General features: G+C 66.8%; 104 protein-coding genes, 1 tRNA gene, 4 pseudogenes and 1 riboswitch (1 of these 110 running past the window's edge). Of the genes and pseudogenes, 54 read left to right on the forward strand and 55 right to left on the reverse strand.

From position 1 onward, the window contains the following. From A5753_RS09745 to A5753_RS09760, 4 genes are all read right to left on the reverse strand, one after another. On the reverse strand, positions 1 to 524 hold a 524-nt coding region (locus A5753_RS09745), incomplete at its 3' end, for a transglycosylase family protein (protein WP_067126664.1). 13 nt (positions 525 to 537) lie between these two features. Beyond that, positions 538 to 750, reverse strand: a riboswitch (cyclic di-AMP (ydaO/yuaA leader). Positions 751 to 957: 207 nt separating this feature from the next. Continuing rightward, positions 958 to 1,248, reverse strand: coding sequence for a MoaD/ThiS family protein (locus tag A5753_RS09750; RefSeq protein ID WP_067126384.1), 291 nt, complete (start codon positions 1,246 to 1,248; stop codon positions 958 to 960). Next, positions 1,241 to 2,323 (reverse strand): GTP 3',8-cyclase MoaA, encoded by a 1,083-nt coding sequence (gene moaA, locus A5753_RS09755; RefSeq protein ID WP_067126387.1) that lies wholly within the window; start codon positions 2,321 to 2,323, stop codon positions 1,241 to 1,243. The genes A5753_RS09750 and moaA overlap by 8 nt, the downstream gene beginning before the upstream one ends. Continuing rightward, positions 2,320 to 2,727 carry a YccF domain-containing protein gene (locus A5753_RS09760; RefSeq protein WP_067126390.1) on the reverse strand — a complete coding sequence of 136 codons (408 nt, stop codon included), beginning with the start codon at positions 2,725 to 2,727 and terminating at the stop codon, positions 2,320 to 2,322. The genes moaA and A5753_RS09760 overlap by 4 nt, the downstream gene beginning before the upstream one ends. A gap of 165 nt (positions 2,728 to 2,892) precedes the next feature. Here A5753_RS09760 and A5753_RS09765 point away from each other — a divergent pair, with 165 nt between their 5' ends. The 3 genes from A5753_RS09765 (at position 2,893) to A5753_RS09775 (ending at position 6,479) form a co-directional block, all read left to right on the forward strand. Beyond that, positions 2,893 to 3,300 carry a cold-shock protein gene (locus A5753_RS09765; protein WP_067126392.1) on the forward strand — a complete coding sequence of 136 codons (408 nt, stop codon included), beginning with the start codon at positions 2,893 to 2,895 and terminating at the stop codon, positions 3,298 to 3,300. A 158-nt stretch (positions 3,301 to 3,458) separates the two neighbouring features. Beyond that, positions 3,459 to 5,387 carry an acyl-CoA dehydrogenase family protein gene (locus A5753_RS09770; RefSeq protein WP_067126395.1) on the forward strand — a complete coding sequence of 643 codons (1,929 nt, stop codon included), beginning with the start codon at positions 3,459 to 3,461 and terminating at the stop codon, positions 5,385 to 5,387. Between the two features lie 87 nt (positions 5,388 to 5,474). Continuing rightward, positions 5,475 to 6,479 carry a glutathione S-transferase family protein gene (locus A5753_RS09775; protein WP_067126398.1) on the forward strand — a complete coding sequence of 335 codons (1,005 nt, stop codon included), beginning with the start codon at positions 5,475 to 5,477 and terminating at the stop codon, positions 6,477 to 6,479. Positions 6,480 to 6,508: 29 nt separating this feature from the next. Here A5753_RS09775 and A5753_RS09780 read toward each other — a convergent pair whose 3' ends face one another. Continuing rightward, a complete protein-coding gene (locus tag A5753_RS09780; protein WP_067126401.1) occupies positions 6,509 to 7,009 on the reverse strand; it encodes a DUF2771 domain-containing protein in 501 nt (166 codons plus the stop codon). Further along, positions 7,006 to 8,652 (reverse strand): MFS transporter, encoded by a 1,647-nt coding sequence (locus tag A5753_RS09785; RefSeq protein ID WP_067126403.1) that lies wholly within the window; start codon positions 8,650 to 8,652, stop codon positions 7,006 to 7,008. Before A5753_RS09785 ends, A5753_RS09780 begins: the two co-directional genes overlap by 4 nt. A gap of 112 nt (positions 8,653 to 8,764) precedes the next feature. Here A5753_RS09785 and A5753_RS09790 point away from each other — a divergent pair. Further along, positions 8,765 to 9,577 (forward strand): annotated as a pseudogene (locus A5753_RS09790) (DUF3027 domain-containing protein); the annotation flags it as partial. Between the two features lie 216 nt (positions 9,578 to 9,793). Here the strand turns inward: A5753_RS09790 and A5753_RS09795 are convergent. Further along, positions 9,794 to 10,249: an SRPBCC family protein gene (locus tag A5753_RS09795; RefSeq protein ID WP_067126409.1), complete on the reverse strand. Its 456-nt coding sequence runs from the start codon at positions 10,247 to 10,249 to the stop codon at positions 9,794 to 9,796. Between the two features lie 19 nt (positions 10,250 to 10,268). After that, on the reverse strand, positions 10,269 to 10,544 hold the full coding sequence (locus A5753_RS09800; protein ID WP_067126667.1) for a DUF2530 domain-containing protein: 276 nt from the start codon (positions 10,542 to 10,544) through the stop codon (positions 10,269 to 10,271). A gap of 204 nt (positions 10,545 to 10,748) precedes the next feature. On the opposite strand from A5753_RS09800, the gene A5753_RS09805 reads away from it, so the two are divergent. From A5753_RS09805 to A5753_RS09815, 3 genes are read left to right on the forward strand one after another with little or no spacing between them, the layout of a single operon-like run. Further along, on the forward strand, positions 10,749 to 11,180 hold the full coding sequence (locus A5753_RS09805) for a MarR family winged helix-turn-helix transcriptional regulator (RefSeq protein ID WP_067126412.1): 432 nt from the start codon (positions 10,749 to 10,751) through the stop codon (positions 11,178 to 11,180). A 20-nt stretch (positions 11,181 to 11,200) separates the two neighbouring features. Continuing rightward, on the forward strand, positions 11,201 to 12,031 hold the full coding sequence (locus A5753_RS09810; RefSeq protein WP_067126670.1) for an RNA methyltransferase: 831 nt from the start codon (positions 11,201 to 11,203) through the stop codon (positions 12,029 to 12,031). A gap of 10 nt (positions 12,032 to 12,041) precedes the next feature. Further along, a complete protein-coding gene (locus tag A5753_RS09815; protein ID WP_067126416.1) occupies positions 12,042 to 12,320 on the forward strand; it encodes a DUF2537 domain-containing protein in 279 nt (92 codons plus the stop codon). A 22-nt stretch (positions 12,321 to 12,342) separates the two neighbouring features. On the opposite strand, the gene sepH is transcribed toward A5753_RS09815, so the two are convergent. Further along, entirely contained in the window at positions 12,343 to 13,116 is a 774-nt protein-coding gene (gene sepH / locus A5753_RS09820; RefSeq protein ID WP_067126419.1) for a septation protein SepH, read from the reverse strand. Positions 13,117 to 13,238: 122 nt separating this feature from the next. Further along, a complete protein-coding gene (gene serC / locus A5753_RS09825; RefSeq protein WP_156656043.1) occupies positions 13,239 to 14,357 on the reverse strand; it encodes a phosphoserine transaminase in 1,119 nt (372 codons plus the stop codon). A gap of 244 nt (positions 14,358 to 14,601) precedes the next feature. On the opposite strand from serC, the gene A5753_RS09830 reads away from it, so the two are divergent. After that, on the forward strand, positions 14,602 to 15,627 hold the full coding sequence (locus A5753_RS09830; RefSeq protein WP_067126424.1) for a diiron oxygenase: 1,026 nt from the start codon (positions 14,602 to 14,604) through the stop codon (positions 15,625 to 15,627). A 17-nt stretch (positions 15,628 to 15,644) separates the two neighbouring features. Beyond that, entirely contained in the window at positions 15,645 to 17,333 is a 1,689-nt protein-coding gene (locus A5753_RS09835; protein WP_067126427.1) for an FAD-dependent oxidoreductase, read from the forward strand. On the opposite strand, the gene A5753_RS09840 is transcribed toward A5753_RS09835, so the two are convergent. After that, on the reverse strand, positions 17,330 to 17,788 hold the full coding sequence (locus tag A5753_RS09840; RefSeq protein WP_067126430.1) for a VOC family protein: 459 nt from the start codon (positions 17,786 to 17,788) through the stop codon (positions 17,330 to 17,332). The genes A5753_RS09835 and A5753_RS09840 overlap by 4 nt on opposite strands. A gap of 128 nt (positions 17,789 to 17,916) precedes the next feature. Further along, positions 17,917 to 19,038 (reverse strand): citrate synthase 2, encoded by a 1,122-nt coding sequence (locus A5753_RS09845; RefSeq protein WP_067126433.1) that lies wholly within the window; start codon positions 19,036 to 19,038, stop codon positions 17,917 to 17,919. Positions 19,039 to 19,110: 72 nt separating this feature from the next. Between A5753_RS09845 and pdxH the strand changes: the two genes are divergently transcribed. Both pdxH and A5753_RS09855 read left to right on the forward strand, forming a co-directional pair. Then, on the forward strand, positions 19,111 to 19,773 hold the full coding sequence (gene pdxH, locus A5753_RS09850) for a pyridoxamine 5'-phosphate oxidase (RefSeq protein WP_067126672.1): 663 nt from the start codon (positions 19,111 to 19,113) through the stop codon (positions 19,771 to 19,773). Positions 19,774 to 19,917: 144 nt separating this feature from the next. Then, positions 19,918 to 21,216: a citrate synthase gene (locus A5753_RS09855; RefSeq protein WP_067126436.1), complete on the forward strand. Its 1,299-nt coding sequence runs from the start codon at positions 19,918 to 19,920 to the stop codon at positions 21,214 to 21,216. A gap of 37 nt (positions 21,217 to 21,253) precedes the next feature. Here A5753_RS09855 and A5753_RS09860 read toward each other — a convergent pair whose 3' ends face one another. Both A5753_RS09860 and A5753_RS09865 read right to left on the reverse strand, forming a co-directional pair. Further along, complete coding sequence (locus A5753_RS09860; RefSeq protein WP_067126439.1) at positions 21,254 to 22,828, reverse strand: NAD(P)/FAD-dependent oxidoreductase; 1,575 nt, start codon at positions 22,826 to 22,828, stop codon at positions 21,254 to 21,256. Continuing rightward, positions 22,825 to 23,088 (reverse strand): DUF2630 family protein, encoded by a 264-nt coding sequence (locus tag A5753_RS09865; RefSeq protein WP_067126442.1) that lies wholly within the window; start codon positions 23,086 to 23,088, stop codon positions 22,825 to 22,827. The genes A5753_RS09860 and A5753_RS09865 overlap by 4 nt, the downstream gene beginning before the upstream one ends. Before the next feature lie 129 nt (positions 23,089 to 23,217). On the opposite strand from A5753_RS09865, the gene A5753_RS09870 reads away from it, so the two are divergent. The 3 genes and pseudogenes from A5753_RS09870 to A5753_RS09875 all read left to right on the forward strand — a co-directional run bounded on the left by A5753_RS09870 (position 23,218) and on the right by A5753_RS09875 (position 24,676). Next, the gene (locus A5753_RS09870; RefSeq protein ID WP_067126445.1) at positions 23,218 to 24,078 is read left to right on the forward strand and encodes an OmpA family protein; all 861 of its coding nucleotides are present in this window, start codon (positions 23,218 to 23,220) and stop codon (positions 24,076 to 24,078) included. A gap of 11 nt (positions 24,079 to 24,089) precedes the next feature. Continuing rightward, positions 24,090 to 24,197 (forward strand): annotated as a pseudogene (locus tag A5753_RS24820) (hypothetical protein); the annotation flags it as partial. Between the two features lie 2 nt (positions 24,198 to 24,199). Beyond that, positions 24,200 to 24,676, forward strand: a complete 477-nt coding sequence (locus tag A5753_RS09875; protein ID WP_067126448.1) for a hypothetical protein — start codon at positions 24,200 to 24,202, stop codon at positions 24,674 to 24,676. 7 nt (positions 24,677 to 24,683) lie between these two features. Here A5753_RS09875 and A5753_RS09880 read toward each other — a convergent pair whose 3' ends face one another. From A5753_RS09880 to A5753_RS09890, 3 genes are all read right to left on the reverse strand, one after another. Then, positions 24,684 to 26,021, reverse strand: coding sequence for a sensor histidine kinase KdpD (locus A5753_RS09880; protein WP_067126451.1), 1,338 nt, complete (start codon positions 26,019 to 26,021; stop codon positions 24,684 to 24,686). Positions 26,022 to 26,036: 15 nt separating this feature from the next. Continuing rightward, positions 26,037 to 26,747, reverse strand: coding sequence for a two-component system response regulator PrrA (gene prrA / locus A5753_RS09885; protein ID WP_007777113.1), 711 nt, complete (start codon positions 26,745 to 26,747; stop codon positions 26,037 to 26,039). Between the two features lie 83 nt (positions 26,748 to 26,830). Continuing rightward, on the reverse strand, positions 26,831 to 28,321 hold the full coding sequence (locus A5753_RS09890) for a carboxyl transferase domain-containing protein (RefSeq protein ID WP_067126454.1): 1,491 nt from the start codon (positions 28,319 to 28,321) through the stop codon (positions 26,831 to 26,833). A 27-nt stretch (positions 28,322 to 28,348) separates the two neighbouring features. Here A5753_RS09890 and A5753_RS09895 point away from each other — a divergent pair, with 27 nt between their 5' ends. The 8 genes from A5753_RS09895 to A5753_RS09930 all read left to right on the forward strand — a co-directional run bounded on the left by A5753_RS09895 (position 28,349) and on the right by A5753_RS09930 (position 36,327). Next, positions 28,349 to 29,080: an enoyl-CoA hydratase gene (locus tag A5753_RS09895; protein ID WP_067126457.1), complete on the forward strand. Its 732-nt coding sequence runs from the start codon at positions 28,349 to 28,351 to the stop codon at positions 29,078 to 29,080. A 5-nt stretch (positions 29,081 to 29,085) separates the two neighbouring features. Continuing rightward, a complete protein-coding gene (locus A5753_RS09900; RefSeq protein WP_067126460.1) occupies positions 29,086 to 30,195 on the forward strand; it encodes an MBL fold metallo-hydrolase in 1,110 nt (369 codons plus the stop codon). Positions 30,196 to 30,235: 40 nt separating this feature from the next. Then, entirely contained in the window at positions 30,236 to 31,819 is a 1,584-nt protein-coding gene (locus tag A5753_RS09905; RefSeq protein WP_067126463.1) for a serine hydrolase, read from the forward strand. Then, positions 31,816 to 34,197, forward strand: coding sequence for an HAD-IC family P-type ATPase (locus A5753_RS09910; protein ID WP_067126467.1), 2,382 nt, complete (start codon positions 31,816 to 31,818; stop codon positions 34,195 to 34,197). Before A5753_RS09905 ends, A5753_RS09910 begins: the two co-directional genes overlap by 4 nt. Before the next feature lie 66 nt (positions 34,198 to 34,263). Beyond that, positions 34,264 to 34,449, forward strand: coding sequence for an antitoxin (locus A5753_RS09915; protein WP_067126470.1), 186 nt, complete (start codon positions 34,264 to 34,266; stop codon positions 34,447 to 34,449). 2 nt (positions 34,450 to 34,451) lie between these two features. Further along, the gene (locus tag A5753_RS09920; protein ID WP_067126473.1) at positions 34,452 to 34,925 is read left to right on the forward strand and encodes an SRPBCC family protein; all 474 of its coding nucleotides are present in this window, start codon (positions 34,452 to 34,454) and stop codon (positions 34,923 to 34,925) included. A gap of 88 nt (positions 34,926 to 35,013) precedes the next feature. Continuing rightward, positions 35,014 to 35,784, forward strand: coding sequence for a VOC family protein (locus A5753_RS09925; protein ID WP_067126476.1), 771 nt, complete (start codon positions 35,014 to 35,016; stop codon positions 35,782 to 35,784). A gap of 108 nt (positions 35,785 to 35,892) precedes the next feature. Further along, the gene (locus tag A5753_RS09930) at positions 35,893 to 36,327 is read left to right on the forward strand and encodes a hypothetical protein (RefSeq protein WP_067126478.1); all 435 of its coding nucleotides are present in this window, start codon (positions 35,893 to 35,895) and stop codon (positions 36,325 to 36,327) included. A gap of 4 nt (positions 36,328 to 36,331) precedes the next feature. Here the strand turns inward: A5753_RS09930 and A5753_RS09935 are convergent, their stop codons facing one another. Genes A5753_RS09935 through A5753_RS09945 form a run of 3 tightly spaced genes read right to left on the reverse strand, consistent with a single transcriptional unit; the run spans position 36,332 to position 39,554 of the window. Then, positions 36,332 to 36,811 (reverse strand): VOC family protein, encoded by a 480-nt coding sequence (locus A5753_RS09935; RefSeq protein WP_067126481.1) that lies wholly within the window; start codon positions 36,809 to 36,811, stop codon positions 36,332 to 36,334. After that, positions 36,811 to 38,325, reverse strand: coding sequence for a carotenoid oxygenase family protein (locus A5753_RS09940; protein WP_067126484.1), 1,515 nt, complete (start codon positions 38,323 to 38,325; stop codon positions 36,811 to 36,813). Before A5753_RS09940 ends, A5753_RS09935 begins: the two co-directional genes overlap by 1 nt. Before the next feature lie 2 nt (positions 38,326 to 38,327). After that, complete coding sequence (locus tag A5753_RS09945; protein ID WP_067126488.1) at positions 38,328 to 39,554, reverse strand: acetyl-CoA acetyltransferase; 1,227 nt, start codon at positions 39,552 to 39,554, stop codon at positions 38,328 to 38,330. An 838-nt stretch (positions 39,555 to 40,392) separates the two neighbouring features. Between A5753_RS09945 and A5753_RS09950 the strand changes: the two genes are divergently transcribed. Next, positions 40,393 to 41,889: a DUF4185 domain-containing protein gene (locus A5753_RS09950; RefSeq protein WP_067126491.1), complete on the forward strand. Its 1,497-nt coding sequence runs from the start codon at positions 40,393 to 40,395 to the stop codon at positions 41,887 to 41,889. Between the two features lie 168 nt (positions 41,890 to 42,057). Here the strand turns inward: A5753_RS09950 and A5753_RS25180 are convergent, their stop codons facing one another. Next, entirely contained in the window at positions 42,058 to 42,279 is a 222-nt protein-coding gene (locus tag A5753_RS25180) for a hypothetical protein (RefSeq protein WP_369829307.1), read from the reverse strand. A gap of 950 nt (positions 42,280 to 43,229) precedes the next feature. Here A5753_RS25180 and A5753_RS09955 point away from each other — a divergent pair. Then, entirely contained in the window at positions 43,230 to 44,462 is a 1,233-nt protein-coding gene (locus A5753_RS09955) for a PPE family protein (RefSeq protein ID WP_082971251.1), read from the forward strand. Between the two features lie 28 nt (positions 44,463 to 44,490). After that, positions 44,491 to 45,864: a PPE family protein gene (locus A5753_RS09960; protein WP_067126494.1), complete on the forward strand. Its 1,374-nt coding sequence runs from the start codon at positions 44,491 to 44,493 to the stop codon at positions 45,862 to 45,864. 100 nt (positions 45,865 to 45,964) lie between these two features. On the opposite strand, the gene A5753_RS09965 is transcribed toward A5753_RS09960, so the two are convergent. The 8 genes from A5753_RS09965 to A5753_RS10000 all read right to left on the reverse strand — a co-directional run bounded on the left by A5753_RS09965 (position 45,965) and on the right by A5753_RS10000 (position 53,895). Then, complete coding sequence (locus A5753_RS09965; RefSeq protein ID WP_231990055.1) at positions 45,965 to 46,738, reverse strand: DUF4268 domain-containing protein; 774 nt, start codon at positions 46,736 to 46,738, stop codon at positions 45,965 to 45,967. Between the two features lie 831 nt (positions 46,739 to 47,569). Beyond that, entirely contained in the window at positions 47,570 to 48,361 is a 792-nt protein-coding gene (locus tag A5753_RS09970) for a class I SAM-dependent methyltransferase (RefSeq protein WP_067126501.1), read from the reverse strand. Positions 48,362 to 48,647: 286 nt separating this feature from the next. Continuing rightward, positions 48,648 to 48,720 (reverse strand) — tRNA-Arg (locus tag A5753_RS09975). A 48-nt stretch (positions 48,721 to 48,768) separates the two neighbouring features. After that, positions 48,769 to 49,593 carry an LLM class F420-dependent oxidoreductase gene (locus A5753_RS09980; protein ID WP_082971253.1) on the reverse strand — a complete coding sequence of 275 codons (825 nt, stop codon included), beginning with the start codon at positions 49,591 to 49,593 and terminating at the stop codon, positions 48,769 to 48,771. A gap of 7 nt (positions 49,594 to 49,600) precedes the next feature. Next, on the reverse strand, positions 49,601 to 50,677 hold the full coding sequence (locus A5753_RS09985; protein ID WP_067126504.1) for a poly-gamma-glutamate hydrolase family protein: 1,077 nt from the start codon (positions 50,675 to 50,677) through the stop codon (positions 49,601 to 49,603). Further along, the gene (locus A5753_RS09990; protein WP_197694650.1) at positions 50,678 to 51,928 is read right to left on the reverse strand and encodes an Nramp family divalent metal transporter; all 1,251 of its coding nucleotides are present in this window, start codon (positions 51,926 to 51,928) and stop codon (positions 50,678 to 50,680) included. A gap of 74 nt (positions 51,929 to 52,002) precedes the next feature. Beyond that, positions 52,003 to 53,079: a diacylglycerol kinase gene (locus A5753_RS09995; protein ID WP_067126507.1), complete on the reverse strand. Its 1,077-nt coding sequence runs from the start codon at positions 53,077 to 53,079 to the stop codon at positions 52,003 to 52,005. Positions 53,080 to 53,103: 24 nt separating this feature from the next. Next, positions 53,104 to 53,895 (reverse strand): SDR family oxidoreductase, encoded by a 792-nt coding sequence (locus tag A5753_RS10000; protein ID WP_067126510.1) that lies wholly within the window; start codon positions 53,893 to 53,895, stop codon positions 53,104 to 53,106. A 349-nt stretch (positions 53,896 to 54,244) separates the two neighbouring features. Here A5753_RS10000 and A5753_RS10005 point away from each other — a divergent pair. From A5753_RS10005 to pstA, 4 genes and pseudogenes are all read left to right on the forward strand, one after another. After that, positions 54,245 to 54,421 (forward strand): annotated as a pseudogene (locus tag A5753_RS10005) (phosphate ABC transporter substrate-binding protein PstS); the annotation flags it as partial. A gap of 242 nt (positions 54,422 to 54,663) precedes the next feature. Next, on the forward strand, positions 54,664 to 55,776 hold the full coding sequence (gene pstS / locus A5753_RS10010; RefSeq protein ID WP_067126515.1) for a phosphate ABC transporter substrate-binding protein PstS: 1,113 nt from the start codon (positions 54,664 to 54,666) through the stop codon (positions 55,774 to 55,776). 30 nt (positions 55,777 to 55,806) lie between these two features. Further along, a complete protein-coding gene (gene pstC, locus A5753_RS10015; protein ID WP_067126683.1) occupies positions 55,807 to 56,781 on the forward strand; it encodes a phosphate ABC transporter permease subunit PstC in 975 nt (324 codons plus the stop codon). 70 nt (positions 56,782 to 56,851) lie between these two features. Then, positions 56,852 to 57,754: a phosphate ABC transporter permease PstA gene (gene pstA / locus A5753_RS10020; RefSeq protein WP_067126518.1), complete on the forward strand. Its 903-nt coding sequence runs from the start codon at positions 56,852 to 56,854 to the stop codon at positions 57,752 to 57,754. Between the two features lie 6 nt (positions 57,755 to 57,760). On the opposite strand, the gene A5753_RS10025 is transcribed toward pstA, so the two are convergent. The 5 genes from A5753_RS10025 to A5753_RS10045 form a co-directional block, all read right to left on the reverse strand. Further along, positions 57,761 to 58,666 (reverse strand): Ku protein, encoded by a 906-nt coding sequence (locus A5753_RS10025; protein ID WP_067126521.1) that lies wholly within the window; start codon positions 58,664 to 58,666, stop codon positions 57,761 to 57,763. Positions 58,667 to 58,762: 96 nt separating this feature from the next. Further along, complete coding sequence (locus tag A5753_RS10030) at positions 58,763 to 59,671, reverse strand: carbohydrate kinase (protein WP_067126524.1); 909 nt, start codon at positions 59,669 to 59,671, stop codon at positions 58,763 to 58,765. Next, positions 59,668 to 61,080 carry a mannitol dehydrogenase family protein gene (locus tag A5753_RS10035; protein ID WP_067126526.1) on the reverse strand — a complete coding sequence of 471 codons (1,413 nt, stop codon included), beginning with the start codon at positions 61,078 to 61,080 and terminating at the stop codon, positions 59,668 to 59,670. Before A5753_RS10035 ends, A5753_RS10030 begins: the two co-directional genes overlap by 4 nt. A 33-nt stretch (positions 61,081 to 61,113) precedes the next feature. After that, complete coding sequence (locus tag A5753_RS10040; RefSeq protein ID WP_067126529.1) at positions 61,114 to 61,962, reverse strand: HAD family phosphatase; 849 nt, start codon at positions 61,960 to 61,962, stop codon at positions 61,114 to 61,116. After that, entirely contained in the window at positions 61,959 to 63,485 is a 1,527-nt protein-coding gene (locus tag A5753_RS10045; protein ID WP_067126532.1) for a mannitol dehydrogenase family protein, read from the reverse strand. Before A5753_RS10045 ends, A5753_RS10040 begins: the two co-directional genes overlap by 4 nt. Before the next feature lie 128 nt (positions 63,486 to 63,613). Here A5753_RS10045 and A5753_RS10050 point away from each other — a divergent pair, with 128 nt between their 5' ends. Together A5753_RS10050 and A5753_RS10055 are read left to right on the forward strand one after the other, a co-directional pair. Further along, positions 63,614 to 65,869 (forward strand): ATP-dependent DNA ligase, encoded by a 2,256-nt coding sequence (locus A5753_RS10050; protein WP_067126535.1) that lies wholly within the window; start codon positions 63,614 to 63,616, stop codon positions 65,867 to 65,869. After that, entirely contained in the window at positions 65,866 to 67,809 is a 1,944-nt protein-coding gene (locus A5753_RS10055; RefSeq protein WP_067126537.1) for a fumarylacetoacetate hydrolase family protein, read from the forward strand. Before A5753_RS10050 ends, A5753_RS10055 begins: the two co-directional genes overlap by 4 nt. Positions 67,810 to 67,822: 13 nt before the next feature. On the opposite strand, the gene A5753_RS10060 is transcribed toward A5753_RS10055, so the two are convergent. After that, on the reverse strand, positions 67,823 to 68,740 hold the full coding sequence (locus A5753_RS10060; protein WP_067126540.1) for a class I SAM-dependent methyltransferase: 918 nt from the start codon (positions 68,738 to 68,740) through the stop codon (positions 67,823 to 67,825). 74 nt (positions 68,741 to 68,814) lie between these two features. Between A5753_RS10060 and A5753_RS10065 the strand changes: the two genes are divergently transcribed. Next, positions 68,815 to 69,621 (forward strand): enoyl-CoA hydratase/isomerase family protein, encoded by an 807-nt coding sequence (locus tag A5753_RS10065; protein WP_067126542.1) that lies wholly within the window; start codon positions 68,815 to 68,817, stop codon positions 69,619 to 69,621. Positions 69,622 to 69,624: 3 nt separating this feature from the next. On the opposite strand, the gene A5753_RS10070 is transcribed toward A5753_RS10065, so the two are convergent. From A5753_RS10070 to A5753_RS10085, 4 genes are all read right to left on the reverse strand, one after another. Next, entirely contained in the window at positions 69,625 to 70,491 is an 867-nt protein-coding gene (locus A5753_RS10070) for an LLM class flavin-dependent oxidoreductase (protein ID WP_067126545.1), read from the reverse strand. A 115-nt stretch (positions 70,492 to 70,606) separates the two neighbouring features. Further along, positions 70,607 to 71,350, reverse strand: coding sequence for an STAS domain-containing protein (locus tag A5753_RS10075; RefSeq protein ID WP_067126548.1), 744 nt, complete (start codon positions 71,348 to 71,350; stop codon positions 70,607 to 70,609). Between the two features lie 389 nt (positions 71,351 to 71,739). Further along, positions 71,740 to 72,729: a DUF4873 domain-containing protein gene (locus tag A5753_RS10080; RefSeq protein WP_231990057.1), complete on the reverse strand. Its 990-nt coding sequence runs from the start codon at positions 72,727 to 72,729 to the stop codon at positions 71,740 to 71,742. Positions 72,730 to 72,974: 245 nt separating this feature from the next. After that, the gene (locus A5753_RS10085; protein ID WP_067126551.1) at positions 72,975 to 73,880 is read right to left on the reverse strand and encodes a diiron oxygenase; all 906 of its coding nucleotides are present in this window, start codon (positions 73,878 to 73,880) and stop codon (positions 72,975 to 72,977) included. Positions 73,881 to 74,004: 124 nt separating this feature from the next. Here A5753_RS10085 and cobF point away from each other — a divergent pair, with 124 nt between their 5' ends. The 4 genes and pseudogenes from cobF to A5753_RS10100 all read left to right on the forward strand — a co-directional run bounded on the left by cobF (position 74,005) and on the right by A5753_RS10100 (position 76,410). Further along, entirely contained in the window at positions 74,005 to 74,751 is a 747-nt protein-coding gene (gene cobF, locus A5753_RS10090) for a precorrin-6A synthase (deacetylating) (RefSeq protein ID WP_067126554.1), read from the forward strand. A 4-nt stretch (positions 74,752 to 74,755) separates the two neighbouring features. Then, positions 74,756 to 74,998, forward strand: a pseudogene (locus A5753_RS24825) (DNA-formamidopyrimidine glycosylase family protein); the annotation flags it as partial. A gap of 153 nt (positions 74,999 to 75,151) precedes the next feature. Next, the gene (locus tag A5753_RS24830; protein ID WP_231990058.1) at positions 75,152 to 75,619 is read left to right on the forward strand and encodes a zinc finger domain-containing protein; all 468 of its coding nucleotides are present in this window, start codon (positions 75,152 to 75,154) and stop codon (positions 75,617 to 75,619) included. Between the two features lie 41 nt (positions 75,620 to 75,660). Next, positions 75,661 to 76,410 (forward strand): SDR family oxidoreductase, encoded by a 750-nt coding sequence (locus A5753_RS10100; protein WP_067126560.1) that lies wholly within the window; start codon positions 75,661 to 75,663, stop codon positions 76,408 to 76,410. Here the strand turns inward: A5753_RS10100 and pgi are convergent, their stop codons facing one another. Together pgi and A5753_RS10110 are read right to left on the reverse strand one after the other, a co-directional pair. Beyond that, positions 76,411 to 78,075, reverse strand: a complete 1,665-nt coding sequence (pgi, locus tag A5753_RS10105; RefSeq protein ID WP_067126564.1) for a glucose-6-phosphate isomerase — start codon at positions 78,073 to 78,075, stop codon at positions 76,411 to 76,413. A gap of 66 nt (positions 78,076 to 78,141) precedes the next feature. Beyond that, positions 78,142 to 78,462, reverse strand: coding sequence for a chorismate mutase (locus tag A5753_RS10110; RefSeq protein WP_082971255.1), 321 nt, complete (start codon positions 78,460 to 78,462; stop codon positions 78,142 to 78,144). A 388-nt stretch (positions 78,463 to 78,850) separates the two neighbouring features. Here A5753_RS10110 and pcrA point away from each other — a divergent pair, with 388 nt between their 5' ends. Further along, the gene (pcrA, locus tag A5753_RS10115; RefSeq protein ID WP_067126571.1) at positions 78,851 to 81,211 is read left to right on the forward strand and encodes a DNA helicase PcrA; all 2,361 of its coding nucleotides are present in this window, start codon (positions 78,851 to 78,853) and stop codon (positions 81,209 to 81,211) included. Between the two features lie 85 nt (positions 81,212 to 81,296). Here pcrA and A5753_RS24555 read toward each other — a convergent pair whose 3' ends face one another. Together A5753_RS24555 and A5753_RS10125 are read right to left on the reverse strand one after the other, a co-directional pair. Next, on the reverse strand, positions 81,297 to 81,887 hold the full coding sequence (locus A5753_RS24555; RefSeq protein ID WP_197694651.1) for a hypothetical protein: 591 nt from the start codon (positions 81,885 to 81,887) through the stop codon (positions 81,297 to 81,299). Between the two features lies 1 nt (position 81,888). Then, positions 81,889 to 82,932, reverse strand: coding sequence for a M23 family metallopeptidase (locus A5753_RS10125; protein WP_082971256.1), 1,044 nt, complete (start codon positions 82,930 to 82,932; stop codon positions 81,889 to 81,891). 329 nt (positions 82,933 to 83,261) lie between these two features. Here A5753_RS10125 and sucC point away from each other — a divergent pair, with 329 nt between their 5' ends. The 3 genes from sucC to A5753_RS10140 all read left to right on the forward strand — a co-directional run bounded on the left by sucC (position 83,262) and on the right by A5753_RS10140 (position 86,995). Next, on the forward strand, positions 83,262 to 84,425 hold the full coding sequence (sucC, locus tag A5753_RS10130; protein WP_067126574.1) for an ADP-forming succinate--CoA ligase subunit beta: 1,164 nt from the start codon (positions 83,262 to 83,264) through the stop codon (positions 84,423 to 84,425). A 12-nt stretch (positions 84,426 to 84,437) separates the two neighbouring features. Next, positions 84,438 to 85,340, forward strand: a complete 903-nt coding sequence (gene sucD / locus A5753_RS10135) for a succinate--CoA ligase subunit alpha (RefSeq protein ID WP_067126576.1) — start codon at positions 84,438 to 84,440, stop codon at positions 85,338 to 85,340. Between the two features lie 131 nt (positions 85,341 to 85,471). Continuing rightward, positions 85,472 to 86,995, forward strand: coding sequence for an acetyl-CoA acetyltransferase (locus A5753_RS10140; RefSeq protein WP_067126579.1), 1,524 nt, complete (start codon positions 85,472 to 85,474; stop codon positions 86,993 to 86,995). 127 nt (positions 86,996 to 87,122) lie between these two features. Here the strand turns inward: A5753_RS10140 and A5753_RS10145 are convergent, their stop codons facing one another. Beyond that, on the reverse strand, positions 87,123 to 87,971 hold the full coding sequence (locus A5753_RS10145; protein WP_067126582.1) for an LLM class F420-dependent oxidoreductase: 849 nt from the start codon (positions 87,969 to 87,971) through the stop codon (positions 87,123 to 87,125). A gap of 254 nt (positions 87,972 to 88,225) precedes the next feature. Between A5753_RS10145 and A5753_RS10150 the strand changes: the two genes are divergently transcribed. From A5753_RS10150 to A5753_RS10180, 7 genes are all read left to right on the forward strand, one after another. After that, entirely contained in the window at positions 88,226 to 89,137 is a 912-nt protein-coding gene (locus A5753_RS10150) for a DUF5336 domain-containing protein (RefSeq protein ID WP_067126585.1), read from the forward strand. Between the two features lie 47 nt (positions 89,138 to 89,184). Then, positions 89,185 to 90,645, forward strand: a complete 1,461-nt coding sequence (locus A5753_RS10155) for a DUF6350 family protein (RefSeq protein WP_067126588.1) — start codon at positions 89,185 to 89,187, stop codon at positions 90,643 to 90,645. A gap of 132 nt (positions 90,646 to 90,777) precedes the next feature. Then, a complete protein-coding gene (purN, locus tag A5753_RS10160; protein ID WP_067126591.1) occupies positions 90,778 to 91,425 on the forward strand; it encodes a phosphoribosylglycinamide formyltransferase in 648 nt (215 codons plus the stop codon). Then, positions 91,422 to 93,005, forward strand: coding sequence for a bifunctional phosphoribosylaminoimidazolecarboxamide formyltransferase/IMP cyclohydrolase (gene purH / locus A5753_RS10165; RefSeq protein WP_067126594.1), 1,584 nt, complete (start codon positions 91,422 to 91,424; stop codon positions 93,003 to 93,005). The genes purN and purH overlap by 4 nt, the downstream gene beginning before the upstream one ends. 89 nt (positions 93,006 to 93,094) lie before the next feature. Continuing rightward, the gene (locus A5753_RS10170; RefSeq protein WP_156656044.1) at positions 93,095 to 94,483 is read left to right on the forward strand and encodes an ATP-binding protein; all 1,389 of its coding nucleotides are present in this window, start codon (positions 93,095 to 93,097) and stop codon (positions 94,481 to 94,483) included. Continuing rightward, entirely contained in the window at positions 94,476 to 96,509 is a 2,034-nt protein-coding gene (locus tag A5753_RS10175; RefSeq protein WP_082971257.1) for a VWA domain-containing protein, read from the forward strand. The genes A5753_RS10170 and A5753_RS10175 overlap by 8 nt, the downstream gene beginning before the upstream one ends. 76 nt (positions 96,510 to 96,585) lie before the next feature. Next, entirely contained in the window at positions 96,586 to 97,434 is an 849-nt protein-coding gene (locus A5753_RS10180; RefSeq protein ID WP_067126603.1) for an aldo/keto reductase, read from the forward strand. Positions 97,435 to 97,443: 9 nt separating this feature from the next. Here the strand turns inward: A5753_RS10180 and A5753_RS10185 are convergent, their stop codons facing one another. From A5753_RS10185 to A5753_RS10215, 7 genes are all read right to left on the reverse strand, one after another. Next, positions 97,444 to 98,046 carry a DUF1707 domain-containing protein gene (locus tag A5753_RS10185; protein ID WP_067126606.1) on the reverse strand — a complete coding sequence of 201 codons (603 nt, stop codon included), beginning with the start codon at positions 98,044 to 98,046 and terminating at the stop codon, positions 97,444 to 97,446. Positions 98,047 to 98,178: 132 nt separating this feature from the next. Beyond that, positions 98,179 to 99,024 (reverse strand): enoyl-CoA hydratase family protein, encoded by an 846-nt coding sequence (locus tag A5753_RS10190; RefSeq protein ID WP_067126609.1) that lies wholly within the window; start codon positions 99,022 to 99,024, stop codon positions 98,179 to 98,181. Then, positions 99,024 to 100,190: an acyl-CoA dehydrogenase family protein gene (locus tag A5753_RS10195; RefSeq protein ID WP_067126611.1), complete on the reverse strand. Its 1,167-nt coding sequence runs from the start codon at positions 100,188 to 100,190 to the stop codon at positions 99,024 to 99,026. Before A5753_RS10195 ends, A5753_RS10190 begins: the two co-directional genes overlap by 1 nt. Then, entirely contained in the window at positions 100,187 to 102,172 is a 1,986-nt protein-coding gene (locus A5753_RS10200; protein WP_067126614.1) for a biotin carboxylase N-terminal domain-containing protein, read from the reverse strand. The genes A5753_RS10195 and A5753_RS10200 overlap by 4 nt, the downstream gene beginning before the upstream one ends. Before the next feature lie 5 nt (positions 102,173 to 102,177). Beyond that, positions 102,178 to 103,767: an acyl-CoA carboxylase subunit beta gene (locus A5753_RS10205; protein WP_156656049.1), complete on the reverse strand. Its 1,590-nt coding sequence runs from the start codon at positions 103,765 to 103,767 to the stop codon at positions 102,178 to 102,180. Positions 103,768 to 103,769: 2 nt separating this feature from the next. After that, positions 103,770 to 104,918: an acyl-CoA dehydrogenase family protein gene (locus tag A5753_RS10210; protein ID WP_067126619.1), complete on the reverse strand. Its 1,149-nt coding sequence runs from the start codon at positions 104,916 to 104,918 to the stop codon at positions 103,770 to 103,772. Next, positions 104,915 to 106,645, reverse strand: coding sequence for an acyclic terpene utilization AtuA family protein (locus tag A5753_RS10215; RefSeq protein ID WP_067126622.1), 1,731 nt, complete (start codon positions 106,643 to 106,645; stop codon positions 104,915 to 104,917). Before A5753_RS10215 ends, A5753_RS10210 begins: the two co-directional genes overlap by 4 nt. A gap of 268 nt (positions 106,646 to 106,913) precedes the next feature. Here A5753_RS10215 and rpmF point away from each other — a divergent pair, with 268 nt between their 5' ends. From rpmF to A5753_RS10240, 5 genes are all read left to right on the forward strand, one after another. After that, a complete protein-coding gene (gene rpmF / locus A5753_RS10220) occupies positions 106,914 to 107,087 on the forward strand; it encodes a 50S ribosomal protein L32 (RefSeq protein ID WP_003872812.1) in 174 nt (57 codons plus the stop codon). Positions 107,088 to 107,179: 92 nt separating this feature from the next. Next, positions 107,180 to 107,866: a two-component system response regulator MprA gene (gene mprA / locus A5753_RS10225; RefSeq protein WP_067126625.1), complete on the forward strand. Its 687-nt coding sequence runs from the start codon at positions 107,180 to 107,182 to the stop codon at positions 107,864 to 107,866. Between the two features lie 16 nt (positions 107,867 to 107,882). Further along, complete coding sequence (locus tag A5753_RS10230; protein WP_067126629.1) at positions 107,883 to 109,454, forward strand: HAMP domain-containing sensor histidine kinase; 1,572 nt, start codon at positions 107,883 to 107,885, stop codon at positions 109,452 to 109,454. 72 nt (positions 109,455 to 109,526) lie between these two features. After that, complete coding sequence (locus tag A5753_RS10235) at positions 109,527 to 111,044, forward strand: S1C family serine protease (protein WP_067126632.1); 1,518 nt, start codon at positions 109,527 to 109,529, stop codon at positions 111,042 to 111,044. A 59-nt stretch (positions 111,045 to 111,103) separates the two neighbouring features. Beyond that, entirely contained in the window at positions 111,104 to 111,601 is a 498-nt protein-coding gene (locus A5753_RS10240) for a molybdenum cofactor biosynthesis protein B (RefSeq protein ID WP_067126636.1), read from the forward strand. Between the two features lie 40 nt (positions 111,602 to 111,641). On the opposite strand, the gene mscL is transcribed toward A5753_RS10240, so the two are convergent. The 4 genes from mscL to A5753_RS10260 form a co-directional block, all read right to left on the reverse strand. Next, the gene (gene mscL, locus A5753_RS10245; RefSeq protein WP_067126639.1) at positions 111,642 to 112,100 is read right to left on the reverse strand and encodes a large-conductance mechanosensitive channel protein MscL; all 459 of its coding nucleotides are present in this window, start codon (positions 112,098 to 112,100) and stop codon (positions 111,642 to 111,644) included. 65 nt (positions 112,101 to 112,165) lie between these two features. Continuing rightward, a complete protein-coding gene (locus A5753_RS10250; RefSeq protein ID WP_067126641.1) occupies positions 112,166 to 112,846 on the reverse strand; it encodes an SAF domain-containing protein in 681 nt (226 codons plus the stop codon). A gap of 64 nt (positions 112,847 to 112,910) precedes the next feature. Then, positions 112,911 to 113,261 carry an FmdB family zinc ribbon protein gene (locus tag A5753_RS23785; protein WP_082971258.1) on the reverse strand — a complete coding sequence of 117 codons (351 nt, stop codon included), beginning with the start codon at positions 113,259 to 113,261 and terminating at the stop codon, positions 112,911 to 112,913. An 88-nt stretch (positions 113,262 to 113,349) separates the two neighbouring features. Further along, positions 113,350 to 113,949: a 5-formyltetrahydrofolate cyclo-ligase gene (locus tag A5753_RS10260; protein ID WP_067126647.1), complete on the reverse strand. Its 600-nt coding sequence runs from the start codon at positions 113,947 to 113,949 to the stop codon at positions 113,350 to 113,352. A 76-nt stretch (positions 113,950 to 114,025) separates the two neighbouring features. On the opposite strand from A5753_RS10260, the gene A5753_RS10265 reads away from it, so the two are divergent. Further along, entirely contained in the window at positions 114,026 to 114,937 is a 912-nt protein-coding gene (locus A5753_RS10265) for a UTP--glucose-1-phosphate uridylyltransferase (RefSeq protein ID WP_067126650.1), read from the forward strand. 125 nt (positions 114,938 to 115,062) lie between these two features. Continuing rightward, positions 115,063 to 115,343: the start of a gephyrin-like molybdotransferase Glp gene (glp, locus tag A5753_RS10270; RefSeq protein WP_067126653.1), read on the forward strand. It continues 1,009 nt past the right edge of the window; the window shows 281 of its 1,290 coding nt (coding positions 1-281); its start codon is at positions 115,063 to 115,065; its stop codon lies off the right edge, out of view.

Raw genomic sequence — 115,343 nt, forward strand, 5'->3', positions numbered from 1 at the left:
GGCCCAGGAGCGTCCGGCGGTGCCGGCCGGTCAAACCCGGCCAATTGCACCGGAGCGGGCGGGGGCGGCTGGGGCGCGTCCGCGGGCGGAGCCAGCGGTGCCGGGGCACCGTTGACGCCGGGTGCGTCCAGGCCGGCCGGAGCGGGCACGTCGCGCTGGCTGGGACCCGACAACGGGCCACCGCACACGGGCCAAGCGCCACGGCCCTGGGTAGCAAGCACCCGCTCGGCGACGGCGATCTGCTGTTCCTTGCTGGCGAGTTCGGCCGACGGGGCGTACTGGCCCCCGCCGTGCGAGGCCCAGGTGCTTGCGCTGAACTGCACGCCACCGTGGTAGCCGTTGCCGGTGTTGATGCCCCAGTTACCACCGGATTCGCAACGGGCGACCTGATCCCATTCACCATCGGTGGCCGCGGCCGCTTGGCCGGCAAGGGCGATGCTGCCGCCACCAAGAACCGCGCCGGTGAAGGCGATCTTGGCGACGCTGATGTTCGAACTGCTGGGCTTACGGTGACGTCCACTCATACGCGCCGATGTATTCCTCTCTCGTCACGCGCCTGCGAGGTCAGCTGTCGGGTTCGGGTTGGAGAGGCCACCCGGCCGGCGTGTCTCAAACGAGACGACGCCGACTTCACCCCAAGGAGCCGCAAGCGGCCCCAGTCCGATCACGGTGAACCGGTGGGTCCCCCGCCTCCATCCATGTATTTCGGAGGCCCCCCGCCTATTGGATGGAGCTCGGCGCGATAGGGAGGGGAGGTCCGCCAATCGGGATGGCTGGCGAACCTCCGGAGACGTTAACCGTTTCAGTTGGTCTCGTCACGTCTGGGGAAACCCGGCGTTTCCCTCTCAGCCATCCGCGAAAACCCCAGGAACACATAGTGTTTGCGCAGGTCGCGATGCGCGATATCGGAGCGTGATCGCGCCGTTATCGTTCCGTTACGTGAGATATGTCACAGTTTCAACCGCCAGAAAAGGGCGGCAGGACATCGATCGTGTCACCGGTTTGCAACGCCGAGGTCTCGTCGCGCACGGCGATCCCGTCGCGCAGGTACGAGCATCGGGTCAACACCGTGGCCAGGCGCGACCCCCGAACGGCGAGCCGCTCAACCAGCTCGCCGACCGTCGTGCCGGGGCGCAGGACCACCGCCTCCGAGTCGATGCCCGCGGCCGCCCGCGCGGCGGCGAAGTAGCGCACCGTCACCTGGATTCCATCGGCTTGGACAGGGGCCTGTCCGGCGGGACTAGCCACCGATCGCGCTCATCGGGCGGTTGGGCTGGATGAAGTTCGGATCGTTGATGCCGTGGCCGGCGGGCTTGCCCCACATCGCGGTGCGCCACGCCGACTCGATCGCGTCGTCGGGCGCTCCGCTGCGGAGCAGCCCGCGCAGGTCGGTCTCCTGTTCGGCGAACAGGCAGCTGCGAACCTGGCCGTCGGCCGTCAAGCGGGTGCGGTCACACGCCCCGCAAAACGCGTGCGAAACCGATGCGATCACCCCGAACTTGCCGCTTGGCGTGCCCGGGCCGGTATCGACCAGCCAGAGCTCGGCGGGGGCCGACCCCCGCGGCGCCGGGTCGGGCCGCAGCCGGAAGTGCGGACGCAGCGCGGCCAGCACGTCGTCGGCGCTCAGCGCCGCGTCCCGTCGCCATTGGTGTCCGGCATCCAGCGGCATCTGCTCGATCACGCGCAACTGGTAGCCGTGCTCGAGGCAGAACCGCAACAGCCCCACCACGTCCTCGCGTCCGGTGCCGGGGTCCAGCACGGCGTTCACCTTCACTGGCGTCAGGCCGGCCTCGTGGGCGGCGGCCAGGCCGTTCAGCACGTCGGCGAGCCGGTCGCGACGGGTGATGGCCGCGAAATTCCGGCGATCCACGCTGTCCAGCGAGACGTTGACTCGATTCAGGCCGGCCGCGGCGAGCCCGGCCGCGCGCCGCGCCAGCCCGACACCGTTGGTGGTCAGCGAGATCTCGGGGCGAGGCTGTAGAGCGGCGGCCTCGGCGACCACCTCTTCGAGGTGGCGCGCCAGCAAAGGTTCGCCGCCCGTGAACCGCACGCTGGTCACCCCCAGCCGGGTGACCGCGATGCGCAACAGTCTGGCCAGCTCGTGGGCGCCCAGCAGTTGTTCGCCCGGCAGCCAGTTGAGGCCTTCCGCCGGCATGCAATAACTGCACCGCAGGTTGCAGCGGTCGGTCAGCGAGACCCGCAGATCGGTGGCGACCCGGCCGTAAGTGTCCACCAGCGGACCGCTGACCGGCGCATCGGCGGCAACGGCCGGGCCGTCATCGCGGCGCGGCACCGAAGGGACCCCCAGCGTCGTCAGGGTCATGCGGCCGCCAGCGGCGCGTAGTGAGTCGGCGAGCTGACCGGCACGATCTGCTTGCCCAGCGGCATCAACGAAACCGGAATCAGTTTCAGGTTGGCCAGCGCCAGCGGGAGGCCGACGATAGTGAGCGCCATCGCCGCCGCGCTGACCAGATGACCGATCGCCAGCCACACGCCGAACAACACGACCCAGATGACGTTTCCGACCAGGGCGCCGGACCCCGCCGTCGGCTTGTCCACAATCGTGCGGCCGAACGGCCACAGCGCGTAGGAGGCGATGCGCAGCGACGCGAACCCGAACGGAATGGTGATGATGAGCACGAAGCTTACGATCGCCGCAGCCAGGTAGCCGACGGCCATCCAAAGGCCGCCGAAGACTAGCCAGATGACGTTAAGGATCAGGCGCATATCTCCTCCGCGGTTACCACCAAGCGTACCGAGTACCCAATAACGGGGGTGCTCGTCATCTGGGCTTCCGAGTAGGATCAGACTCCTAACACGGCGTCCTGCGCAGGCGGGACGCTTATTTCGCTGCCTATTTCTATTGATTCGCTAGACAAGCAGGTGAGACCAGTGCCGACGGGCAAGGTGAAGTGGTACGACGCTGACAAGGGCTTCGGCTTCCTGTCGCAAGAGGACGGCGAAGACGTGTACGTTCGCTCGTCGGCGTTGCCCGCTGGGGTCGAGGGCCTCAAGGCGGGCCAGCGTGTCGAGTTCGGCATCGCCTCCGGACGGCGCGGACCGCAAGCGTTGAGCCTCAAACTGATTGAGCCACCGCCTAGCCTGACCAAGACGCGTCGCGAGGTGCCCGCCGAGCACAAGCACAGCCCCGACGAGCTGCACGGGATGGTCGAGGACATGATCACGCTGCTCGAAGGCGCGGTGCAGCCCGAGTTGCGCAAGGGTCGCTACCCGGACCGCAAGACGGCCCGCCGGGTTTCCGAGGTGGTCAGGGCCGTGGCCCGCGAGCTCGACGCCTGACGCTGACGTCGGCTGGCGGTACCCGCGCTCGCGCCACGCCAGCCGGCCCGCCGGACACTTGGCCCACTGAAAAAATCGCCGTCTACAGCCGACGGAGGGTGGCGACGCCTGCGCCGGGGTACTCACAGCGCACAACGGTCAGCGAGAAGGAGGCTGTGATGGCGCAGCAAACGCAGGTCACCGAAGCGGAAGCCAGAGCTCTCGCCGAGGAGTCGCGCGAAACAGGCTGGGAAAAACCATCTTTCGCCAAAGAGTTGTTTCTTGGTCGTTTTCCGCTGGAGTTGATTCACCCGTTTCCCACACCAACGGAGGCTGACGAGGCCCGCACCCGTGCGTTTCTCGACCGGCTACGAGAATTCCTGGGCACCCTGGATGGCAGCGTCATCGAACGCGATGCGCAAATTCCCGACGAGTACGTGAAGGGTTTGGCCGATCTGGGCTGTTTCGGGATGAAAATACCGTCCGAGTACGGCGGCCTGAACATGTCACAAGTCGCCTACAACCGGGCCCTGATGATGGTGACGAGCGTCCATCCCAGTCTCGGCGCATTGCTGTCGGCTCATCAGTCCATCGGCGTACCCGAGCCGCTCAAGCTCGCCGGGACACCAGAGCAGAAACGGAAGTTCTTGCCGCGGTGCGCCGCTGGGGCCATCTCGGCATTTCTGCTTACTGAGCCCGATGTCGGCTCAGACCCGGCACGCCTGGCGTCGACGGCGACACCGGTCGAAGATGGGAAGGCCTACGAACTCGACGGCGTGAAGTTGTGGACCACCAACGGCGTGGTCGCAGAGCTGCTGGTGGTGATGGCCCGGGTGCCCAAGGGCGACGGACATCGAGGCGGCATCAGCGCCTTTGTCGTCGAGGCCGATTCGCCGGGCATCACCGTGGAGCGACGCAACAAATTCATGGGATTGCGGGGCATCGAGAACGGTGTGACCAGGCTGCACAAGGTTCGGGTCCCGAGCGATAACCTGATCGGCCGGGAAGGCGACGGCCTGAAGATCGCGCTGACCACCCTCAACGCCGGACGGTTGTCGATTCCCGCCAGCGCGACGGGCTCGTCGAAGTGGGCGCTGAAGATAGCGCGCGAATGGTCCGGTGAGCGCGTGCAGTGGGGCAAACCACTGGCCGAGCACGAGGCGGTGGCACGCAAGCTCTCGTTCATCGCCGCGACCAATTACGCCCTTGACGCGGTGCTCGAGCTGTCCGCCCAAATGGCCGACGAGGGCCGCAACGACATCCGCATCGAGGCGGCGCTGGCCAAGCTATGGTCCAGCGAGATGGCCTGCCTGATTGCCGATGAGGTGATGCAGATTCGGGGCGGGCGCGGATATGAGACGGCGGAGTCGCTGGCCGCGCGCGGCGAACGCGCGGTGCCGGTCGAGCAGGCGGTGCGGGACCTGCGGATCAATCGCATCTTCGAAGGATCCAGCGAGATCATGAGGTTGCTCATCGCGCGCGAAGCGGTCGATGCCCACCTCAATGCGGCCGGTGACCTCGCCAAGCCCGACACCGGCTTGCGGCAGAAGGCCGCCGCGGCCGTCGGGGCGAGCGGATTCTACGCAAAGTGGTTGCCGCAGCTGGTTTTCGGTGAAGGGCAGCGACCGCGGGCCTACCATGAGTTCGGTCCGCTGGCCTCACACCTCCGCTTCATCGAACGCTCCAGCCGCAAGCTGGCGCGCAACACCTTCTACGGGATGGCACGTTGGCAAGCCAAACTGGAGCAGCGGCAGGGCTTCCTCGGACGTGTTGTCGATATCGGTGCCGAACTGTTCGCGATGTCCGCGGCCTGCGTGCGGGCGGAGTCGCAACGCGCCGCCGATGCGGCGGTTGGGCAGCAGGCGTACGAGCTCGCCGAAACGTTCTGCCAGCAAGCGGCCTTGCGGGTGGAGGCGCTGTTTCACGCCCTGTGGGACAACTCCGACGCCAGCGACGTTCACCTCACCCGCAACCTGCTTCAGGGGCGCTACAGCTGGCTCGAGGACGGGGTCATCGATCAGTCCGAGGGCACCGGACCCTGGATCGCTGAGTGGGACGCGGGTGCGTCGACCGAGACCAACTTGGCACGCAGATTCCTCACGATCTGAGGCGTGCCGCGAAAAACCGGAGTTCTTGATGACTGAAATCCCAGCTATCGCTCGGCAATGAATCGCGGTTGAGCGACTATGGGAGATATGGCTTCCTATATTGCTTCCGCCGGCGAGTTCACCCGCGATACCAACTACATCACCACCCGCATCACTGCCGATGGGCGCGACGGCTATCCGGTTGAGCCCGGGCGGTACCGGTTGGTCGTCGCCCGGGCATGCCCGTGGGCGAACCGCGCGATCATCGTGCGCCGCCTGCTGGGCTTGGAAAGTGTTCTCTCCATTGGCTTTTGCGGCCCCACCCACGACGAGCGGAGTTGGACGTTCGATCTCGATCCGGGCGGCGTCGACCCGGTGCTGAAGATCCCGCGGCTGCAGGACGCCTACTTCAGGCGTTTCCCGGACTACCCCAAAGGCATCACGGTCCCGGCGATCGTCGAAGTCGAAACCGGTGCGGTGGTCACCAACGACTTCGCGCAGATGACCCTGGACCTGTCGACGGAATGGTCGGCATACCACCGCGACGGGGCGCCCGAGCTCTATCCCGAACAGCTGCGCGACGAGATCGACGAGGTGAGCAAAAAGGTCTACACAGAGATCAACAACGGCGTGTACCGGTGCGGGTTCGCCGGTTCGCAGGACGCCTATGACGCGGCCTACGACCGGTTGTTCAGCGCGCTGGATTGGGTGAGCGAGCGGCTGAGCGATCAGCGATTCCTGGTGGGAGACACCATCACCGAGGCCGACGTCCGGTTGTTCACCACCTTGGCCCGCTTCGACCCGGTGTATCACGGCCATTTCAAATGTAACCGCAGCAAATTGAGCGAAATGCCGGTGCTGTGGGCCTATGCGCGCGACCTGTTCCAGACACCCGGATTCGGTGACACCGTCGACTTCGTCCAGATCAAGCAGCACTACTACATCGTGCACGCCGACATCAATCCCACCCGGATCGTGCCCAAGGGTCCGGACCTGGCCGGCTGGCTATCCCCGCACGGGCGAGAAAGCCTGGGCGGCAAGCCGTTCGGGACGGGAACACCGCCCGGGCCGCCGGTCGAAGGCGAACGCGTGCCGGCCGGGCACGGCGCCTGAGCTCCCCAGGCGAACGTGGCGGTGGACGTTTAGAAGGTCAGCCGCACGGACCATTCCGCGTGCGGCACATCGCGCAGCTCGCCCGCGGGATCCACCGCCAATGTCAGCAACTGCACGACGATGCCGGCCAGACGCCCGCGATGCGGGTCGACCGACGGGATCGTCACGGCGAACCGGGTGCCCGGCCGGAAGATCGTGCTGGTCGTGTTGGTCGGGTCGTCGTATACCTGGAGCAGCCGCCAGGGCGCCCGATAAATGGCATCGGGCACCGAGAGCTGAATCGGGTAACGCTCGCTGACCTTCAGCTCGCCCTGGTTCTGCGGTGTCTCGCAGTCCTCGAGGTTGAGCACGTTGCAGTACAGGTAGGGCCCCACCCGGGTCAGGTGACCGTGGGAAAAAGCGCTGATCTCGGGGTGCCGCGGTCCGGAGCGGCCGACCAGCAACCAGGCGCCGACGCCGGCTCCGACGCAAAGCACAGCCACCACGCAGGCGAGCAGCACGGCCACACCCCGCTTGCTTCCGGGTTTCACTCGGCGACCACCGCCGGAGCGCCGACACCGCGGCGCGTGCCCTCCTGCTCGACCATGATTGGCCTATTTCCTCCCAGGCCGGGAATCAGTGAGTTGCCGCGGAAACTGACCAGGGTCTGCGCCAGACCCAGAATGAGCAGCGCCGTGACCGCGGTGAAACCGACCCACAGTTCGGTGTACACCAACACCCCCAGCGCACCGCCGAGGACCCAGGCCAACTGCAATGTGGACTCCGAGCGCCCGAAGCCCGATGCGCGGGATTCCTCCGGCAGGTCGTTTTGCAGCGACGCGTCCAGGGACGCCTTCCCGATGGCGCTGGCCCCCGACGTGACCAGCGTGGCGATCACGGCCAGCACCAGGTTGCCGGCCACCGAGGCGGCCAGCGCGACTGCGCTCACCGCGACCGTGCAGCGCACCACCAGCACGGCGGGCCGGCCCAGCTTCAGGCGCGCACTGGTGAAATTGCCGGCGAAATTGCCGATCCCCGCCGCGGCGCCGATCACCCCGAGCATCGCGACCTGGGCCCAGCCATTGGCCTGATGGGCCTTGGCGACGAATGCGGGATAAAGGAAGAGAAAGCCCACCATGACCTTGATGGTGCAGTTGCCCCAGAGCGACGTGATGATGTTGCGGCCCAACGGCTGTCGCAGTGCGCCGCTGACTTCCTTGTGCCAGCTGCGCCGCAGCGGTTCACTGTCCTGGCGGTAGCTCAGGGTGGCGGGAACCTCGCCGGTGGTCACCTCGACCCAGCGCGGTATCCGCATGGACAGCAGGGCGCCGGCGATCGTCACCGCGATCACCACGAGCAAGGCGCCGGGCAGCTTGAACAGGTGGGCGCAGGCGAACTCGACGCCACCCGCAATCGCACCGCCGGCGATCGTGCCGCCCAGCAGACCGAACATGGTCAGCCTGGCGTTCACCCGCACCAGGTCGATGGTCGGCGGCATCACCCGCGGTGTCACCGCGCTGCGCAGCACGCTGAACGACTTCGAGAACACCATCATCGCGAGCGCGCACGGATAGAGCACCCACGACGGAAAACTGCCGCTCGCGCCGTCGTAATTCATGACCAGCAGCACGGCCAACGCGGTGCGAAGGGCGAACGACGCGGCCAGGGCGACGCGGCGGCCGTGCTGCAGCCGGTCCAGCGCCGGACCGATCAGCGGCGCGATCACCGCGAACGGTGCGATGGTGATCAACAGGTAGAGCGCGACCCGGCCCTTGCTCTCGCCGCTTGCAGCGGCGAAGAACAAGGTGTTGGCCAGGGCGACGGCCATCGCGGCGTCCACAGCAAAGTTGGCCACCACGGGCCACGTCAGTGCCGTCAGACCTGACTTGTCGGCGCCGTCTGCGGTCGCGGCCCGCTGCACCATCCAGTACATCCGCGAGCCCATCTCGCGGCTGCGCATCGCTGCGGCGCGGGTGACGGTGATCCGCTCGGCGGGGCCACGAGACGCCCCGCCGCCGTTGCGTTCCGGCTCCGGCTGATGGTCCAGGGGCGGTAGATAGCGGTTGGCGCTCGGCATCGGCGACGCACGGCGGGCACGCCGATCGGCGGCGCCGCCGCCGGCGGGGTAGTTCGCCGCGCCCGGATGCTGGGAGGCAGGGCCGTTGCGGGGCCGGCGGCCCGGCTGAGAGGCCACCCGGCCCGGATCGTTTTGCCGCCTTCCAGACACGTCCCGATTCTCCCCTATGCCGACTGCATGCGTCTGCAGGCAACGGGGTGTGGCTCGTCAACCTAGTATTGGAAACGCGATGCAGAAAGAGGACAGCGTGACCCGACCCATCGAGGAGCCCACCGTGGACTACGCCGTGGCGACCGTGGGCGACTGGCCCGAGGGGTTGGCGGCGGTGCTCACGGGCGCGGCAGACCAGGCCAGGGCCGCCGTCATCGAGTTCAGCGGCCCGGAGATGGTCGGCGACTATCTGGGCGCCGGCTACGAAGACCCGAACACCGCCACCCACCGGTTCCTGGCGCATCTACCCGGCTACCAGGGGTGGCAATGGGCGGTCGTGGTGGCGGCCTATCCCGGCGCCGAGCACGCCACCATCAGCGAGGTGGTGCTGGTGCCGGGGCCGACGGCATTGCTGGCGCCCGAATGGGTGCCGTGGGAGCAGCGGGTACGGCCCGGGGACTTGAGCCCCGGGGACCTGCTGGCGCCCGCCGCCGACGATCCTCGGCTGGTGCCCGGCTACACCGCCAGTGGGGATCCCCAGGTCGACGAGACCGCCGCGGAAATCGGGCTGGGCCGTCGTTGGGTGATGAGCGCGGAGGGCCGCTCCGAGGCGGCCGAACGCTGGCGCACCGGTGACTACGGCCCCGAATCGCCGATGGCGCGCTCCACCAAGCGGGTGTGTCGCGACTGCGGCTTCTTCCTGCCGCTGTCGGGTTCCCTGGGTGCGCTGTTCGGGGTGTGCGGCAACGAATTGTCGGCCGACGGGCACATCGTCGACAAGCTGTACGGCTGCGGTGCCCACTCGGACACTCCGGCCATGGCGGGCACCGGGTCGCCGGCCTACGAGCCGTACGACGACGGCCTGTTGGACGTCACTCAGGCGCCGGTCGAGCCGACCGCGCCGCTTTCGGAGTCGCCGGAGGCCGCACAAGCACAGCCGGAGCCCGAGACCGGGCAATCCCAGCCCGAGACGCCGGGCGCAAATGCGGAAGCCGAGACGCAGACCGCAAATGCGGAAGCCGAGACGCAGACCGAAACTGCGGAAGCCGCACCCGTGGCCGAGGCGCCGGAGTCCGGGCAGCGGCCGCAGGACGAGACGCCCGACTGACTAGCCGGCTTCGGCGGCTGCCTTGATGCGCGCCAGCGAGGCGTTCATGCCGTCGAGCAACTCACGTTCAAACTTCGTGGTCCCGCCGAAGAGCGCGTTCACCGACAGATTCGAAAATGCGGTGACGCCGTTTTCGGCATGCCGGCTCTCGATCAGCCGGGTGCCGTCGCCGCTGGGCTCGAGCTCATAGGTCCAGATGGTGTTGTTGGTGTCGACGCGGAACGCGAGCCTGCGGTCGGGGACGATCTCGACGATCGTGCAGGTGGTCGGCCAGAACAGGCGCTTGCGGCGGTTGAGGTTGAACGTCCGGGTGCCCTGGCGCACCGGGCCGAAGGGCTTCATCCACCGGCACTGCGGACTCCACTGCGGCATTCGCCGCAGATCGGAAACCAACTCCCACACCGTGGCCACCGGCGCGTCGATATCGACATGCGCTTGCAACAGCGGGGCTACCATCGCTCCTCCTGGTGGCGAATTAGTTGTGGTCGAGAAAGTTTTCGAGTCCGGCCTGAGCGCCGCGCGCGCCACGACGGGCCGCGGCGAGTTGCAGCAAGAAGATGCTCGTGCCGAGCGCCCCGACGCCCAGCCCGGCCAGGGCCACCGGACGCCAGCTCTGCAGGGACGGCACCAAGAAAGCGGCGCCCACCGCGACCAGCCAACCCAGCGCGCCGAGCGTGATGAACGGCCACGCACGCAGCAGCGCAGCCGGCAGCGGCGGTGCCGTGCGGTTGCGACCGGGTTCGGCAGACATCGCGATCAACATAACCCGCCGCCGGCGTCCGCCGCAGTGCACTCGTCTGTCGACGCGGATGATCGAAAACCACGAAGCAATGCGGGATGCGCGGGCGGATAAGCGTTTCGATGAAAAAACTCCGCCGCTTGGCCATACCGATCAACACCCCGTCGTTCACGGGTTCGTGTCTCGGTTTGGAAGCCTGCCGTGTAACCTCGCGCCATGCCTGACAGCGATGCGCGGCTCGCCAGCGACCTGTCACTGGCAGTGATGCGGCTGGCCCGCCAACTGCGGTTTCGCAATCCGTCGTCGCCGGTGTCGTTGTCCCAGCTGTCGGCGCTGGCGATGTTGACCAACGAAGGCCCGATGACCCCCGGGGCCCTGGCGATCCGCGAGCGGGTCAGGCCGCCCTCGATGACCCGGGTGATCGCGTCGCTGGCCGAGATGGGCCTGGTGGATCGCGCGCCGCACCCCGTCGACGGCCGGCAGGTGCTCGTGTCGGTCTCCGAGTCTGGGGCCGAGCTGGTCAAGGCAAACCGTCGCGCCCGCCAGGAGTGGCTGGCCAAGCGGCTGGCGACGCTGGACGGCGAACAACGCGATACCCTGCGCAACGCGGCCGATCTAATGCTGGCGCTGGTCGACGAAGGCCCGTGAGCCACACCACCGAAGCCCGAATGATCACCGACGTTGACGACCCCGACGATCCGAGGCTCGACGATTTTCGCGACCTGAACAGCGTCGACCGTCGTCCAGATCTGCCGTCCGGGAAGGGTCTGGTGATCGCCGAGGGTGTGCTGGTGGTGCAGCGCATGCTCGCGTCACGCTTCCGCCCGCACGCCCTGTTGGGCACCGACCGCCGGCTCACCGAGCTCGAAGATGACCTGGCCGGTAGCGCCGTGCCCTTTTACCGGACCTCCGCCGACGTCATGGCCCAAGTGGTCGGCTTCCACCTCAACCGCGGTGTGCTGGCCGCGGCCCGCCGGGTGGCCGAACCCAGCGTTGCCGAGGTGATCGCGGGGGCCCGCACCGTCGCTGTGCTCGAAGGGGTCAACGATCACGAGAACCTGGGCTCGATCTTCCGCAACGCCGCGGGGCTCGGCGTCGACGCGGTGGTGTTCGGCAGCGGCTGCGCCGACCCGCTGTACCGCCGCGCGGTCCGGGTGTCGATGGGCCACGCGCTGCTGGTGCCGTTCGCGCGCGCAACCTGTTGGCCCGCCGACCTCAAAAGATTGCGAGACAACGGTTTTCGACTTATGGCGATGACCCCGCAGGACACCGCTTGCGCCTTGCCGGACGCGATGGCGACCGTGTGCGACGAACGCGTCGCGGTGTTGGTGGGCGCCGAGGGGCCCGGACTGACGCCCGCCGCGCTGCGGTCAAGCGACGTGCGGGTGCGCATCCCGATGTCGCGGGGCACCGACTCGCTCAACGTCGCGACGGCGGCGGCGTTGGCGTTCTACGAGCGTGCCCGCTCGACGAAAGGCGGCGATGGACAGTCAAACTAGGCTCCGGCTGATGAGAGACGAGTCCGTCCCCTGGGCAACGGGTTTGACGGTGACCGCATTCGTTGCCGCGGTCACCGCCGCCGCGATCGTGGTGCTCAGTCTGGGGCTGCTTCGGGTGCACGTGCTGCTGGCCGTCGGGCTCAACATCGTGGCCGCCGGGGGACTGGCACCGACCCTGTGGGGGTGGCGGCGCACCCCGGTGCTGCGCTGGTTCGTGCTGGGTGCGGCTGTGGGCGTCGCGGGAGCCTGGGTGGTGCTGCTCGCTTTGACGGCCGCGGGTCGCGTTTAGTGGAGCACGCGAAGCGGGCGCTTTAGCGCTGTCCGCCCGAGCGCACGCCGAGCAACACGTCTTCCCACGCCGGAATGACCGGCTTGCCGCGGCGGGTGTGCACGGGTTTTTCCTCAGGCTCCGCGGCCACCGGGGCTTCCGCGGCGGGCGGCTTCGCGAGCTCTTCGAAGTCGACATGGGCAACCCGGGCCAGGGGGCGCAGCGGAAGTTCGAAGCTGGGGTCGATCAGCGCGCTGGCCGCGTCGTCGATGGCGGTGACCGTTCCGCCGTGGGCGCCCGGGCAAAAGCAGAAATGCGCGAGGTTGTCGGACCGGCCGACCTTCCACGCGAGTTGCACCGTCCAGCGGTTGTCTTCGTTGCGCCAGGCATCCCAGCTCAGTTTGTCGTGGCTGAGACCCCGGCTCACCAGCGCGGCGCTGACCGTCTCCAGCAGGGTCAGCACAGCGGGACCGTCGGCCAGCATCGGGTGGGCGGCGGTTGCCAGCTCCGCGGCGCGGAACCGTTCCAACAGCACCGGGTGGGCGAAGCGGCGGATCCGCGACACCTCCGAGCCGGACGCCGCGGCGACCTGCTCGACGGAGGCGCCCGAGCGGATCTTGGCCTGAATTTCCTTGGGGCTCAGCATGTTGGTGACTTCAATCTCGAGCTGCGGTTGCTCGCAGGACAGGGCTGCGTCACGCAGCAGCGTTCGCAGGCGGTCATCGGCCGCCAGCTTGAACTGCTCCGCGGGATCGTCACCCTCGCAGATGACATATTTGCTGTCGGCATCCAGCCCTACCACTTTGAGTTCCCGCATGGTTATCTCCTCGCAGGCTCCGTGCAGGTCAGCGACGGACCCGTCACGTGCGCACTGTAGTCCAGCAACCGCCCATCACCTGTGCTGACACGCGGTGCGGTTGCGCCCTGATTGCCGGTCGGTTACAAGCGCTCGACGACCCAATCGATGCATTGGGTCAGCGCGCTCACGTCGTCGGGCTCGACCGCCGGGAACATCCCCACCCGCAGCTGGTTGCGGCCGAGTTTGCGGTAGGGCTCGGTGTCGACGACGCCGTTGGCCCGCAGAATCTTCGCGACGGCCGCGGCGTCGACCTCGTCGGCGAAGTCGATGGTGCCCACCACCTGCGAGCGCAGCTTCGGGTCGGTGACGAATGGCGTGGTGTAGAAGCGCTCCTCGGCCCAGGAATACAGCCGGCCCGAGGAGTCCGCGGTGCGTTTGACGGCCCAGTCCAGCCCGCCATTGCCCAGCATCCAGTCGACCTGCTCGGCCATCAGTGCCAGGGTGCCGACCGCCGGGGTGTTGTACGTCTGGTCCTTCAGGCTGTTCTCCACGGCGATGGGCAGCGACAGGAAGTCGGGAACCCAGCGGCCGGAGGCGGCGACGGACTCGACGCGGGCCAGTGCCGCCGGACTCATGATGGCCAGCCACAGGCCGCCGTCGCTGGCGAAGTTCTTCTGTGGAGAGAAGTAGTAGGCATCGGTTTCGGCGATGTCGACGGGCAGCCCGCCGGCGCCCGAGGTCGCGTCGATGACGATCAGGGCGTCGCCGGAACCTGCCGGCCGGCCGATGGGCACCGCGACGCCGGTGGACGTCTCGTTGTGCGCCCAGGCGATGACGTCCACCGAGGGGTCGCTTTGGGGCTCGGGGGCGCTGCCGGCGTCCGATTTGATGACGACGGGATCACCGATGAAGGGGTTCTTGGCGACAGCGACGGCGAACTTGGAGCTGAACTCGCCGAAGGACAGGTGCAGCGAACGCTTGTCGATCAGGCCGAAGGCCGCGGCGTCCCAGAACGCGGTGGCGCCGCCGTTGCCCAGAATGACCTCGTAACCCTCGGGCAGCGAAAACAGATCGGCGAGCCCGGACCGCAGCCGGCCGACCAGGTTCTTGACCGGCGCCTGCCGGTGCGAGGTGCCGAACAGCGGCGCCGCTGACGTGCTCAGCGCCTGCAGCTGTTCGGGCCGGACCTTCGACGGGCCACAGCCGAAGCGGCCGTCGCGGGGTTTGATGTCAGCGGGGATCTCGAGCTGGTCAGCCATGTTCATCAGGGTAGTGAGCCGACCCGACTGACATGTGCGGTGGCCCGTCCGCGGGCCTCAGCCTCCGGGTCAAAAGGCCTGCTCGGATGCGACTGGACGTTTGGCCGTGTGTGATCTGGGGCATAAAAAATTCATGACCACCGGTCAGGTCACACTGCTTGAGAGGGTCTGGAGAATATCCGGTACCTGCGGTACTGTCTGGACATAGCACGTCCAAATGTAAACCTCTTGGGGAGGCCTGGATATGGCTAGGACGCGATTGGTCCGGCGTTGGCGCAGCAACATGGAAGTGCGCGACGACGCCGAATACGTCAACATGCTTGCCACACTGTCCGAGGGGTCGGTGCGGCGCAACTTCAACCCGTACACCGACATCGACTGGGATTCGCCGGAATTCGCTGTCACGGAAAACGATCCGCGGTGGATTCTGCCGGAGACCGACCCACTGGGCCGGCACCCCTGGTATCTCGCGCAGTCGGACGAGCGCAAGATCAAGATCGGGATGTGGCGCCAGGCCAACGTGGCCAAGGTGGGACTGCACTTCGAGTCCATCCTGATCCGCGGCCTGATGAACTACACGTTCTGGGTGCCCAACGGGTCTCCTGAGTACCGGTACTGCCTGCACGAGTCGGTTGAAGAATGCAACCACACCATGATGTTCCAGGAGATGGTCAACCGCATCGGCGCCGACGTACCGGGCATGCCGCGGATTCTCAAGTGGCTTTCGCCGTTGGTTCCGCTGGTGGCCGGCCCGCTGCCGGTGGCATTCTTCATCGGCGTGCTGGCCGGCGAGGAGCCCATTGACCACACGCAGAAAAACGTTCTGCGCGAGGGCAAGTCGTTGCACCCGATCATGGAGCGGGTGATGGCCATTCACGTGGCCGAGGAGGCCCGCCACATCTCGTTCGCTCACGAGTTCCTGCGCAAGCGCGTGCCGGAGCTTACCAAGAGGCAGCGATTCTGGACCGCGTTGTACCTGCCACTGACCATGAAGGCGCTCTGCCGCGCAATCGTGGTGCCGCCCAAGGCTTTCTGGCGCGAGTTCGATATCCCGCGCGAGGTGAAGAAGGAACTGTTCTTCCGCTCGCCGGAGTCGCGGAAGTGGCTCAGCGACATGTTCGGTGACGTGCGGATGCTGGCTTATGACACCGGTCTGATGGAGACTCGCTCGGCACGGTTGATGTGGCGGTTGTGCAAGATCAACGGCAAGCCGTCGCGTTACCGCAGCGAGCCGCAGCGCCAGCACCTCGCCGCGGTTCCGGCCGCTTAACAACTGCGAGATCCTTTATGCCGCACGTTATTACCCAGTCGTGCTGTAACGACGGGTCCTGTGTTTTCGCGTGCCCGGTGAATTGTATTCACCCGTCACCGGACGAGCCGGGCTTCGCCACCTCGGAGATGCTCTACATCGATCCGGTGGCGTGCGTGGACTGCGGTGCCTGTGTGAGCGCATGCCCCGTGGGCGCGATCGCACCCGACACCCGGCTGGACTCCAAGCAGTTGCCGTTTATCGAGATCAACGCATCCTTCTACCCGGACCGGCCGAAGGACGAGAAGCTGCCGCCGACGTCGAAGCTGGCCCCGGTGATCCCGGCGGCGGAGGTGCACGCCCGCCGAAGGCCGCTGACCGTGGCCATCGTCGGATCGGGGCCCGCGGCGATGTATGCCGCCGACGAATTGCTGACCCAGCAGCGCGTCCGCGTCAACGTCTTCGAAAAGCTGCCCACTCCTTATGGTTTGGTGCGGGCCGGGGTGGCGCCGGATCACCAGAACACCAAGAGGGTCACCCGGCTGTTCGACAGGGTCGCCGGTGACCGCCGGTTCCGGTTCTATCTCAACGTGGAGGTCGGCGAGCAGCTGAGTCATGCGGACCTGCTGGCTCACCACCACGCCGTGCTGTACGCCGTCGGCGCACCCGATGACCGGCGGCTGGACATCGAGGGCATGGGTCTGCCGGGGACCGGTACCGCAACCGAATTGGTCGCGTGGATCAATGGGCATCCCGAGTTCGCCGATCTGCCAGTTGATCTCAGCCACGAGCGGGTGGTGATCGTGGGCAACGGCAACGTCGCCCTCGATGTTGCCCGGGTGCTGACCACGAATCCCGACGAGCTGGCCCGCACCGACATCGCCGACCACGCGCTGGCGGCCTTGCGGGGCTCGGCGGTGCGCGAGGTGGTGATCGCCGCCCGGCGCGGCCCCGCGGATTCGGCGTTCACGCTGCCCGAGCTGATCGGGCTCACCGGCAGCTCCGAGGTGGTGCTCAGCGCGGCCGACCATCAGCTGGTGGCGGCCGATCTCGCGACCGCTTCGGATGCGTTGACCAAGCGCAAGCTGGAAACCTTGAGCACGCTCGGCGACGACGCAACGCCGTCGGACCGCCCCAGGATCAGGCTGGCGTATCGGCTCACCCCGAACCGGGTGCTGGGGGACCAGCGCGCCACCGGCATCGAGTTCTCGGTCACCGGTAGCGATGAGACGCGCCAGCTGGATACGGGTCTGGTGCTGACGTCGATCGGCTACCGCGGCAAGCCGATTCGCGATTTGCCCTATGACGAATCATCGGCCGTCGTGCCGAATGACGGAGGCCGCGTCGTCGAGCCCGCCTCCGGTGAACCGGTGCCGGGTGCATACGTCGCGGGCTGGATCAAGCGGGGCCCCAGTGGCTTCATCGGCACCAACAAGTCGTGCTCGTTTGAGACCGTGCAGTCCCTGGTCGCCGATTTCAACGCCGGCAAGCTGACCGATCCGGTGGGCAGGCCCGAGGCACTGGCCAGCCTGGTGCACGCCCGTCATCCCGACGCGATCGACGCGGCGGGATGGCGCGCCATCGACGCCGCCGAGATCGCGCGCGGCAGCGACGCCGGCCGGCCGCGCAACAAGTTCACCGACGTGTCCGCCATGCTCGCAGCAGCAGCCGCCGCAGAGCCGGCGCCGCCACCGCGACGCCGGCTGCTGGATCGGCTGCTCGGCTAACCGGCTCCCTGCCCGGACATCGCCGCCGAAATCTCGTCCATGCTGACCTCGCGGACCGGCTGCCCCAGTGACCAGTGGTGGCCGAACGGGTCGGCCACCATGCCGTAGCGGTCGCCCCAGAACTGGTCGTCCAGCGGGGTCACCACGGTGGCACCCGCATCCAGCGCCCGCTGGAAGCTGGCATCGACGTCGGTGACCGTCAGGTGGATCGTGACGGGGGTGCCGCCCAGCGACGTCGGCGTCATCGATTTGCCCCCACACACTTCGGGGAAGTCGTCGTTGAGCATCACCGTGAAGCCGTTGATGCGCACCGCGGCGTGCACCAGTTTGCCATCGGGACGCGGCACGCGTCCTATTTCTTCTGCCCCAAAAGCCTTGACGTAGAAGTCGATTGCCGCGCCGGCATCGTCGACTACCAGGTGCGGGGACAGTGCCGGTTCGATGTTTATCGCCATGCTGCTTCTCCTTGTCGGTTCCCTTTCCTGCCCGGGGGAGGGCAGGTCCACGATTTATGACTGCGCCGGCGACGAAAACTCATCGCGACGACAACCATTAGATCGCCGGGTACCGACAATCGAGCGGCTCAGGCGTTGGTCAGACTGCGGTTCCAGCCCTCGACGGATTCCGGGCTGCGCGGGCCCGGGCCCACGTAGATGGCCGACGGCCGGACCAGCTTGCCCAGCCGTTTCTGCTCGAGAATGTGGGCGCACCACCCCGCGGTACGGCCGCACGTGAACATTGCCGGCATCATGCTGGCCGGCACCCGGGCGAAGTCCAGCATCACGGCGGCCCAGAACTCGACGTTGGTCTCGATGGCCCGGTCCGGACGGCGCTCGCGCAGCTCCGCCAGCGCCGCCTGCTCCAGCGCGACGGCCACCTCGTGGCGCGGGGCGCCCAGCCGTTCGGCGGTAGCGCGCAGCACACGGGCCCGCGGGTCCTCCGCGCGGTAGACCCGGTGCCCGAAGCCCATCAGCTTGTCGCCGCTGTCCAGGACCTTCTTGACCAGTCCACGCGCGTCGCCGGTGCGTTCGACCTCTTCGATCATCGGCAGCACCCGCGCCGGCGCCCCGCCGTGCAGCGGGCCGCTCATCGCGCCGATCGCCCCGGACAGCGCCGCTGCCACGTCGGCGCCGGTCGAAGCGATCACCCGTGCGGTGAACGTCGAGGCGTTCATGCCATGCTCGGCGGCCGAGACCCAGTAGGCGTCAATCGCTTCGACGTGCCGCGGGTCCGGCTCGCCCTGCCACCGCGTCATGAAACGGGCGGTGACCGTATCGCATTCGTCGATGATCCGCTGCGGGACGGCCGGCTGGTAGATGCCGCGCGCGGACTGCGCGACATAGGACAGCGCCATAACCGATGCCCGGGCGAGCTGATCGCGGGCGACGGTCTCCTCGGTGTCCAGCAGCGGCTTGTATCCCCAGATCGGGGCGAGCATCGCCAAGCCCGCCTGCACGTCGACGCGGACGTCGCCGGTGTGAATGGGCAGCGGGAACGGCTCGGCGGGCGGCAGCCCGCGGCCGAACTTGCCGTCGACCAGCAGCGCCCACACGTCGCCGAAGGTGACCTGCTGGGTCACCAGGTCTTCGATGTCGACACCGCGGTAGCGCAGCGCACCGCCGTCTTTATCCGGTTCGGCGATCTCGGTGGTGAAGGCGACCACGCCCTCGAGGCCGGGGACGAAGTCTTCAGGGACCACAGTCATACCGAAAATTCTCGCACCCCCTGATCGGCCCGACGCTACCGGCCGGTAGCAAGCGCCGGTAGCGTGGACGCGATGGCAGGACCAGACGACGAGCACCTGCAAAGAATGCGTGTGGAGTACGGGTCAGTGGAAAAAGACGGCAGTCCAGATCTGGACGCTGATTGGCTCGGCGATGGCTGGGTTTCGTTGTTGCGCAAATGGATCGATGACGCCGAGCGGTCCGGTGTCGCCGAACCCAACGCGTTGGTGCTGGCTACCGTCACCGCCGACGGCAGGCCAGCGAGCCGATCGGTGTTGTGCAAGAGCGTGGACGAGAGCGGAATCACTTTCTTCACCAACTATGACTCGGCCAAGGCCGACGATCTCGCGGCGACGGCGTACGCCTCGGCGACGTTTCCCTGGTACCAGCTCGGCCGTCAGGTCCACATCCGCGGGCCGGTCAGCAAGGTCAGCGCGCAGGTCACCGAGGACTACTGGTCCAAGCGGCCGCGCGGGTCGCAGCTGGGCGCCTGGGCGTCGCACCAATCGCAACCGATCGCGTCACGAGCGGCCCTGCTAAGCCAGCTGAGCGAGGTGACCGCCCGCTTCGCCGACCGCGAGCAGATCCCGGTCCCGCCGGGCTGGGGCGGCTATCTCATTGCTCCGGAGCTGGTTGAGTTCTGGCAGGGGCGGGAAAACCGGTTGCACAACCGCATCCGCATCACCGGCGACCGGGTGGAGCGCCTGCAGCCCTAACGCGTTGCGAGGCGTCGTACGGGACTCGATTGCCGGCGTGACCAGCAGACTCGACCCCGGGCAGGCGCCTTATCCTCATAACGACTACCTTTTGCAGTAAGCACCAAGTCAGCAGCCATTCAGCCAGAGCGCAAAGGGGTTCTCGTGGCAGACACCGACGACACCGCCACTTTGAAGTACCCGGGCGGCGAGACCGACCTGCAGATCGTCAAGGCCACCGAGGGTGCTGACGGTGTTGCGCTGGGCTCGTTGTTGTCCAAGACCGGCTACACCACGTTCGACAACGGCTTCGTCAACACCGCCGCGTGCAAGAGTTCCATCACTTACATCGACGGCGACGCGGGGATCCTGCGCTACCGCGGCATCCCTATCGAGCAGCTCGCCGAGAAGTCGACCTTCATCGAGGTGAGCTACCTCTTGATCTACGGCGAACTGCCCAGCAAGGAGCAGCTGGCCGACTTCACCAAGCAGATCCAGCTGCACACCATGCTGCACGAGGATCTCAAGCGGTTCTTCGACGGCTTCCCGCGCAACGCCCACCCGATGCCGGTGTTGTCCAGTGCCGTCAATGCGCTCTCGGCCTACTACCCCGATTCGCTCGACCCGATGGACAGCGAGGACGTCGAGCTGTCGACGATCCGGTTGCTGGCCAAGCTGCCGACCATCGCGGCCTACGCCTACAAGAAATCGGTAGGCCAGCCCTTCCTTTACCCGGACAACTCGCTGTCGCTGGTGGAGAACTTCCTGCGCATGACATTCGGGCTGCCCGCGGAGCCCTATCAGGCGGATCCCGAAATCGTTCGGGCGCTGGACATGCTGCTCATCCTGCACGCCGACCACGAGCAGAACTGTTCGACTTCGACGGTCCGGCTGGTTGGGTCGTCGCAGGCCAACCTGTTCACCTCCATTTCCGGTGGCATCAACGCGCTGTGGGGACCGCTGCACGGCGGCGCCAACCAGGCGGTGCTCGAGATGCTCGAGAAGATCCGCCAAAGCGATGACGACGTCAGCGAATTCGTGCGCAAGGTCAAGAACCGCGAAGAAGGCGTGAAGCTGATGGGCTTCGGTCACCGGGTGTACAAGAACTACGACCCCCGCGCGCGCATCGTCAAGGAACAGGCCGACAAGATCCTGGCCAAGCTGGGCGGCGACGACGACCTGCTGAGCATCGCCAAGGAGCTCGAAGAGGCGGCGCTGACCGACGACTACTTCGTCGAGCGCAAGCTCTACCCGAACGTCGACTTCTACACCGGCCTGATCTACCGGGCGCTGGGCTTCCCGACCCGGATGTTCACCGTCCTGTTCGCGCTGGGGCGGCTGCCCGGGTGGATCGCGCACTGGCGCGAGATGCACGACGAGGGCGACAGCAAGATCGGGCGTCCGCGCCAGATCTACACCGGTTACACCGAGCGCGACTACGTCACCATCGACGCACGGAAGTAGCGAGTAAGCGGATCCGCAAGCGCGGCAACCGCATCCGCTATGTGAGCGAGGCCAGCACCGCCATCGCGGCGTTGTGCCCGCCGATGCCCGACACCGCCCCGCCCCGGCGTGCGCCGGAGCCGCACAGCATGATCCGTTCGTGCGCGGTGGCCACGCCCCATTGCCGGGCCGGGGTGTCCAGCGGGTCGTCGTCTTCGGCGAAGGGCCACGACAAGCCACCGTGGAAGATGTTGCCCGCCGTCATACCCAGGCTGCGGTGCAGGTCCAGCGTGGTCGTCGTCTCGATGCATGGCCGGCCGTGCGCGTCGCTCATCAGAACCTCTTGAATCGGTTCGGCTAGAACGGAATTCAGTGACGCAAGCACGGCGTCGGTCAGTCGGTCGCGCAGGGCGCCGGAATAGGTGCCGTCGAACAGCGAGTGCGGGGTATGCAAGCCGAACACCGTCATCGTGTGGGCGTCCGAGTCGCGTAGGCCGGCCGACAGGATGCTCGGGTCGGCCAGCGAGTGGCAATAGGCCTCGCAGGGCAGCGGATTCGGGATCTGCCCGGCGGCTGCGCGCGAATACGCCGCGTCCAGCTGGTTCCAGGTTTCGTTGACGTGGAAGGTTCCGGCGAATGCGTGCTCGGGTCTCACATTCTCATCGCGCAGCCGGGGCAGCCTCCGCAACACCATGTTGACCTTGACCTGCGCGCCCTGGACCGCGCGAGTCGGCCGTTCGCCGAGAAGGCCGGCCAGGACCGTCGGGGTGACGCCGGCGAGAACGAACCGGGCCCGGAGCCGCTGCTCCTCGTCGGCGGCGCGATAGCGCACCTCCCCGCTGGGATCGACGGCGTAAACCTCTGCGCCGGTGACGATTTCGGCCCCATAGCCGACCGCCGCCGCGGCCAGGGCCGTGGTCACCGCGCCCATGCCGCCGATCGGGACGTCCCAGTCTCCGGTGCCACCGCCGAGCACGTGGTAGAGGAAGCAGACATTCTGCGCCAGCGAAGGGCCATCGAGGCGGGCGAACGTGCCGATCAGCGCGTCGGTCGCGATCACCCCGCGCACCACGTCGTTGCGCACCGCGCCGGTGATCGCGTGCCCGATCGGGTCCTCGATCAACGCCTGCCACGCGGCCGCCGCGCGGCGCTCGCCGCCTCCCACCACCTGCCGGCGGGCGCCCTCGCGGGCGCGCAGCGGTTCGAGCAATGTCGGCCACAGTCGTTCGGTGACCAGCCGGCAGCGACGGTAAAACTCGGCGAACCCCCGCGCATCGCCGGCGGCCCCGATGCCGCCGAAGGTGTCAGCGTGCGACCCGATCAGCAGCCCGGCACGCCCGCCGGTCGCGGGGTCGGGCGTGTACGACGAAAACGGCCGCCGGGCCAACCGCACACTGGCGCCCAGATCCTGCACGATTTGTGCGGGCAGCAGGCTGACCAGGTACGAGTAGCGCGATACCCGAACGCCGACACCGTCGAACGCCTGCGTCGAGACGGCCGCGCCGCCAATGTGGTCGAGCCGTTCGAGCAAGCGCACGCGCACACCCGCGCGGGCCAGATACGCGGCCGCCACGAGGCCGTTGTGGCCGCCTCCGATGACTACGGCGTCGACTTGGCTCGCGTGGTCGCTCAGCTCAGGTAGCCCTCGACCTCGTCGGGGGGACGCACCTCGGCCTCCCGCGGGTCACCGCCGGTCTCGCGCAGCGCCCGGCGCTGCCGCAGCAGGTCCCAGCACTGGTCGAGTTCCACCTCCACCCGACGGAGGCGGTCATGCTCTTCCGACGTGTCGATGTCCCCGCGCTGCAGCTGGGCCCGCAGCGCTTTCTCCTCGGCGACCAGGTCACGAATCACTGCCAGCGTGTCGTTGTCGGTCGGTTTACTGCCGTTGGCCATCGCTCCAGTGTGCCCGACCCGGGAGCCAGTGGATCGGTAAGCTGCATATCGCCTGGCACAGGACGGGCGTCAGGAGGGAGGGCCGTCATCAGCATCAAACGGCTCGTCCTGCCCTGGCTGCTCGCCCTGGTGGTGATTCCGCTGCTGATGGCCGTGATCGGCTACGAAGTGTCGGCGCGACCCCCGTCCGGTCGTGTGTCGTCGGCACCTTCGACCAGCGCTGGTGCGCCGAAGTTTTCGTTGGCGGCGTTCTCCATGACCCGCAACGGCAACAGCGTCACCCTGACCGGCGACTTGCCCGACGACTCCGCCAAAGCGACATTGCTGAAGGTGCTCAACGAGGCATTGGGCCCCGGCGTCAACATCGTCGACGAGATCCGCATCGATCCCGCCGTCGACGCGCTCGATTTCGCCAAGGCCAGGCCCGTTTTCTCCGACAGCGCCTCGATCGCCGATTTCGCCGTCACGGTGAGTACAGACACCGTCACGTTGGCGGGGACCGCGGCATCGCCCAACCAGAAGAACACCGTCGCCGCAGATGCCAAGCGGATCTGGTCGAACCTGAATATCGTTGACAGCCTCGCCGTTAGCGCGCCGACGGCGTCGCCGTCGCCCACCGCGGCCGCGTCGTGCGCCAACCTGCAATCGACGATCAACACCCTGACCGACGGCGCGCTCACCTTCGAATCGAACCTCGGCAGTCTGACCGCGTCCGACGAGCAGGTCCTGACCCGCATCGCCGACAAACTCAAAGCCTGCCCGAACGCGCACGCGACCATCAACGGCTACGCCGACAGCACCGGCAACGCGAGCCTGAACGTTCCGTTGAGCGAGGAGCGCGCGCAAACCGTCGCGGGGTTTCTAGAAGCTCACGGCGTGCCCGGCGATCGGTTGAGCACCACCGGTTTCGGATCGGCCAACCCGGTCGCCCCCAATGGCACCGACGGCGGTCGCGCCCAGAATCGCCGGGTCGAAATCGTGATCGGCTAGGGAGATTCGACGTGGACTTCGTCATCCAATGGTTGTGGTATCTGCTCGCTTTCGTAGCGGGCTCGCTCGTTGCCTGGGTGATTGCCACACTGCTCCGGCGCCCGGGGAAGGGGGCGGGGCGATGAGCCACGTGCACTGGTGGGTCTTCGGCCTGTCCTTCGGGCTGGGGCTCGTTCTGACACTCACGCTGATGCTGCCCGCCGCCAAAAGCCCACCGCCGGTGTCGAAGCCGCCGAACGAGCGGGCATCGCCGGAACCGCCGACAACCGCGATCCCGGTCACCGAGCGGCGCACCACGAACATTCCGGTCACCGAGCGGCGCACCAGCAAGATCCGGGTCCCACAAGGGTTGCCCACCACCAAGATTCGGGTGTCGCGGCGGGCGCCGTATGGGCCGGGCTCGGCCGATGCCGGCCCCGATGGCGGGGGACCGGCGGGATACTTGGTCAAAGCCCGTGCCGACGGCAAGGTATATCTGACGCCCGACGATCCGGTCTACGACTCCACCACCGCCCAGGTCTGGTTCACCGACGAGAAGTCCGCGGTGCAAGCCGGTTTCACGCCTTGGCGCGACAGCCCCGACAACCCGCGGCGGTGATGGGGCGCTAGCTGGGGCCCGGGAGGCGCAGGACCAGCCGCGCCCCACCCAACGGGCTGTTCTCCAGCGCCGCCGTCCCACGGTGCAGCTGGGCCTGCTGGGCGACCAACGCCAACCCCAGGCCCGACCCGGAATGGGAGGCCGTCGATCCACGGGAGAACCGATCGAACACCACCTGGCGCTCGTCCTCGGGTACGCCGCCGCCGTTGTCGTCGATGGCGATCTCCACGCCGGCGCGCGAGCTGACCGCTGAGAGCTGGACCTTGGTGGCGCCGCCGTGCTTGACGGCGTTGGCGATCGCGTTGTCGACGGTGAGCCGCAACCCGGCCGGTAACCCGACGATGATGCACGTGGGTGATGGCACCAGCGAAACGTCGACCCCCGGATAGATCCGGGTGGCGTCATGGGCCGCGCGGTCGAGCAGTTCGGTGATGTCGACGGGCACGTGATCGTCAGCCGTCGACAATTCGCCCTGGGCCAGCCGTTCGAGGGCGGTCAGCGTGGCCTCGATCCGCGACTGGGTGCGGATGACGTCGCCCAGCACCTCTTTGCGCTGTTCGTCGGGCATGTCCAGGGTGGACAGCACTTCGAGGTTGGTGCGCATCGCGGTCAACGGGGTGCGCAGTTCGTGCGAGGACACGGCGGCGAAGTCGCGCGCCGATGCGAGCGCATCCTTGGTCCGGTCTTGTTCGGTCCAGATGCGCTGCAGCATGCCCCGCATGGCTTCGGCGATCTCGACGGCCTCGCTGGCGCCGCGCACCGCCACCTGTGGGCGCTCGTCTGCGTCGATCGAGCGGGCTTGCTGGGCAAGACGTTTGAACGGTCGCACCGCGAAAGCCGCCAGGAGCCAAGCGAATACCGCTGCCGCTCCGATCGAGAGCGCACAGATCAGGATCACCCGCCGATGCAGGTTGTTGGTCTGGGCGATCGTGTCGTCGTAGGTCGCACCCACCGCCACCGTCGCAGGCTGCGGTGTTCGGACCTCCAGGGTCCGGATCCGGTAGCGCACCCCGTTGATGTAGGTGTCGGCATACCCGACATCCAGCGGCGGCAACGTGACGTCCGAGTTGGACATGACCTGTCCCTCGCGCCGGACCGTGATGACGGTGTCTTGGTCGTTGGGCGTGCGCGGGATGTCGCCGAGTCCACGCGGCAGGAAGGGGATGGCGAAGCCAGCCGCCTCGTCCAGGCGGCGATCAAGTCGTTCTTTCCAGGCGCTGGTGATGCCGAACCACACGACGGCGCCCGCGATGACCACCACGATGGCGGTGCCGATGGCCGTCGCGACCGCGACCCGCGCCCGTAGCGATGGCGTACGGGTCGCGATCCGGGACAGAAAGTTCATTGCCGGTCGACCTGCTTACTGCATGCGCAGTACGAATCCCACTCCGCGGACGGTGTGCAGCAGCCGGGGGCCACCGTTCGCCTCCAGCTTGCGGCGCAGATATCCGATGAAGACGTCGACGACGTTGGTGTCGGCGGCGAAGTCGTAACCCCACACCAGTTCGAGCAGCTGCGCGCGCGACAACACCGCGGTCTTGTGTTCGGCCAGCACCGCCAGCAGGTCGAATTCGCGCTTGGTCAGGTCGACGTCGACACCATTGACTCGCGCACGCCGGCCCGGGATATCGACTTCCAGCGGCCCGACCGTGATGGTTTCCGAGGAGGACGTGGCGGTGGCGCCGCGGCGGCGCAGCAATGCCTTGACCCGCGCGACCAGCTCGGCCAGCACGAACGGTTTGACCAGGTAGTCGTCGGCTCCGGCCTCCAGGCCGGCCACCCGATCGTCGACCGAGCTGCGGGCGGACAGCACGCAGACCGGGACGTCGTTGTCCATGGCGCGCAGCGCCGTGACGACGCTGACGCCGTCGAGCACCGGCATGTTGATGTCGAGCACGATCGCGTCGGGGCGCGTCTCGGTGGCGCTGCGCAACGCCTCGGCGCCGTCGACCGCCGTCGACACCTCGAAGCCGGACAGCCGCAGACCGCGTTCGAGCGACGCGAGCACATCTGAATCGTCGTCGACGACCAAGACCCGCGGTGAGCTAGCTCCTGTGTCCATGCCGCCCATTTTGCCTGATTGTCGGCTGTGGCTGTGGGAGGCCGCACCGGCCGAACGCGCGCGGCCGATCGTCGTCGCGTCTTGCCCGCGATTTATGCGTCGCGACGGAGCCCGGGTAAACCAATGTTGCGGTAGCGCCGCAACCGGGCGGCCAGCCGCTCGGCGGCGGGGAGCTCGCGCAGCGCGTGCACCTCGGTGGCGATGGCCCGCGCCAATCGCCGCGCGAACTCGACCGGCTCGTCGGCGGCGTCGGGGTACTCCGGCACGACGGCGTCGACGATTCCCGACTTCAGCAGATCAACCGACCGGATGCCTTGTGCGGCAGCGAGTTCGGCGGCGTGCTCGGTGTCCCGGAATACGATCGCGCTGGCGCCCTCCGGCGGAAGCGGGGCCAGCCAGCCGTGCAACGCCGCCAACACCCGGTCGGCGGGCACCATCGCCAGGGCAGGCCCGCCGCTGCCCTGGCCCAGCAGCACCGACACCGTCGGTGTATCCAGGGTCACCAGCTCGGCCAGGCATTGCGCGATCTGACCGGCCAGCCCGCCCTGTTCGGCTTCGGCCGACAGCGCCGGCCCCGCAGTGTCGATCGCCAGCACCAGCGGCAGGCGCAACTCGGCGGCCAGCGCCATGCCGCGCCGGGCTTCGCGCAGTGAGGCGGGTCCCACCAAGCCGCCCGTCAGCCGCTGCTGCCCCAGCACCACCGCGGGCTGGCCGGCGAATCGGGCCAGCGCCAACAGCGTGGTCGCCGCCTCTCCCTGGCCAGTCCCCGACAGCAGCACCCGATCGGTGGCGCCGTGCCGAAGGAGCAGCCCCACCCCGGGCCGGTCGGGCCGTCGCGACGCCACCACCGAGTCCCACACCGCGACGTCGGGCGTCGGTTCGGGTGGCGTCGGCGCGGGCAGCGGCTCGGGAGCGTCGACGATGACGGTCATCGCACGGTCCAGGGTGCGGCGCAGCTCATCGAGCCGGACGACGCCATCGATCACGCCGTGCCGCTGAAGGTTCTCCGCGGTCTGTACGCCCTCGGGGAAGGGTTCGTCGTAAAGGAGCTCATAGACGCGCGGTCCGAGGAAACCGATCAACGCGCCCGGCTCGGCGACCGTCACATGGCCCAGCGACCCCCAGGACGCGAACACCCCGCCGGTGGTCGGATTGCGCAGATAGACCAGGTAGGGCAGGTGCGCTTGGCTGTGCAGTCGGACCGCCGCGGCGATCTTCACCATCTGCAGAAACGCGACCGTGCCCTCTTGCATTCGGGTGCCGCCGGAGCTCGGCGAGGCCAGCAGCGGCAGCCCCTCGGCCGTCGCCCGCTGCACCGCGGCGGTGATCCGCTCGGCCGCGGCGACGCCGATCGACCCGCCCAGGAAGCCGAACTCGGAGACCACCACCGCGACCCGGCGGCCGAAGACGCGTCCCTCGCCGGTGAGCACCGCTTCGTCCAGGCCCGTCGCGGCCCGAGCGTCCGCGAGCTCTTGGGCGTAGGACGCGCTGACCGGCACGCCGAGCGGCTCGCTGTCCCAGCGGAGAAAAGAATTCTTGTCCAGCACCGCATCGCGCAGTTGAGCAGGCGTAATACGACTCACGAAAAGAGGCTATATAGGGTGGCTGCCATGATCGGTGTTACCCAGGCCGAAGCCGTTATGACCATCGAGCTGCAGCGTCCCGAGCGCCGCAATGCGTTGAACTCCCAGCTGGTCGAGGAGCTGCGCGAGGCCGTGCTCAAGGCCGGCGACGGCTCCACCCGCGCGATCGTGCTGACGGGCCAGGGCACGGTGTTCTGCGCCGGTGCGGACCTGTCCGGTGACGCCTTCGCGGCCGACTACCCCGACCGGCTCGTCGAGCTGCACAGGGTGCTCGATGCCACGTTGATCCCCGTGATCGGGGCCATCAACGGCCCGGCCATCGGCGCAGGCCTGCAACTGGCCATGCAATGCGATCTGCGGGTCGTCGCACCCGACGCGTTCTTCCAGTTCCCGACGTCGAAATATGGCCTGGCCCTGGATAACTGGAGCATCCGGCGGCTATCCTCGCTCGTGGGTCACGGCCGGGCCCGGGCGATGCTGCTCACGGCGGAGAAGCTGACCGCCGACGTGGCGCTGCAGACGGGGATGGCCAATCGCATCGGGACGCTCGCCGACGCCCAGGCCTGGGCCGCCGAGATCGCCGGGCTGGCACCGCTGGCGATCCAGCACGCCAAGCGGGTGCTCAACGACGACGGTGCCATCGAAGAGCCCGGGCCGATGCACAAGGAACTCTTCGACAAGGCCTGGGGCAGCCAGGACGTCGTCGAGGCCCAGGTCGCCCGGATCGAGAAGCGCGCGCCGAAGTTCCAGGGGGCCTGACGAGTATGCGGGGGACGCTGCGGCTGGTCGCCGGTACGGCGTCGCTGGCGGCCGGTGGTTGGCTGGTGCGAGCGCTGCACGGCGCGCCGGACGCGCTCGGCGCCCACCCGGCGTCGATCGCCGAGGTGGCCGCCGGGTCGCCGCACTACCGCGACGGTGTCTTCGTCAACCTCGAGCCCGCCTCCACAATCAAGATGGACCGCGAGCAAATACGGCTCATCGCGTGGGAGCTGATCGGCAATCGGGGCGGCAGCCGGCCGAAGGGCCCGATCCCGCTCGCCTCGCCGGGGATGCCCGACGCCGACCCGGGCCGGCTGGCCGTCAGCTGGTTCGGCCATTCCACGGCGTTGCTGGAGATCGACGGTTACCGGGTGCTCACCGACCCGGTGTGGAGCGACCGGTGTTCGCCGTCGGACGTCGTGGGCCCGCAGCGGCTGCATCCGCCGCCGCTCCAGCTCGAGGCGCTGCCCGCCGTCGACGCGGTGGTGATCAGCCATGACCATTACGACCACCTCGACATCGACACGGTCCGGGCGCTGGCCCGCACTCAGCGGGCACCGTTTTTTGTGCCGCTCGGCATCGGGGCCCACCTGCGCCGGTGGGGGATACCCGAGCAGCGCATCGTCGAGCTCGACTGGCAGCAGAGCGCCAAAGTCGACGAGCTCGAAGTGGTGTGCGTGCCGGCGCGGCACTTCTCGGGACGCTTTCTCGACCGCAACACGACGCTGTGGGCGTCGTGGGCGTTCGTCGGCCCGAAGCATCGGGCGTACTTCGGCGGCGACACCGGCTATACCAAGAGTTTCGAGCAGATCGGCGCCGATCACGGGCCGTTCGACCTGACTCTCCTGCCCATCGGCGCCTACAACACGGCGTGGCCCGACGTGCACATGAACCCCGAGGAGGCGGTGCGGGCGCATCTGGACGTCACAGACGGCGGACTGCTGGTGCCGATCCATTGGGGCACTTTCCGATTGGCCCCGCATCCGTGGGCCGAACCGGTTGAGCGCCTGCTCGCCGCCGCCGCGCCGGAGCGGGTGAAGGTGGCCGTGCCGCTGCCAGGCCAGCGCATCGATCCTGCGGCACCGGAGGAATCCGATCCCTGGTGGCGGCTGTAGATTGCGCCGGCGCGCACCGTCAGCGCGTTAGGGTTCGCGGATGACCAAACGCGCGGCCGGGGCCGCCCTCACTGCGGCGTTGCTCGGATTGACGGGGTGTGGCTTCGCGCAGCCGACGGCCGGGCCGCCGTCCACAGTGTCTGACGTCCCGCCCAACCAGGTCTCCGGCGTGACGATCCCCGCCGGCCGTATCGACGACGCCGTCGCCAAGCTGGACGGGCTGGCCGGCGACCTGATGAAAAGCACCGGCATCCCGGGGATGGCCGTAGCCGTCGTGCACGGCGGAAAGGTGTTGTACGCCAAAGGGTTCGGCATCAAAGATGCGAGCAATGGGCAAGGACAGAACAACAAGGTGGACGCCGACACCGTCTTCCAGCTGGCCTCGGTGTCCAAATCGGTGGGCGCGACGGTGATCGCGCACGAGGTCAGCGACAACGTCGTCGCATGGGACACGCCCGTCGTGTCCAAGCTGCCGTGGTTCACGCTGAATGATCCCTACGTCACCGGCCATGTGACCGTTGCCGACCTGTATTCGCATCGCTCCGGGTTACCGGACCATGCCGGTGACAAGCTCGAAGACCTGGGCTACGACCGCCGGCAAACGCTGGAGCGGCTCAAGCAGCTGCCGCTGGATCCTTTCCGAATCAGCTACGCCTACACCAACTATGGGATCACCGCCGGTGCCGAGGCGGTGGCGGCCGCGGCGGGCAAGCCATGGGAGGACCTGTCCGAGGAGGTGCTCTACCGCCCGCTGGGGATGGCGTCGACCAGTTCGCGGTTCGCCGACTTCATCGCGCGGCCCAACCATGCGGTCAACCACGTCAAGATCGACGACACGTGGCGGCCCCGCTTCCAGCGCGACCCGGATTCGCAATCGCCGGCGGGCGGGGTGAGCTCATCGGTGAACGACATGACGCGCTGGTTATTGATGTTGCTGGGCAACGGAACCTACGACGGTCACCGGATCGCTTCGCCGGAAGCCCTGCTGCCCGCCATCAGCCCGCAGATGGTGTCATCGCCCGCCAAAACGCCGCAGGCGCGCACCGGGTTTTACGGATACGGCTTCAACTCCTCGGTCAATTCGTCGGGACGCACCGAGTACAGCCATTCCGGCGCTTTCGATTTGGGCGCGGCCACCAACTTCGTGGTGCTGCCGTCCGAGGATCTGGGCATCATCGCGCTGACAAACGCCGCGCCCTACGGCATCCCGGAAACGCTCACCGCGGAATTCATGGATCTGGTTCAGTACGGTCAGATCCGCGAGGACTGGGCGTCCTTGTACAAGAAGGCGATCGGCTGGCTGAACAACCCGGTCGGCTCGCTGGTCGGCAAGCAGCCCCCGGCCAACCCCGCCCCGGCCAGGCCGCTCGGTGACTACGCCGGCAGCTATGCCAGCGATTACTGGGGACCGGCCGTCGTGACGCAACACGACGGCGCGCTGCAACTGCGGATGGGTCCGAAAAACCGGACGGCCACCCTCACCCACTGGGACGGCGGCACCTTCACCTTCCCGTTGACCGACGAAAACGCCCCACCCGGAACGGTTTCCAAAGCCGTCTTCGGCGACCATACGCTGAACTTGGAGTACTACGACTCGGACAAGCTGGGGACCTTCACGCGATGACTCTTGCTCACTCCTCCGGCCTCACCGACGCCGAAGTGGCCCAGCGGGTGGCCGACGGCAAGAGCAACGCGGTACGGGAACGCGCCACGCGCAGCATCACCGATATCGTCCGGGCCAACGTCTTCACCCGGATCAACGCGATCCTGGGGGTGTTGCTGCTGATCGTGCTCGCGACGGGCTCACTGATCAACGGGATGTTCGGGCTGCTGATCATCGCCAACAGCGTCGTCGGCATGGTGCAAGAGATCCGGGCCAAGCGGACGCTGGACAAGCTCGCCATCGTCGGTCAGGCAAAACCTCTGGTGCGCAGGCAATCCGGGACCAAGGCCGTCCCGCCCGGTGAGGTGGTGCTCGACGACATCGTCGAGCTGGGCCCCGGAGATCAGGTCGTCGTCGACGGGGAGGTCGTCGAGGAGGCGAACCTGGAAGTGGACGAGTCGCTGCTGACCGGGGAGGCCGATCCGATCGCCAAGCGCGTCGGCGATGCGGTGATGTCGGGCAGCTTTGTCGTCGCGGGCAGCGGCGCCTACCGCGCCACCAAGGTCGGCGCGGACGCCTACGCGACCAAGCTCGCCGAGGAGGCCAGCAAGTTCACCTTGGTGAGATCCGAACTGCGCAACGGCATTAACCGCATCCTGCAGTTCATCACCTACCTGTTGGTGCCCGCCGGACTGCTCACCATCTACACCCAGCTGTTCACCACGCGCGCGGACTGGCGGCAGGCCGTGCTGCGCGCGGTCGGCGCACTGGTGCCCATGGTCCCCGAAGGACTGGTGTTGCTGACGTCGGTCGCCTTCGCGGTCGGGGTGGTCCGGCTCGGTCAGCGCCGGTGCCTGGTGCAGGAGCTGCCCGCGATCGAGGGACTCGCGCGCGTCGACGTCGTCTGCGCGGACAAGACGGGCACCCTGACCGAGAGCGGCATGCGCGTGGCGACCGTGGACGAACTCGACCCGCCGGAGGATGGGATTGCCGATGTGCTGGCCTCGTTGGCCGCCGCCGATCCGCGACCCAACGCGAGCATGCGGGCCATCGCCGAGACCTATAGCGAGCCGCCCGGCTGGACCGCCACGGCGACAGCACCTTTCAAGTCGGCCACCAAATGGAGCGGCGTCTCTTTCGACGGCCACGGCAACTGGGTGATGGGGGCTCCGGACGTGTTGCTCGAGCCGGCGTCGGCGGCTGCCGAACAGGCCGAGCGGATCGGGGCGCGGGGGCTGCGGGTCCTACTGGTCGGCGCCGGTGACGTCGCCGTCGATCATTCCGACGCGCCGGGCCGCGTCACCCCGGCGGCGTTGGTGGTCCTCGAACAGAAGGTGCGCCCGGACGCGCGCGAGACACTGGATTATTTCGCCGAACAAGGCGTTTCGGTCAAGGTGTTGTCCGGCGACAACGCGGTCTCGGTCGGCGCCGTCGCCGGGGAGCTCGGGCTGCGCGGCCAGACTTTGGACGCACGTCAATTGCCCTCCGAACCCAGGCAATTGGCCGACGCGCTGGACACGCACACCACCTTCGGCAGGGTGCGGCCGGACCAGAAGCGCGCCATGGTGCACGCCCTGCAATCACACGGGCACAGCGTCGCGATGACAGGCGACGGCGTCAACGACGTGCTGGCCCTCAAGGATGCCGACATCGGTGTCGCGATGGGTGCCGGCAGCCCGGCGGCGCGCGCCGTGGCGCAAATCGTACTGCTGGACAACCGATTCGCGACGCTGCCCTACGTCGTCGGCGAGGGCAGGCGGGTGATCGGCAACATCGAACGCGTCGCCAACCTGTTCTTGACCAAAACGGTGTACTCGGTCCTGCTGGCGTTACTGGTGGGCATCGAATGTCTGCTGGCCAAACCGCTCGGGGCCGACCCGTTGCTGTATCCGTTTCAGCCCATCCACGTCACCATCGCGGCCTGGTTCACCATCGGCATACCGTCGTTCATCCTGTCGCTGGCCCCCAACAACGAACGCGCCCATTCGGGCTTCGTGCGCCGGGTCCTCTCCTCCGCGCTGCCCTGCGGATTGATCGTCGGCACCGCGACATTCGCCTCCTACCTGCTGGCCTATCACGGGCGTCATGCCAGCTTCGTCGAACAGGATCAGGCGTCCACCGCCGCCCTGATCACGTTGCTGATGACGGCGCTGTGGGTGCTGGCGGTGGTGGCCCGCCCCTACCAATGGTGGCGCGTGGCGCTGGTAATCGGTTCGGGCCTGGCGTATGTCGTGATTTTCAGTCTGCCGCTGGCGCGCAAGGCGTTCCTGCTCGACCCGTCCAATGTCGCGGTGACGTCGACGGCGCTGGGCATCGGCGTGCTGGGCGCCGCCGCCATCGAGGCCACCTGGTGGATCCGCGCCAAGGTGCTGGGCGTGCAGCCGCGGTTGTGGCGCTGAGCGCGCCGAACTCACCCGCAGGGGGTCGTCACCGGCCAAGTACGATGCCGGAAAAAGGGAGGGTGCATGGGATTCCTGGACAAGGCAAAGGACCTGTTGTCGCAGAACGCCGACAAGGTCGAAATGGCGATCGACAAGGCCGGCGAGTTCGTCGACGACAAGACGCAGGGCAAGTACACCGACACCATCCACCAGGTGCAGGAGCAGGCCAAGAAGGCCACCGGCGCCGCGGACACCGGCGACCAGCAGTAGCAATGGCGAAGCTTTCCGGATCTATCGATGTGCCGCTGCCACCCGAGGTGGCCTGGCAGCACGCCTCCGACCTGTCCCGGTACAAGGACTGGCTGACGATTCACCGGGTGTGGCGCAGCACCCTGCCCGACGAGATCGAAAAGGGCACGATCGTCGAGTCGATCGTCGAGGTCAAGGGCATGTACAGCCGGATCAAATGGACGGTCGTGCGCTACAAGCCGCCGGAGGGCATGACGCTCAACGGCGACGGCGTGGGCGGGGTCAAGGTCAAGCTGATGGCCAAGATCGCTCCCAAGGACGACGGCTCCATCGTCAGCTTCGACGTGCACCTTGGCGGGCCGGCGCTGTTCGGTCCCATCGGCATGATCGTCGCCGCCGCCCTGCGAAGCGACATCAACCAATCGCTGGAGAACTTCGTCACGGTGTTCACCAGAGCCGACCCGAGCAGGAACGGAGAGGGTGGGCCTCATCGCTGATGGCCGCCGCCGATGAGTTTGCGGCTGGGCGGCAGTCGATAGTGTGAAGCCCTTTCCCGCGGGGCCATGACACCACTAGGAGGCCACCATGCCTATCCGCGACTGCGCCCCGCTCGGCGCGCCATGCTGGATCGATCTGACCACATCCGACGTCGCCCAGGCCCAGGAGTTCTACGGCACGGTCTTCGGCTGGACCTTCGAGTCCGCAGGGGCCGAGTACCACGGCTACATCAATGCCGCCAAGGACGGTCACCCGGTGGCCGGCATCATGGCCAACCGGCCCGACGCCGGGTCGCCCGACCACTGGGCCACCTACTTCCACACCGCCGACATCGACGCCACCGTTGCCGCGGTCACCAGGGCCGGTGGTGCGGTGTGCATGGCGATAGAGGTGCCCGCCAAGGGCCACATGGCTGTGGCGACCGACCCCGCCGGGGCGGTCTTCGGGCTGTGGCAGCCGCTGGGCCACCGCGGCTTCGAACTCATCGGGGCAGCGGGCGCCCCAGTGTGGCACCAGCTGACCACACGGGGCTACGGCGCGGCCCTCGACTTCTACCGCGACGTCCTTGGATGGCAGACCGAGCCAGTCTCCGATACCAACGAATTCCGTTACAGCACAGCGCGGTTCGGTGACGAGCAATTGCTCGGCGTGATGGACGGCGCCGCCGTCCTGCCACAGGACATCCCATCAAACTGGGTGATCTTCTTCGGCGCCGAGGACGTCGACAAAACCTTGCGGGTGATCGCCGACAACGGCGGCACGGTGGTACGCGACGCCGAGGACACCCCGTATGGACGGCTGGCCGCGGCGGCCGATCCGACCGGTGCGGTCTTCAACCTGTCCTCGCTGCAGGCCTAACTTTCTGGACGGCGAGCGTCGCGCTGGCGTGGCCGTCGGAGACCGGCGCCACGCTAGCGGGACGCTCGCTCGCGTGGGCCGGCGTCGGAGTCCGTTAGTCTCGCTAGCATGACTCGCCGACTGCGCCCCGGTTGGCTGGTGGCGCTTTTCGCCGTCATGGTGTCGGCCAGCGCATGGCTGCCGTGGCTGCGGACGCGGGTGAACGGCGGGGGATGGGCCAACGCCATCGGCGGCGCCCACGGCAACTTGGAGCTGCCGCGGGGGTTCGGCGCGGGCCAGCTCATCGTGCTGTTGGCCTCGACGCTGTTGGTGGTCGGCGCCATGATGGGTCGTGGTTTGTCGGTGAGGCTCGCTTCGGTTGCCGCACTGCTGATTTCGTTGCTGATCGTGGCGCTGACGGTCTGGTACTACAAGCTCAATGTCAGCCCGCCGGTGTCGGCCGAATACGGGCTGTACATCGGCGCGGGTGCGGCCAGCTGTGCAGTCGCCTGCTCGCTGGTGGCCGTCATCGCCGGCTTGGCTTCCGGCCGGTCCGGTCGCTGACCTGTCAGACGGACGGGAATTCGTGCTTTCCCGAGGTACCGCTGTTTTCAGGCTCATTGACACCGAATACGAAGGGCGCGAACACGATTTCTCGTCCGTCGGGGTCGCGGAAGGTGGCCGCCCCCGTCGCCTCCCAGTACGGGTGCTGCTCGACGGGCTCGACGCCCGCGCAGCGCAGGCGCGCTAGGGCGGCTTGCTGCGCCTGCCGATCGGGAAAGTACAGGCACAGCTGTTCATGAGGGCCCACCGCGACGTCGTCGACGGCCTCCACGAGTTCCATGGTGAGGTTCCAGCTGGGCAATCCGAAGATCGCGCCGTTGCTTCCGAAGCTGTCTGCGAAGGTCTCGTAGAGCGGCAGGCCGACCAGATCGCGGTAAAACTCCACGGTTTCGGCGAAATGTGCGCAGCGGCGCGCGAAACGGATGGCGCCGATCGGCGCCAGTTGCAGCGGCCAGTGCGTGTGGCGGTGCTTGCCGGCGCTCATCACAGCCCGATCGCGTTGGCGGCCGAGTCGGCGGTGTCCCAGCGCCGCAATTGGGAACCGGGTGCCCACGTAGAGTGCGTGCCGCTGGAAATGCGTTCGGGCAGTTGAAGTTTGCACACCGCCCCGTCACCGACCCGGGCGGCGTCGAACACCAGGCAGTAAGAGGAGTCGGTGTTCATGTCGGTGGTAAGGGTGACCAGGTAGCCGTCGTCCTCACCGGTGGCGCCCACGCGTGGTGCCATCGCGGCCTCGCTGCCGTAGACGCCCTCACCGAACTTGAACCCATCCTCGGTCCCGGTGCGCAGGTCGTGTTTGACCAGGCCATCGAACAAGAACCAGCCGGGTTTGCCGGTGGCGGCATAAGTGTAGCGGTAGTCCCCACCGGCGCACTCGGGATTGATGGTGCCGAACTCGGTGATGGACTCCGAAAGCCGCTCTTCTCGTACCGTTCCGGTGGACAGATTGAACCGCCACCGGTGCAGCCGAGCCTGCAGTCGATCCAGTGCGAGGAAGCGAAACAGCTTCTCCCACTTGGTCCCACCGGTATCGAGCGGGGACGGATCAGCCTCGAAGAACCCGTCGAGCACAATCTCGTCGCCGTCCTCGTAGGCGTTGGTGAAGTGCAGCACGAAGGTGGGGTCGGCTTCGAACCAGCGAATGTCTCCGGTGTTGCCGCGGCGCGGGATCACCGCGAAGCGTGACGGGAGGTTGGGATAAAAGCGCGGCAGGTGCACGTCGTGCTCGAGCAGCTGGGGATCCCAGAACAGCGGGAAATCGTTGAGGATGGCGTAGTTTTCGGTGAACGCCATGTCGTGGGGCAGACGCGGGCCGGGCAGCGGGATGTCGACGTAGTGCGCCAGCTCGTTGCGGTCGTCGACCACGCCGTAATGCATATACGGCTCTTGCTTGCTGTAGTTGAAGAACAACAGTTCACCGGTTTTGTTGTCTACCTTGGGATGTGCGGACACGCCCCACTCGACCGGAAAGCCGCCGTTCCAGGACTCCTTGCCCAGCGTGTCGGCCGAATACGGATCGAGCCGGTACAGGTCGCCGCACTGGTAGAAACTGGTCAGCGCGATTCCGCGGTGGACGATGACATCCGTGCTCGACGCGTCCTTCATCTTGGTGCGTGCGCCCCACCCTTGCTCGCGCCGCGCCAGTTGCACGGGCTCGGCCAGACCCGGCCACAGCGGCTCACCGGCCTCGTTCTCGGCCAGGAGCCCATCGGTGCGAATGAATCGGTTGCGGTAGAACGCTTTTCCGTCACGAAAGCCGACCACGTGCACCATGCCGTCGCCGTCGAACGGGTGGTAGGTCTTCAGCGCCGGATGCAACGGGTTCTCGGTGTTGCGCAGGTAAACGCCGTCCAGGTCGCGGGGAATTTCACCCTCGACAGCGGTCAGGTCGTCGGCGTCCCACTCGGTGGTCTGGGGACGCCACGGTCCGGTGCGGTACGGATGGTCGTCGTCTTCGGGCAGCGTGGACAGGAACTTACCGACGATCTCAACATCCATGGTCACACGCCTCCGGTGCCGCCGACGACGAAACTCACTGTGGTGGCGGTGCTGCCGCCGAAGTTCAGGGTGCCGAACGTCTGGGCGCCATCGACCTGGTACTCGCCGGCGACGTCGCTGACCTGCTTAGCCGCGTCAAGCAGCATCCGCACGCCGGAAGCTCCGACCGGATGTCCGCCGCCGATCAGCCCGCCGCTGGGGTTGATCGGTAAACGGCCTCCGATCTCGATCTCGCCGTTCTCGATTGCCTTCCACGATTCACCCGGGCCGGTAAGCCCGATGTGGTCGATCGCCAGGTACTCGCTGGGGGTGAAGCAGTCGTGCACTTCGAATCCGTCGACGTCGTCGAGGGTGCGCTGTGCGCGGCGCAGCGCGTCGAGTACCGCGGCCCGCACATGGGGCAGGACGTACGGGTCGCGGTCAGCGCGGTCCAGTTTTTGTCGCAGCCCCAACCCGACGGTGCGATGGCCCCACCCGTCGATTCGAGCGATTGCGCGCGCTTCGGGATGGTTGCGCAGATACGTGTCGTTGACGAGTACCAATCCAGCGGCGCCGTCGGTCATTTGGCTGCAGTCGAATCGGCGTAGCCGGCCTTCGGTGACCGGGTTGCTCGCTTCGTCGTCGGTGATCGGGTCGGGGACGGTCCACTCCCGGGTTTGAGCGTTGGGGTTACGCCGCGCGTTGGCGAAGTTCAGCTGTGCGATGGCCCGCAGGTGTGCGTCGTCCAGCCCGTACCGCCGGTCGTACTCGTCGGCAACTTGGGCGAACATGGATGGCCACAGGTAGCGGGCGTCGGCCCCCTCGTGCCCGGTCCACGCGGCCGCACCCAGGTGTTGCGCGGCGGTGTCGCCGGGGACGGTCTTCTCCAATTCGATGCCCACCACCAGCGCGGCGTCGTAGGCGCCCGAGCGTAGATCGGCCATCGCGGAGAGCGCCGCCACGCTACCGGAGGCGCAGGCCGCCTCGTGCCGGGATGCCGGTGTATCCCAGAGGCCGTCGCACACGGTGGCAGGCATCGCCCCGAGGTGGCCCTGGCGGGCGAACATCTCGCCGAAGGCGTTGCCGACGTGCACCACCTCAATGTCGGCCGCATTAACTCGCGCCGCGGTCAGCGTGGCGTCGACGACCTCCGCGGTCAACGCGGCGAAGTCGCGGCCTTCTGTGGTGAGGTTGCGAGCGAAATCGCTTTGATAACCACCGAGAATCCACACACCGGCCGAGTCATCCATACGCCGACGGTACTCCCGGACCGCGGTGTTGTTCAGGCCTCTCGGTCACCCGTTGCGGACCGGCGTAAGCCGGCAAAAGCTTCTCTGAGAGAGGGCGGCCCCGTCGGCTCTCGGGCTGAACCGACGGGACCTAGACGTGTGCGAAGGCCGGCCGACGCACTCGCCTCTGTTGGATCATTGCCACCGATGGGGGTCGACAAACGTGCTGACCCCAAATCGTTTGAACGGGTCGCGTCGTCGGGCCGCGCCGGGTAACCGACGATTCCTGTTTTGCGCGTGTGCAATAGAGTGTTCGACGATCGCACCGTCGCGAGCTGAGCTGCGGCAATGTGGTGCGCTTGTACCGATTCGAATCGACGGCTCGCCCTCCGGTTCGGACGAAGCCCGCCGCGCCACCCGTCTGCGCGCAGCGCGCGGTCGGCGGGTTGGCGTCGCCAGCAAAGTCGAAGACGTCGCCTACCTCGCACCCGCTATCGCCGCGCCTATTCCGCAGGGCCGGCCATGAGGTCGCGGCCTCATAGCAACGAGCCGCCGTGGGCGAATGGTCCACGGCGCCCATCTGCGGTCCATCCTGGCACCACTCGCGTCCCGGATACCCCAAGCGGGTGACGGCGTCGGCAAAGCCGCTGGCGTCTTTCATCTGCGCATACGGATCATGAGCTAATCGCCGGACGACTCCTTCCAAGCCGAGATCGCCGCGTTGCGACACGGTCACGGATGGATACCTATCAGCTCATCACTGGTCACATTTGCCCCGCAAATCACTATCGTCACATTGGCCAGCTAAGGGCCAGCTAAGGGATGTCAACGCGGTGTCCTACCCCTCGAAAGGTGCTACATGTCGGCGTTTCTGCGAAGTGTGTCGCTATCGATGGCGTCGGCGGCCGCTATCGGATTCGTCCTCGTGGTGGGGCCCGCGCCAGCTGCAAACGCCACACCGTGCGGGGCACCCGAGGCCAACGTGGATCCGCCCGCCGCGCCGCCGGCCATGCCCGCGCCCCAGCCGGTCGTGCAGCCGCCCACCGGGCGCCGGCCCACACACACGAATGACCAGGCGCCGCTACCGAGGCTGGGGCCACTGATCTCGTCGCTGCTCAAACCGGCTGCTCCGGGCCGCCAGTACGCCGCGCCGCTGCACCCGCAGGCCGAGGTGCTGCCACCCGGGCCCAATCCGCCGGTGCCCGGCGTTCCGCTGCCGCCCAACGCAAACCAATTGCGCCCCAATGCCGCTCCGATCCCACAACCACAGCCGCAACCGCAGCCCGAACCGGGACCGCCGCCTCCTTCGATCGCGGGGGCTCCGACGTCGCTCGTCGACTGGGTGACCGGACCGAACGGCCCCAACAAAACCCTGCAGCGATTCAGCATCTCCGGTACCGACCTCGGGATTGCCTGGGACAACGGTGATCCCGCCAACCGGCAGGTGCTGATGGCCTTCGGTGACACCTTCGGCTACTGCAAGGCGCACGGCCAGCAGTGGCGTTACAACACCCTGTTCCGCAGCAACGACCACGACCTGTCCAAGGGCATTCACATCGCCGACGGCGTGCCGAACGACAGGTATTCCGGCTCACCGGTGTGGGCGCCGGGACTTTCCAAACAGGTCGTCAACACCATCCACAAGGCCGCGCACGAAACGGGGATCATCCCCACCGCGGCGATGTCGATGGGCAGAACCCAATACATGAGCTACATGTCCATCCGGCAGTGGGGCCGTGACGGCGAATGGTCGACGAACTACTCGGCGATCGCCAGGTCCAACGACAATGGACAGAATTGGGGCATCTTCCCGACGACCATTCGTACGGCGTCGCCGGATGCCATTCCGGGAGCAGGGTTTACGCCCGGAAATGAAAATTTCCAAATGGGCGCGTTCATGAAGGGCAACGACGGTTACCTCTACCAGTTCGGCACCCCGTCGGGACGCGGTGGCGCGGCTTTTCTCTCCCGCGTGCCCCCGAATCAACTACCCGACCTGACCAAGTACCAGTACTGGAACGGCGACAACGGAGGCCATTGGGTGGCGAACAACCCGGGCGCGGCGACGCCGATCTTCCCGGGGCCGGTTGGCGAAATGTCGGCCCAGTACAACAGTTATCTCAAGCAATACCTGGTGCTGTACACCGACGGCGGCAGCAACGACGTGGTGGCACGGACCGCGCCGACGCCGCAGGGGCCGTGGAGCCCCGAGCAACCGCTCGTGTCGTCCTTCCAGATGCCCGGGGGCATCTATGCGCCGATGATCCATCCGTGGTCGTCGGGACGAGACCTGTACTTCAACCTTTCGTTGTGGTCGGCCTACGACGTGATGCTGATGCACACCGTGTTGCCATAGAGCCGGCGGCGACAACGATGGTCGAGTGACCAGACGCTTTCGTCCGCAGACGCCCGGGGGGATGCGGGCGTCCGCGGCGTTAGCTGCCACAGGTATATATCGCAAAACCACTTAGCGAGCGGCTGAGGGCTTTTCAGGAGGTTGCCCCCACGGATCAAGAAGTACCGGCTAGGACGGCGGCGGCAGCGGAATCCACCGCCTACCGTCCGTCGTCCAGCCGCACGGCAGGTAATTCCAGTGCGCCGGCGGATTGGGGTCGAAACTCAGGCATTTCGGCGCGTAGAACGAAGGGCCAGGAGGCGGTGGTGCCGGCTGGTTCTCAGCGCGTGCGGTAGCCCCGCTGAGCAGTACGGCTCCAACGGCCATCAGTGTCGCGAACAGCTTCCGCACCGCAAACTCGGCGAGTCTTATGCCCGGTCGAAGCGGCGGGCGCTACGGTTCTTCCCTCACACGCACGGTGTCGATGTTAGTCCTCTTTTCGGCGCTGTGCGGGATTTGAGATTCTCCGGTCGAGCTAGGTCACTGCGCACAAGCGATGTGTCGGTATGGCCGTCAGTGCTGGATACCGGTAGCGGCATCGGCGAGCGCGGGACAATAGGCGAAACCGAGGAACGCAACCTGGACAGGGCATCACAACGAAAAGTACGCTCGTGTGAGCCATCTACTGTCAGAGCCGGAAATTTGTTGCGGCACAGACCGTGCAGCCAGGAGCATTGCAATGAGGTATCTCGATTCGAGCTCACCTTCAGTGTTTGCGGTGAGGGCCTCTGAAGTTGTGCTGCGCCGCCTGAGCCACGGCCCGCTGACCGCCCGTTACCTCGCACCCGCACGTCCCTGCCTCGACACAGTTATCTCTGAGCAAACACGCCAAGATAGTTGGCGCGCAATTGAAATCATTGCGGATAGCCATAATCGCCGCGTCGAGTCCTACCTGCAACGGCGACGGCATCGTCCGTGGCGCAACCGGGGATCTTAGCCTCGCAAGCCGAGCTATCTATGTCGTGATCGGCGTTGCACAGCAACTCCGACGAGGTCGGCACGTCGCCCACGGCCGAAGAATGCCGTAGCGATATCCCGCGTCGTGCAGGTTGCCCGAGCCGCAATCTGCTTCCGCGGATCCGGGTCACCGACTGCAGTTCGCGTGTGTTACAGCAAGTCATGTCGTAGCGCTCGGCCTAGTCCCAGGCGGAAATGAGTCTGCCGCGTTGCGGCTCTGGATCGGGGCCGGTGGTTCCGCACGCAGCAGCAGAAGTGCGGTCAATGAATCAGTCGATGGGTATGGCGGATCGCTGCCCGTTGCGTAGGCGAGATCGCTACGCCGTTAATTACGAGGTGCATTGATGGATTTCGGAGGTTTGCCGCCGGAGGTCAACTCCGGCCGGATGTACATGGGTCCCGGGTCGGGGCCGATGCTGGCCGCCGCCGCGGCGTGGGATGCGTTGGCCGCGCAGCTGCACTCGGCGGCGGCATCGTATGAGTCGGTGATTTCGAATCTGATCGGCGGCTGGCGGGGTCCGTCGTCGACAGCAATGGCGGGCGCAGCAGCGCCGTTTGCGGCGTGGATGACCGCGACCGCTGCCCAGGCCGAGCAAACCGCTACTCAGGCGCGAGTGGCCGTAGCTGCCTATGAGGCCGCATTCGCCGCAACGGTGCCTCCGCCTATCGTGGCGGCCAACCGTGCACGGTTAATGGCTCTGGTGGCGACCAATCTTCTCGGTCAAAACACTCCGGCGATCATGGCCACCGAGGCCGAGTACGCCGAGATGTGGGCCCAGGATGCGGCGGCGATGTACGGCTATGCCGGCTCCTCGGCGACCGCTAGCCAGATGACGCCATTCAGCCAGCCGCCGCAGACCATCAATCCGGTCGGTACAGCGGTGCAGGCCGCTGCGGTCGCGCACACGACCGGGGACTTTGCCGCAACAAGCACGCAAACCACGCTGCCACAACTGATGTCGTCCGTACCGCAGTCGCTGCAAACCCTGGCAGCGCCCGCCGCCGCCGCCGATCCGCCGTCGCTGCTGTCGGCGTTGGACTCGGCCCTCACGGGTCCGTTGGGACCCGTCTCCTTGTTTGGCATCGGGGGCAGCCCCTATTTGCTCGGCGTCGAGAGCTACCTGGTCCCCCAGAACGTGGCGAACGTGAACAGCGCCAGACAACGACTCGACCGGGACAGATCGAAGCTGCGGTCGCTTGGCATGGACCGCGGTCCGGAGACGCGGGTAGTGCGGACAACGACCGCCAACAGCGCCGGAATGTCAACGGGCATAGGTCGTTCCGCAGCGGTAGGACCTTTGTCGGTACCGCGCGGATGGGCTGCGGCGGCCCCCGAAATCCGGTCGGTTGCCGCGGTGTTGCCGCAGGCCAATTTCGCCGCTGCTCCGGTCGCCCTTGCGGCAGAGGGGCAGGGGACTCTGCTCGGCAACATGGCCGCTTCAGGCCTGGCGGGGCGCGCCGTGGTCACGACCGGTGAGGGTTCTGGCCGCGGGATAGCTCTCGGAGGCAATGCATTCGGGCGAGCAGCGACCACGGCCACGATCATCGTCATCAATGGGGACGACGCGCAGGAATAGTCTCGCTCGCCCATATCAAGGAGCAGCAATGGATTTTGGAGCATTACCCCCAGAAATCAACTCTGTCCGGATGTACGCCGGCCCCGGCTCCGGGTCGATGTTGGCCGCGGCGGCGGCCTGGGACGGATTGGCCGCCCAGCTATACGCTGCGTCGGCATCGTATGAGTCGGTGATCGCGAACCTGTCCAGCGGTTGGCAGGGTCCGTCGGCGGTGGCCATGGGGGCTGCTGCGGCGCTTTATGTGGAATGGATGAGCGCGAGCGGCGCACAGGCTGAGCAGGCGGCCTCCCAAGCCAGAGCGGCGGCAGCGGCCTACGAGGAGGCTTTCCTGGCGACGGTGCCCCCGGCGGCGATCGCGGAAAACCGAAGTCAGCTGGCGTCACTGGTGGCGACAAACGTTCTTGGGCAGAACACCGCCGCGATCGCGGCCAACGAGGCGGAGTACGCACAGATGTGGGCGCAAGATGCGGCCGCCATGTATGGCTATGCCGGTTCCTCGGCGACCGCCGCACAGATGTCACCCTTCGCTGAGCCACCGCGAACCACCAATCCCGTTGGTGCGGCTGATCAATCAGCCGCTGTCGCTCGGGCCGCAGGCACCGCGCCGGCCGGCGCGCAGTCGGCCTTGTCGCGGCTGGTGTCGACGACCCCGCGAACGCTGCAAGGCCTCGCGTCACCCGCGGCATTGCCCGCGGCGGATCCGTCGTCGCTGACAACGTTCCTGAACAACTTGAACTCCACGCCGTTGGCGAGGATTGCCGCGAACATCGAATTCGTCACCAAAGCCATTCGGCCGGTGAACGACACATTGCTCAGCCTCAGTTTGGGCCTGGTGACAACGGCACGGACCTGGAGCGACACAGCGGTCGATCTCGAGGGCCCACTGTTCGCGGCGCTCGGTTCGAGCAGCCAGGCCGTGGGAGCAGCGGGTGGGGCTGCGGTGTCGGCAAGCGTCGGCAGCGCGGGCCTGGCAGGAGCCTTGTCGGTGCCGCCGAGCTGGGCCGTGGCGAGCCCCGCGGTCAAGCTCGCTGCGACAGTTTTGGAATGCACCAGCACGGGTGCCGCACCGACGGCGGCCGCGAGTGGCTTCTCGGGCGAGATGGCTTTGGCAGGCTTGGCCGGAGGCGCTCTCGGCGGTGCCGTGCCCCGCGGGTTCACCAAAGGCGGCGTCCGAAGCTTCGGCGGTCGCTCATCGGACAGCGACGATAAGACTCCAGATAAGCTCAAGGCCGTGCTCGCGGAACTGCAGCAAGCGCCCGAGGTGGTTCAGCACTGGCACACCGACAAGGCACATCTGGAAAGCCTCCTGGACCAGCTCTCCAAGAAGCCGGGCGTCCACGCCGTGCACTTGTCGTCGGCTGACAAATCCAAAGCCACACCGCCCCGGCCAACGTGGGGCTGAACGTTCCGGTGGCGTGCTATAGCCCAATACGGTTGACTCGCGGTATCTTTCGGCGGCGCATCCGCTCGGCCGGCGAGGGTTAGGGGCCGACGCCGTTCAGTCAGCCTGCTTGCGCCAGCCGCAAGGAGGGCATCGTCTGTTTCAGCCTTCCGAGCCCACCGACCGCTTCAACCGCTTGCCTGAATCGCTCATGCTGATCGAGCGCCCAGTCGAGCATTGCGGGCCACAGATCAACGTCCGCTACATCGTCGAACTGCGACGTGACGCAGATTGCGGCGGCCTTCCTACCGGGCTTCTCGTCCCACTCGGCAACCTGGCCCAGGGCCCGCTCGAACTCATCTTTTATCGCGCGGAGTCCCTCGAACCGGGCCGAATTGATGCGCGGATCGGGGCTGCTGAAGTAGAGCTGCACCCCGAGACCCCGGTGGGTGAAGGCGGTTGAGTAGGAGACCGCGCTCGTGCCGGTAGGGAGGTCATAGCGCGAGGCGCGCGTCGGTGTTTTCCGTTTTGTCCAGCCGGGGTGCTCCGCGCTCACACGGTTGAGGAACTGCTCCCAGAAGTCCCAAAACAGCTTGGAGCGCTCAGTCGACGTCGCTGCCTTGCGTTGCTGTCCCAACCCGCTTGGCTGAATGACCCCGTCAGAGTCCGGCACTGCCGTAAAGCCGTCGGCCCGTACCCCCTCGATCCCGACTCCGGCAGGGCGAACATCGGCGTTTGGTGCGGCCGCTTTCCTAGCGGTTGCCGCTCGGGTCCTCGCTTTAGCGGCCCTCGACTTGGCGGGCCGGGTCTGAAAAACCAACGCCCCGAGCACGATTCCACCGATAGCGACAAAGAAAACAACAAACAGGATGTAGAAGAAGTTCGCCGCATCCATGATGTCACCGCCAGAATGCCGGCTGGCGGAACTCGGCGGCACATCCGCACACATGCCGGCTCATCGACTGGACAGTCATGAGACGACGACTACAAGTGACTGTTGGACGCCGTCGTGGTCGTGAGATGCGCCGCGGGACAACATGCTCGCCCGAACCTCCGGGATTGGTGATGGTGTTTGGTGACGTTGCCCGACGCGCCGATTCGAGCGTAAATGCCTCAGCTGCTAGTTACACCGAAATTTGTGAAACTCGTGCAACCGATCCGCACCGCCGGGCTGCCCCGCCTATCGAGGCAGGGCACCTGGCGCGGCCTACTAGAGGCCACCGCACCGCGACGGCGCCAAGATGGGTGACCACGGAGGGCAATCCGGTGGCAAAGGCTGCGGCGGAGGCGAGGGGATTGGAGTCGGGAATAGGTTAGGCCCTTCCCAATAGTGCGCCGGAGCCTTTGTCCGCACGTCGTAGGCGAAGTAATAGGTGTGGCAGACGCTCATGTCCCAAACTAGGTCGGCATCTGACCGCGGTGGATCATTCGGCATATCTTGTCCTGGGCACCATTGGAATGGGCCATAGGTATAGGCATGGGCGCTACCAGCGCCAGGCCCCAAACCTGCCACAGCCAAACCGCCGGACATTAGCATGATCGTTGCTAACCCAACGATTTGTCGTTTCATAAACCGCACCATATTCCCCCGCGACCCGGGAAGAATAGAAAAATCGCAAGGTTGGCTTCATCGGCCTCGTTCGTTGCTGTAACGACCGCGATGTGATGACTCAAGCGCACAGAAATAGGCCAAGGGCGCGATTGTCGGTCGGCTCACCCTCGCCAGTTACTTCAGCTGATGCTCGACCTGCGTCAGATGAGGTTGTCGAGCGTGGCCGAATGACTTTTTACGGCTAGGCAACCGGCTCGCCACCACGATTTGCGGCCTGAATGTTTTGCCACCCCGCAGCTCGACCTTGATCGCCGGGTCGGCGTAGCGTGCCAATGCCCGTAGCGCCGACGGACTGTATGCGCGCAGCGCGCTGATGAATCCGTCATGCGGTACCGGCAGAAACGGTGCGAACGGCAACGTCAGCGACAATCGCGCGATGTGCACTAGCGACGGGGGGCGCGATACGTCGATGATCAGCAGTTTGTTCGCGACGCGGGTGCCTTCGGCGAATACTCGGGCGGCCAGCGGCGGCTGCAGATGGTGCAAGGACAACGCGAACACGGCGAGGTCGTAGTGCCCGTCGGGCGCGTCGATGGCGGTGGCATCCATCGCGCGAACTGTCGCCCGCGGGTGTTCGCCCAAGTCGCTTGTGGCGATGGTGGACACAAATGTGGGATCTACGTCGGTGACCGTCACGCGACAGTTGGAATGCATGGTCAGCAACGCTCGCGATAGCCCACCGTGGCCGGCGCCGAGTTCGAGGATGTTGGGATTTGTTACGTCCGCGACCTCATCGAGCGCGACGCGCGCAAACTTTTTCTGCGCGCCGGAAAATTTTTCCATGCGGTCCAAAGAGTGGACCACCTTGCGTTTCAGGTCGTCGACGTCATCGCGATCGAGATACTCCAGACGATCCGTCTGCAGCCGCCGGTCCAGCCAGGAAGCTTCCGGCCCGCCGCGCGGCATGCGGTCGATTTGGAAACTTTCCGTGGACACTCTGGCACCACGTTTTGAGCCGGTGAGAAAGTTCAACGCCACGATAAGCACCCCCGCTCGTGATCTTATGACCTGCCCGATTCGCGCGGAGGTGAACGCTACACGTACACGAAATGTTTTTCGGTGCGCACACACCGAGTTCGTCATGTGGCCACGGGAGGAGTGTTATCGGGCGCTCAGCGCCTCTCATTTCTGGAGTGTCGCCAATCAACCGAAACAACTGTCAGGCATCACCCGACGTCATACAGAACGCTCGTGCCCCCGGCAGGATTCGAACCTGCGACACCGGCTTTAGGAGAGCCGTGCTCTATCCCCTGAGCTACGGGGGCGGACCGGCCTGAGCTTACCGGCAGGCCGGCAGGCAATCGCCCGGGTGGTCAGCGCAGTTCGGCGATCACCTTGGCGAAGTTGTCGATGTTGTTGTCCTGCACGGTGAAGGACGACACGCCGTACTTTTCGCGGTATGCGGACAACGTATCGGCGATCTCGCGGGGAGAACCGCTGAGTACCGAGGGCTGGGACAGGATCTCCTCGTCGGACAGATCGGGCGAGTAGGCGCGGGTCAGCTTGAGGTCGGGCTCGGTCTCGCCGTCGCGTGGCATCGCCGTGATCGCCAGGTTCAGCTCGAGTGAGTCGAACCGCTCTTTCGCGGCCTTGCGGACGAACTCGACGCGTTCGGCGAACGGATCCTCGACGTCGCGCACCTTGGAGCCGGTCAGCCCGATGATGTCGGCGTTGCGGGCCGCTATGGTCAACACCCGATCACCATTGCCGGCGATGATGAGTGGGGTCGACGGGTGGTGTTCTTTCAGGTACTTCGTCATGTGCTCGAGGTAGTCGACCCGGGCGCCGGCGCTGGGATAGGGAATCTCCGCGGCCTCGAACTCTTCCCGCACATATCCCGTGCCGAGCCCGATCTCCACGCGGCCATTGCTGAGCAGATCCAGGGCGTGCATGTCCCGGCTGAGCAGGGCCGGCTTGTAGAACGCGGAGTTCAGCACATACATGCTCAGCCGCAGCGTCGTGGTGACCATCGCGACCGCGGTCAGCGTTGGGAACGGCGCCGCGGCACCCAAATGGTCAGGCACACAAAGAATGTCGAAGCCGGCATCCTCGGCGCGCCTCGCCTTATCGAGCAGCGCCTCGCGCGACTTGAAGAACCGCATGCTCATTCCGAAGCGAAAGTCCTTGGCCACCAACAATCTCCGTTCAACGATCCGACATTGACCAGCTGCGGGCGGCGGCGGCCAACCCCTGGGTCAGGGCGCTGGTGACCGACGACAATCCGTCATTTCCCGGCAGCGGGCTGCGGGGGCTGATCCCCCTGACCCGCGCCGAGAGCTCCAGTTGGGTTCCGCCGTCACGCACTTGGTTCACCGGGTTGCGGGGGTGCAGGCCCCGTAGCTCCGGCGGGATGTCGTCGAGGTCGGTGATCACCTGATAGCCGGTCAGCTGGATGTGCCGGGTCAGGTGGGCGGCCAATGCCCGATTGCGGCCGCCGGCCAGCAGTTGGGTGCTGCGACCATCGCGGCCGTATCCGTGCAGCGACACCGCGACGTCAACATGGTCGAGGAACTCGGCGAGCCGCGGCGACTCGGCGGGATCGAACAGGGCCGACGACAGGTGGTGCGGGTAGCGATCGGGATGGCGCACCACATAAACCGAGCCGCCGGCGGCTTCGGCGGCGCGCTCGGCGATGACGTCGGTCATCTCTTCCAGCCCGCCGCCGTGGATCGCCAAAAAGCCGAAACGCGATCGCAATTCACTGATCTCGGTCACCCCGGGCTCGCACAGCAATGCCGAAAGTGACTGTGGCCCAAGCCCGGACGTCGCCGACGATTTCGGGCTGGGCCATCCGGCGGGATCCCAGCGGAGCAAGAAGTCGACCCAACGTTGCGGCAGCCCGTGCTGGGTGGCGCCGTCGATGATCTTGGGCAGGTAGCCCGGGCGGGGCGGGCCCGGCGTCACCCGGTGATCGATGTAGACCCAGGCCGTCGCAGGCCCATCGTCGGTGTGCACGGTCATCTCGTCGCGTCGGTAGCGCACCGGCACACCCTCGGCGCTGTCCAAGGTCGCCAAGTCACCGTCGGAGATCCGCCAAACCACCCCGTGCACCTGATTACCCGCGAGCGGTTCCACGGTGGCCACGCCGCGCTGGTTGATCAGCCAGTCGTGATCGGCCAGCACCGCCGGTCGCGGCTGCGCGGCGTCGGGACAACGTTGCGCCATCTGCCGGACGCATAGGTTCGATCCGTATGCGAAGTAGAGGTGACGGCGGGCCGGCATTCAGCCGGTCACCGTCAGCCAGATGAGCACCACGTTGAGCAGACTAATCAATACGCCGACGGCCCAGCCGACAATGGTCGTGATGCGGTGGTTGACGTCGCCGCCCATCAACACGCGATCGCTGGTCAGCTTGATCAGGGGCAGCACCGCAAAAGGTATTCCGAACGACAACACCACCTGCGACAGCACCAGCGCGCGGGTGGGATCGAATCCCACCGCCAGGATCACCAGAGCGGGCACCAGGGTGATCACCCGGCGCACCATCATGGGAATCGACCGGTGCAGCAACCCCTGCATTATCATGGCGCCGGCATAGGCGCCCACCGACGACGACGCCAGACCCGACGCGAGCAAGCCGACCGCAAACAGCACCGCGATGGTCGGGCCAAGCGTGTGGTGAATAGCGGTATAGGCGCCCTCGATGGAGGCGCTGAGGTCGCGGTGCTGCAAGTTGACCGCGGCTATCAGCAGCATCGCGGCGTTCACCGTGCCGGCCACCGTCATCGCGAGCACGACATCCCACCGGGTGACGCGCAGCAGCAGGCGCCGATGCGACCCCTCGCCGGGATGCCCGTGCCGGTCCAGGACCAGGCCCGAATGCATGTAAACGGCGTGCGGCATCACGGTGGCGCCCAAAATGGCGGCCGCCAGCAACACGCTTTCGGTGCCTTGGAATCGGGGCACCAGCCCGCCGAGCATCTCCTCCGGCGGCGCCGTCTTGACGAAGAAGCTCGCCGCGAAACCGATCGCGATGACGAGCAACAGGCCGGTGATGACCCGCTCGAAAATGATCTGCCCGCGCCGGTCCTGGATCCCCAGCAGCAGCAAGGCCACCAAACCGGTGATCAGCCCGCCGACCAACAGCGGCAAATCGAAGAGGATGTGCAAGGCGATGGCCCCGCCGACGACCTCGGCCGCGTCGGTTGCGACGGCCACAAGTTCGGCCTGAGCCCAGTAGATCAACCGCGCCGGGCGGCCCATCCGCTTACCGATCGTGCCGGGCAGCGAGCGTCCGGTGACGAGCCCCAGCTTCGCCGACAGGTACTGCACGAGGCCCGCCAGCACATTGGCTGCCACGATGACCCACAGCAACAGGTAGCCGTACTGCGAGCCGGCGCTGACGTTGGCGGCGACGTTGCCCGGGTCGACGTAGGCGATCGCGGCGACGAACGCAGGCCCGAGCAAATACCAGTTGCCTCTCAGCGAGCCCTGGGTGCGCTGCCCCAACGTGCCGACCTCGATTTCCTCCACCGAATAATAAAGTGAGGTTAGTCGAACATCGCGCCGCGACCGTAAGCGGCTCCGGCGTTTCCCGCGCTCGGGCCTCAGCTGGGCAGATAGAGCCCCTTGCCGGTGACCAGCGGCAGGTCCAGGGTTGTCACGATGCCCGGCTGCGCGGCCACCACCGCAGGGATCGCGTTGACGACGCGCATCGCGGTGGCCACCAGGCCGGCGTGATTGTGATCGCCCTTGCGGCTGCTCAGGCAGACATCCATGGCATAAGACGGTTCGCCGGTGATCTCGATGCGATAGGAACCGCCCTCTTGGGCGGGCTGCGGCCATTCGGGGCACAGGTCCTCCCGCAGCCTGGTGACGTGTTCCAGTACGACGACGGGGTCGCCGTCGACCATGCCGAACACCTCGAAGCGCAGCGCCGCGGCGGTGCCCTTGGCGATATGACCCGAGGCGATGTCGAAGTCCTCGGGGGCTGGTATGCGAACGTAGTCCTGGGTGACCTCGTCGAGCGAAAGGCCAAGGCCCGCAGCCATTTGGCGGACCACCGACCCCCACGCCAGGCTGAGCACACCGGGTTGCAGCAGCATGGGAACCTCGTCCAGCGGCTTGCCGAAGCCCATGACGTCGAACATGACCGCGGCGCTGTCATAGGTGGCATAGTCGACGATCTCCATGCACCGGATCTGCTGAATGCTCTGGCAGGTGCCCGCCAGCGCCAGTGGCAACAGATCGTTGGCGAAGCCGGGATCGATACCATTGACGTAGAGACTCGAATTACCCTCGCGCGCCGCATCTTCCAGGGGCTTGATGAGTTCCTCGGGGATGACCTGCCACGGATACTGCAAGAAGACCGGGCCGCTGCCGACGATGTTGATCCCCGCCGCCAAGACGCGCCGGTAGTCCTCGAGCGCCTCGGGCAGCCGGTTGTCGGCCAGGGCGTTGTACACGGCGCATTGTGGTCCGGTGGCCAGCACCGCATCCAAATCGGTGCTGGCAAGCACGCCGGTCGGCTCCGTCAGCCCCGCAAGCTCCGCCGCGTCCTTGCCGGCCTTGGCGTCCGAGGACACCCAGACGCCCTTCAGTTCGAACTCCGGATTGGTGATGAGCGCACGCAGGGCGTGGATACCGACGTTGCCGGTGCCCAATTGGACGACGGGGATGGGCATGACTGGCTCCTTAGCGGTCGGGGGTCACAGGTCGGGGACGGGTATGTCGAGGTTGGGGAAGGTGAGGCCGCCGTCGACCTCGAGGGTCTTACCGGTCAGGAAGCTTCCGGCGGGGGACGCCAAATATACTGCGGCAGCGGCAATGTCGACGGGATCGCCGAGACGGCGCATAGGTGTGGCCTTCTCCATCGGCGCACGCAGCTCGGCGTTGGAGGCAACGACGTCCAGGGCGGAGGTCAGGATCGATCCCGGCGCGATCGCGTTGACACGAACGCGCGGGCACAGGTCCAGGGCGGTCAGCCGCGTGTAATGCGACAGCGCGGCCTTGGCGGTGCCGTAGGCGGCGAAACCGCGCCCGGCCAGCCGGCCCATGGTCGAGGTGATGTTGATGATGCTGCCGCCGTCGGAGTGCTCCAGCATCAACGGGACCGCGGCCAGCGTCAGCGCATGGGCCGTGGCGACGTTGAAGGTGAAAGCGTCTTTGAGATCCTTCGTCGAGGTGGTCAGCAGCGTGTTGGGCATTGTCCCGCCGACGTTGTTGACGACGATGTCTAGTTTTCCGAATGCCTCGACGGCCTTGCCCGCCAGCTCCGCGGTGGACTCGGGATGCGCCAGATCGGCGGCCACGACATGGGCCCGCCGCCCGACGGCGCCAACCTGTTCGGCGACGGCTTCTAGTTGTGACTCCGTACGCGAGGCGATCAGAACATCCGCACCCGCCTCGGCGAAGGCCAGCGCTATGGCCGCCCCGAGGCCGCGGCCCGCACCGGTGATGACGGCGACTTTGTCGTCGAGACGGAACCTGTCAAGGATCATTGGCGGCCTCTCTTCGTTTCGGTGTCAGCCGACACGGTAGCAAGCCGCGCCGTCTCGGATTGGGCATTTCTGGAACACGTTCTACTTTTGCATACGGGTGTGGTGGTCCTCCTCCTCCCCGAGGACGCATGCCGCCGCCCGCCGCCGCTACCGTCGGCCGCCTGCGCCTGCCGAGTCATTCGCCCGCCGTTGACGTTGGTGCTGGTAGCTCAACGGCGCTGATCATGAGCGGTCTTCGGCGTAAGAAAGTAACTTCTGGCGCAACCGTTTTCGCGTCACGCTGGGTGTCCTGACGGCCGGTGCGCTGGTGTTGTCGGGATGCGGTAGTAACGACACGCGGGGCCTGGGGGCCAGCTACGAGATCGTCTGCTCGAAATATCCCGACCCGCAGCTCGGTGCGGCGGTAAAGGCGTTCCTGCAGAGCGCCATTGGCGACGGACAGAACGGCTTGGCGGGCAACGGTTACATCCGGCTGCCCGGGGCATTCAAGTCCCGGCTGGCGGAGTCCATCAACGCCATCTCGTGATCAAAGACCGGGCGTAGTGAAACCAAGCGACGTCCTTTGCTGTCGGAGGGCGCCGAGGCCGGGGCCATTCCGCGTCCACCTACGTCGCCGCCCGGCGTCATGGAGTTCGGCGGTGATCGCCGACCAATTTGCTCAACGTTCACCTTGTTACTGTTAGCTTCGTGGCTGCAAGACGGACTGGTCGGGCGCAATGGCTACCGTCCGGCAGGGGCCCCGTTTCATCCCAACCGTAAGGAAGCGAATTGAAACTCAACCGATTTGGCGCCGTGCTGTGTGTGCTGAGCGCTGGCGCGCTGGTGTTGTCGGCATGCGGAAGCGATAACAACGGGACCGGCGCGCGCGCAACGAGCGGCTCCTCATCGGGCAAGGTGAGCTGCGGCGGGACAAAGGCCCTCAAGGCCAGCGGCTCGACGGCTCAGGCCAATGCGATGACCCGGTTCGTCAACGCCTTCGAGCAGGCCTGCCCGGGCCAGACGCTGAATTACACCGCCAACGGTTCGGGCGCGGGGATCAGCGAATTCAACGGCAAGCAAACGGATTTCGGTGGTTCGGATTCGCCGCTGGCCGCCAACGAATACGCTGCGGCACAACAACGTTGCGGGTCGCCGGCGTTGAATCTGCCGGTGGTGTTCGGCCCCATCGCGATCACCTACAACGTCACGGGCCTCAACTCACTGAGCCTGGACGGCGCCACGGCCGCCAAGGTCTTCAACGGCGCGATCACCACGTGGAATGATCCCGCCATCGGCGCGCTCAACCCGGGTGTCACCCTGCCCGCCGAGCCGATTCATGTCGTCTTTCGCAACGACGAATCCGGCACCACCGACAATTTCCAGAAGTACCTGGATGCCGCGTCCAACGGTGCGTGGGGCAAAGGCGCCGGCAAGGCTTTCAAGGGCGGCGTCGGTGAGGGAGCAAAGGGCAACGACGGCACCTCGGCGGCGATCAAGGCGACCGAGGGATCCGTCACCTACAACGAATGGTCGTTTGCTCAGGCGCAGAAACTGAACATGGCCAAAGTCGTCACCTCGGCCGGCCCGGACGCGGTGTCGATCAGCGCCGACTCGGTGGGCAAGACGATTGCTGGGGCCAAGATCGCCGGCCAGGGTGATGACCTGGTGCTGGACACGCTTTCCTTCTACAGGCCCACCCAGGCCGGTTCCTACCCGATCGTGCTGGCCACCTACGAGATCGTCTGCTCGAAGTATCCGGATGCGCAGGTCGGCACGGCGGTGAAAGCGTTCCTGCAAAGCACCGTCGGCGCCGGGCAGAACGGCCTGGCCGACAACGGCTACATCCCCATCCCCGACTCCTTCAAGGCGAGGCTGTCCGCTTCCATCAACGCCATCACATAGCCTGAGGTGGTCGTGACACCAGGAACAGCAATCAGCCCGTCGACCACGGAGAAGCCGGCACTAACCACGCTGAGTGAACACGTGGGCCGGCGCGCTGATCGACTGTTCAAGTTGGTGGCCGCCGCTGCCGGTTCGACGATCGTGGTCGCCATCCTGTTGATCGCGGTATTCCTGTTGCTGCGTGCGGTCCCAGCCCTGCGCGTTAATCACGCGAACTTCTTCACCAGCGCCAAATTCAGCACCAGCGACCCCAACAGGCTCGCCTTCGGCATCCGTGACCTGCTGATGGTCACGGTGCTCAGTTCGCTCAGCGCGCTGGTGCTGGCCGTTCCCATCGCGGTCGGTATCGCCGTGTTCCTCACCCAGTACGCGCCGAGGCGGCTGGCGCGGCCCTTCGGCGCGGTGGTGGATCTGCTGGCCGCGGTGCCGTCGATCATCTTCGGGCTGTGGGGGATTTTCGTGCTCGCACCTCAGATCGAGCCGGTGGCCGCGTTTCTCAACCGCCACCTTGGTTGGCTGTTCCTGTTCAAGCAGGGCAATGTCTCGTTGGCCGGTGGCGGCACCATCTTCACCGCCGGCGTCGTGCTGTCGGTGATGATCCTGCCCATCATCACCTCCGTCTCGCGGGAGGTGTTCCGGCAGACCCCGCACATCCAGATGGAGGCCGCGCAGGCGCTCGGCGCCACCAAATGGGAGGTGGTGCGGATGACCGTGCTGCCGTTCGGGCGCAGCGGTGTGATCGCGGCCTCGATGCTGGGGCTGGGTCGCGCGCTCGGCGAGACCGTGGCGGTGCTGATCATCTTGCGTTCGGCCGCCCGCCCAGGCAATTGGTCGCTGTTCGACGGCGGCTACACGTTCGCCTCGAAGATCGCGTCGGCGGCCGCGGAGTTCAGCGCGCCGCTACCCACTGGGGCATACATCTCGGCGGGATTCGCGCTGTTCGTCCTGACGTTCGTGGTCAACGCGCTCGCCCGGGCGATCGCCGGCGGCAAGGTCAACGGATGAACCGCAACGCGGGGGCACGCCCCCACAAGTGGCAGGTACACCCACCCGCTTGCGGGGGAGAGCCGCGCTCGTGACCGTCGAAGCGTTGGACCGGCCGGTCAAGGTCGAGGTGTTCAGGCCGCTGAGTTTTCGGCGGCGGATCACCAATAACGTCGCGACGATGTTCTTCCTTGCTTCGTTCTGCGCCGCGCTGGTGCCGCTGATCTGGGTGTTGTGGATCGTGGTCGAACGAGGCTGGTACGCCGTGACGCGGTCGGGGTGGTGGACCCACTCGCTGCACGGCGTGCTGCCGGAACAGTTCGCCGGCGGCGTCTACCACGCGCTCTACGGCACGCTGGTACAAGCCGGGGTGGCAGCGGCCATGGCCGTGCCGGTGGGCCTGATGACCGCGGTCTTTTTGGTGGAATACGGATCCGGTCGCTTGGTGCGGCTGACGACATTCATGGTCGACGTCCTCGCCGGGGTGCCCTCGATCGTGGCGGCGCTGTTCATCTTCAGCCTCTGGATCGCCACCCTGGGCTTCCAACAGAGTTCGTTCGCGGTGTCGCTGGCCCTGGTCCTGCTGATGCTGCCGGTGGTGGTGCGCTCGGCCGAGGAGATGCTCCGGCTGGTGCCCGACGAGCTGCGTGAGGCCAGCTACGCGCTCGGCGTGTCGAAATGGAAGACCATCGTGCGGATCGTCTTCCCGATCGCGCTGCCCGGCATCGTGTCCGGCATCCTGTTGTCCATCGCGCGGGTGATCGGTGAAACCGCGCCGGTGCTGGTGCTGGTCGGCTACAGCCGATCGATCAACCTCGACATCTTCCACGGCAACATGGCGTCACTGCCGCTGCTGATCTACACCGAGCTCACCAATCCCGAACACGCCGGTTTCCTGCGGATCTGGGGTGCGGCCCTGACGCTGATCATCATGGTTGCCGTGATCAATATCGTCGCGGCGCTGACCCGCTTCGTGGCAACCCGCAAACGCTGACCCGGGTCAGGACTTCGACGCCGCCTTTTTGGCCGCCTTTTTCGCCGGCGCTTTCTTGGCCGCCGCCTTTTTCGCGGGGGCTTTCTTCGCCGCGGCCTTCTTCGCGGGTGCCTTGCCGTTACCAGAACGCGCCTTGACGCTGGCCTCCAGCTTGGCGAGCAGATCCGAGACGTCCTCGGTCTCGTCCAGCTCCTTCGGCTGCTCCTCGGTGGTAAACGCTTCTCCGCCTTCGAGTTTGGCGTCGACCAGCTCTTGCAGCTGCTCCTGGTAGGTGTCGTGGTAGCGGTCGGGATTGAAGGCCTCGGCCATCGACTCCACCACCTGACCGGCCATCTTGAGTTCGGCCGGCTTGATCTCCACCTTCTTGTCCAGGATGGGGAAGTCCGGGTCGCGGATCTCGTCGGGCCACAGCAACGTGTGCACCACCATCACGTCGCGCTTGCCGAAGTCCTTGACGCGCAACGCCGCCAGCCGGGTCTTGTTGCGCAGGGTGAAGTGGACGATCGCCATCCGATCGGATTCGGCGAGCGTCTTGGCAAGCAGCACATAAGATTTCGATGACTTGGAATCCGGCTCCAGGAAGTAGCTGCGGTCGAACAGCATCGGGTCCACCTCGCTGGCCGGCACGAACTCCAGCACTTCGATCTCGCGGCTGCGTTCCTCGGGCAAGGTGGCGATGTCGTCGTCGGTGATGATGACCATTTGACCGTCGTCGGACTCGTAGGCCCGCGCGATGTCACGGTATTCGACAGCTTCGCCGTCTACCTCGCACACGCGTTGGTAGCGGATGCGGCCGTTGTCCTTGGCGTGCACCTGGTGAAATTTGATGTCGTGGTCCTGGGTGGCGCTGTACACCTTCACCGGGACGTTCACCAGCCCGAACGCGATGGAACCCTTCCAGATGGAGCGCATGCAAGTCAGTATGCCCGTAGGGTCGGTGGCAAAACAGCACGACAGGGCTACGACCTGGGATTGTCCGCCCCGGGCTCGAACGGTCGGGGTGAGTGATCAACGACGCGAAGCCGCATCCAGCGCGGCCCGGTCCGGCAGGTCGGCTCCCGCGCGAGCGACGGTGAGCGCCGCAGCCAGGCTCGCCGCTTCCACCGCCGTCTTCAGCGCATCCACGCTGATTCCGTGCAACTCGCTGCGCCGGTCGCCGCCCAACAACCCTAGTTCCCATAGCGCGTCCAGCAGACCGGCCATGAAGGAGTCACCGGCGCCGACGGTGTCGACCACGCGCACCGCGCGCGTCGGCACCCGGACGACGCCCGCCGCGCAGAATGCCATCGCGCCCCGCTCGGCCATCGTCACCGCCACGATGGCCGGGCCCAGCCGCAGCCACGTTTGCGCGATCTGCTCGGGCGGCCGCGTGGGGTCGATCCAGCCCAAATCCTCCTCGCTGACCTTCACGACGTCGCTGCGTTCGACGAGATGCTGCAGGCGCGCGACGGCCAGTCCCCGGTCGGCGATCAGCGACGGTCGAACGTTGGGATCCAGGGTGACTGTGGCCGAGACGCGGTAGGCATCGATCAGCGCAGCGACCGCCAAGCAGCCCGGATCCTGCACGGCGGCAATCGATCCGGTATGGACGAACAGCGGCGGGGGGACCGGCGGCGTTCCGGAGAGTCGCCAGTCCAGGTCGAATACGTACTCGGCGGACCCGTCTTCGGCGATGGTTGACCGCGCAGTCGCTGTGCGCTGGGCTGCCTGGCTTTCCGAAACGAGTTGCACCCCTGCGGCTTCGACGTACTCGATGATGCGCCGGCCGTATGTGTCGTCGGCGATCGAAGTCAGGAAGTCGACCTGGCGGCCCAGTCGGCCAAGCCCGACGGCGACATTGAGCGGACTGCCTCCGACGTGCTCGTCGCGGTCGACGATATCGATCAGCGATTCGCCGATCACCAGCGCGCGGGTCATCGCACCAAAGCGTCCAGCGTCGCGCGAGCTCCCTTGCTGTGCAACGAATCCAGCGCCCAGAGGTACGCCTCGACGAAGCGGGGTTGGTGGGCCAGATCGCAGAAGACCGCGGTGATCTCGATGAACACGGTGGGATTCTCGTGCTGCGACCTGGCGATCGGAATGAGTGAGTCCGCCAACTGGTCCAGCACCTCGTACGGGTTGCCCCACTCGTCGACACCCTCGGCATAGCGGGCCCAGCTCGCCACCACCGCTGCCGCCAGCCGGACCGGCCCGCCGTTGGCCAGGTTGTCGCAGAGGACGGGATACAGCCATTTCGGGATGCGATCGGACGAGTAGGCGCACAGCCGCGCGACGGTGTCCCGCACGGCCGGGTTGGCAAACCGCTCGACCAGCGTGCGGCCGTACTGGTGCAAGTCGATCCCCGGCACCTGCGGGAGAGTCGGGATGGCCTCGGATTCGAAGTAGGCAAGCAGGAATTCGGCGAACAGTGGATCGCTTGCGGCCTCGTGGACGAACTTGAAGCCGCACAGGTGGGCGAAGTAGGCCAGGCATTGATGCCCGGCGTTGAGCAGTCGCAGCTTCATCAGCTCGTACGGGCGCACATCGTCGACCAACAACACGCCCGCTTGCTCCAGCGGGGGCCGGCCGTCGGCGAAGGAGTCCTCGATCACCCAGGCGGTGAACGGCTCGGCCACCACCGGCCACCGGTCGTTGACGCCGAAGTCGCGCCGCACTTCCGCGGCCATCTCCAAAGTCGTTGCGGGAGTTATGCGATCGACCATCGAACTCGGGAACCGGACGTGCTCTGCCACCCACTCGGCCAACTCGGGATCCCGGTGTTCCGCACTTGCGAGCACGGTACGCTTGGCGACCTCGCCGTTGTTCTCGATGTTGTCGCACGAGGCGATCGTCGGCGCGGCGATCCCGCGCCGGCGTCGCCGGTCCAACGCCTCGACGATCAACGCGAACGCGGGCCCGTCCGGGTCGCGATAGCCGCCCTCGGTGATGGTCAGCGAAATGATTCGGGTGGTCGGTGCCGCCAGCACTTCCAGCGCCGACTCGGGATCATCGGGCGCGTAACGATAGTCGATGATCGAGCCGATCACCTGGGCATCCCGGCTACCGTCGGGATTTTCCAGGATCAGCGTGTAGAGCCCGTCCTGACCGTCAAGGACGTCGCGCATGGTCCAGTCTGCGGGCATGACGCCCACGCCGCATATGCCCCACTCGTGCGCCAACCCCTGCTGCAGCAACAGGTTGATGTACGCGGCCTGATGCGCGCGGTGGAAATGACCTGCGCCGATATGGGCGATCCCGACGGTCACGCCGCTGCGGTCGTAGTTGGGCGCGTCGATCGGCATCGCCGCGAGCGCCGCATTGTTCAGGTTGATTCCGCTAGCCTCCATTGGCCAACTCCTCCCCGGGCGATGCCCGGATCGTCACCCGGCTCGGGAACCTTCAGCCGCAGATAACAGCAGCACATCCGCGATTGCGCGCCATGAATCGGTGATCGCGACTGCCCCCGCATTGATCAATTCCGCACGGCGGCAATCTCGTTCGTCAGGCAGCACGAACATCAGGTTGCCGATGGTGGCGTAGCCGGCCGCCACCGCGGATGTCACGCCCGCCACGGAGTCTTCGATGGCCACCCCTTGTTCCGGGGCGACGCCCAGTACCTGGCCGGAATGCAGGTACACCGCCGGGTCGGGCTTGCTCGTCGGCACCGGAAGCGAATCCTCCGCGCTGAACGTCACCGCCTCCGTTATGAGCGAGTCCAGGCCGGTGGCGGCGAAGCAGGCGCGCAACCGCCCAGTGGCGCTGGAGCTCACCGCCGCGAGCGCGTAGCGGGCCGCGAGGCTTCGCAAGGGCTCCAGCACCTCCGGATCAGGAGCCAGGGTGACCGCCAGGTGAGCGGTGACCCGCTCGCGCTCCTCGCGCACCCACCGCTCGAGCTCGTCGGCGGACAACGCGTTGCCGCTCGCGAGGTCGCCGGCCGAGGCGGCCACCGCCGCGGGACGGCCCTGCACCAACGTCTCCTCGAGCGGCACCCCGCACTGCACCGCCAGGTCGAGAGCCGTGTTGCGGAAGTTCTTCCCGACGGCCCGCTTGCGCAACTCCTCGCAGCTGAGCGGCGCGGTCACGCCGAACCGGGCCAGGAAACGGTTGGTCACCTCGGTCGAGGCGTCGAACGCCGGCCTCTCGGAGCCGAACAGGTTGTCATCGGCGTCGCACAGCAAGGTGGTGATCGGCGCCGGGTCGAAGGTGCGCACAAAGGTCAGCCCAGTCATCGCGACACCAACGCCCACTCGTCGTTGCGCATCGCGTCACGCAGCGTGGGCACCACACCGCGTTCATCGATATCGGCGATCATCGCGCCCAGGCGCTCGGCAAAACCGGGAACCGCGCGCACCTCGGCGAACATCTCATGCCTGAGCAGCGGATCAGGATTGCTGCGTGCCATATTGGCCAACCTAGCCACCGGTATCGCCTGCGAGTCTTCCAGGCGCAGCTTTCGCCCGTCGAGGTCGTGTCCGCGCATGTAACGGGCCCATCCGGCGACGGCCACCGTCAGCAATGTGTGCGGCCTGCCCTGCGTGATCGCCTCCTGCAGAGATGGCAGCACGAACGTCGCGATCTTGCTGGTGCCGCGCCGGGCCAGGCGCGACAGCTGGTCACTCATCCGGCAATTGCTGAGCCGATCGAGCAGGGTTCTGCGGTATTCGGGTGTGTTCATTCCCGGAACCGCGGGCAGCAGCGGCTGAATCTCGTCGCGCAGGAGCTTGTCGACGTAGTCGAAAAACACGCGGTCGCGCATCGCTTCGTCGGTGCGCTGGTAACCGGCCAGGATGGCCAGGCACGCGAGTGCGATATGGGTTCCATTCAGGAGACGGGTCTTGATCAACTTGTGGTCGCTGACATCGGCGACGAATTCGGCACCGACCTCGTCGAGCGGTGGCCGCCCGTTGCTGAACGAATCCTCGATCACCCATTGGCTATGCGGCTCGGTGACCACCGGCCATTTGTCGGCGACACCGAACGTCTGCTCGACGAATGTGCGCTCGGACTTGGTGGTTTGGGGGGTGATGCGGTCGACCATGGTCGACGGGAACGCCACGTGCGTCTCGATCCAGCGGGCGAGCCCGGGATCTTTCAACGCGGCGAACGACACCAGCGCGGTTCTCGCCGGCTGTGTGTCGCCGGGCACGTTGTCGCAGCAGAGCACGGTGAAGGGCGCGACGCCCGCGCGGCGACGCCGGTCGAGTGCCTCGGCCAGGTATCCCCACGCTGTGGCGTAGCTGCCGGACGCGACGAGGTCGGCGCGCACGTCGGGGTGGTCGGCGTCGAATTCGTCGGTGACCGGATTCAGGAAGTATCCGTTGTCGGTGATGGTCAGGCTGACGATGCGGGTTTGCGGATCTGCCAGGGCGCCACGGACCGCCGCGCCGTCGTTCGGCGCGTAATGAACGGAGCCGATCGAGCCGACCACGCGGGCGGTTTGGCGGTCGTGGCCGCGCTGTACGACCGTGTACAGCCCGTCCTGGGCCGATAGCAGGTGTTTGAGGTCGGGGGAATGGAGGCTGACGCTGGTCACTCCCCAGCGTCCCGAAATGCCCGAGCGAGCCAGGTCGTCGAAGTAGACGGCCTGGTGCGCGCGGTGAAAGTTGCCCGCGCCGATGTGGACGACTCCTCGACCGAGGGCAGACCGGTCATACGTCGGAACGTCGACTCGGTGCGAGTGCAGTCGGAGTGTCGCGTCGCTCAATGGGACGCCGTTTTTTGGACGCCAAGGGGAGGGGATTGCATCAAACATCGTGTTCCTGTGCCCCGAACTGTGCGGAGGTATACGCGTCCGTGGGTCATGTCACAAAAGAATTCGACGGTGGCGCGATTAGTGGTGGTCAAAGCGGTTAACACGCGCGAAACGCGTAGGTTGACAACATGGCACCGCGGGTGAAACTGACCAACGCCGAGAAGGTGCTGTATCCCGCCACCGGAACCACCAAGAGCGACATCTTCGACTACTACACGCGGATCGCCGAGGTGATGATTCCGCACATTGCCGGGCGTCCGGCAACGCGCAAGCGCTGGCCCAACGGCGTCGACGAAGAATCGTTCTTCGAGAAACAGCTGGCCGCGTCGGCGCCCGAATGGCTGCCGCGCGCCAGCGTGACCCATCGATCCGGGACGACAACGTATCCGATCATTGACAGCGTCGACGGGCTGGCCTGGATCGCCCAGCAGGCCGCGCTGGAGGTCCACGTTCCGCAGTGGCGCTTCGTCGCCGAGTGGACCCGCAGCCGCGCCGAAGAACTGAAACCCGGCCCGGCGACGCGGCTGGTGTTCGACCTCGATCCGGGTGAAGGCATCACGATGACCCAGCTAGCAGAGGTGGCGCGCGCCGTCCGCGAACTGATCACCGGTATCGGGCTGACCACATATCCGCTCACCAGCGGCAGCAAAGGCCTGCACCTCTATACGCCGCTAAAGGAGCCGGTGAGCAGCAAGGGCGCCACGGTGTTGGCCAAACGCGTTGCGCAACAACTGGAAACGACGATGCCCGCACTGGTCACGTCGACCATGACCAAAAGCCTGCGGGCCGGAAAGATCTTTCTGGACTGGAGTCAGAACAACGGCGCCAAGACGACCATCGCGCCGTACTCGCTGCGCGGACGGGAACAACCCACCGTTGCGGCGCCGCGCACCTGGGAGGAACTCGACGACCCCTCCCTGCGCCAGCTGCGTTACGACGAAGTGCTGGACCGGGTCGCCCGCGACGGCGATTTGCTCGCACCGCTGGACGAGGACGCACCCGTGCCGGATCGACTGAGTAAGTACCGCAGCATGCGCGACGCGTCCAAAACGCCCGAGCCGGTGCCGGTGTCGAAACCCGTTCTAGGGCAGGGTAATAGCTTCGTCATCCAAGAACACCACGCCCGCCGGTTGCACTACGACTTCCGGCTGGAACGCGACGGCGTGCTGGTGTCCTGGGCGGTACCGAAGAACCTGCCCGAAACCACCTCGGTGAACCACCTGGCGGTCCATACCGAGGACCACCCGCTGGAATACGGCGGTTTCGAGGGCATCATTCCCAGAGGCGAGTATGGGGCGGGGAAGGTTGTCATCTGGGACTCCGGAACGTATGAGGCCGAGAAGTTTCGCGACGACGAAGTCGTGGTCAATCTGCAAGGCAGCAAGATCTCCGGACGCTATGCACTGATTCAGACCAATGGGGACCAGTGGCTGGCGCATCGGATGAAGGATCAAAAAGTATTCGAGTTCGATACGATCGCCCCGATGTTCGCCACCCACGGTTCGGTGGCGGCGCTCAAGGCAGGCCAATGGGCGTTCGAAGGCAAGTGGGATGGCTACCGGCTCTTGATCGAGGTCGACCACGGCGCCATCCGGGTACGGTCCCGGCGCGGCCGCGAAGTCACCGGCGAATATCCCGAACTGCGTTCGCTGGCAGACGATCTCGCCGAGCACCATGTGATCCTCGACGGCGAGGCCGTGGTCCTGGATTCTACTGGTGTGCCCAACTTCCACGAGATGCAGAATCGCGGCCGAGGCTCGCGCGTCGAATTCTGGGCGTTCGACGTGTTGTACCTCGACGGTCGTTCGTTGCTGCGGGCCAGTTATCGGGACCGGCGCAAGGTGCTCGAAATGCTCGGCGCCGGCAGCGATCTCATCGTTCCCGAGCTGCTGCCCGGAGATGGTGCACAGGCGCTACAAGATTCGGGCAAGCGCGGCTGGGAGGGGGTGATCGCCAAGCGGCGTGACTCCACCTATCAGCCCGGCCGGCGCTCGTCGTCGTGGATCAAGGACAAGCATTGGAACACCCAGGAGGTCGTGATCGGCGGCTGGAAGGCCGGGGAGGGCGGGCGCACCAGCGGCATCGGCTCACTGCTGATGGGCATCCCCACCGCCGACGGCCTGCGTTTCGCGGGCCGCGTCGGCACCGGGTTCACCGAACGCGACCTGGCCAACTTGAAAAAGACGCTGGCGCCGCTGCACACCGACGAATCGCCGTTCTACCCACCGCTGCCACGCAGCGAAGCCCGGGGCGTGACATATGTGGAGCCGGTCCTGGTCGGGGAGGTGCGCTACAGCGAGTGGACCCCCGATGACCGGCTACGTCAATCGAGTTGGCGGGGGCTGCGGCCGGACAAGCAAGCCAGTGAGGTGGTGCGGGAGTGAAGTGGGTTACCTACCAAACCGATGACGGCGAGCGTGCCGGGGTTCTTCTCGGCGACACCATTTATGCGATGCCGCCGGGGGTGACGCTGCTCGACCTGATCGCACGCGGGTCCGAGGGATTGCGGCACGCGGGGGAGGAGGCGCGGCGGTCCCCGGCGGCCACGGTTTCTGTCGCGAATGTGCGCCTGCTGGCGCCCATTCCGCGTCCGCCCTCGATCCGGGATTCCCTGTGCTTCCTCGACCACATGCGCAACTGCCAAGCCGCACTGGGCGCAGGACGGTTGCTCGCCGACACCTGGTATCGCATCCCGGCGTTTTACTTCGCCTGTCCGGCAACGGTATTAGGGCCCTACGACGACGCGCCGACGGCACCCGGAAGCGCTTGGCAGGACTTCGAATTGGAGATCGCGGCGGTGATCGGAACGGGCGGCAAGGATCTCAGCGTCGAGCAGGCCGAACAGGCGATCATCGGCTACACCATCTTCAATGACTGGTCCGCGCGCGACCTGCAGCAAATGGAAAGCCAGCTGGGCATCGGACAGGGCAAGGGCAAAGACAGCGGGGTGACGCTGGGCCCCTACCTGGTGACTCCCGACGAGCTCGAACCTTACCGCCGTGGCGCCAAGCTGGACCTGCAGGTCACGGCCCTGGTCAACGACAACATCATCGGCACGGGGTCGACGGCCCAGATGGACTGGACCTTCGGCGAAGTCATCTCCTACGCCTCGCGCGGCGTCACCCTCCATCCGGGCGACGTCATCGGCTCCGGGACGGTGCCCACCTGCACACTGATCGAGCACCTCAATCCCGCTGCGCTGGAATCGTTTCCCGGCTGGCTGCACGACGGTGACACCGTCACGCTGCGGGTCCAGGGGTTGGGCGAGACCCGGCAAACCGTCCGCGCGAGCAGCGGCGCGCCACACGCGCTGGCCGCCCGGCCCAATCCGGATGCCCCGCCCGCCGGGCAGCGGGTCAACCGGGCGCCGGCCCGGGTGCCCTACACCCGCGGGCTGCATCAGGTCGCCGACCGGGTGTGGGCGTGGACGCTGCCGGACGGGGGCTACGGGTGGAGCAACGCCGGGCTGATCGCCGGCGAAGGCTCGTCCCTATTGGTGGACACCCTGTTCGACCTGGCGCTGACGCGCGAGATGCTCACCGCGATGCGGCCCATCACCGACACGGCGCCGATCACCGACGCAGTGATCACCCACTCCAACGGCGACCACACCCACGGCAACCAACTGCTGGACGCGTCGGTGCGAATCATCGCGGCGCACGGCACGGCCGAGGAAATCGAGCACGGGATGGCGCCCGAGATGCTGGCCATGGCGCAAACCGCCAACCTGGGGCCGGTGGCCACCCCGTACACCCGAGAACGCTTCGGGCACTTCGACTTCAGCAACATCACGTTGCGTAACGCCGACCAGACCTTCGAGCGCCGCCTGCGCGTCGACGTCGGCGGGCGACGGGTCGAGGTGCTGAACCTGGGTCCCGCGCACACCGCCGCCGATTCGGTGGTGCACGTGCCGGATGCGGGCGTGCTGTTCGGCGGTGACCTGCTGTTCATCGGCTGCACGCCCATCGTGTGGGCGGGCCCCATCGCCAACTGGGTCGCCGCCTGCGACGCGATGATCGCACTGGACGCGCCGACGGTGGTCCCCGGCCATGGCCCGGTCACCGATCCGGATGGAATCCGTGCGGTGCGTGGCTATCTCGTGCACGTGGCCGAGCAGGCCGAGGCCGCGTACCGGCGGGGGCTGTCGTGGGCCGAGGCCGCCGACACCATCGACCTCGGCGAGTACGCGGCCTGGCTGGACGCCGAGCGCGTCGTCGTCAACATCTATCAACGATACCGCGAATTGGACCCGGCGACACCGCGATTGGAGGTCATGGCCCTGCTGGTGATGCAGGCCGAATGGCTGGCCAAACGGTCTGGGTGACTCATCGCGCCGGCTAGGGCCGCACCGCCGTGACGAAACTGATCGTTGCGGCGGGGACCTGGTGCTCGACCGGCCCCAATTGCGGTAGGCCCGCAGCGGAAAACAGGTCGGCGAGCCGAAATGTGTTGGTATCCCATCCGTTTGCCGCCAGGTGCGCGGCGACGTCAGTGTGCTCGCCCGGGTAGGCCAAACCGGCGATGTCCAGGTCGAGCCCCTGCCGTCGCCAACCCTCGGTCGCGAGCCGGGACTGTTCGCGCCCCTCGGGTGTCGCCGGGGCGACGGTCCCGAAGTCGGCGGCGAACCTGCTGCCCTCGCTGGACAACGGAATGATGGCGTCCAGCAACCGAACTTCGGCCTCGGGCGGAAGGAATCCGATCAGCACTCCTTCGGCGAGCCACGCGGTCGCCTGCGCCGGGTTGAAGCCCGCCGCTTGCAAAGCCGCCGGCCAGTCCTCACGCAGATCGATACCCACCGTGCGGAGTTCGGCGGTCGGGGCCGCGCCGATTTCGGCCAGCGTCGCCGTCTTGAACGCGATCACCTCCGGCTGGTCGACCTCGTACACCGTCGTACCGGGCAGCCAATGCAGCCGGTAGGCCCGCGAATCCAGACCCGATGCCACGATCACCACCTGGCGCAGGCCGGCCTGGCCGGCCGCGGCGAAATAGTCGTCGTAAAACCGGGCCCGGGCGGCGAATGTGTCCACCATCCGCGAAAATTGGACTCCGTTCTCGAGGTCGTCCGAATCGAGTTCGCCGGTCGCCAGTTTGGTGAACACGTCCAGCCCGACGGCCCGCACCAGCGGCTCGGCGAACTCGTCGGTGATCACCGGTTGCGGGCGTCTGGTGGCGGCCGCCCGGGCCGCGGCCACCATCGTGGCGGTGGCGCCCACGCTGTTGGCCAGGTCCCAGGTATCACCTTCGGTTCGTGCCATTGGCTTCTCCTTCGATGTCGTCGCAACCACGGTATGCCTCCTCGGTGAATTGCGTCGTCGCCTACGGTTCCCCTATGCCCGCAGTGACACTGGAAGCTCTCGAAGACGACATCGCCTGCATCACCCTGAACCGGCCGGAGCGCCTCAACGCCATCGATGGGTCGCTGATCGACGGCGTTCACGAGGCCCTGGACGTGCTCGACAAAGGTGAGTTTCGGGTGGCGGTCCTGACCGGGGCCGGACGCGGATTCTGCGCCGGCGCGGATTTGAGCGGCACCGGTCAGGCGTGGACGCAGAACAAGCCGACCACCCCGGCGTTCAAAGTCAACTACGACGCCCAGGTTCGGTTGGCCAACCTGTACACCCGGATCTACGAGATGGACATTCCGGTGATCGGCGCGGTCAACGGTGTCGCCGTTGGGGGCGGCCTGGCGTTCGCGTTGGTCTGCGACATCCGCGTCGCCTCCGAGCAAGCCCGATTCGGTTCGGTGTTCATCAAGGCGGGCTTCTCGTCGATGGACATGGGGACCAGCTATCTGCTGCCGAAGATCGTCGGCGCCGGGGTGGCCCGCGAACTCATGCTGACCGGTCGCATCATCGACGCCGCCGCGGCCTATCGGATCAAGCTAGTGCACGAGGTCCTCGCCCCCGACGATCTGATACCGGCCGCGCTCGACCTGGCCCGCTCGATCGCCGAGAACAACGCATACGGCGTGTGGCAGACCAAGATTGGCCTCAACGCCGCGCTGGACGCGCCCAGCCTGCGCCACGCCATTGAGATCGAAAACCGCACCCAGATCCTCAGCGGCTTCACCAACAACCCGGTCGAGGCCGCCATGGCTCACCGGGAAAAGCGCGCCCCGAAATGGGATTCGTTGTGAGAGTTAGAGTTTCGCGATCACGTTCTCGGCGAACATCTCGAGGTTGCGAATCTTGCTGTCCAGCGGCTCGGTGTCGTTGCCTTTGACATAGGGGATCCGGAAACCGACGATGACGTCGGTGACGCCTTTGTCCTCGAGCCGTTTAATGCCGTCCGCGGTGTAGGCGTCGGCCGAGATGACGTGGATCTCGAACGGCCCGGTCTTGCCGGCTTCTTCGCGGAACTTGGTGAGCTTGGCCAGGAGGTGGTCGAGTTCCTCGGGGTCGCCGCCGCCGTGCATCCAGCCGTCCAGGCGTGCCGCGCGCCGCAGTGCCGCGTCGGCGTGCCCGCCGATCAGGATCGGGACGGGCTTGGTGGGGGCGGGCGTCATCTTGGTCTTCGGGATGTCGTAGAACTCGCCGTGAAATTCGAAGTAGTCACCGGTGGTGAGCCCCTGAATGATTTCGATGCATTCATCCATCCGCTTGCCGCGCCTGGCGAACGGGACACCGAGCAGCTCGTAGTCCTCGGGCCACGGGCTGGTGCCGACCCCGAGGCCCACCCGGTTGTCGGTCATCGCGGCCAGCGAGCCGATTTGCTTGGCCACCAACGCCGGTGGCCGGATGGGCAACTTGAGAACGAAGAAGTTGAACCGCAGCTTGGTGGTCACCGCACCCAATGCCGAAGTCAGCACGAAGGTTTCGATGAATTCCTTGCCGTCCAGGAATTCGCGGTTGCCGTCCGGGGTGTACGGGTACTTCGAGTCGGATTCGAAGGGGTAGGCGATGCTGTCAGCGATCGTCATGGCGTCGTAACCGGCCGCCTCGGCTGCCTTGGCCAGTGGGATGTAATACCTAAAGTCAGTCATCGCCTCTGCGTAGGTAAACCGCACGTCATCTGCCTTCCTGAAGGGGTCGTCCTTCGACACTAGAACGTGTTCTAGTTTCAGCACAACTGGGAGTTGGGACGCGACGAGTATCGCGCCTCGGACCAGAACAGGTCTTGGACTACAGCTGGTTCTCGGGGCCGATGACGGCCCACACCGTCTTGCCGGACGGGGTAGGTGTGCTGCCCCATGCTCGGGACAACGCGTCGACGATGGCCAGCCCGGACACGTCGATGCCCTTCTTCGGCGACGGCAGTCGCACCGGGGGCGTGGCGCTCGCATCCGACACCGCGATGGTCGCGGCGTCGCGCTGCGCTTCGAGTCGCACCGCCGGGACGCTCGCGGTGTGTTCCAGCACGTTCTCCACGAACACGTTGACGACCACCAGAGCCACGGGAATGAGCTTGGACTGCGACCAGCTGGTAAGCCATTCACGGACAAGGCGTCGCGACTCGCGCAGGCTGGTCAAGTCGGCGGGCAGCTGAACATCGGCGCGCCGCACCGGACGACGGTTGTTCTGGCCGAGTGCTTTGAATGCGGCCTTCTCGCTCGAGTAGAGGGGCATGAAGTGGGTGACACCGCTGCGGGTGATCGCTTCACGGGCCGCCCGATCGGTGCAGACCAACACAATCGGAATGTGAGGGTCGCTGCCGAGCTGCCAATACGCGCCCATGAAGGCCGACCATGCCGATTCGGTGTGAACCGTGAGCCCAGAGACGTTGACGATCACGGCGGCGGGGTCGTCCAGCGCGGCTTTGAGGATGCGTTCGCGAAGTGGGGTCTCGTGGGCGGCGTCGAGATCGCCGTCAACGGTCAGAACGGCAACCGAGTTATCCGTCCGCATCTCCACGGCCACCGGCGTCATCCCAACTCGGCCCTGGCGTCCGGTTTCATTTCCCGCTCCTCGCATTCTGCCGGGACGATTGCTTGAGTATCCGCTCTCAGCGGCAAAAGTCTAATCGGGGGGCCGGCGGCCTCAATGCCTCCGGAAACCGCAGGCTGCGGTCGGGATGCGGCCGGCAAGTCCATCCCGCAAACCCGCAACGTAACCACCATGCGGCCCTCCACCGTGGGAAGTCGACCACGCCCTCCGACGCGCCATGGAGCCCAACGTCCAGCACGCGTTTTCTTCGGGGTTACCACCCGCTGAGCGCCGCCAAACTCTTAGGTATGCCCTGGTAACCAGGGCGTTAACCAGTGCAAAGGCACCCACGGTCGCGACGCGTCCGCCGGCATGCCGGTGCGCGGATCGGCTCAGTGATTGCTCAGTGCGTAGGGAGGAGCGCCCACTCCGGCCACCGAGTGCGTGCCCCACGGTGTTTGTTCGACGATGCGAGCCGGCGCGCTGCACTCTCCGACCGTCAGTGTGCCGGTCCGCGCTTGCCTGAGGACCTCGCCGGACAGCGGTTCTGACGGGGAGCCAAACACCGTTCCCCGCCAGTGGTAGTGGCCGTCGATCGGGTCCAGATGACCGGTGAGCCGGACCCGGACCAAGTGGCGGGTGCCGGCGATTTCCAGCGTGGCGGTGCCGTCGTAGGTGTCTTCGCCGGCGGGCGCGCTGGCCGAGAGATCGAAGGCCGATGCCACCGGGGGTGGCTTTGCGGCACGCAACTGAGCTCGCTCGTTGAACACCTGCTGGCTGCTGGCACGCACCTCGATGCGGCCACTTACCGTGCGCCCCATGGCTTTCAGGCACTCGGCGACGTAGCGCGCCTGCGCCTCCGGCTCGGGGCCGGTGATGAAGAAGTAGTTGGGAAACCCGCGAACGGCCACCCCGTAGAACGGCTCCATGCAGTCGTGCCAGGCACGGCGGATCGGCAGCCCGGCCGCGCCGACCAACGTCTCATCGGCGACGTCCTGCGGAATGAAGTATCCGGTGCCGTAGATGATGGCGTCGACGCGGTGGTCGACGCCATCGTTGGTGCGCACCCCCGACGCGGTCAGCGTCTCGATGCCCGAGGCGGCGATCGCGGGGCAGGGCCGGCCGGCCGGCGGAAGGTGGCGGCGCAGCGAGCGCTTGACTCGCGTGGGCCAGGCAGGCATTTCGCTCACGACGCGGCGCGGTGCATGGGGGAACACGGTGACCGACGCCGCTGCGCGGACCAGTCGGTCGATGTGGTGTCCGGCGGTGGCGTCGGTCCCGATGACCGCGATGTGCTTGCCGGACGGATCGAATCCGGGGTCCCACGCCGCGGCGTGAAACGACTCGCCGGCGAACCTGTCGCGCCCGGGTAGGCGCGGCAGCCACGGTCGTTGGACCGGACGGCCAGCGGCGATCACGATGTCGGCCCGCAAGACCTCACCACCGGCCGTGGTCAACAGCCAGCTGCCCGTGACGTCGTCGAAGCGTGACTTCTCGACGTGGCCGCCGAGAACGACGAGATCGGTGAAACCCGCTGCCAGCAACGCGGTTCGGGCGCTCTTGCCGCAGGCGCCCGTCCCAACGATGACGATATGACGGCGGTCTTTCGCGAGGTCCCGCGGTTGCGTCACAGAAACCTGCTGCGCTTCCAGCCGCGGCGTGCGATCGACCCCATCAGGCCGACTTCGGTCAAAAACGCCGCCAGTGGAGCGAAGCCGGCAACTTGCACGTCGCGCCGATGCGGACTGGTGCGCGCGACCTTTCGGGCGCGCTTGGGGTCGAGACCCGCCCGCGCGTAAGGGACTGGGTTGCTGAACAGGTAGTTGAAGAAGTAGCCGCCCAAGCCGTTGATGTTGGCCATGAACCAGCGGTTCAACCGGGGCATCTCGACGACGCGCTTGCGCGCGCCGTCGCGCGCGAACTGGATGTGGCGCGCCTCTTCGGTGACGTGAATACGCATGAGCCGCTGGATGATTGGCTGCAGCTCCGGATCGTCCATCATCTGCCGCTGCAGCGAGTCGAAGATCTCCTCACCGATCAGGGCGGCCACCCAGAGCATCGAGCCGCGCTGAAAAGCCAATGGCAGCAGGTTGATGATCAGCCGGTGGAACCGCCGCGGGCGTACCGGCCTGGCGCCGACGCGTTCGATGGCCTTGCCGAACATCACCATGTGCCGGGTCTCATCGCCCAGTTCGGTCAGCTTGTAATGGGTTGACTTGCTTGTCGGATCCTCGTGCAGGATCGTCCGCAGCAACGATTGGTTGAGCATGTTCTCGAACCAGATCCCGGCCGACAAGGTGTTGACCAGTTCCTGGCGGGACAGCTCGATCTGTTGCTCGCGGGTCATCTCGTCCCACATCGGTGTGCCGTAGAGCGAAACCAGCCGCGCCGGCAGATAGAACTTGTCCGGGTCGAGCGGGGCGTCCCAGTCGATGTCGACGACGGGCTCATAAGACTTCTTGACCGAACCCTTCAGCAGGCGTTCGGAGAATTCTTCACGACTAGGCCCGACCGGCTTCACCGCTGAGGTCATGCGCCGCTCCCTCCGTTGGGTGCTTCAGACGGTACCCATGGTACTGGGTACTTGCGGTCCCGGCTAGATGCTGAAGGTCGGGATTCGGCAATCTGACGGACAACGAGCATCGGGAGGCGATGTAGTGGGCCGGCACATTCACGTCATCGGCATCGGCGCCGGCGATCCCGCCTACCTGACCGTGCAGGCGATCGAGGCGCTCAACGACACGCAGGTGTTCTTCGCGATGGACAAGGGCGAGCAGAAGAGCGACCTGGTGGCGCTACGCCGCGAGATCTGCGGCCGCTTCATCCGTTCGCCGGGCTACCGCTTCGTCGAGTTACCCGACCCGAAGCGGTCAGCTGACGCCGACTACCGGGAGGCGGTCGCTGACTGGCACGCCGCGCGCGCGGCCATCTGGGCCGACGCCATCTCCGCCGAGCTGGGCCCGCACGGCGTCGGGGGGTTTCTGGCATGGGGCGATCCGTCGCTCTACGACAGCACCTTGCGCATCCTCGACGCGGTGGCGACCCGCGTCGACTTCACGTTCGACGTCATCCCGGGCATCACCGCGGTGCAGGCGCTGACCGCGCGGCACCGCATTCCGCTCAACGAGGTTGGCGAGCCCGTTCTGATCACCACGGGACGGCAACTGCGCAATCGCGGGCCGGCCCGCGGATCCGCCGTCGTAATGCTCGACGCCGACTGCTCGTTCCAGGTCTGTCCGCCCGACACGCGAATCTGGTGGGGCGCCTATCTGGGCACCGACGACGAATTGCTCATCGCGGGCACCGTCGGCGAGGTGGGGCCCCGCATCGTCTCGCTGCGAGCCGAAGCCCGCGCCCGGCACGGCTGGATCATGGACACCTATTTGCTTAGACCGGCAGACTGAAACCGTGCCCGAACTACCCGAGATCGAAGCGCTGGTCGACCATCTGCGACGCCATGCCGTCGGCCTGACGATCGGCCGGGTCGACATTGCCGCCCTTTCCGTGTTGAAGACTTTCGACCCGCCGATCAGTGCGTTGCACGGCCAGACCGTGATGGGGGCCGAGCGGTGGGGCAAGTACCTCGGGTTGCGGACGGACAACCTCTACCTGATCGCGCACCTGTCGCGGGCGGGCTGGCTGCGGTGGTCGGACAAGCTGGCCGCGGCGCCGCTGCGGCCCGGCAAGGGCCCGATCGCACTGCGAGTGCACCTGGGCACGCCCGGGGAGGCACCCGGCTTCGACCTCACCGAGGCCGGCACCCAGAAGCGCCTGGCGGTGTGGCTGGTCGGCGACCCGCAGCAGATCCCACAGATCGCCGCCCTCGGCCCGGACGCGCTGGACCTCGACGTGGACGCGCTGGGCAATGTGTTGGCCGGCAACACCGGCCGGATCAAGACGGTCATCACCGACCAGAAGGTGATCGCCGGGATCGGCAACGCCTACAGCGACGAGATCCTGCACGTCGCCCGCATTTCGCCGTTCGCCACCGCCGCCAAGCTGTCCGATGCGCAGCTCGCCACGCTGCACGGCGCGATGATCTCAGTGCTCACCGATGCGGTGAGCCGGTCCGTCGGGCAGGGGGCGGCCACGCTCAAGGGCGAGAAGCGCTCCGGATTGCGCGTGCACGCCCGCACCGGGTTGCCGTGCCCGGTATGCGGTGACACCGTGCGCGAAGTGTCGTTCGCGGACAAGTCTTTTCAGTACTGCCCTACGTGTCAGACCGGTGGCAAGGTCCTGGCCGACCGGCGCATGTCGCGTTTGCTGAAGTAGTCGCGCGACCGCAAGTTGACACCTGTCGATATGCTGCCCCGATGACCCGCCAGAAGATCCTCATCACCGGTGCCAGTTCCGGCCTGGGCGCCGGGATGGCGCGCGCGTTCGCCGCCAAGGGCCGCGACCTTGCGCTGTGCGCGCGGCGCACCGACCGGCTCGATGAGCTCAAAGCCGAGCTGTCGCAGAACTATCCGGGCATCAAGATCGCGGTCGCCGCGTTGGACGTCAACGATCACGAGGCCGTCCCCAAGGTGTTCGCGGAACTCAGCGACGAGCTGGGCGGCATCGACCGCGTCGTCGTCAACGCCGGCATCGGCAAGGGCGCGAAGCTGGGGTCCGGCAAGCTGTGGGCCAACAAGGCCACCATCGAGACCAACCTGGTGTCGGCTCTGGTGCAGATCGAGACCGCCCTGGAGATGTTCAACAAGACGGGTTCGGGCCACCTGGTGCTGATCTCCTCGGTGCTCGGCAATAGGGGCGTGCCCGGAGTGAAGGCGGCGTACGCGGCGAGCAAGGCGGGGGTGAGCTCACTGGGCGAATCGCTGCGCGCCGAATACGCCAAGGGGCCCGTCAAGGTTTCGGTCATCGAGCCCGGCTACATCGAGTCGGAGATGACGGCCAAGTCCAACAGCACAATGTTGATGGTGGACAACGAAACTGGCGTCAACGCCCTCGTCGCCGCCATGGAACGCGAGCCCGGCCGGGCCGCAGTGCCGTGGTGGCCGTGGGCGCCGCTGGTGCAGTTGATGCGGGTGCTGCCGCCTCAGCTGACCAAGATGTTCGCCTGATCAGCTGGTTCGCCCGCGTTCGCTGCGGTACCGACGCACCAGCGCGTCGGTGGAGCTGTCCGACTGCGACGCCGGCGAGCCGTCCGCGGTGATCACCGGAAGCAGAGCCTTGGCCTGCGTTTTGCCCAGCTCGACGCCCCACTGATCGAACGAGTCGATTCCCCAGATCACGCCCTCGGTGAAGACCTGATGTTCGTACAGCGCGATGAGCTGGCCCAACACCGACGGGGTGAGACGGTTGGCCAGAATCGAGGTCGACGGCCGGTTGCCGGGCATCACCTTGTGGGGCACGACGTCCGCGGGAGTGTCGTCGGCGGCGATCTCTTCGGCGGTCTTGCCGAAGGCCAGCACCTGGGTCTGGGCGAAGAAGTTGCTCATCAGCAAGTCGTGCATGCTCCCGGTGCCCTCGGCGGTGGGCAGATCGTCGAGGGGTTGGCTGAACCCGATGAAGTCGGCGGGCACCAGTCGGGTGCCCTGATGCAGCAGCTGGTAGAACGCGTGCTGCCCGTTGGTTCCCGGTTCGCCCCAGAAGATTTCACCGGTGTCCGTGGTGACCGGGCTGCCGTCCGCGCGGGTCGACTTGCCGTTGGATTCCATGGTCAGCTGTTGCAGATAGGCCGCGAAACGCGCCAGGTCATTGGAATAGGGCAGCACGGCGCGCGATTGCGCGCCCATGAAGTTGGAATACCAAAGGCCGATAAGGCCAAGCAGCACAGGCGCGTTGGACTCCAGTGGCGTGGTCTTGAAGTGCCGGTCGACGATGTGGAACCCGGATAGGAAGTCCGCGAAGGCTTGTCGGCCGATGACGGCCATCAACGACAGGCCGATCGCCGAGTCCACCGAGTAACGGCCGCCGACCCAATCCCAGAAACCGAACATGTTGTCGGTGTTGATGCCGAAATCGTCGACGAGGCGTTTGTTGGTGGAGACGGCGACGAAGTGCTGAGCCACCGCGGCGTCGCCGAGGGCTTCGGTGATCCACCGGCGCGCGGCCGTCGCGTTGGTCAGGGTTTCCAGCGTCGAGAACGTCTTGGACGCGACGATGAAAAGCGTTGTGGCGGGGTCTAAATCGGCCAGGGTGGCGATCAGGTCCGCCGGATCCACGTTGGACACGAAACGCGCCGAGATCCCCGCATCCGCATAGTGGCGCAGTGCCTGGTAGACCATCACCGGGCCGAGGTCGGATCCGCCGATCCCGATGTTGACCACGGTGCTGATTCGTTTTCCGCTGGCCCCGGTCCATTCACCGGTGCGCAACCGGTCGGTGAACTCGCCCATGGCGTCGAGCACCGAGTGCACGTCTTGGACGACGTTTTCGCCGTCGACAACCAGCTCGGCGTCCCGGGGCAGTCGCAGCGCGGTGTGCAGGACCGCGCGATCCTCCGAGGTGTTGATGTGCACCCCGGCGAACATCTGGTCGCGGCGCTCTTCGAGGTTGGCCGTGCGCGCGAGATCGACCAAGAGCCGCAGCGTTTCTCGTGTGATGCGGTGCTTGCTGTAATCGATGTACAGGTCGCCGACGGAGACGGTCAGCTCGCGGCCGCGATCGGGATCGTCGTCGAAGAACTGGCGCAGATGGGTGTCGCCGATCTGGTCATGATGCCTACGCAGGGCGTCCCACGCCGGGGTGGCGGTGATGTCGGGGAGGATGTGCACGGAGGTCATGCTTCGACACTATGGGCTGTGACGTGACGGAGCCAGGTGTATCGGCTGCGGGACGCCGCGCCGGCGTCAGTGACCGAGCCGGCCCCTGCCCAGTCGCAGCAGCAGTATCGCCAGGTCCTTGCCTTCGGGGCCGAGCGCGCTGTAGCGCTCGATGACCTTCATTTCGCGGCTGTGGACGAGCCGGGTGCCGCCGGATGCCATTCGGGCCTTGCCGATCGCCTGCGACACCTGGGTGCGCCGTTTCACGGCATCGAGAATCGCGGCGTCGAGCCGGTCGATCTCCTGGCGTAAGTCGTCTATGTCGGTGACCTCTTGGGTCGCCGCCATCTCGGTGTTCATCTCTGCTGACTCCGCGTCTTCGTCGTGATTTGGGGGTTCTGGTCTCATGCAGTATCGGGCCTCACAAAAGACGAGCCCCGAGTGCCGAAAGCGGACCACGGGGGTCTGCGGAAGCAGTTAACCCACAGACTCCGCGAACGGGCACCCGTGGGGAAGTCAACGGCGCCACTCCTGAGTCGAGGAGTGTCGCCGACACTGCGCGTTGAGCACGAATTGAGTTTGCCATCAAAAATGGTAGACGTACAAAGAAACGGATTTAAGCTGCGCTTTTGAACTTGGGTGCAATTGTGTCGGCGACCGAATCCAGTTCGAAAATTGCGGTCCGACACGCCGAATTCTCGGTAGTCTGCGTGACGTCGTCCTGGTCGCTCCAGCCACTAGCGTGTCTGATGCCAGGGCGCTGTGCGTCAGTGGGCGGCGGTAAGTTTGGACTGATATGAGTGTGCACGCAACAGATGCCAAGCCGGCCTCCGAGGCAGATCAACTGCTCGAGGGCCTCAATCCTCAACAGCGCCAGGCGGTGGTGCATGAGGGGTCCCCGCTGCTGATCGTCGCGGGCGCGGGTTCGGGAAAGACCGCGGTGCTGACTCGTCGGATCGCCTACCTGATCGCCGAGCGCGGTGTCGGCGTCGGTCAGGTGCTCGCCATCACCTTCACCAACAAGGCGGCCGCCGAGATGCGCGAACGGGTGGTGCGGCTGGTGGGCAACCGGGCTCGCGCCATGTGGGTGTCGACCTTCCACTCGACCTGCGTGCGCATCCTGCGCAACCAGGCGTCCCTGATCGAGGGCCTCAACTCCAACTTCTCCATCTATGACGCCGACGACTCACGGCGCCTGCTGCAGATGATCGGTCGCGACATGGGACTCGACATCAAGCGCTACTCGCCACGGCTGCTGGCCAACGCCATCTCCAACCTGAAGAACGAGCTGATCGACCCCGCCGCGGCGGTGAGCAACCTGACCGACGATTCCGATGAGTTGTCCCGCACGGTGGCCAGCGTTTACGGCGAATACCAGCGGCGGCTGCGGGCGGCCAACGCGCTGGACTTCGACGACCTGATCGGGGAAACCGTGGCGGTGCTGCGGGCCTTCCCGCAGATCGCCGCGCACTACCGGCGGCGGTTCCGGCATGTTCTCGTCGACGAGTACCAGGACACCAACCACGCGCAGTACGTCCTGGTGCGCGAACTTGTCGGCCACGGCGGAGGCGAGGGGACGCTGGGACCGCCGAACCAGCCAAGCAGCGACGACGTGCCGCCCGCGGAGCTGTGCGTGGTCGGCGACGCCGACCAGTCGATCTATGCGTTCCGCGGTGCCACCATCCGCAACATCGAGGACTTCGAGCGCGACTACCCGGACGCGACAACCATTCTGTTGGAACAGAACTACCGCTCGACGCAGAACATCCTGTCCGCGGCGAACTCGGTGATCGCCCGCAACTCCGGGCGCCGCGACAAGCGGCTGTGGACCGCCGAAGGCGCCGGTGAGCTGATCGTCGGTTACGTCGCCGACAACGAACACGATGAGGCCCGATTCGTCGCCGAGGAGATCGACGCGCTGGCCGCCAACGGCGAGATCACCTACAACGACGTCGCCATCTTTTACCGCACCAACAACTCGTCTCGGTCGTTCGAAGAGGTGTTCATCCGCGCCGGGATCCCCTACAAAGTCGTTGGCGGAGTGCGCTTCTACGAACGTAAGGAGATCCGCGACATCGTCGCCTATCTGCGGGTCCTGGACAATTCCGGGGACGCGGTCAGCATGCGGCGCATCCTCAACACCCCGCGCCGCGGCATCGGCGATCGCGCCGAGGCGTGCGTGGCGGTGTATGCGGAGAACACCGGCGCCAGTTTCGCCGACGCGCTCGTGGCCGCCGCCGAAGGCAAAGTGCCGATGCTGAATTCGCGTGCCGAGAAGGCGATCGCCGGTTTCGTCGAGCTGCTCGACGAGTTGCGTGGACGCCTCGATGACGACCTCGGGGACCTGGTCGAGTCGGTGCTCGAACGCACCGGCTACCGCCGTGAACTCGAATCCTCGACGGACCCTCAAGAACTCGCGCGTTTGGACAACCTCAACGAACTCGTTAGCGTCGCACACGAATTCAGTACCGATCGGGCCAACGCCGCGGCACTGGGCGAGTCCTTGCAAACCCCCGAAGACGAAGACGTGCCGGATACCGGCGTGCTGGCCGAGTTCTTGGAGCGGGTGTCGCTGGTTTCCGACAGCGACGAGATCCCCGAGGACGGCGCGGGCATGGTCACTTTGATGACGCTGCACACCGCCAAGGGCCTCGAGTTTCCGGTGGTCTTCGTGACCGGCTGGGAGGACGGGATGTTCCCCCACATGCGGTCGTTGGACGATCCTGTCGAACTCTCCGAGGAGCGGCGGCTGGCTTACGTCGGGATCACCCGGGCCCGTCAGCGGCTGTATGTGAGCAGGGCGATCGTCCGGTCCTCCTGGGGACAGCCCATGCTCAACCCGGAATCGCGCTTCCTGCAAGAGATTCCGCAGGAACTCATCGATTGGCGACGCACGGCGCCGGCCCCGTCGTTCAGCGCGCCCGTGAGCGGTGCCGGCCGGTTCGGCACGCCGCGGGCGGCCCCGACCCGCTCGGGGATGACCAAACGCCCGCTACTGGTGCTCGCACCCGGCGACCGGGTGACGCACGACAAGTACGGGCTGGGCCGGGTCGAGGAGGTGTCCGGTGTCGGCGAATCGGCGATGTCCCTGATCGACTTCGGCAGCGCGGGCCGGGTGAAGCTGATGCACAACCACGCCCCGCTCAGCAAGCTCTAACCCGGCGGGTAACCGCGTCGAACGTGCACTCAGTGCGAAGAATTGGCGGCGAATTCCTCGCCGTGAGTGCACTTTCGGCGAACGGTCAGGCGTCGAGCCAGCGTTTGGTTTGCGGCAGCAGCACGATTATTACCGTGGCGATCGGCAATATCGGCATCAGGTGGACCACCCATGCGACCCGCGCGCCGGCGATGAACACCCCGATGTAGGTGAGGAAGGCGACCAGCGCGCCGGCCATCAGCAGGTAGCGGCTGATCGATCGGCGCTGCAGCAGCATGATCACCCCGGACACCGTGGTGCCCGCGAACACCAGGGCCAGGAACGCGACCGCGATGCAGAACAGGCGGTCGGTCCGCCACCAGCCGGCGATCAGATCGGTGGCCACGACCGACGTCGCCCAGCCGCTGATGATGCTCACCGCGCAGGCGGCAACGGCCGTCCGATCGGAGGGCTCAAGGGCCGGCAGCCCGGCATACCCGGCGCGACCCGGACGTGAACCGGCCCGGTAGGGCGCCGATTGCGGGGTGAAGTGAGTGGTCGGGGCGTCCGGCGTGGTGGGGATGGGACCGGTCGGCGCGCGCCGGATGATCCGTGTCCGTGAATCAGAGGGCGGATCGTGCTCGGGCGTGGGCTCAGGCGGACGCGGAGCGGAAGCTTCTTGGTTCGGCTCGGTCACCTCAGCCAGCGTAGTTGCCGACTGTAAGACCACGCTTAGCGAGCCACGGCACGGGGTCGATCCGTTCGCTGCCGCCCTGCAGCACCTCGAAATGCAGGTGCGGGCCGGTGGAGTTTCCCCGGTTGCCCATCGTGGCGATCTGGTCGCCGGCCATCACGCGCTCACCCACGCTGACGAGTGTGGTGTTGATGTGGCCGTAGAGCGTGACCGTCCCGTCGGCGTGGCGCAGCTTGACCAGCATCCCGTAGCCGCCGGCCGGACCGGAGTCGATGACCACGCCGTCGGACACCGCGTAGATCGGTGTCCCGATCGAGTTGGCCAGGTCGATGCCGGCGTGCAGCACGCCCCAGCGGTAGCCGAAGTTGGAGGTGAAGATGCCCTTGGTCGGCATCACGTAGAGCGGCTGGGACAACCGCGCCTCGCGTTCGGCGCGGTCGTTGGCAAAGGCGACGCCCTTGGCGAGCTCCTGGTTGTGCAGCGCGGCCGTGGCCGACGGCGCCGCGGCGATCACCTGCGGTCCGCGGACGGTGTTGCTGCCCGCCCCGCCGGTGAGCGCCGACGCGTTGGCGGTCAGCACGGCGTCGGTCTTGGGGGTGTCGGCGTGGCTGGTGGCCGTGTGGGCGGCCGCGGCGGCCGCTCCCGCCGCCATCGCCGAGATCAGCAGGCGGCCCCGGGCCGCGCTGGTCGGTTGCTTGCGGTGCTGTCCTGCGCGGCGGACGCCGGCGACGTCGGTGGTGTGCGACCGATCCACACGCCGCTCGATGCGCGGATCGACGATCACCCGCGGCAGCACCTCGGTGACGGGTGCGGCCAGCCAGACCGGGCGTACGTCGTCGGCCTCGTGCAGGTCGTCGAGTTCGGGCGCCAGCAGCACCTGTGCTTCGTTGTCGAACGGTGAGTCGCTGCTGAAGTCCAGGTCGCCGAGATCGCCGGCGTCCTCGCTGAAATCGAAGTCGTCAAAGTCGAAGCCGTCGAGCGGAAGGATTTCCGTGACTTCGGTGCGATGCGGTGCTTCGGCCCATCGGGCGCCTGCCGCGCGACCCACCCTCACGACGCCTTCAGTTACGGCAGAAGACCTGGCAAAACGGTGCTGGGACAACCTGAAATGTCCTCGTATCGTGACCATAACGTTATCTGGACCCTAGGAAGGTAGCCGCTAACGCGCGGGGCTGGCAACCTCGGCGGAAAATCAGGGCCGAATTGTGATTTGGATCACGCAGACGGTCAACCCGTGGCTCGTGAGCTGTGCCACATCGGCGGACGCGACGGTAATCGCCGTTTGAGGGGTGGATACAGTTCGTCCGTGCGAGTTGCCGGGTGCGGCACCGCCCACCAAGAGGCCTAGTAGTTGAGTCGAGCGAAGACAGAGAGTCCATGGACCTTTTCGAGTATCAAGCAAAAGAGTTGTTCGCCAAGCACAACGTACCGACTACGCCGGGACGCGTGACCGACACCGCCGAGGGCGCTCGCGAGATCGCGACCGAAATCGGCCGTCCGGTGATGGTCAAAGCGCAGGTGAAGGTCGGCGGACGTGGCAAGGCGGGTGGCGTCAAATACGCGGCGACTCCCGAGGACGCCTACGACCACGCCCAGAACATCCTCGGTCTCGACATCAAGGGACACGTCGTGAAGAAGCTGCTGGTCGCCGAGGCCAGCGATATCGCCGAGGAGTACTACATCTCCTTCCTGCTCGACCGCGCCAACCGCACCTACCTGGCCATGTGCTCGGTCGAGGGCGGCATGGAGATCGAGGAGGTCGCGGCGACCAAGCCCGAGCGGCTGGCCAAGGTTCCCGTGGACGCCGTCAAGGGCGTCGACCTGGCCACCGCGCGTTCCATCGCCGAGCAGGGCCACTTGCCCGCCGAGGTGCTCGACGCCGCCGCGGTCACCATCAACAAACTGTGGGAGGTCTTCGTCGCCGAGGACGCCACCCTTGTTGAGGTCAACCCGTTGGTGCGCGACCCGAAGGACCAGATTCTGGCGCTGGACGGCAAGGTCACTCTGGACGCCAACGCCGACTTCCGTCAGCCCGGCCACGCGGAGTTCGAGGACCGCGACGCCACCGACCCGCTCGAGCTCAAGGCCAAGGAGCACGACCTCAATTACGTCAAGCTGGACGGCTCGGTCGGCATCATCGGTAACGGCGCGGGCCTGGTGATGTCGACGCTCGATGTCGTCGCCTACGCGGGCGAGAAGCACGGCGGCGTGAAACCGGCCAACTTCCTCGACATCGGCGGTGGCGCTTCGGCCGAGGTGATGGCCGCGGGCTTGGACGTCATCTTGAACGACAAGCAGGTCAAGAGCGTGTTCGTGAACGTGTTCGGCGGTATCACCTCGTGCGACGCCGTCGCCAACGGGATCGTGACCGCGCTGAACATGCTCGGCGACGAGGCCAACAAGCCGCTCGTGGTCCGGCTCGACGGCAACAACGTCGACGAAGGCCGCCGCATCCTCGCCCAAGCCAACCACCCGCTGGTGATCCAGGCCGAGACCATGGACGCCGGTGCAGACAAAGCCGCCGAGCTGGCGAACAAGTAGGGGAGCCAAGCCATGTCGATCTTTTTGAACAAGGACTCCAAGGTCATCGTCCAGGGCATCACCGGCGGTGAGGGCACCAAGCACACCGCGCTCATGCTGAAGGCCGGTACGCAGGTGGTGGGCGGGGTGAACGCGCGCAAGGCCGGCACCACCGTGTCGCACGTGGACCCGAAAGGCAGGGACGTCGAGCTCCCGGTCTTCGGCACCGTCGCCGAAGCGATGAAGGAGACCGGCGCCAACGTCTCGGTCGTCTTCGTGCCGCCGAAATTCGCCAAGGATGCGATCATCGAGGCCATCGACGCCGAGATCCCGCTGCTGGTGGTCATCACCGAAGGAATTCCGGTGCAGGACAGCGCGTTTGCGTGGGCCTACAACGTGGACAAGGGGCAGAAGACGCGCATCATCGGGCCGAACTGCCCCGGCATCATCACCCCGGGTGAGGCCCTGGCCGGCATCACCCCGGCCAACATCAGCGGACCCGGTCCGGTCGGGCTGGTGTCCAAGTCGGGCACCCTGACCTACCAGATGATGTACGAGCTGCGCGATTTCGGCTTCTCCACCTCGATCGGCATCGGCGGTGACCCGGTGATCGGCACCACCCACATCGACGCCATCGAGGCCTTCGAGAAGGACCCCGACACCAAGGTCATCGTGATGATCGGTGAGATCGGCGGCGACGCCGAGGAGCGCGCGGCCGACTACATCAAGGCCAACGTCTCCAAGCCGGTCGTCGGCTATGTCGCGGGATTCACCGCGCCGGAAGGCAAGACGATGGGCCACGCGGGTGCCATCGTGTCCGGCTCGTCGGGCACCGCGGCCGCCAAGAAGGAGGCCCTGGAGGCCGCAGGCGTCAAGGTTGGCAAGACGCCGTCGGAGACCGCGGAGCTGGCCCGAAAGATCCTGCAGAGCCTGTAATTCTTTTCGGGGACTGTCCCCGCCCTGTCCCCCGGTCAGATCGCGATCTCGCTCCGCGAGCTGGCCGCGGTTTCGTTTTGCCCCCGGGCATCGGTTAGCCTGTCGAACTAACAGTTGCCAGGAGGTTGGTAATGACGGTCGATCCACGGACTCCGGTGCTCGTCGGGGTCGGCCAGTTCACCGAGCGCATCGACGACCCCGACTATCGGGGCATGTCGGCGGTCGACCTTGCGACGGCGGCCGCGCGGGCAGCACTCACCGATAGCGGCGCCAAAGGCGTTGCGCAGGCCGTCGACACGGTCTTCGGGCTTAGGCAGTTCGAGATCTCCGGACCGATGCCGGCGAGGCTCGGCAAGTCGAACAACTACTCACGTTCGGTGATGAACCGGCTCGGCGGGGATCCGGCCCGCGTCGTGCTCGAACCGGTCGGTGGGCAGGGGCCGCAGAAGCTTGTCACCGAGGCGGGCAACGCGATCGCGGCGGGTGAAGCGGACGTCGTGATGATCATGGGCTCGGAGCCGGGATCGACGGCTCGTTACTTCGCCGATCGCGATGACAAGCCCGATTTCACCGAGCACGTCGAGGGCCAACTGGAGGATCGTGGCCATCAGATCTCCAGCTACATCGACGCGTACACGATCCAGCACGGCTTGACCGGGGCGCCCGTGCAGTACGGACTTTTGGAGAATGCCCGCCGTGCCCGCCTCGGGTACAGCGTGGCCGACTATCGGCGCGAGATGGCCGAACTGTTCGCCCCGATGTCCAAAGTGGCTGCCAACAACCCGCTTTCGTCATCGCCGGTGGAGCGGTCGGTCGAAGAGATCATCACGATCACCGAGGACAACCGGATGATCTGTGACCCCTACCCCCGTCTGCTCGTCGCCCGCGATCAGGTCAACCAGGGCGCGGCGGCGGTGCTGACGTCGGTGGAGGCGGCGACCCGCCTGGGCGTGCCCGAGGAGAAGTGGGTGTTCGTGCACGGCCGCTCGGACATGGTCGAGCAGGCGATGCTCGATCGCGTCGACCTCGGTGCCAGCCCCGCGGCGGTCCATGCGGCTCGAGAAGCGTTGCGGGTGGCGGGAATCGGCGTGGACGAGATCGATACCTTCGATCTGTACAGCTGCTTCCCGTTCCCGGTTTTCGTCATCTGCGAAGCCTTGGGCATCGACGGCGACGATCCGCGCGGCCTGACCCTGACCGGCGGATTGCCGTACTTCGGCGGTCCAGGGAACAGCTACTCGCTGCACGGTATCGCCGAGACAATCGCGCAGATGCGGGACAGGCCAGGGCGATTCGGCCTCGTCGGCGCCAACGGCGGCATCATGAGCAAGTACTCCGTCGGTATCTACTCGACCACACCGGTGGACTGGCGCACCGACAACTGTGCGGAGCTGAAGAAGGAGATCGGCGCGCTGCCCAAGGTCGACGTCACCAAGACACCCGACGGCGCGGCAACCATCGAAACCTACTCCGTGCGCTACGACTGGCCGGTCCGCACCGGCATCATCGTCGGCAGGCTCGCGGCGGACAACACGCGCTTCATGGCCACCACCGACGACGACGATCTCGTCGCGTTGATGTGCGACGACGATCCGCTGGGTGCGGAGATCTCGGTGTGGTCGACGGACAACGGCAACCGGGCTTCGCTGGGCTAGACCCCGACGGCGGCGTCCTGCGCTGTCGCGTCGCGACACTTAAACCACGCACACGACACGCCGTCACGCGTCGCACTGCTTTAAGGCTCGGCGCTCGACGGGCTCGGTGACACGCCTGGCCTGAGCGTCAGACCAGGGCGGCGAGCTTGCCGGCCAAACGCTCAACGTAGGCGGCAACCTCGTCCTCGGACTTGTCCGGCAGCCCGAACAGCACCTCGGTGACCCCCAGCTCGGCCCACTTGGCCAGCTTCTCGGGCACCGGCTTGAAGTCGAGCGCCACGATCTGGGGAGCGCCGTCGCGGCCGGCCGCCGCCCAGGTGTCCTGCAGCAGCTTCACCGGCTCGTCGATGTCGAAGTCGCGCGGGGTGGTGATCCAGCCGTCGGCGCTGCGCGCGATCCACTTGAAGTTCTTCTCGGTGCCCGCGGCGCCCACCAGCACCGGGATGTGCGGCTGCACCGGCTTGGGCCAGGCCCAGCTCGGGCCGAACTTCACGAATTCACCGTCGTACTGGGCCTCTTCTTCGGTCCACAGCGCCCGCATCGCTTCGAGGTACTCGCGCAGCATGGTGCGGCGCCGGCCCGCCGGCACGTTGTGGTCGGCGAGTTCGTCGGTGTTCCAGCCGAACCCGACGCCCAGGCTGACCCGGCCGCCCGACAGGTGATCAAGAGTGGCAATACTTTTCGCCAACGTGATCGGGTCGTGCTCGACCGGAAGGGCCACCGCGGTGGACAGCCGCACCCGTGAGGTGACCGCGCACGCCGCGCCCAGACTTACCCATGGGTCTAGCGTCCGCATGTAGCGATCGTCGGGCAGCGATTCGTCTCCCGTCGTGGGATGAGCTGCCTCGCGCTTCACCGGAATGTGAGTGTGTTCTGGCACGTAGAAGGTCGCAAAGCCGTGGTCGTCGGCGAGCTTCGCGGCCTTCGCCGGGGAGATGCCACGATCGCTGGTGAAAAGCACAAGCCCGTAATCCATGCAGAGAATTAGAACGTGTTCTACCTCTGCTGAGCAAGCCGTGGTGATACGGACCGTCTCGCGAGCGGCGTCCGGCGTCGCCGGTGTAAGCCCCGCCGTCCAAGCCGGTGGCAACGGCACGGGTTACCGCACGTGCGCTAGCGTGGGTGATCGACCGCGTCGCTAACGCAGCGAGGCGCCTGCAAGCACAGCGTTGCACTGCAACCGTGGCGACCGCTAGGCAGTTCAAGGCACTGGAAGCAACAGGAGGAGTCATGACCTACTCTCCCGGAGGCCCGGGCTATCCACCGGCGCAAACCGGCGGCACCTACGCGGGCGGCACACCGTCCTTCGCCAAGGAAGACGACGGAACGAGCAAGCTGCCGTTTTACCTGAACATCGCGGTGGTGGTCCTCGGTCTTGCGGCGTACCTGCTGAACTTCGGTCCCACCTTCACCATCGGCGCCGACCTCGGCCCGGGCATCGGTGGGCGCGCCGGCGATGCGGGCACCGCGGTGGTGGTCGCGGTGCTGGCCGCGCTGCTCGCCGCGCTCGGCCTGCTGCCGAAGACCAAGAACTATCCGGGAATCGTTGCGGTGATCGCGGTTCTGGGCGCGTTGCTGGCCATCACCGAGACGATCAACCTGCCCGCCGGTTTCTCGATCGGCTGGGCGATGTGGCCGCTGGTGGCGGCCGTCGTGCTGCAGGCCATCGCCGCGGTCGTCGTAGTTCTGCTGGAATCCGGGGTGATCACCGCACCGGCGCCGCGGCCCAAGTACGACCCTTACGCGCAATACGGCCAGTACGGGCAATACGGCCAGTACGGTCAGCAGCCGTACTACGGTCAGCAGCCGGGCACTCAGCAGCACGGCGGCCAGCAGCAGTCGGCGCAGGGATACGGGTCGCAGTACGGCGGCTACTCGCCAAGTTCGGCGCCCACCCAGAGCGGCGTTCCGACCGGCGGTTTCGGTGCTCAGCCCTCGCCGCAGTCGGGTCCCCAGCCGTCCGCGCAGCAGCACGGCTCGTCCACGCCCCCCACCGGCTTCCCCAGCTTCAGTCCGCCGCCGAACGCCGGTGGCTCGGACGCCGGTTCGGCGACGACCAACTTCTCCGAGCAGGGCGGCGGCCAGCAGTACGGCCACGAGCAGCAATCGCCGTCGTCACCGTCTGGCCCAGCGCCCTCTTAATCGTGCGCTGTCGCGCCTAGTCGCGGACGTGCCCCAGAGTGACACGGGTGGAGGACAACCGGGCAGCAGGCGCTCGCCAGGCGCGTGACCTCGCCAGGGTCGCGTTTGCCCCGGCGGTGGTGGCGTTGGTCATCATCGCCGCGGTCACGCTGATCCAGTTGTTGATCGCCAACAGCGACATGACCGGCGCGCTGGGCGCCATCGCCAGCATGTGGCTGGGGGTGCACCAGGTGCCGGTGTCTATTGGTGGCCGCGAACTCGGTGTGATGCCGCTGTTGCCGGTCTTGGTGATGATCTGGGCGACCGCGCGCAACACGGCACGGGCCATCACGCCTTACTCGTCATGGCTGGTAGTCCGCTGGGTATTCGCGTCGGCGCTTGGTGGCCCGCTGTTTTTGACGGCGATCGCGCTGGCGGTCATTCACGACGCGTCGTCGGTGATCACCGAGCTGCAGACGCCCAGCGCACTGCGCGCATTCCTCAGCGTGCTCGCGGTTCATGCCGCCGGCGCCGGGATCGGAGTGTGGTCCCGCGTGGGGCCGCGCGCGTTGGCGGCGTCGCGGCTGCCGTTCTGGCTGGGCGATTCGCTGCGTGCCGCCTCCGCCGGCCTGCTCGCGTTGCTCGGGCTGTCCGGCCTGGTGACGGCCGGGTCGCTGGTCGTGCACTGGTCGACCATGCAGGAGCTCTACGGCATCACCGATTCGATTTTCGGGCAGTTCAGCCTCACCCTGTTGTCAATGCTCTACGCGCCCAACGTGATTGTGGGCACCGCGGCGATGGCCGTCGGGTCCAGCGCGCACATCGGATTCGCGACATTCAGTTCGTTCACCGTGTTCGGTGGCGATATCCCGGCCTTGCCGGTGCTGGCCGCCGTCCCCAGGCCTCCGTTGGGGCCGGTGTGGGTGGCGCTGCTCATCATCGGCGCGTCGTCCGGGGTGGCGGTCGGCCAGCAATGCGCCCGGCGCGCGCTGCCGCCGCTGGCGGCCGCCGCCAAGCTGCTGGTCGCCGCGGTCACCGGGGCACTGGCGATGTCGTTGCTCGCGTACGCGGGTAGCGGCCAGCTGGGCAACTTCGGCCACGTCGGCGTGGACCAGGGCGCGTTGCTCGTCGGTGTCTTCTTCTGGTTCGCGGTTGTCGGTGGGGTCACGGTGGTGATGAGCGGTGGGATCAGGCGTCGTCCCCGTCGGCTCAAGGCCACACCCGCGCCCGCCGCGGCGGCCGAGGAATCCGCCGGATTTACCGGCGTTTTCGATGACGATCGGTCGCCCGGGGACGCGACGGGGGAGGACGCAATTGTGGTGGACCCCGCCGGCACGGCACCGGCGGACGGGGTGGACTCGGTCGGTCCAGTCGGCGACTCCGCCGAAGCTGAGGCGCCGGTCGGCGACTCCGCCGAAGCTGACGCGCCGGTCGGCGACTCCGCCGAAGCTGTCGGTCCGGTCGGCGACGACGAGCCGCCCCTCGCCGAACCGGAGCCGGGAGCGACCGAGCGAGATTCGAAGGATTAGGCCTTTCGCCCGCCTCTAGCAATACCGCCGCGCGGGCGGGTGTGACATCGGGCGATTGTCGCTCAAAGGCGGGCAATCCCATGCGGCCAGCCTGATCGTCAGGGGGACGACGCCGACAGTAGGCTCGCCGATGTGGTCGAACCGCTCCATGTGCCCCCGAACGCACCGGCACGGGTAGTGGTACTGGCATCGGGCACCGGGTCGCTGCTGAATTCCCTGTTGACGTCGGCCGTCGCGGACTACCCCGCCCGGGTGGTCGCCGTCGGCGCCGACCGCGACTGCCTGGCCACCGACATCGCCGCGTCCGCCTCCGTTCCCGTGTTCACCGTCCGCCTCGGCGACCACCCAAACCGGGACGCCTGGGATGCGGCCATCACCGAGGCCGCCGCCGCGCACTCTCCCGACCTGGTGGTCTCCGCCGGATTCATGAAAATACTTGGCCCGCAGTTCCTTTCGCGGTTCCATGGCCGCGTCATCAACACGCACCCGACGCTGCTGCCGGCGTTCGCGGGTGCGCACGGGGTGGCCGACGCGCTGGCCTACGGCGTGAAGCTGACAGGCTGTACGGTGCACCTGGTGGACTCCGGGACGGACACCGGGCCGATCCTCGCGCAAGAATCCGTTCCGGTGCTCGAAGGCGACACCGAAGAGACCTTGCACGAACGCATCAAAGTCACCGAACGAAAGCTGCTGGTGGACGTGGTGGCCGCGATCGCGACAGGCGGCCTGACCCTGGTCGGCAGAAGAGCGACGATCGGACGAAAGGCGATGAACCGATGAGCACCGACGACAGGCGCGAAGACGCCAAACGGCCGATCCGGCGCGCCTTGATCAGCGTGTACGACAAGACCGGGTTGGTCGACCTCGCGCAGGGACTGGCGGGGGCGGGCGTCGAGATCGTCTCGACCGGATCGACGGCGAAGGTCATTGCCGACAAAGGCATTCCGGTGACCCGGGTCGAGGAGCTGACCGGTTTTCCCGAGGTGCTCGACGGCCGGGTGAAGACGCTCCACCCGCGCGTGCACGCGGGCCTGCTGGCCGACCTTCGCAAACCCGAGCACGCCGCCGCGCTCGAGGAGCTCGGCATTGTGGCGTTCGAACTCGTCGTCGTGAACTTGTACCCCTTCACCGAGACCGTCGACTCCGGGGCAAGCATCGACGAATGCGTCGAACAGATTGACATCGGCGGCCCGTCGATGGTGCGTGCCGCGGCGAAGAACCATCCCAGCGTGGCGGTGATCACCGACCCCCGGGGCTACGATGGCGTGCTCGCCGCGGTACGCGAGGGCGGCTTTAGCCTCGGCGAGCGTAAAAGGCTGGCGTCGCTGGCGTTTCAGCACACGGCCGAATACGACACCGCGGTTGCGAGCTGGATGGAGTCGACGCTGGCCCCCGAACACCCGTCGACGGCTTTCCCGAAGTGGCTGGGCCGCAGCTGGCGCCGCTCGGCGATGCTGCGCTATGGCGAGAACCCGCACCAGCAGGCGGCGCTCTACAGCGACCCCGGCGCGTGGCCGGGATTGGCGCAGGCCGAGCAACTGCACGGAAAAGAGATGTCCTACAACAACTTCACCGATGCGGACGCGGCCTGGCGCGCCGCCTTCGATCACGAGCAGACCTGCGTGGCGATCATCAAGCACGCCAACCCGTGTGGGATCGCCATCTCGTCGGCATCGGTCGCCGACGCGCACCGCAAGGCGCACGAATGCGATCCGTTGAGCGCGTTCGGCGGGGTCATCGCGGCCAACACCGAAGTGAGCCTGGAGATGGCCGAATACGTCAGCACCATCTTCACCGAGGTCATCGTCGCCCCCGCCTACGAGCCGGCCGCCCTGGAGGTGTTGACCCGCAAAAAGAACATCCGGGTGCTGGTGGGTTCGGAGCCGCTGAGCGGTGGGACCGAGCTGCGGCCGATCAGCGGTGGCCTGTTGGTCCAGCAGCGCGACGAGTTGGACGCCCACGGCGACAACCCGGTGAATTGGACCCTGGCCACCGGCTCACCCGCCGACCCGGCGACGCTGGCCGACCTGGTGTTCGCCTGGCGGGTGTGTCGGGCTGTGAAATCGAACGCGATCGTGATCGCGAGCGGCGGCGCCACCATCGGCGTGGGCATGGGTCAGGTGAACCGGGTCGACGCCGCGCGGCTGGCCGTCGAACGCGGCGGCGAGCGGGTGCGCGGCGCGGTCGCGGCCTCGGACGCGTTCTTCCCGTTCCCGGACGGACTCGAGACGCTGACCGGCGCCGGAGTGAAGGCGATCGTGCATCCCGGCGGATCGGTGCGCGACGACGAGGTGACCGCGGCGGCCACAGACGCCGGCATCACCCTGTATCTCACCGGGGCGCGCCACTTCGCGCATTAGCCACGCCGCGTGCGACGAAGTGTCAATAAGCGTTCGGTGAACGCCCTTGGCATGACTCGGGTGAGCCCGCGTCGTAGCGTGGAGTGGTGATGTCACCGAGCAACTTGCCCCGCACCCTCGGCGAACTGCGTGCCGCCGGTCATCGTGAACGGGGAGTCAAGCAGGAAATCCGCGAAAATCTACTCGCACGCCTCGCCGAAGGCGGAGATGGTGAAGCGATCTGGCCGGGAATTCTGGGATTCGACGACACCGTGTTGCCCCAGCTGGAACGGGCGCTGATCGCGGGGCACGACTTGGTTCTGCTGGGTGAACGCGGCCAGGGCAAAACGCGGCTCCTGCGGGCGCTGACCGGATTGCTCGATGAGTGGACACCGGTGATCGCCGGTGCCGAATTGGGTGAGCACCCCTTCTCACCGATTACGCCGGAGTCCATCCGCAAGGCCGCCACCCTGGGCGATGACCTGCCGGTCGAATGGAAGCACCGCAGCGAGCGCTACACAGAAAAGCTCGCCACCCCGGACACCAGCGTCGCCGACCTGGTCGGTGACATCGACCCGATCAAAGTCGCCGAGGGCCGCAGCCTGGGAGATCCGGAGACGATCGCTTACGGACTGATCCCCCGCGCCCACCGCGGCATTGTCGCGGTCAACGAACTCCCCGACCTCGCCGAGCGCATCCAGGTGTCGATGCTCAACGTGATGGAGGAACGCGACATCCAGGTCCGCGGTTACACACTGCGCCTGCCGCTGGACGTGTTGGTGGTCGCCAGTGCCAACCCCGAGGACTACACCAACCGCGGACGCATCATCACCCCGCTCAAAGACCGTTTCGGCGCGGAGATCCGGACCCACTACCCGCTCGAGCTCGAAGCGGAAGTCGGTGTGATCGCGCAGGAAGCGCACCTGTCCGCCCAGGTGCCCGATTACCTGATGCAGATAATCGCCCGATTCGCGCGGTGCCTGCGGGAGTCCAACTCCGTCGATCAACGCTCCGGGGTGTCGGCGCGGTTCGCGATCGCCGCCGCCGAGACCGTCGCTGCGGCCGCGCGACACCGCGGCGCGGTGCTGGGGGAGACGGACCCGGTGGCGCGGGTTGTCGATCTGGGCACGGTGATCGACGTCCTGCGCGGCAAGCTAGAATTCGAATCCGGCGAGGAAGGCCGCGAACAGGCCGTGCTCGAACACCTGCTGCGCCGCGCGACCGCGGACACCGCGTCGCGCGCCTTGGGTGGCATCGACGTCGGATCGCTGGTGGCCGCGGTGGAGGGCGGTTCGGCGGTGACGACGGGCGAGCGGGTCTCGGCCAAAGATGTGCTGGCCGCGGTCCCGAGCCTGGCGGTGGTGGACAAGATTGCGGCCAAGCTCGGTGCGCAGTCGGAGGGCGAGCGCGCCGCGGCGCTGGAGTTGGCGCTCGAGGCACTGTATCTGGCCAAGCGCATCGACAAGGTGTCCGGGGAGGGCCAAACCGTCTATGGCTAGGTTTGATGGTGACGACCCGCAGCGCCCGGCTACGCCGCGCTCGCGATCGTCACGAGGGCATTCCTCGCGCTACTCGGCGTACACCGGCGGGCCCGACCCGCTGGCCCCGCCGGTGGATCTGCGCGAGGCGCTCGAACAAATCGGCCAGGACGTCATGGCCGGCACGTCGCCGCGCCGTGCGCTGTCCGAGTTGCTGCGCCGCGGCACCAAGGATATGCCCGGCGCGGACCGGCTGGCCGCCGAGGCCAACAGGCGACGACGGGAATTGTTGCGGCGCAATAATTTAGATGGAACGCTGCAGGAGATCAAGAAACTCCTGGACGAGGCCGTGCTGGCCGAACGCAAGGAGTTGGCCCGCGCGCTCGACGACGACGCCCGCTTCGGCGAACTGCAGCTGGACGCGCTGCCGTCGTCGCCGGCCAAGGCCGTCCAGGAGCTCTCCGACTACAACTGGCGCAGCGGCGAGGCCCGTGAAAAGTACGACCAGATCAAGGATCTGCTCGGCCGAGAAATGCTGGACCAACGCTTCGCGGGCATGAAGGAGGCGCTGGAAGGCGCCACCGACGAGGATCGTCAGCGGGTCAACGACATGCTCAACGACCTCAACGACCTGCTGGACAAGCACGCCCGCGGCGAGGACACGCAACAAGACTTCGAAGACTTCATGGATAACCACGGCGAGTTCTTTCCCGAGAACCCGCGTAACGTCGATGAGTTGCTGGACTCCCTGGCCAAGCGCGCCGCCGCCGCGCAGCGTTTCCGCAACAGCCTGAGCGCAGAGCAGCGCGCGGAGCTGGATGCCTTGGCGCAGCAAGCTTTTGGGTCACCATCGTTGATGCAGGCGCTGAACCGGCTCGATGCGCACCTGCAGGCGGCGCGGCCTGGAGAAGACTGGAGCGGGTCCGAGCAGTTCTCCGGCGACAACCCGTTCGGGATGGGCGAGGGCACCCAGGCGCTGTCCGACATCGCCGAGCTGGAACAACTGGCCGAGCAGCTCTCGCAGAGCTATCCGGGCGCCACCATGGACGACGTCGACCTGGATGCGCTGGCGCGCCAGCTCGGAGACGAAGCGGCCGTCGACGCCCGCGCCCTTGCCGAATTGGAACGAGCGCTGGTCAAGCAGGGTTTTTTGGACCGCGGCTCCGACGGCCAGTGGCGGCTCTCGCCGAAGGCAATGCGCCAACTCGGCGAGACGGCGTTGCGCGATGTCGCACAACAACTTTCCGGGCGTCGCGGTGAGCGCGACCATCGGCGCGCGGGGGCAGCCGGCGAGCTCACCGGCGCCACCCGACCTTGGCAGTTCGGTGACACCGAACCGTGGAACATCTCCCGCACATTGACCAATGCCGTGCTGCGGCAAGCCGGAACTGCCACCCTGGACGGCCGGGACGGGCGGTTGAAGATCACCGTCGACGACGTCGAGGTCTCCGAGACAGAGACACGCACGCAGGCCGCGGTCGCGCTGCTGGTCGATACCTCGTTCTCCATGGTGATGGAAAATCGGTGGCTGCCCATGAAGCAGACAGCGCTGGCACTCAACCATCTGGTGTGCACGCGGTTCCGTTCGGATGCCTTGCAGATCATCGCCTTTGGCCGATACGCCCGGACGGTGACCGCCGCGGAGCTCACCGGGCTCGAGGGCGTCTACGAGCAGGGCACCAACCTGCATCACGCGCTGGCGCTGGCTGGCCGACATCTGCGCCGGCATCCCAACGCGCAGCCCGTGGTCCTGGTGGTGACCGACGGTGAGCCCACCGCGCACCTGGAGGACTTCGACGGCGACGGCACGAGCGTGTTCTTCGATTACCCACCGCATCCTCGGACCATCGCGCACACCGTGCGCGGCTTCGACGAGATGGCGCGGCTGGGCGCCCAGATCACCATCTTCCGGCTGGGCAGCGACCCCGGCCTTGCCCGGTTCATCGACCAGGTCGCGCGACGCGTCGAGGGGCGGGTCGTGGTACCCGATCTCGACGGATTGGGAGCGGCCGTGGTCGGCGACTATCTACGATCCCGCCGCCGTTGACCGTCGCGAGGCAACCCCGGGCAGGGGGTAGGTGTGCTCTGCACGGGGTACAGGGACTTGAAGAAGGAGGAGATGCATGAGCCAGGTTCCAACGATCGAACTCAATGACGGTGTCAGCATTCCGCAGCTGGGTTTCGGTGTGTTCCAGATCAAGCCCGACCAGACCGCCGCGGCGGTGAAGACGGCGCTCGAGATCGGATACCGCCACATCGACACGGCCGAGATGTACGGCAACGAAAAGCAAGTCGCACAAGGCATTCGCGATGCGGGCCTCGACCGCGGCGAGGTCTTCGTCACCAGCAAGCTCAACAACGGATTTCACAAGCCAGACGATGCGCGTCGCGCATTCGACGAGACGCTGAAGAAACTGGGTTCCGACTACGTTGATCTGTTCCTTATCCACTGGCCGCTGCCCACGCTCTACGACGGCGACTTCGTCTCGACCTGGAAGGTCTTCGAGGAGTTCGCGCGCGACGGACGCGCCCGCAGCATCGGTGTCTCGAATTTCCAAGTGGCACACCTGGATCGGCTTGCTGACGACACCGACACCGTCCCGTCGGTGAACCAGGTCGAGCTGCATCCGTACTTCGGCAACGACGAAGTCCGGGCCTATGGGCGCGAGCATGGCATCGCCACCGAGGCGTGGGCGCCGATCGCGCAGGGCAAGGTGCTCGACGATCCGGTGATCAACCGCGTCGCCGAGGGCCGCGGTAAAACCGCCGCGCAGGTGGTGTTGCGTTGGCACATTCAGCGGGGCGACATCGTCTTCCCGAAATCGGTGACGCCGGAACGGGTAAAGGCCAACTTCGAGCTGTTCGACTTCGAGCTGGACGACTCCGACATGGACGCGATCTCCGCGCTGAACAAGGGTGAGTCGGGACGCAACGGCCCCAATCCCGACACGTTCGATTACGTGCCCGACTAAAACGTTCCGCTAGCCGCGTGGCCGCCGAGCCTTGCGAACGATGCCGACGCCGCCCCACAGCGAGAACCCGCGAATGTGGACGGTTGGCGCGCCGGGCGTGCCGTGCCCGAGCACGGCGCGGTCAAAGTTGCCCATCACGCCGCGGCCGTGCACCTCGACGTTGACCTCGGGCGGTAGCAAAATGTTCTGCACACCCATGATCGACATCGCATGAATGTCGACCTCGGTCGAGGTGAAGTCGGCGTAGCGCAGATCGACCACCCCGCTTCCCCACAGGGTGAAGGTGGTGAGCTTCTTCGGGACGTTCCACCGGCCGCGGCGCTCGAAGCCGCTCAGCAGCGCCAGCAGCAGCGTCGACGGCGCCGGATTGAGCTTGCCGCCGCGGCGTGGGCTGATCGGCGTCCCCGGCAGATCGGCCCGCAGCTGATCCAGCTCCTCATACGTCGTTGCGGCGTACGCCCTGGTCAAACGGTCTTCGTAGTCGTTCAGCTGCAGGCGGCCCTGCTCGGCCGCGTAGGCGAGCAGCTGCGCAGTCTGGATGCGGTCGGTATCGCCCGCGCGCGACGGCTCGCCACGCGTGTCCTCCGCATCCCGTTGCGTTGAGTTGCTCATCACCCACGAGCCTACGACGTCCAGGTTTTGCCGCAAGAGGATTGGCTAAACTGCAACGTTGCGCGTGCCGGGGCCGCGTGGCCGGCCGTCCGGCCGGGCCCTCTGTTTGACATCTGGCTAACTTCTCGGTGGCTAACCGGCCCAGTTGGGCGAACGCTTCTCCAGAAACGCCAGCATGCCTTCGTGGGCTTCGTCGGAGACGAAGAGCCGGGCCGATTCCTCGGCGAGCCGCTCGGCGTCGCGGTCGAAACCTTCCAGCACCGCGGCCGTGGTCAATGCCTTGGAAGCCGCGAGGCCCTGAGGCGAACCACGACCGATATCGGAGACCAGTTTGTCGACCGCGGCCTCGACGTCCTCGGCGGCCTCGGTGATCAAACCGATCTCGGCCGCCCGGCCGGCGTCGAACTTCTCGCCGGTCAGGTAGTAGCGCGCCGCGCCCCGCGCCGACAGTTTCGGCAACAGTGTCAGCGAGATGATCGCCGGTGCGACGCCGATCCTGGCCTCGGTCAGCGCGAAGGTGCTGCGCGGGCCGGCGACGGCGATATCACAGGCGCCCACCAGACCGAATCCGCCCGCCCGGACGTGCCCGTTGATCGCGGCGATCACCGGCAGCGGCGAGGCGACGATGGCCCTCATCAAGGCGGCCATCTCGCGGGCCCGCGCGACGGCCATGTCGTATGCCGATGGTGGCGACGCGTCCCCCGCAAGCGGGAGGTGCCCCCCTCGCCCGGCTACGCCGCCCTCGGAATCGCCGCCGCCAGCTTGGCTCAGATCCGCACCGGCACAAAAGGTCCCGCCGGCATGGCCCAGCACCACGGTCCGTACCGCCGGGTCCGCCGAGGCGTCGCGCAACCCTCGGTGCAACTGGTTGACCAGTGTGGTGGACAGCGCGTTGCGGTTGTGGGGTGAGTTCAGGGTCAGCCGCGCGTACGGTCCGCCTGTGTCGGCGGGTCCGGCGTATTCGACGAGCGCGTCCATCAGTAGCTTCGGGGCAGACCCAGCGATGTCTGCGCGACGAAGTTCAGCACCATTTCACGGCTGACCGGGGCGATGCGGCCCAGCCGGGCCGAGGTCAGCATGGCGGCCAGGCCATACTCCTTGGTCAGTCCGTTGCCGCCGAGTGACTGCACCGCCTGATCCACCGAGCGCGTCGCCGCTTCGGCCGCAGCGTATTTGGCCATGTTCGCGGCCTCGGCCGCACCCATGTCATTGCCGGAGTCATAGAGGGTGGCGGCCTTCTGCAGCATCAGCTTAGCCAGTTCGACCTCGATGTGGCACTGCGCCAATGGATGTGACAGCCCCTGGTGCGCGCCGATCGGCGTGCCCCACACCTGCCGGGTTTTGACGTATTCGGCGGCCCGGCCCAGCGCGTACCGCCCCATCCCGACGGAGCTCGCCGCGCCCATGATTCGTTCGGGGTTGAGACCGGCGAAAAGCTGTGCGATGGCGGCGTCTTCGGCGCCGACGAGCGCGTCGCTCGGCAGCCGCACATCGTCGAGGAAGACCTGGAACTGGCGTTCGGGGCTGATCAGTTCCATTTCGATCGGGGTGTAGGTGAAGCCGGGCGCGTCGGTGGGCACCACGAACAGCGCGGGGCGCAGCTTGCCGGTCTTGGCCTCCTCGGTACGGGCCACCACCAGCACCGCCTGCGCCTGGTCGATGCCGGAGATATAAACCTTCTGTCCCTTCAAAATCCAGTCGCTGCCGTCCCGGCGGGCGGTCGTGGTGATCTTGTGCGAGTTGGAGCCGGCGTCCGGCTCGGTGATGGCAAAGGCCATCGTCAGCGTCCCGTCGGCGATGCCGGGGATCCAGCGCTTCTTCTGCTCCTCGGTGCCGAACTTGCTGATGATGGTGCCGTTGATGGCGGGCGAGACCACCATCAGCAGCAGCGCGCTGCCCGCGGCGGCCATCTCCTCCATGACCAGCGACAGCTCGTACATTCCGGCGCCGCCACCGCCGTACTCCTCGGGCAGGTTCACCCCTAGGAAGCCGAGCTTGCCTGCCTCCGACCATAATTCGTCGGTGTGCTCGTGTGCGCGGGCCTTGCGCAGGTAGTACTCACTGCCGTAGTTGGCAGCCCAGGCCGCCACCGACTTGCGTAGGGCCTGACGCTCCTCGCTCTCGATGAAGCTGGTGTCGGTCATGCTTGATCCCCTTCTGATTGTGGCGCTTCCACTCTTGCCAGCACAGCGCCAACTTCGACTTGCTGACCGGTCTTGACATTGAGTTCGGCGAGTACCCCGTCCACCGGGGCGGCGATGGTGTGTTCCATCTTCATGGCCTCCAGCCAGATCAGCGGCTGGCCGGCGGTGACGGTGTCGCCGATCGCGGCACCGAGCCGGATGACGCTGCCGGGCATGGGCGCGACCAGTGAGCCCTTTTCGACGGTCGAACCGGGCTCGGGGAAACGCGGCAGGGCGATCAGGTGCACCGGTCCGCGGGCGGAATCGATGTAGACATCGGGATCGCCCGCGTAGCGCCGCACCGAGAAGCTGTGGTCGACGCCGTCGGCCCGCAGGACCACGTCATCCGCCGTGGCCGACACCAGCTGCACCGACGGGTCGTCGGGCAACACCAAACCGATTCTGGTGAAACGGTATTGAACCCGGTGCTCGTCACCCTGGTCGTCGCGATAATCCTTGACCTGGTGGCCCGACGAAAGGTTGCGCCAGCCGCTGGGAACGGCACTCAGCACCGGCGCGGTAGCGCGGTTGTGCGCGGCGACGGCGAGTGCGGCCGCGATGGCGGACAGACGGACCACCGCGGCGTCGCCCAGCGGGGCCGCCAACCTCGCCAGGTCGTGGGTGTCGAAAAACGCTGTGTCGGTGGCGCCGTCGAGGAACGCCGGATGCCGCAGCACGTTCACCAGAAGATCGCGATTGGTGCGCACGCCGTGCACGCGGGTGCGGGCCAACGCGTCGGCGAGAACCAGCGACGCCTGACGGCGCGTCGGGGCATAGGAGATGACCTTGGCCAGCATCGGGTCGTAGTGGACGGAGACGGTGAATCCGCCGACGATGCCCGAGTCCAGGCGGATCCCGGTCCGGTGGCCCAGCGAGCCGAATTCGGCTCGAACGGATTGCACCTCGAACGCGCGGACCAGACCGGCCTGTGGCTGCCAGTTCTTGGCAGGGTCCTCGGCGTAGAGCCGGGCCTCGATCGAATGCCCCTGCGCGGCAGGAGGTTGCGCGTCGAGAGGAGCGCCGTCGGCGACGGCGAGCTGCAGCTCGACGAGGTCGAGCCCGGTGGTCTCTTCGGTGACCGGGTGTTCGACCTGCAGCCTGGTGTTCATCTCGAGGAAGTAGAACTCGCCGTCGTCGTCGGCCAAGAATTCCACCGTCCCGGCCCCGGTGTAGCCGATGGCCTCGGCGGCCAGCCGGGCCGCGTCGAAAAGCTTGGCGCGCATGCCCACCGTGCGCTCCACCAACGGCGACGGCGCCTCCTCGATGATCTTCTGGTGCCGGCGTTGAATCGAGCATTCGCGTTCGCCGACCGCCCACACGGTGCCGTGGGTGTCGGCCATGACCTGAACCTCGATGTGATGTCCGGTGGGCAGATACCGCTCGCAGAACACGGTGGGGTCACCGAAGGCCGATTGCGCTTCCCGGCTCGCTGCGGCGACTTCGCCGGCAAGCGCGGACAATTCGCGAACCACGCGCATGCCGCGACCACCGCCGCCCGCGGAGGCCTTGACCAAGACCGGCAGCTGCGCCTCGGTAACGGTCTCAGGGTCGAGCTCGTCGAGCACCGGCACTCCGGCCGCGGCCATCAGTTTCTTGGACTCGATCTTGGAGCCCATCGCCCGCACCGCTGCCACCGGGGGTCCGACCCACGTCAGCCCGGCGTCCTGGACGGCGGCCGCGAAGTCTGCGTTCTCCGAGAGGAATCCGTAGCCGGGGTGTATCGCGTCGGCGCCGGCGGCGCGGGCGGCGGCGATGAGGGCCTCGGCGTTGAGGTAGTCGTTGGTCTTGTTCAGCCGCACCCGGGCGTCGGCCTCGTCGACGTGGGGCGCGCCCGCGTCGGGGTCGGTGTAGACGGCGACCGTGCCCAAGCCGAGCCGGCGGCAGGAGGCAAACACCCGCCGGGCGATCTCACCGCGGTTGGCGACCAGAACTCGAGTAAGCATGGGGCTCACATCCGGAAGACGCCGAAATTCGACGTTCCCTTGATCGGGCCATTGGCGATGGCGGACAGACACATTCCCAATACGGTGCGGGTATCGCGCGGGTCGATCACCCCGTCGTCGTAGAGCATCCCGGACAACACCAACGGCAGCGACTCGGCTTCGATCTGGCCCTCGACCGCGGCCCGCATCGCCGCGTCGGCCTCCTCGTCGACCTGCTGGCCGCGCGCCTCGGCGGCCGCGCGGGCCACGATCGACAGCACGCCCGACAGCTGGGCGCCGCCCATCACCGCGGACTTCGACGTCGGCCAGGCGAAGAGGAACCGCGGATCGTAGGCGCGCCCGCACATGCCGTAGTGGCCCGCGCCGTAGGATGCGCCGAGCAGCAACGAGATGTGCGGGACGGTCGAGTTGGACACGGCGTTGATCATCATCGAGCCGTGCTTGATCATCCCGCCCTCTTCGTAGTCCTTGCCCACCATGTAGCCGGTGGTGTTGTGCAAGAACAGCAGTGGCGTGTCGGAGCGGTTGGCCAACTGAATGAACTGGGTGGCCTTCTGCGACTCCTCGCTGAACAGCACTCCCCGCGCATTGGCCAGGATGCCGATCGGATACCCGTGTAACTGGGCCCAGCCCGTCACCAGCGAGGATCCGTACAGCGGCTTGAATTCGTCGAATTCGGAGCCGTCGACGATGCGGGCGATGACCTCCCGGGGATCGAACGGGATGCGCAGGTCCGCGGGCACGATACCGATGAGTTCCTCGGTATCGAACAACGGTGCGGTGACGGGCTTGGGCTTCGGCCCCTGCTTGACCCAGTTCAATCGGGCGACGACGCGCCGACCGATCCGGATCGCGTCGAGTTCGTCGATGGCGAAGTAATCGGCCAAACCCGAGATTCGAGCGTGCATTTCGGCGCCGCCGAGCGATTCGTCGTCGGATTCCTCACCGGTGGCCATCTTCACCAGCGGGGGACCCGCGAGGAAGACCTTGGAACGCTCCTTGATCATCACCACGTGATCGGACATGCCCGGGACGTAGGCGCCGCCCGCGGTGGAATTGCCGAACACCAACGCGACGGTGGGGATGCCGGCCGCCGAGAGCCGGGTCAGGTCGCGGAACATCCGTCCGCCGGGGATGAAGATTTCCTTCTGGGTGGGCAGGTCCGCACCGCCGGACTCGACCAGCGAGATCACCGGAAGCCGGTTCTCGAAGGCGATCTGGTTGGCCCGCAGGATCTTCTTCAGGGTCCACGGGTTGCTGGTGCCGCCTTTGACCGTCGGATCGTTGGCGACGATCATGCATTCGACGCCTTCGACCACGCCGATGCCGGTGACCGTGCTGGCGCCGACCTTGAAGGCACTGCCCCAGGCGGCCAGCGGGCTGAGTTCCAAGAACGGCGAATCCTGGTCGACCAGCAATTCGATACGTTCGCGCGCGGTCAGCTTTCCGCGATTATGGTGGCGTTCAACGTATTTGGTACCGCCACCGGCCAGGGCGTTGGCCAGTTCGCCGTCGATCTCCTCGAGTTTCGTCATCGCCGCCGCCGCCGCGTCGGTGAAGGCGGCGGCCTCAGCGTCCAGGGTGGACTGCAGCACGGTCATGATTGATATCCCAGAAGTTTGGCCGACAGTGCGGTGAGGATTTCCGTCGTTCCTCCGCCGATGCCCAGGATCCTCATGTCCCGGTATTGGCGTTCGACCTCGGATTCGGCCATGTAACCCATGCCGCCGAACAGCTGAACGGCTTGGTGGGCAACCCATTCGCCGGCCTCGACGGCGGTGTTCTTGGCGAAACACACTTGCGGGATCAGGTTGGTTTCACCGGCGAGTTGCCGCTCCACCACGCTGCGCGAGTAGACCCGGGCGACGTCGATGCGACGGGCCATCTCGGCCAATGTGTTCTGCACCGACTGCCGCGAAATCAGTGGGCGGCCGAACGTTTCGCGGTCACGACACCATTGCACGGTCAGGTCCAGGCAGCGCTGCGCGCTCGAATAGGCCTGTGCCGCAAGGCCGATCCGTTCGGAGACGAAGGCTTGGGCGATCTGGGCGAACCCGCTGTTCTCGGCGCCGACCAGGTTGGCCACCGGGACTCGGACGTCGGTGTACGACAGCTCGGCGGTGTCCGAGGACCGCCAGCCCATCTTGTCCAGCTTGCGGCTCACCTCGAAGCCCGGCGTGCCCTTCTCGACCACCAGCAGCGAAACCCCGCTCGCGCCGGGGCCTCCGGTGCGCACGGCGGTGACCACATAGTCGGCGCGGACGCCGGAGGTGATGTAAGTCTTGGCGCCGTTGACGATGTAGTGGTCACCATCGCGAACCGCCGAGGTCCGAAGATGTCCGACGTCGGAACCGCCCCCGGGTTCGGTGATGGCGAGCGAACCGATCATCTCGCCGGCCAGCGTCGGGCGAACGAACGAGTCGATGAGCCGCTGATCGCCCGAGGCGATCATGTGCGGTACCGCGATGCCGCAGGTGAACAACGACGCGAAAACTCCGCCCGGCGCTCCCGCCTGATGCATCTCCTCGCAGATGATCACCGCGTCGGCGCCGTCGCCGCCACCACCGCCGACCGCCTCGGGGAAGTTCGCACCGAGCAATCCGGCGGCCCCGGCGCTGCGGTGCAATTCGCGCGGCAGGTCCCCGGTGCGCTCCCACTCGTCGACGTGGGGCAGGATCTCGCGTTCTGCGAACGAGCGCACCGTCTTTCGCAACTGTTCGCGCTCGGGCGTGGTCCAAAGATTCACAATAAGCTCTCCGGGATGTCGAGGTAGCGGCCGCGGAGCCATTCGCCGAGCCCCTTGGCCTGGGGGTCGAATCGAGCCTGGTATGCGACGCCCTGGCCGAGGATGCCATCGATGACGAAGTTGACCGCCCGCAGATTCGGCAGCAGGTGGCGGGTGACGTCGAAGTCGGCCGCTTCGGGCAGCAGCTCCTTGAGCAGCTCGACGGTCAAAGTGTTGGCCAGCCATCGCCATTGCTCGTCGGTGCGCACCCAGACGCCGACGTTGGCCGAGCCGCCCTTGTCGCCGCTGCGCGCACCGGCGATGCGGCCCAGTGGCGCCCGTCGCGTGGGGCCGGCCGGCAGCGGGTCGGGCAGCGGCGGTGGAGCGGCGGGCGCCAGCGCCAAAGTCTCGGTGGCGCAACCGATGTCGGTCCGGGTGCCGTCGGCATGCACCGCGACGTGTGGCACCTGGGTGGCGTCGACGAAACCGGGCGTGAACACGCCGTAGACCTGGCCGTCCCCCGGGGGCGCGGTCACGTGGAATCCCGGATAACTGGCCAACGCCAATTCGACAGCGGCCGAGGAGAATTGGCGGCCTACGTTGGCGGGGTCGGGGTCGCGCACGACGCAGTGCAGCAGTGCGCTGGCGGCTTCTTCGGTGTCGGCGTCGGGGTGGTCGGTGCGGGCCAGCGACCACTGCAGCTCGGCGGGCTTGACGGTGAGCGTGGCGTCGAGTTGGCGGCGCATCAGGTCGGCCTTGGCCTCGATGTCCAGCCCCGTTAACACGAAGGTCATCGAGTTGCGGAATCCGCCGATGCTGTTCATCGAGACCTTGTAGGTGGGCGGCGGGGCCTCGCCGCGCACCCCGCTGATGCGCACCCGGTCGGGCCCTTCGGACGACAATTGGACGCTGTCCATCCGGGCGGTGACGTCCGGGTTGGCGTAGCGCGCCCCGGTGATTTCGTAGAGCAGCTGCGCGGTGACGGTGTCGACGCTGACCACGCCGCCGGTGCCCGGGTGCTTGGTGATCACCGAGGATCCGTCGGCGCTGACCTCGGCCAGCGGGAAGCCGGCGTGGGTGAGGTCGGCGACTTCGGTGAAGAACGAGTAATTGCCCCCGGTGGCCTGGACCCCGCATTCGATGATGTGGCCGGCGACCACGGCGCCGGCGAGCCGGTCATAGTCGGCGCGGTCCCAGCCGAAGTGCGCCGCGGCCGCCCCGACGATCACCGAGGCGTCGGTGACCCGGCCGGTGACGACCACGTCGGCGCCGCGGTCGAGACAATCGACGATCCCCCAGGCGCCCAGGTACGCGTTCGCGGTCAGCGGGGTGCCCAGCCCGAGGTCGGCGGCGCTCGGCAACAGGTCGTCGCCCTCCACGTGGGCGACCCGGGTGTCGATGCCCAGGCGCTCGGCCAGCGCGCGTATCGCATCGGCGAGCCCGGCCGGGTTGAGGCCACCGGCGTTGGCGACGATGCGAACTCCGCGGTCGGTGGCCTCGCCCAGGCAGTCCTCGAGCTGGGTCAGAAAGGTCTTGGCGTAGCCGCGCTCGGGGTGCTTCATCTTGTCGCGGCCCAGGATCAGCATGGTGAGTTCGGCCAGGTAGTCGCCGGTGAGGTAGTCGACGTCACCGCCGGTGAGCATCTCGCGCATGGCCGCGAGCCGGTCGCCGTAGAACCCCGAGCAGTTCGCGATCCGGACGGCGCCGGACCTGCCTGAAGCGCCAGAGGCGCCGGAAGCAGAGGCCATGCCTGTCCTCCATTCGGGAATTCAACCGGTTTCGACCACCCAACCAACCGGTAGGTTAGCGGGTACCGTCGGTGTCACGTCAAGGATCCCACTTCGGACCGGCATGCCCCGGGCGCGCCCGACTGGCCGGGATCGCTGCGCGACGCCCATTTTGGCGACAAGCCGACCAGCGACTATCCTGATACGCGATCGTCGCCCGTTCGGCCCACCGGCCACGCCGCGCGACATGCCGAACCGCAAGTCCCACATCGAGGAGTTAGGCCCGACCATGGCCGTACCCAAGCGCAGAATGTCGCGCGCGAACACCCGTAGCCGGCGCGCGCAGTGGAAGGCCGAGAAGACCGAACTCGTCGGTGTGACGGTCGCAGGTCAGCGGCACAAGGTGCCCCGCAGGCTGCTCAAGGCAGCCCGCCTCGGCCTGATCGACCTCGACCGCCGCTAACCCGACGGCTTCGCCGCGCTTGCGACCGCCGCTAGGCCCATCCCGGCGCGCCTCTCAGGTCAGTCTCAGGCGGTGGGACGAAACTAGGGGCCGTGCGAATACTGGTCGTCGACGACGATCGCGCGGTGCGCGAGTCGCTGCGCAGGTCATTGTCCTTCAACGGCTACTCCGTTGAGTTGGCCCATGACGGGGTCGAGGCCCTCGAACTGATCGCGAGCGATCGCCCCGACGCGCTCGTCCTGGATGTGATGATGCCGCGCCTGGACGGCCTCGAGGTTTGCCGGCACCTCCGCAGCACCGGTGACGACCTACCGATCCTGGTGCTCACCGCGCGCGATTCGGTGTCGGAGCGGGTCGCCGGACTGGACGCCGGCGCCGACGACTACCTGCCGAAGCCGTTCGCCCTGGAAGAATTGCTGGCCCGGATGCGCGCGCTGTTGCGCCGCACCAAGCCGGAGGACGACGCCGAATCGGTGGCGATGACGTTCTCCGACCTGTCCCTGGACCCGGTGACCCGCGAGGTCACCCGCGGGCAGCGCCGAATCAGCCTGACCCGCACCGAATTCGCGTTGCTGGAAATGCTGATCGCCAATCCGCGCCGAGTGCTCACCCGCAGCCGCATCCTCGAGGAGGTCTGGGGATTCGACTTTCCCACCTCGGGCAACGCGCTGGAGGTGTACGTGGGCTATCTGCGGCGCAAAACCGAAGCCGACGGTGAATCGCGGCTGATCCACACGGTGCGCGGTGTGGGGTACGTCCTTCGGGAGACACCGCCGTGACGATCCGGGTCCACGGATGATCCGGTTCCCCCGGACGCCACGTCCGCCGCTGCGACCGCCGTTGCGCGCAACGCCCTCCTTGTCACTGCGATGGCGGGTGATGCTGCTGGCGATGTCGATGGTCGCCATGGTCGTGGTGTTGATGGCCTTCGCCGTCTACGCCGTGATTTCGGCGGCGCTGTACAGCGACATCGACAACCAGCTGCAAAGCCGTGCGCAACTGCTGATCGCCAGCGGCTCGCTGGCCGCCGACCCGGGCAAGGCCATCGAAGGCACCGCCTATTCCGACGTCAACGCGATGCTGGTGAACCCGGGCCACGCGATCTACACCGCTCAGCAGCCGGGCCAGACCCTGCCGGTCGGCGCACCGGAAAAAGCGGTCATCCACGGTGATTTGTTCATGTCGCGGCGCACCGCCGGTGATCAGCGAATCCTGGCCGTACACTTGCAGAACGGCACGTCGCTGCTGATCTCCAAGAGCCTCAAGCCGACGGAAGCGGTGATGAACAGGCTGCGCTGGGTGCTGCTGATCGTCGGGGGTGTGGGTGTGGCGGTCGCCGCGGTGGCGGGCGGCATGGTCACCAGGGCCGGGCTGCGCCCGGTGGCACGCTTGACCGAAGCGGCCGAGCGGGTGGCGCGCACCGACGATCTGAGACCCATCCCCGTTTTCGGTAGTGACGAATTGGCCAGGCTTACCGAGTCGTTCAACCTGATGCTGCGTGCGCTCGCCGAGTCCCGGGAGCGGCAGGCGCGGCTGGTCACCGACGCCGGGCATGAACTGCGCACCCCGCTGACGTCGCTGCGAACCAACGTCGAGCTGCTGATGGCGGCGATGGAACCGGGGGCGCCGCGCCTACCCGAGCAGGAGATGGTCGATCTGCGCGCAGATGTCGTCGCGCAGATCGAGGAATTGTCAACGCTGGTAGGCGATTTGGTGGACCTCACCCGTGACGACGCCGGCCAGGTGGTGCACGAGCCCGTCGACATGTCCGAGGTCCTCGATCGCAGCCTGGAGCGAGTCAGGCGGCGGCGCAACGACATTCACTTCGACGTCGACGTGACGTCGTGGCAGATGTACGGCGACACCGCCGGCCTGTCGCGGGCGGTCCTGAACCTGCTGGACAACGCGGCCAAGTGGAGTCCGCCCGGCGGCCACGTCGGTGTCACGATGCGCCAGCTCGACCCGTCGCATGCGGAGCTGGTGATCGCCGACCACGGACCCGGTATCCCGCCGCAGGAGCGCCGCCTGGTGTTCGAGCGGTTTTACCGCTCGACGACGGCACGCGCCATGCCGGGTTCGGGCCTCGGGCTGGCGATCGTGAAGAAGGTGGTGCTCAACCACGGGGGGCTGCTGCGCGTCGAGGACACCGTTCCCGGAGGTCAGCCCCCGGGCACGTCGTTCTATGTCCTGCTGCCCGGCCGGCCCTTGCGCGCCCCGACGCACGGCACGCCTGGCGCAGCTGGGCCGCGAACCGACCGGCTTGACGCCGCGACCGGCCACACTCGAGCGGTGGCCGACGATGACGTGAACTCTCGGGAATCAGCGAACGTTATCTCAGTGGACTCTCAGTCCGCGCGGGCAAGGTAGGTCTGCGGCTACTGTTGGACCCAGCCGTCGACTTGCCGAAACACTGAGATAGAGGAAGAGCGACTTAGCGACATGACGAATGACCCGAGGTATTCGCCACCGCCGCAGCAGCCGGGATACCCTCCCGCGCCCAATCAGACTGCGCCAGTCCCCAGTCATGCGGGGTCCCCAGGTTATGCCCCGGGACAACAGCGGCCGTACAACCAGCAATACGACTGGCGCTACCGGTCGCAGCCCTCGTCGTCGCCGACGACACAGTTCCGTCCGCCCTACGAGCCCTTCAGCAACACCGGGCCGGGTCGGCTTCCCGGGGGAACCGGTGTAGGCCCGATGCCGGGAGGCACCGGCGCGGGCCCGATTCCCGGCATCCCGCCCGGCATGCATGTCCCGCCTGAACCTCAAAAGCGTTCTCGCGCAGGCTTGTTCGTCGTCGGCGCGCTGGCCATCGCGGTGGTGTCGGCCGGCATCGGCGGAGCCGCGGCCACGGCCGTCGAGCTCGGCACGCACTCGACGGGGAACGGCGGCGGTCGGGTTATTGGGGCGGCGCCCAGTGTGCCGGCCGCGAACATGGCGCCCGGCAGCGTCGAACAGGTCGCCTCCAAAGTGGTGCCCAGCGTCGTGATGCTCGAGACCGACATAGGTCGGGCGTCCGAGGAGGGTTCTGGCATCGTCCTGTCCACCGACGGGCTCATACTGACCAATAACCACGTGATCGCCGCCGCCGCGGGACCGCCCAAGGGGCCCGGCGGCCCGCCCGGTGCTCCAATGCCCCCCGGCGGACCGAGTGGCCCCGGCGGCGCCGGTGCCGGTGCCGGCGCCCCGACGCCCAAGACGACGGTGACCTTCTCTGACGGTCGCACCGCATCGTTCACGGTCGTCGGCGCGGACCCCACTAGCGATATCGCCGTGATTCGTGTGCAGGGCATGTCCGGGCTCACGCCCATCTCGCTGGGTTCCTCGTCCGACCTTCGGGTCGGCCAGCCGGTCGTCGCGATCGGATCGCCGCTGGGTTTGTCGGGCACGGTGACCACCGGCATCGTCAGCGCGATGAACCGGCCGGTGTCCACCACCGGTGAGTCGGGCAACCAGAACACCGTGCTCGACGCGATCCAAACCGACGCCGCGATCAACCCCGGTAACTCAGGCGGCGCGCTGGTCAACATGAACGGCCAGCTGGTGGGCGTCAACTCGGCCATCGCCACCCTGGGCGGCGACTCGCCGGATGCCCAGAGCGGTTCGATCGGTCTGGGCTTCGCGATCCCGGTCGATCAGGCCAAGCGCATCGCCGACGAACTGATCGCCAGCGGCAAAGCCTCCCACGCCTCGCTCGGCGTGCAGGTGATGAGCGACAAGGGAACCCCCGGCGCCAAGGTCGTCGATGTCGTCCCGGGAGGTGCCGCGGCATCTGCGGGCGTCCCCAAGAACGTGGTCGTCACCAAGGTGGACGACCGGCCGATCAACAGCGCCGACGCGTTGGTCGCGGCCGTGCGGTCCAGAGCACCCGGCGACAAGATCTCGCTGACGTTCCAGGACCCCGCTGGTGGCGGCAGCCGAACGTTGCCGGTCACCCTCGGAAAGGCGGATCAGTAGTGAGACTGGACGAACCCTCGGCGCCCGGATTGTCTGAGCTCGGATATACGGTTGCACCCATGGAAACGGGTGCGGAATTGGTGGTTGGCCGGGCTTTGGTTGTGGTGGTCGACGATCGCACCGCTCATGGGGACGAGGACCACAACGGTCCGCTGGTAACCGAACTGTTGACCGAGGCGGGATTTGTCGTCGACGGGGTGGTCGCGGTCGCCGCTGACGAGATCGAGATCCGCAACGCACTGAACACCGCGGTGATCGGCGGGGTCGACCTGGTCGTCTCGGTCGGCGGGACGGGCGTCACTCCCCGCGACGTCACCCCTGAGGCCACCCGCGAGATCCTGGATCGCGAAATCCTCGGTATCGCAGAGGCAATCCGCGGCTCGGGCCTGTCGGCGGGGATCGTCGACGCCGGTCTGTCACGCGGTCTGGCCGGGGTGTCGGGCAGCACGCTGGTGGTCAACCTGGCCGGCTCCCGCTACGCGGTGCGCGACGGGATGGCGACGCTGAACCCGTTGGCGGCCCAGATCATCGGGCAGTTGTCGAGCCTGGAGATTTAAAGCTCGCCGCTTGGTGCACCCTGCCGGCGAGCCGACGCAGTTACTTCGATTCGGCTTCCGCGCGGGGCCCGTGCTCGGGTGGGGGCGTGGTGGTCACACTCCCGTGCTTGCCCGGCGCGTCGCCGTTGGTCTGCGCGAGCAGGTCGCGGATCTCCTTGAGCAGGACGACCTGCGCGTCGTCCGCCGGCTCGACCTCACCGCGTTTGCGCAACGTGGTGTAGGGCAGCACGACCAGGAAGTAGACGACCGCCGCAATGATCACGAAGTTGATGGCGGCCGACAAGACATCGTTCAAATCGATCGTCTGGCCGCCACCGATGCTGATCCGCAAGATGCCGAGATCGGACTTTTGGTTGACGCCGATCCGGTTGATCAACGGCTTGATGATGGCGTTGGTGAAAGTCGTGACGAGTGCAGTGAACGCGGTACCGATGACTACCGCGGTAGACAGGTCGATGATGTTGCCCCGGGAGAGAAACTCCTTGAACCCTTTGAGCATTGAGACGCCTTTCTGGGACTGGACAGAATCCGCTGTCGGCTGGCGGACCAACAACGGCCAGGCACTCAGTGCAGGGTGAGCGTCACGGTCTGGCCCAGCGCCGACCCCGCTACCGCGTTCGCCACACGAGCCGGCAGCGCAACTAACACTACGCGGTCGCTGTCGGCAGCTTGAATCTTTTCTTTGGCCGAGACGAGCACCACCACCGCGTCGGTGGCCACCACCTTGGGGGTGGCGTGCGAGTTGTCCGGCGCGCTGGTGGCCGGAGCGGCCAGCACGTCGACCACGTCACCGACCCGGACGAGGTCGATCAGGGCGCCATCGGCCAGATGCAGCGGCACGATCCGAGCGCCCGGGCCCGCCTTTGACCCGACTGCAGCCTCCGCCAACCGGCTTCCCAGCAACCGGACGTCGGTGATCACCTCGCCGCGTCGTGTCGGGCCGGCCAGCGTCGAACCCACCACCGTGCCCAGGTCGGCTCGCGCCCCGTCGGGAACCGTTGCAGTCAAACGCTTTTCGAGCCGAACGTCGGCGGGGGTCAGCCCGACACCGGGACGCAGGTCATGGTCGGCCACTACGACTTGTGCGTAGTCACCGGCGGGATTGGAGCGCAGCGTCGCGATTCCGGCCAGCACGACCAGCCCGCCCGCGGCGACTCGGCGTGCCAGCACGGTGCGAGTCCAGTCCGGGCGCAGCCACAGCGACAGCCGGCTCAATACGCTTGGGTTCAGCGATGATTCGCCCACGCCGTAACGGTAAGCGCAACCGGGCGCCCGGGCTCGCGGCCGATAAGGCCGGTGTGGATAACCGTCAGTTGGTCGCGGCGGCCGTCGACGTTGTCGAGCTGCTGCTCGACTTGTCGCTCGAGCTGGAACTGGACTTCTCGCTCGAGCTCGACCCGGACTTTTCGCTAGATGCCGAGCTGTTCGATGCCGAGTCAGTCGACGAGGAGCCGTTGCTCGAACTCGACGGTTTCTTGCCCGACTCGCGGCTGTCGGTGCGGTAGAAGCCGCTGCCCTTGAACACCACGCCGACGGAGTTGAAGCGCTTGCGCAGCCGCCCGGAGCAGCGTTTGCACGTGGTCAGCGCGTCGTCGGTGAAGGCCTGCACGATATCGAAGCGATCGTCGCACTCGGTGCACTGATAGCTGTAAGTCGGCACAAAAACCTCCGGATGATCGCAAACCTGGTTAGCACTCTAGCGTCTCAAGTGCTAGAACCGCCACGTGACATGTCTCATTCCCGATATGTCAGCGGCCGGCCAGATCGATCAATCCCCGGCGAGGCGTGAGCGCGTGGGTCATGGGGACGTCGTGCGGATCGGCCGGTAATTCGTCGAGCACTTCCGCGTCCCGAACGACCGCGATCAACGGCGCGTGCGGGTTCCGAGCTCCCAGAGAGCGGTCGTAGAAACCCCGGCCCCGGCCCAGCCGCACGCCGCGGCGGTCCACGGCCAGGGCCGGCACCAGCACCACACCGGCTTGCGCCAGGGCCGAGGCCGGCAGCCACGGCTGCGGCGGTTCGAGCAGCCCCCACCGCCCGGTGGTCAGGGTGCCGGGCCGGTATTCGCCCCAGGACAACGGCAGCGGCGTGTCGTCGGCGGCCGTGCGCGCGACCGGCAACAGGACCCGTCCGGTGCGGCGCAGCAACATGTCGAGCATCGCGATCGAGCCCGGCTCGGTGCCCACCGGCACGTAGGCGCAGACCGTGGCGCCGCTGGTCACAATGCTTTTCAGGGCTTCCAGCCGCTCGCACACCTGCTGCGCCTCGGCGACGCGAAGGTCGTCGGCAACCCGACGCCGGGCGGCGAGCAGCTGGTCGCGCAGCGCGGCCTTGCCGGTGGTCGCCATGCGTTAACCATGACAGCCAGGTCTTCGGACGCGCCACATCGACTCCGCAGTACCGATGCGGGTTATCGTGTGAACAATGTCAAGCCCAAACGTGGTGGTGCCACGCACTGCGGTGGTCCCCGCCGCGGGTCTCGGTACCCGCTTCTTGCCGGCGACCAAAACCGTGCCCAAGGAGCTGTTGCCGGTTGTCGATACCCCGGGCATAGAGCTGGTGGCTGCCGAGGCGGCCGAGGCCGGTGCCGAGCGGCTGGTGATCATCACCTCGGAGGGCAAGGACGGCGTCGTCGCGCACTTCGTTGAAGACCTGGTGCTGGAAAGCACCTTGGAGGAGCGCGGCAAGACGGCGATGCTCGACAAGGTCCGGCGCGCGCCGCAGCTGATCAAGGTCGAGTCCGTGGTGCAGAGCGAGCCGCTGGGCCTGGGGCACGCCATCGGCTGCGTGGAGCCGCGGCTGGCCGACGACGAGCACGCCATCGCCGTGCTGTTGCCCGACGACCTGGTGCTGCCCACCGGCGTGCTGGGGACCATGTCGAAAGTGCGGGCACACTACGGCGGCACGGTGTTGTGCGCTATCGAGGTAACGCCCGAAGAGGTAAGCGCCTACGGCGTTTTCGACGTCGAACCGATTGCCGACGACGGCAACCCGGACGTACTCAAGGTCAACGGCATGGTTGAAAAGCCGAAGGCCGAAAACGCGCCGTCGCTGTTCGCCGCGGCCGGCCGATATGTGCTCGACCGCGCCATCTTCGATGCCTTGCGCCGTATCGAGCGTGGGGCCGGCGGCGAAGTACAGCTCACCGACGGGATCGCGTTGCTGATCGAGGAGGGCCACCCGGTGCATGTGGTCGTGCATCGCGGATCTCGACACGACTTGGGAAATCCTGGCGGCTACCTCAAGGCTGCGGTTGACTTTGCATTGGATCGTGACGACTACGGCCCGGATTTACGGCAGTGGTTGGTGGCGCGATTAGGCCTGGCCGAGCAATAGCCGGGCGGTAACCCGGCTGGCGGATGGCGGCGGCCGGCGGAACGCGTAGCGATCCCGGGCGGGATGCCCCGCCTGCGCAGTGAGCGGGTCGCCCGATGCGGGGCTCGACGGCAGAGAGGCGCGCTGTGCGTTCGGTGGAAGAGCAGCAGGCCCGGATCACGGCGGCCGCGGTAGCCCCGCGGCCGATACGTGCGGCGATCGCCGAGGCGCAGGGACTGATGTGCGCCGAGGAAGTGGTGACCGAACGCCCGATGCCCGGGTTCGATCAGGCCGCGATCGATGGCTACGCGGTGCGCAGTGTCGACGTGCTCGGTGTGGGCGAGGTGGGCAGCGAAAGTCTGCCCGGTCCGTTCGACGACGCCGGCGAGGGCGACGGGCGCGAGGGCCTCGTGCTGCCCGTGATGGG

The sequence above is a fragment of the Mycobacterium sp. 852002-51971_SCH5477799-a genome, from assembly GCF_001667145.1.
Classification (GTDB): Bacteria; Actinomycetota; Actinomycetes; order Mycobacteriales; family Mycobacteriaceae; genus Mycobacterium.

Coding starts and splice junctions, on each gene's coding strand:
- moaA (WP_067126387.1), bottom strand. CDS start 2,323: ATGACCCTGACGACGCTGGGGGTCCCTTCGGTGCCGCGCCGCGATGAC.
- A5753_RS09760 (WP_067126390.1), bottom strand. CDS start 2,727: ATGCGCCTGATCCTTAACGTCATCTGGCTAGTCTTCGGCGGCCTTTGG.
- A5753_RS09770 (WP_067126395.1), top strand. CDS start 3,459: ATGGCGCAGCAAACGCAGGTCACCGAAGCGGAAGCCAGAGCTCTCGCC.
- A5753_RS09775 (WP_067126398.1), top strand. CDS start 5,475: ATGGCTTCCTATATTGCTTCCGCCGGCGAGTTCACCCGCGATACCAAC.
- A5753_RS09795 (WP_067126409.1), bottom strand. CDS start 10,249: ATGGTAGCCCCGCTGTTGCAAGCGCATGTCGATATCGACGCGCCGGTG.
- A5753_RS09800 (WP_067126667.1), bottom strand. CDS start 10,544: ATGTCTGCCGAACCCGGTCGCAACCGCACGGCACCGCCGCTGCCGGCT.
- A5753_RS09805 (WP_067126412.1), top strand. CDS start 10,749: ATGCCTGACAGCGATGCGCGGCTCGCCAGCGACCTGTCACTGGCAGTG.
- A5753_RS09810 (WP_067126670.1), top strand. CDS start 11,201: ATGATCACCGACGTTGACGACCCCGACGATCCGAGGCTCGACGATTTT.
- A5753_RS09815 (WP_067126416.1), top strand. CDS start 12,042: ATGAGAGACGAGTCCGTCCCCTGGGCAACGGGTTTGACGGTGACCGCA.
- sepH (WP_067126419.1), bottom strand. CDS start 13,116: ATGCGGGAACTCAAAGTGGTAGGGCTGGATGCCGACAGCAAATATGTC.
- serC (WP_156656043.1), bottom strand. CDS start 14,357: ATGGCTGACCAGCTCGAGATCCCCGCTGACATCAAACCCCGCGACGGC.
- A5753_RS09830 (WP_067126424.1), top strand. CDS start 14,602: ATGGCTAGGACGCGATTGGTCCGGCGTTGGCGCAGCAACATGGAAGTG.
- A5753_RS09835 (WP_067126427.1), top strand. CDS start 15,645: ATGCCGCACGTTATTACCCAGTCGTGCTGTAACGACGGGTCCTGTGTT.
- A5753_RS09840 (WP_067126430.1), bottom strand. CDS start 17,788: ATGGCGATAAACATCGAACCGGCACTGTCCCCGCACCTGGTAGTCGAC.
- A5753_RS09845 (WP_067126433.1), bottom strand. CDS start 19,038: ATGACTGTGGTCCCTGAAGACTTCGTCCCCGGCCTCGAGGGCGTGGTC.
- pdxH (WP_067126672.1), top strand. CDS start 19,111: ATGGCAGGACCAGACGACGAGCACCTGCAAAGAATGCGTGTGGAGTAC.
- A5753_RS09865 (WP_067126442.1), bottom strand. CDS start 23,088: ATGGCCAACGGCAGTAAACCGACCGACAACGACACGCTGGCAGTGATT.
- A5753_RS09875 (WP_067126448.1), top strand. CDS start 24,200: ATGAGCCACGTGCACTGGTGGGTCTTCGGCCTGTCCTTCGGGCTGGGG.
- A5753_RS09880 (WP_067126451.1), bottom strand. CDS start 26,021: ATGAACTTTCTGTCCCGGATCGCGACCCGTACGCCATCGCTACGGGCG.
- prrA (WP_007777113.1), bottom strand. CDS start 26,747: ATGGGCGGCATGGACACAGGAGCTAGCTCACCGCGGGTCTTGGTCGTC.
- A5753_RS09895 (WP_067126457.1), top strand. CDS start 28,349: ATGATCGGTGTTACCCAGGCCGAAGCCGTTATGACCATCGAGCTGCAG.
- A5753_RS09900 (WP_067126460.1), top strand. CDS start 29,086: ATGCGGGGGACGCTGCGGCTGGTCGCCGGTACGGCGTCGCTGGCGGCC.
- A5753_RS09905 (WP_067126463.1), top strand. CDS start 30,236: ATGACCAAACGCGCGGCCGGGGCCGCCCTCACTGCGGCGTTGCTCGGA.
- A5753_RS09910 (WP_067126467.1), top strand. CDS start 31,816: ATGACTCTTGCTCACTCCTCCGGCCTCACCGACGCCGAAGTGGCCCAG.
- A5753_RS09915 (WP_067126470.1), top strand. CDS start 34,264: ATGGGATTCCTGGACAAGGCAAAGGACCTGTTGTCGCAGAACGCCGAC.
- A5753_RS09920 (WP_067126473.1), top strand. CDS start 34,452: ATGGCGAAGCTTTCCGGATCTATCGATGTGCCGCTGCCACCCGAGGTG.
- A5753_RS09925 (WP_067126476.1), top strand. CDS start 35,014: ATGCCTATCCGCGACTGCGCCCCGCTCGGCGCGCCATGCTGGATCGAT.
- A5753_RS09930 (WP_067126478.1), top strand. CDS start 35,893: ATGACTCGCCGACTGCGCCCCGGTTGGCTGGTGGCGCTTTTCGCCGTC.
- A5753_RS09935 (WP_067126481.1), bottom strand. CDS start 36,811: ATGAGCGCCGGCAAGCACCGCCACACGCACTGGCCGCTGCAACTGGCG.
- A5753_RS09940 (WP_067126484.1), bottom strand. CDS start 38,325: ATGGATGTTGAGATCGTCGGTAAGTTCCTGTCCACGCTGCCCGAAGAC.
- A5753_RS09945 (WP_067126488.1), bottom strand. CDS start 39,554: ATGGATGACTCGGCCGGTGTGTGGATTCTCGGTGGTTATCAAAGCGAT.
- A5753_RS09950 (WP_067126491.1), top strand. CDS start 40,393: ATGTCGGCGTTTCTGCGAAGTGTGTCGCTATCGATGGCGTCGGCGGCC.
- A5753_RS09955 (WP_082971251.1), top strand. CDS start 43,230: ATGGATTTCGGAGGTTTGCCGCCGGAGGTCAACTCCGGCCGGATGTAC.
- A5753_RS09960 (WP_067126494.1), top strand. CDS start 44,491: ATGGATTTTGGAGCATTACCCCCAGAAATCAACTCTGTCCGGATGTAC.
- A5753_RS09965 (WP_231990055.1), bottom strand. CDS start 46,738: ATGGATGCGGCGAACTTCTTCTACATCCTGTTTGTTGTTTTCTTTGTC.
- A5753_RS09970 (WP_067126501.1), bottom strand. CDS start 48,361: ATGCCGCGCGGCGGGCCGGAAGCTTCCTGGCTGGACCGGCGGCTGCAG.
- A5753_RS09985 (WP_067126504.1), bottom strand. CDS start 50,677: ATGCCGGCCCGCCGTCACCTCTACTTCGCATACGGATCGAACCTATGC.
- A5753_RS09995 (WP_067126507.1), bottom strand. CDS start 53,079: ATGCCCATCCCCGTCGTCCAATTGGGCACCGGCAACGTCGGTATCCAC.
- A5753_RS10000 (WP_067126510.1), bottom strand. CDS start 53,895: ATGATCCTTGACAGGTTCCGTCTCGACGACAAAGTCGCCGTCATCACC.
- A5753_RS10025 (WP_067126521.1), bottom strand. CDS start 58,666: ATGCGCTCCATCTGGAAGGGTTCCATCGCGTTCGGGCTGGTGAACGTC.
- A5753_RS10030 (WP_067126524.1), bottom strand. CDS start 59,671: ATGACCCGCGCGCTGGTGATCGGCGAATCGCTGATCGATATCGTCGAC.
- A5753_RS10035 (WP_067126526.1), bottom strand. CDS start 61,080: ATGGAGGCTAGCGGAATCAACCTGAACAATGCGGCGCTCGCGGCGATG.
- A5753_RS10040 (WP_067126529.1), bottom strand. CDS start 61,962: ATGACTGGGCTGACCTTTGTGCGCACCTTCGACCCGGCGCCGATCACC.
- A5753_RS10045 (WP_067126532.1), bottom strand. CDS start 63,485: ATGTTTGATGCAATCCCCTCCCCTTGGCGTCCAAAAAACGGCGTCCCA.
- A5753_RS10050 (WP_067126535.1), top strand. CDS start 63,614: ATGGCACCGCGGGTGAAACTGACCAACGCCGAGAAGGTGCTGTATCCC.
- A5753_RS10060 (WP_067126540.1), bottom strand. CDS start 68,740: ATGGCACGAACCGAAGGTGATACCTGGGACCTGGCCAACAGCGTGGGC.
- A5753_RS10065 (WP_067126542.1), top strand. CDS start 68,815: ATGCCCGCAGTGACACTGGAAGCTCTCGAAGACGACATCGCCTGCATC.
- A5753_RS10075 (WP_067126548.1), bottom strand. CDS start 71,350: ATGACGCCGGTGGCCGTGGAGATGCGGACGGATAACTCGGTTGCCGTT.
- A5753_RS10085 (WP_067126551.1), bottom strand. CDS start 73,880: ATGACCTCAGCGGTGAAGCCGGTCGGGCCTAGTCGTGAAGAATTCTCC.
- A5753_RS10100 (WP_067126560.1), top strand. CDS start 75,661: ATGACCCGCCAGAAGATCCTCATCACCGGTGCCAGTTCCGGCCTGGGC.
- pgi (WP_067126564.1), bottom strand. CDS start 78,075: ATGACCTCCGTGCACATCCTCCCCGACATCACCGCCACCCCGGCGTGG.
- A5753_RS10110 (WP_082971255.1), bottom strand. CDS start 78,462: ATGAGACCAGAACCCCCAAATCACGACGAAGACGCGGAGTCAGCAGAG.
- pcrA (WP_067126571.1), top strand. CDS start 78,851: ATGAGTGTGCACGCAACAGATGCCAAGCCGGCCTCCGAGGCAGATCAA.
- sucC (WP_067126574.1), top strand. CDS start 83,262: ATGGACCTTTTCGAGTATCAAGCAAAAGAGTTGTTCGCCAAGCACAAC.
- sucD (WP_067126576.1), top strand. CDS start 84,438: ATGTCGATCTTTTTGAACAAGGACTCCAAGGTCATCGTCCAGGGCATC.
- A5753_RS10140 (WP_067126579.1), top strand. CDS start 85,472: ATGACGGTCGATCCACGGACTCCGGTGCTCGTCGGGGTCGGCCAGTTC.
- A5753_RS10145 (WP_067126582.1), bottom strand. CDS start 87,971: ATGGATTACGGGCTTGTGCTTTTCACCAGCGATCGTGGCATCTCCCCG.
- A5753_RS10150 (WP_067126585.1), top strand. CDS start 88,226: ATGACCTACTCTCCCGGAGGCCCGGGCTATCCACCGGCGCAAACCGGC.
- purH (WP_067126594.1), top strand. CDS start 91,422: ATGAGCACCGACGACAGGCGCGAAGACGCCAAACGGCCGATCCGGCGC.
- A5753_RS10170 (WP_156656044.1), top strand. CDS start 93,095: ATGTCACCGAGCAACTTGCCCCGCACCCTCGGCGAACTGCGTGCCGCC.
- A5753_RS10175 (WP_082971257.1), top strand. CDS start 94,476: ATGGCTAGGTTTGATGGTGACGACCCGCAGCGCCCGGCTACGCCGCGC.
- A5753_RS10180 (WP_067126603.1), top strand. CDS start 96,586: ATGAGCCAGGTTCCAACGATCGAACTCAATGACGGTGTCAGCATTCCG.
- A5753_RS10185 (WP_067126606.1), bottom strand. CDS start 98,046: ATGAGCAACTCAACGCAACGGGATGCGGAGGACACGCGTGGCGAGCCG.
- A5753_RS10190 (WP_067126609.1), bottom strand. CDS start 99,024: ATGGACGCGCTCGTCGAATACGCCGGACCCGCCGACACAGGCGGACCG.
- A5753_RS10195 (WP_067126611.1), bottom strand. CDS start 100,190: ATGACCGACACCAGCTTCATCGAGAGCGAGGAGCGTCAGGCCCTACGC.
- A5753_RS10200 (WP_067126614.1), bottom strand. CDS start 102,172: ATGCTTACTCGAGTTCTGGTCGCCAACCGCGGTGAGATCGCCCGGCGG.
- A5753_RS10215 (WP_067126622.1), bottom strand. CDS start 106,645: ATGGCCTCTGCTTCCGGCGCCTCTGGCGCTTCAGGCAGGTCCGGCGCC.
- rpmF (WP_003872812.1), top strand. CDS start 106,914: ATGGCCGTACCCAAGCGCAGAATGTCGCGCGCGAACACCCGTAGCCGG.
- A5753_RS10230 (WP_067126629.1), top strand. CDS start 107,883: ATGATCCGGTTCCCCCGGACGCCACGTCCGCCGCTGCGACCGCCGTTG.
- A5753_RS10235 (WP_067126632.1), top strand. CDS start 109,527: ATGACGAATGACCCGAGGTATTCGCCACCGCCGCAGCAGCCGGGATAC.
- A5753_RS10240 (WP_067126636.1), top strand. CDS start 111,104: ATGGAAACGGGTGCGGAATTGGTGGTTGGCCGGGCTTTGGTTGTGGTG.
- mscL (WP_067126639.1), bottom strand. CDS start 112,100: ATGCTCAAAGGGTTCAAGGAGTTTCTCTCCCGGGGCAACATCATCGAC.
- A5753_RS10260 (WP_067126647.1), bottom strand. CDS start 113,949: ATGGCGACCACCGGCAAGGCCGCGCTGCGCGACCAGCTGCTCGCCGCC.
- A5753_RS10265 (WP_067126650.1), top strand. CDS start 114,026: ATGTCAAGCCCAAACGTGGTGGTGCCACGCACTGCGGTGGTCCCCGCC.